Annotated in this window: 97 protein-coding genes, 3 tRNA genes and 1 riboswitch (2 of these 101 cut by a window edge); of the genes, 67 read left to right on the top strand and 33 right to left on the bottom strand. The window is 53.0% G+C overall.

The genetic code is table 11. From position 1 onward, the window contains the following. From BM477_RS04070 to BM477_RS04055, 4 genes are all read right to left on the bottom strand, one after another. Positions 1–445: the 5' portion of an amino acid ABC transporter ATP-binding protein gene (locus BM477_RS04070; RefSeq protein WP_075361388.1), read on the bottom strand. The gene continues 356 nt to the left of window position 1, outside the view; 445 of the gene's 801 nt are visible here — the first part of the coding sequence; its start codon is at positions 443–445; its stop codon lies off the left edge, out of view. Continuing rightward, the gene (locus tag BM477_RS04065; RefSeq protein ID WP_075361387.1) at positions 442–1401 is read right to left on the bottom strand and encodes an amino acid ABC transporter permease; all 960 of its coding nucleotides are present in this window, start codon (positions 1399–1401) and stop codon (positions 442–444) included. The genes BM477_RS04070 and BM477_RS04065 overlap by 4 nt, the downstream gene beginning before the upstream one ends. 3 nt (positions 1402–1404) lie before the next feature. After that, a complete protein-coding gene (locus tag BM477_RS04060) occupies positions 1405–2337 on the bottom strand; it encodes an ABC transporter substrate-binding protein (RefSeq protein ID WP_075361386.1) in 933 nt (310 codons plus the stop codon). 157 nt (positions 2338–2494) lie between these two features. Further along, positions 2495–3196 carry a DUF4191 domain-containing protein gene (locus BM477_RS04055; protein WP_075361385.1) on the bottom strand — a complete coding sequence of 234 codons (702 nt, stop codon included), beginning with the start codon at positions 3194–3196 and terminating at the stop codon, positions 2495–2497. Positions 3197–3391: 195 nt separating this feature from the next. On the opposite strand from BM477_RS04055, the gene BM477_RS04050 reads away from it, so the two are divergent. Continuing rightward, entirely contained in the window at positions 3392–4555 is a 1164-nt protein-coding gene (locus BM477_RS04050; RefSeq protein WP_075361384.1) for a protein kinase family protein, read from the top strand. 73 nt (positions 4556–4628) lie between these two features. Here BM477_RS04050 and sucB read toward each other — a convergent pair whose 3' ends face one another. From sucB to BM477_RS04025, 5 genes are all read right to left on the bottom strand, one after another. Further along, complete coding sequence (sucB, locus tag BM477_RS04045) at positions 4629–6413, bottom strand: 2-oxoglutarate dehydrogenase, E2 component, dihydrolipoamide succinyltransferase (RefSeq protein WP_075361383.1); 1785 nt, start codon at positions 6411–6413, stop codon at positions 4629–4631. A gap of 27 nt (positions 6414–6440) precedes the next feature. After that, the gene (gene lpdA, locus BM477_RS04040) at positions 6441–7817 is read right to left on the bottom strand and encodes a dihydrolipoyl dehydrogenase (protein WP_075361382.1); all 1377 of its coding nucleotides are present in this window, start codon (positions 7815–7817) and stop codon (positions 6441–6443) included. A 138-nt stretch (positions 7818–7955) separates the two neighbouring features. After that, positions 7956–9407, bottom strand: a complete 1452-nt coding sequence (locus tag BM477_RS04035) for a leucyl aminopeptidase (RefSeq protein WP_075361381.1) — start codon at positions 9405–9407, stop codon at positions 7956–7958. Between the two features lie 91 nt (positions 9408–9498). Next, positions 9499–9960 (bottom strand): tRNA (cytidine(34)-2'-O)-methyltransferase, encoded by a 462-nt coding sequence (locus tag BM477_RS04030; protein ID WP_075361380.1) that lies wholly within the window; start codon positions 9958–9960, stop codon positions 9499–9501. A 51-nt stretch (positions 9961–10011) separates the two neighbouring features. Beyond that, on the bottom strand, positions 10012–10542 hold the full coding sequence (locus tag BM477_RS04025) for a YbhB/YbcL family Raf kinase inhibitor-like protein (protein WP_075361379.1): 531 nt from the start codon (positions 10540–10542) through the stop codon (positions 10012–10014). A gap of 140 nt (positions 10543–10682) precedes the next feature. Here BM477_RS04025 and BM477_RS04020 point away from each other — a divergent pair, with 140 nt between their 5' ends. From BM477_RS04020 to BM477_RS04005, 4 genes are read left to right on the top strand one after another with little or no spacing between them, the layout of a single operon-like run. Beyond that, entirely contained in the window at positions 10683–11180 is a 498-nt protein-coding gene (locus BM477_RS04020; protein WP_075361378.1) for a hypothetical protein, read from the top strand. Beyond that, positions 11177–12790 (top strand): Y-family DNA polymerase, encoded by a 1614-nt coding sequence (locus tag BM477_RS04015; protein ID WP_075361377.1) that lies wholly within the window; start codon positions 11177–11179, stop codon positions 12788–12790. The genes BM477_RS04020 and BM477_RS04015 overlap by 4 nt, the downstream gene beginning before the upstream one ends. 56 nt (positions 12791–12846) lie before the next feature. Continuing rightward, positions 12847–13473 carry a thymidine kinase gene (locus tag BM477_RS04010; RefSeq protein WP_075361376.1) on the top strand — a complete coding sequence of 209 codons (627 nt, stop codon included), beginning with the start codon at positions 12847–12849 and terminating at the stop codon, positions 13471–13473. A 33-nt stretch (positions 13474–13506) separates the two neighbouring features. Continuing rightward, the gene (locus BM477_RS04005) at positions 13507–16614 is read left to right on the top strand and encodes an error-prone DNA polymerase (protein WP_075361375.1); all 3108 of its coding nucleotides are present in this window, start codon (positions 13507–13509) and stop codon (positions 16612–16614) included. A 12-nt stretch (positions 16615–16626) separates the two neighbouring features. Here BM477_RS04005 and BM477_RS04000 read toward each other — a convergent pair whose 3' ends face one another. After that, on the bottom strand, positions 16627–17307 hold the full coding sequence (locus BM477_RS04000) for an HAD hydrolase-like protein (RefSeq protein WP_158024350.1): 681 nt from the start codon (positions 17305–17307) through the stop codon (positions 16627–16629). A 128-nt stretch (positions 17308–17435) separates the two neighbouring features. On the opposite strand from BM477_RS04000, the gene BM477_RS03995 reads away from it, so the two are divergent. The 14 genes from BM477_RS03995 (at position 17436) to BM477_RS03930 (ending at position 31059) form a co-directional block, all read left to right on the top strand. Then, positions 17436–17523 (top strand) — tRNA-Leu (locus BM477_RS03995). A gap of 87 nt (positions 17524–17610) precedes the next feature. Beyond that, a complete protein-coding gene (locus BM477_RS03990) occupies positions 17611–18666 on the top strand; it encodes a GNAT family N-acetyltransferase (protein WP_075361374.1) in 1056 nt (351 codons plus the stop codon). Positions 18667–18722: 56 nt separating this feature from the next. Then, positions 18723–19817: an FAD-dependent oxidoreductase gene (locus BM477_RS03985; protein ID WP_075361433.1), complete on the top strand. Its 1095-nt coding sequence runs from the start codon at positions 18723–18725 to the stop codon at positions 19815–19817. A gap of 92 nt (positions 19818–19909) precedes the next feature. After that, the gene (locus BM477_RS03980; RefSeq protein ID WP_075361373.1) at positions 19910–20194 is read left to right on the top strand and encodes a DNA primase; all 285 of its coding nucleotides are present in this window, start codon (positions 19910–19912) and stop codon (positions 20192–20194) included. Between the two features lie 96 nt (positions 20195–20290). Continuing rightward, positions 20291–21151, top strand: coding sequence for an undecaprenyl-diphosphate phosphatase (locus BM477_RS03975; protein ID WP_075361432.1), 861 nt, complete (start codon positions 20291–20293; stop codon positions 21149–21151). Between the two features lie 29 nt (positions 21152–21180). Beyond that, positions 21181–22242, top strand: a complete 1062-nt coding sequence (locus BM477_RS03970; RefSeq protein ID WP_075361372.1) for a tRNA (adenine-N1)-methyltransferase — start codon at positions 21181–21183, stop codon at positions 22240–22242. 5 nt (positions 22243–22247) lie between these two features. Beyond that, positions 22248–23741: a proteasome ATPase gene (gene arc / locus BM477_RS03965; protein WP_075361371.1), complete on the top strand. Its 1494-nt coding sequence runs from the start codon at positions 22248–22250 to the stop codon at positions 23739–23741. 4 nt (positions 23742–23745) lie between these two features. Then, positions 23746–25365 (top strand): proteasome accessory factor PafA2 family protein, encoded by a 1620-nt coding sequence (locus tag BM477_RS03960; RefSeq protein WP_075361370.1) that lies wholly within the window; start codon positions 23746–23748, stop codon positions 25363–25365. 3 nt (positions 25366–25368) lie between these two features. After that, positions 25369–25557 (top strand): ubiquitin-like protein Pup, encoded by a 189-nt coding sequence (locus tag BM477_RS03955; protein ID WP_075361369.1) that lies wholly within the window; start codon positions 25369–25371, stop codon positions 25555–25557. Further along, a complete protein-coding gene (locus BM477_RS03950) occupies positions 25554–26924 on the top strand; it encodes a proteasome accessory factor PafA2 family protein (RefSeq protein WP_075361368.1) in 1371 nt (456 codons plus the stop codon). The genes BM477_RS03955 and BM477_RS03950 overlap by 4 nt, the downstream gene beginning before the upstream one ends. Positions 26925–26936: 12 nt before the next feature. Continuing rightward, the gene (locus tag BM477_RS03945; protein ID WP_075361367.1) at positions 26937–28130 is read left to right on the top strand and encodes an FKBP-type peptidyl-prolyl cis-trans isomerase; all 1194 of its coding nucleotides are present in this window, start codon (positions 26937–26939) and stop codon (positions 28128–28130) included. A gap of 13 nt (positions 28131–28143) precedes the next feature. Continuing rightward, a complete protein-coding gene (gene lgt / locus BM477_RS03940) occupies positions 28144–29040 on the top strand; it encodes a prolipoprotein diacylglyceryl transferase (RefSeq protein ID WP_075361366.1) in 897 nt (298 codons plus the stop codon). Positions 29041–29143: 103 nt separating this feature from the next. After that, positions 29144–30571, top strand: a complete 1428-nt coding sequence (gene pyk / locus BM477_RS03935) for a pyruvate kinase (RefSeq protein ID WP_075361365.1) — start codon at positions 29144–29146, stop codon at positions 30569–30571. 278 nt (positions 30572–30849) lie between these two features. Then, on the top strand, positions 30850–31059 hold the full coding sequence (locus BM477_RS03930) for a hypothetical protein (RefSeq protein WP_084543701.1): 210 nt from the start codon (positions 30850–30852) through the stop codon (positions 31057–31059). A 152-nt stretch (positions 31060–31211) separates the two neighbouring features. On the opposite strand, the gene BM477_RS03925 is transcribed toward BM477_RS03930, so the two are convergent. Then, positions 31212–31288, bottom strand: a tRNA-Leu gene (locus BM477_RS03925). Between the two features lie 130 nt (positions 31289–31418). Here BM477_RS03925 and BM477_RS03920 point away from each other — a divergent pair. Further along, positions 31419–32036, top strand: coding sequence for an ANTAR domain-containing response regulator (locus BM477_RS03920; protein WP_075361363.1), 618 nt, complete (start codon positions 31419–31421; stop codon positions 32034–32036). Between the two features lie 2 nt (positions 32037–32038). Here the strand turns inward: BM477_RS03920 and BM477_RS03915 are convergent, their stop codons facing one another. Further along, the gene (locus BM477_RS03915; RefSeq protein WP_075361362.1) at positions 32039–32422 is read right to left on the bottom strand and encodes a PaaI family thioesterase; all 384 of its coding nucleotides are present in this window, start codon (positions 32420–32422) and stop codon (positions 32039–32041) included. Between the two features lie 100 nt (positions 32423–32522). Between BM477_RS03915 and polA the strand changes: the two genes are divergently transcribed. From polA to coaE, 3 genes are all read left to right on the top strand, one after another. Then, positions 32523–35216 (top strand): DNA polymerase I, encoded by a 2694-nt coding sequence (polA, locus tag BM477_RS03910; protein ID WP_075361361.1) that lies wholly within the window; start codon positions 32523–32525, stop codon positions 35214–35216. Positions 35217–35433: 217 nt separating this feature from the next. Further along, entirely contained in the window at positions 35434–36912 is a 1479-nt protein-coding gene (rpsA, locus tag BM477_RS03905; RefSeq protein ID WP_075361360.1) for a 30S ribosomal protein S1, read from the top strand. An 86-nt stretch (positions 36913–36998) separates the two neighbouring features. After that, positions 36999–37682 (top strand): dephospho-CoA kinase, encoded by a 684-nt coding sequence (coaE, locus tag BM477_RS03900; protein WP_084543694.1) that lies wholly within the window; start codon positions 36999–37001, stop codon positions 37680–37682. Positions 37683–37694: 12 nt separating this feature from the next. Here coaE and BM477_RS03895 read toward each other — a convergent pair whose 3' ends face one another. After that, complete coding sequence (locus tag BM477_RS03895) at positions 37695–39506, bottom strand: BCCT family transporter (protein ID WP_075361359.1); 1812 nt, start codon at positions 39504–39506, stop codon at positions 37695–37697. Between the two features lie 84 nt (positions 39507–39590). On the opposite strand from BM477_RS03895, the gene uvrB reads away from it, so the two are divergent. From uvrB to BM477_RS03880, 3 genes are all read left to right on the top strand, one after another. Next, positions 39591–41687, top strand: a complete 2097-nt coding sequence (gene uvrB, locus BM477_RS03890; protein WP_075361358.1) for an excinuclease ABC subunit UvrB — start codon at positions 39591–39593, stop codon at positions 41685–41687. A gap of 199 nt (positions 41688–41886) precedes the next feature. Next, positions 41887–42879, top strand: coding sequence for a TerC family protein (locus BM477_RS03885; RefSeq protein ID WP_075361357.1), 993 nt, complete (start codon positions 41887–41889; stop codon positions 42877–42879). 37 nt (positions 42880–42916) lie between these two features. Further along, positions 42917–45394 carry an HAD-IC family P-type ATPase gene (locus BM477_RS03880; RefSeq protein ID WP_084543693.1) on the top strand — a complete coding sequence of 826 codons (2478 nt, stop codon included), beginning with the start codon at positions 42917–42919 and terminating at the stop codon, positions 45392–45394. A 20-nt stretch (positions 45395–45414) separates the two neighbouring features. Here BM477_RS03880 and BM477_RS03875 read toward each other — a convergent pair whose 3' ends face one another. Then, positions 45415–45708 carry a YciI family protein gene (locus BM477_RS03875; protein WP_075361356.1) on the bottom strand — a complete coding sequence of 98 codons (294 nt, stop codon included), beginning with the start codon at positions 45706–45708 and terminating at the stop codon, positions 45415–45417. 152 nt (positions 45709–45860) lie between these two features. On the opposite strand from BM477_RS03875, the gene uvrA reads away from it, so the two are divergent. Then, a complete protein-coding gene (gene uvrA / locus BM477_RS03870; RefSeq protein WP_075361355.1) occupies positions 45861–48698 on the top strand; it encodes an excinuclease ABC subunit UvrA in 2838 nt (945 codons plus the stop codon). A gap of 23 nt (positions 48699–48721) precedes the next feature. Here the strand turns inward: uvrA and BM477_RS03865 are convergent, their stop codons facing one another. Both BM477_RS03865 and glnA read right to left on the bottom strand, forming a co-directional pair. Next, positions 48722–49417 carry an SDR family oxidoreductase gene (locus tag BM477_RS03865; RefSeq protein ID WP_222842276.1) on the bottom strand — a complete coding sequence of 232 codons (696 nt, stop codon included), beginning with the start codon at positions 49415–49417 and terminating at the stop codon, positions 48722–48724. A 14-nt stretch (positions 49418–49431) separates the two neighbouring features. Then, entirely contained in the window at positions 49432–50856 is a 1425-nt protein-coding gene (glnA, locus tag BM477_RS03860; RefSeq protein WP_075361354.1) for a type I glutamate--ammonia ligase, read from the bottom strand. A 205-nt stretch (positions 50857–51061) separates the two neighbouring features. Between glnA and uvrC the strand changes: the two genes are divergently transcribed. The 7 genes from uvrC (at position 51062) to secG (ending at position 58797) form a co-directional block, all read left to right on the top strand. Continuing rightward, positions 51062–53071: an excinuclease ABC subunit UvrC gene (uvrC, locus tag BM477_RS03855; RefSeq protein WP_075361353.1), complete on the top strand. Its 2010-nt coding sequence runs from the start codon at positions 51062–51064 to the stop codon at positions 53069–53071. A 61-nt stretch (positions 53072–53132) separates the two neighbouring features. Further along, complete coding sequence (gene rapZ / locus BM477_RS03850) at positions 53133–54101, top strand: RNase adapter RapZ (protein WP_075361352.1); 969 nt, start codon at positions 53133–53135, stop codon at positions 54099–54101. 77 nt (positions 54102–54178) lie between these two features. Then, positions 54179–55159, top strand: a complete 981-nt coding sequence (gene whiA, locus BM477_RS03845; RefSeq protein WP_075361351.1) for a DNA-binding protein WhiA — start codon at positions 54179–54181, stop codon at positions 55157–55159. A 191-nt stretch (positions 55160–55350) separates the two neighbouring features. Continuing rightward, on the top strand, positions 55351–56355 hold the full coding sequence (gap, locus tag BM477_RS03840; RefSeq protein WP_075361350.1) for a type I glyceraldehyde-3-phosphate dehydrogenase: 1005 nt from the start codon (positions 55351–55353) through the stop codon (positions 56353–56355). Positions 56356–56454: 99 nt separating this feature from the next. Continuing rightward, positions 56455–57645, top strand: a complete 1191-nt coding sequence (locus BM477_RS03835) for a phosphoglycerate kinase (RefSeq protein ID WP_075361349.1) — start codon at positions 56455–56457, stop codon at positions 57643–57645. Between the two features lie 3 nt (positions 57646–57648). Further along, positions 57649–58425: a triose-phosphate isomerase gene (gene tpiA, locus BM477_RS03830; RefSeq protein WP_075361348.1), complete on the top strand. Its 777-nt coding sequence runs from the start codon at positions 57649–57651 to the stop codon at positions 58423–58425. A gap of 129 nt (positions 58426–58554) precedes the next feature. Then, positions 58555–58797 carry a preprotein translocase subunit SecG gene (gene secG / locus BM477_RS03825; protein WP_075361347.1) on the top strand — a complete coding sequence of 81 codons (243 nt, stop codon included), beginning with the start codon at positions 58555–58557 and terminating at the stop codon, positions 58795–58797. Between the two features lie 155 nt (positions 58798–58952). On the opposite strand, the gene tkt is transcribed toward secG, so the two are convergent. Then, positions 58953–61016: a transketolase gene (gene tkt / locus BM477_RS03820; RefSeq protein ID WP_075361346.1), complete on the bottom strand. Its 2064-nt coding sequence runs from the start codon at positions 61014–61016 to the stop codon at positions 58953–58955. A 123-nt stretch (positions 61017–61139) separates the two neighbouring features. Here tkt and xerD point away from each other — a divergent pair, with 123 nt between their 5' ends. Next, positions 61140–62054 carry a site-specific tyrosine recombinase XerD gene (xerD, locus tag BM477_RS03815; RefSeq protein ID WP_075361345.1) on the top strand — a complete coding sequence of 305 codons (915 nt, stop codon included), beginning with the start codon at positions 61140–61142 and terminating at the stop codon, positions 62052–62054. 61 nt (positions 62055–62115) lie between these two features. Here xerD and BM477_RS03810 read toward each other — a convergent pair whose 3' ends face one another. Together BM477_RS03810 and BM477_RS03805 are read right to left on the bottom strand one after the other, a co-directional pair. Then, on the bottom strand, positions 62116–63957 hold the full coding sequence (locus BM477_RS03810) for a DEAD/DEAH box helicase (protein ID WP_075361428.1): 1842 nt from the start codon (positions 63955–63957) through the stop codon (positions 62116–62118). 186 nt (positions 63958–64143) lie between these two features. After that, positions 64144–65496: an MFS transporter gene (locus BM477_RS03805; RefSeq protein ID WP_075361344.1), complete on the bottom strand. Its 1353-nt coding sequence runs from the start codon at positions 65494–65496 to the stop codon at positions 64144–64146. Positions 65497–65676: 180 nt separating this feature from the next. Between BM477_RS03805 and aspS the strand changes: the two genes are divergently transcribed. Then, a complete protein-coding gene (aspS, locus tag BM477_RS03800; protein ID WP_075361343.1) occupies positions 65677–67458 on the top strand; it encodes an aspartate--tRNA ligase in 1782 nt (593 codons plus the stop codon). Between the two features lie 109 nt (positions 67459–67567). Next, entirely contained in the window at positions 67568–68191 is a 624-nt protein-coding gene (locus BM477_RS03795) for an L-threonylcarbamoyladenylate synthase (protein WP_075361342.1), read from the top strand. Positions 68192–68220: 29 nt separating this feature from the next. Here the strand turns inward: BM477_RS03795 and BM477_RS03790 are convergent, their stop codons facing one another. Then, entirely contained in the window at positions 68221–70680 is a 2460-nt protein-coding gene (locus BM477_RS03790; protein WP_143230194.1) for a hypothetical protein, read from the bottom strand. A gap of 84 nt (positions 70681–70764) precedes the next feature. On the opposite strand from BM477_RS03790, the gene BM477_RS03785 reads away from it, so the two are divergent. The 29 genes from BM477_RS03785 (at position 70765) to lnt (ending at position 102018) form a co-directional block, all read left to right on the top strand. After that, positions 70765–72093 carry a replication-associated recombination protein A gene (locus tag BM477_RS03785; protein ID WP_075361427.1) on the top strand — a complete coding sequence of 443 codons (1329 nt, stop codon included), beginning with the start codon at positions 70765–70767 and terminating at the stop codon, positions 72091–72093. 123 nt (positions 72094–72216) lie between these two features. Beyond that, positions 72217–72840 carry a 30S ribosomal protein S4 gene (gene rpsD / locus BM477_RS03780; RefSeq protein WP_075361340.1) on the top strand — a complete coding sequence of 208 codons (624 nt, stop codon included), beginning with the start codon at positions 72217–72219 and terminating at the stop codon, positions 72838–72840. Between the two features lie 97 nt (positions 72841–72937). Next, positions 72938–73375 (top strand): DUF948 domain-containing protein, encoded by a 438-nt coding sequence (locus BM477_RS03775; protein ID WP_075361339.1) that lies wholly within the window; start codon positions 72938–72940, stop codon positions 73373–73375. Positions 73376–73415: 40 nt separating this feature from the next. After that, complete coding sequence (alaS, locus tag BM477_RS03770; protein ID WP_075361338.1) at positions 73416–76109, top strand: alanine--tRNA ligase; 2694 nt, start codon at positions 73416–73418, stop codon at positions 76107–76109. 2 nt (positions 76110–76111) lie between these two features. Then, the gene (gene ruvX, locus BM477_RS03765; protein ID WP_075361337.1) at positions 76112–76567 is read left to right on the top strand and encodes a Holliday junction resolvase RuvX; all 456 of its coding nucleotides are present in this window, start codon (positions 76112–76114) and stop codon (positions 76565–76567) included. A gap of 19 nt (positions 76568–76586) precedes the next feature. Further along, entirely contained in the window at positions 76587–78029 is a 1443-nt protein-coding gene (gene mltG / locus BM477_RS03760; protein ID WP_084543691.1) for an endolytic transglycosylase MltG, read from the top strand. Then, positions 78023–78844 (top strand): shikimate dehydrogenase family protein, encoded by an 822-nt coding sequence (locus BM477_RS03755; protein WP_075361336.1) that lies wholly within the window; start codon positions 78023–78025, stop codon positions 78842–78844. The genes mltG and BM477_RS03755 overlap by 7 nt, the downstream gene beginning before the upstream one ends. A gap of 18 nt (positions 78845–78862) precedes the next feature. Continuing rightward, positions 78863–79513, top strand: coding sequence for an A24 family peptidase (locus BM477_RS03750; protein WP_075361335.1), 651 nt, complete (start codon positions 78863–78865; stop codon positions 79511–79513). A 34-nt stretch (positions 79514–79547) separates the two neighbouring features. Beyond that, a complete protein-coding gene (gene aroC / locus BM477_RS03745) occupies positions 79548–80765 on the top strand; it encodes a chorismate synthase (protein ID WP_075361334.1) in 1218 nt (405 codons plus the stop codon). Then, a complete protein-coding gene (aroB, locus tag BM477_RS03740) occupies positions 80755–82380 on the top strand; it encodes a 3-dehydroquinate synthase (RefSeq protein ID WP_075361333.1) in 1626 nt (541 codons plus the stop codon). The genes aroC and aroB overlap by 11 nt, the downstream gene beginning before the upstream one ends. Continuing rightward, complete coding sequence (locus BM477_RS03735; protein WP_143230193.1) at positions 82373–82903, top strand: hypothetical protein; 531 nt, start codon at positions 82373–82375, stop codon at positions 82901–82903. The genes aroB and BM477_RS03735 overlap by 8 nt, the downstream gene beginning before the upstream one ends. A gap of 37 nt (positions 82904–82940) precedes the next feature. Continuing rightward, positions 82941–83504 carry an elongation factor P gene (gene efp, locus BM477_RS03730; protein ID WP_075361331.1) on the top strand — a complete coding sequence of 188 codons (564 nt, stop codon included), beginning with the start codon at positions 82941–82943 and terminating at the stop codon, positions 83502–83504. Next, a complete protein-coding gene (gene nusB, locus BM477_RS03725) occupies positions 83504–84046 on the top strand; it encodes a transcription antitermination factor NusB (protein WP_075361330.1) in 543 nt (180 codons plus the stop codon). The genes efp and nusB overlap by 1 nt, the downstream gene beginning before the upstream one ends. Positions 84047–84101: 55 nt before the next feature. Continuing rightward, positions 84102–84638, top strand: coding sequence for a bifunctional pyr operon transcriptional regulator/uracil phosphoribosyltransferase PyrR (gene pyrR, locus BM477_RS03720; protein WP_075361329.1), 537 nt, complete (start codon positions 84102–84104; stop codon positions 84636–84638). Between the two features lie 16 nt (positions 84639–84654). Next, positions 84655–85227 (top strand): guanylate kinase, encoded by a 573-nt coding sequence (gene gmk / locus BM477_RS03715; RefSeq protein WP_075361425.1) that lies wholly within the window; start codon positions 84655–84657, stop codon positions 85225–85227. Positions 85228–85322: 95 nt separating this feature from the next. Further along, positions 85323–85595 (top strand): DNA-directed RNA polymerase subunit omega, encoded by a 273-nt coding sequence (rpoZ, locus tag BM477_RS03710; protein ID WP_075361424.1) that lies wholly within the window; start codon positions 85323–85325, stop codon positions 85593–85595. Positions 85596–85601: 6 nt separating this feature from the next. After that, a complete protein-coding gene (gene coaBC / locus BM477_RS03705) occupies positions 85602–86843 on the top strand; it encodes a bifunctional phosphopantothenoylcysteine decarboxylase/phosphopantothenate--cysteine ligase CoaBC (protein WP_075361328.1) in 1242 nt (413 codons plus the stop codon). Positions 86844–86847: 4 nt separating this feature from the next. Next, positions 86848–88053 (top strand): methionine adenosyltransferase, encoded by a 1206-nt coding sequence (gene metK / locus BM477_RS03700; protein ID WP_075361327.1) that lies wholly within the window; start codon positions 86848–86850, stop codon positions 88051–88053. A gap of 43 nt (positions 88054–88096) precedes the next feature. After that, complete coding sequence (locus tag BM477_RS03695) at positions 88097–90151, top strand: primosomal protein N' family DNA-binding protein (RefSeq protein ID WP_075361326.1); 2055 nt, start codon at positions 88097–88099, stop codon at positions 90149–90151. 28 nt (positions 90152–90179) lie between these two features. Then, a complete protein-coding gene (gene fmt / locus BM477_RS03690) occupies positions 90180–91136 on the top strand; it encodes a methionyl-tRNA formyltransferase (protein WP_075361325.1) in 957 nt (318 codons plus the stop codon). Between the two features lie 2 nt (positions 91137–91138). Then, positions 91139–92548 (top strand): RsmB/NOP family class I SAM-dependent RNA methyltransferase, encoded by a 1410-nt coding sequence (locus BM477_RS03685; protein WP_075361324.1) that lies wholly within the window; start codon positions 91139–91141, stop codon positions 92546–92548. Between the two features lie 3 nt (positions 92549–92551). Beyond that, positions 92552–93214, top strand: coding sequence for a ribulose-phosphate 3-epimerase (gene rpe, locus BM477_RS03680; RefSeq protein WP_075361323.1), 663 nt, complete (start codon positions 92552–92554; stop codon positions 93212–93214). An 85-nt stretch (positions 93215–93299) separates the two neighbouring features. Continuing rightward, positions 93300–93418, top strand: a riboswitch (FMN riboswitch). Positions 93419–93496: 78 nt separating this feature from the next. Then, on the top strand, positions 93497–94264 hold the full coding sequence (locus BM477_RS03675) for an ABC transporter permease (RefSeq protein WP_245792860.1): 768 nt from the start codon (positions 93497–93499) through the stop codon (positions 94262–94264). An 11-nt stretch (positions 94265–94275) separates the two neighbouring features. Next, positions 94276–95280, top strand: a complete 1005-nt coding sequence (locus BM477_RS03670) for an ABC transporter substrate-binding protein (RefSeq protein ID WP_075361322.1) — start codon at positions 94276–94278, stop codon at positions 95278–95280. A 9-nt stretch (positions 95281–95289) separates the two neighbouring features. Then, positions 95290–96267 carry a helix-turn-helix transcriptional regulator gene (locus BM477_RS03665; RefSeq protein WP_084543689.1) on the top strand — a complete coding sequence of 326 codons (978 nt, stop codon included), beginning with the start codon at positions 95290–95292 and terminating at the stop codon, positions 96265–96267. Continuing rightward, complete coding sequence (locus tag BM477_RS03660; RefSeq protein WP_075361320.1) at positions 96251–97216, top strand: helix-turn-helix transcriptional regulator; 966 nt, start codon at positions 96251–96253, stop codon at positions 97214–97216. Before BM477_RS03665 ends, BM477_RS03660 begins: the two co-directional genes overlap by 17 nt. A gap of 20 nt (positions 97217–97236) precedes the next feature. After that, positions 97237–97623 carry a hypothetical protein gene (locus BM477_RS03655; protein WP_075361319.1) on the top strand — a complete coding sequence of 129 codons (387 nt, stop codon included), beginning with the start codon at positions 97237–97239 and terminating at the stop codon, positions 97621–97623. After that, positions 97616–100408 (top strand): DEAD/DEAH box helicase, encoded by a 2793-nt coding sequence (locus BM477_RS03650; protein ID WP_075361318.1) that lies wholly within the window; start codon positions 97616–97618, stop codon positions 100406–100408. Before BM477_RS03655 ends, BM477_RS03650 begins: the two co-directional genes overlap by 8 nt. Before the next feature lie 59 nt (positions 100409–100467). Further along, the gene (gene lnt / locus BM477_RS03645) at positions 100468–102018 is read left to right on the top strand and encodes an apolipoprotein N-acyltransferase (protein ID WP_075361317.1); all 1551 of its coding nucleotides are present in this window, start codon (positions 100468–100470) and stop codon (positions 102016–102018) included. 51 nt (positions 102019–102069) lie between these two features. Here the strand turns inward: lnt and BM477_RS03640 are convergent, their stop codons facing one another. After that, positions 102070–102432: an RNA polymerase-binding protein RbpA gene (locus tag BM477_RS03640; RefSeq protein WP_075361316.1), complete on the bottom strand. Its 363-nt coding sequence runs from the start codon at positions 102430–102432 to the stop codon at positions 102070–102072. A gap of 239 nt (positions 102433–102671) precedes the next feature. Here BM477_RS03640 and BM477_RS03635 point away from each other — a divergent pair, with 239 nt between their 5' ends. After that, positions 102672–104576 (top strand): solute carrier family 23 protein, encoded by a 1905-nt coding sequence (locus tag BM477_RS03635; protein WP_075361315.1) that lies wholly within the window; start codon positions 102672–102674, stop codon positions 104574–104576. Positions 104577–104592: 16 nt separating this feature from the next. Here the strand turns inward: BM477_RS03635 and BM477_RS03630 are convergent, their stop codons facing one another. The 12 genes from BM477_RS03630 to BM477_RS03575 all read right to left on the bottom strand — a co-directional run. Further along, a complete protein-coding gene (locus BM477_RS03630) occupies positions 104593–105111 on the bottom strand; it encodes a MerR family transcriptional regulator (protein ID WP_075361423.1) in 519 nt (172 codons plus the stop codon). Positions 105112–105288: 177 nt separating this feature from the next. Further along, on the bottom strand, positions 105289–106038 hold the full coding sequence (gene ftsR, locus BM477_RS03625) for a transcriptional regulator FtsR (RefSeq protein ID WP_075361314.1): 750 nt from the start codon (positions 106036–106038) through the stop codon (positions 105289–105291). Further along, positions 106035–106487: an FHA domain-containing protein gene (locus tag BM477_RS03620; protein WP_075361313.1), complete on the bottom strand. Its 453-nt coding sequence runs from the start codon at positions 106485–106487 to the stop codon at positions 106035–106037. The genes ftsR and BM477_RS03620 overlap by 4 nt, the downstream gene beginning before the upstream one ends. Positions 106488–106589: 102 nt before the next feature. Continuing rightward, positions 106590–107438, bottom strand: a complete 849-nt coding sequence (locus BM477_RS03615; protein WP_075361312.1) for a DUF881 domain-containing protein — start codon at positions 107436–107438, stop codon at positions 106590–106592. Next, positions 107431–107775, bottom strand: coding sequence for a small basic family protein (locus tag BM477_RS03610; RefSeq protein ID WP_075361311.1), 345 nt, complete (start codon positions 107773–107775; stop codon positions 107431–107433). The genes BM477_RS03615 and BM477_RS03610 overlap by 8 nt, the downstream gene beginning before the upstream one ends. A gap of 21 nt (positions 107776–107796) precedes the next feature. After that, the gene (locus BM477_RS03605; RefSeq protein WP_075361310.1) at positions 107797–108606 is read right to left on the bottom strand and encodes a DUF881 domain-containing protein; all 810 of its coding nucleotides are present in this window, start codon (positions 108604–108606) and stop codon (positions 107797–107799) included. Next, entirely contained in the window at positions 108599–111154 is a 2556-nt protein-coding gene (pepN, locus tag BM477_RS03600) for an aminopeptidase N (RefSeq protein ID WP_075361309.1), read from the bottom strand. Before pepN ends, BM477_RS03605 begins: the two co-directional genes overlap by 8 nt. Positions 111155–111329: 175 nt before the next feature. Beyond that, positions 111330–111403, bottom strand: a tRNA-Pro gene (locus tag BM477_RS03595). Between the two features lie 68 nt (positions 111404–111471). Further along, positions 111472–112977 (bottom strand): ribosome biogenesis GTPase Der, encoded by a 1506-nt coding sequence (gene der, locus BM477_RS03590; RefSeq protein ID WP_075361308.1) that lies wholly within the window; start codon positions 112975–112977, stop codon positions 111472–111474. Between the two features lie 54 nt (positions 112978–113031). After that, complete coding sequence (cmk, locus tag BM477_RS03585) at positions 113032–113745, bottom strand: (d)CMP kinase (RefSeq protein ID WP_143230191.1); 714 nt, start codon at positions 113743–113745, stop codon at positions 113032–113034. 24 nt (positions 113746–113769) lie between these two features. Continuing rightward, positions 113770–114885, bottom strand: coding sequence for a prephenate dehydrogenase (locus BM477_RS03580; protein WP_075361306.1), 1116 nt, complete (start codon positions 114883–114885; stop codon positions 113770–113772). Continuing rightward, positions 114885–115343 carry the 3' portion of a pseudouridine synthase gene (locus tag BM477_RS03575; protein WP_075361305.1) on the bottom strand. It continues 285 nt past the right edge of the window, so only the last 459 of its 744 coding nucleotides appear in the window; its start codon lies beyond the right edge, outside the window; its stop codon occupies positions 114885–114887. Before BM477_RS03575 ends, BM477_RS03580 begins: the two co-directional genes overlap by 1 nt.

Raw genomic sequence — 115343 nt, 5'->3', positions numbered from 1 at the left:
GCTCTAGCTGAATCTGCGCGTTCTGCCTGGCTTCTTCGTAGCTTATCCCTTTTACTTTGCGGGGCGCAATCATCACGTTCTCTAGGGCCGTCATGTGCGGGAAAAGGTTGAAGCGTTGGAATACCATGCCGATACGGGAGCGTTGCGCGGCGACCTGTTTGTCTTTCAAACGGCGCAGTTCAGTTCCTTCGTGCTGTCCCCAAAAACGCCATTTTGGTGCTGGCGCTTCATACATGCCCAGCATCTCGCCTTCGATGTAGATGCGCCCGGATGATATGAACTCTAGCTCATTGATGCAGCGAAGCAGCGTTGATTTTCCAGAGCCTGAAGGGCCGAGGAGGACACAGACTTCACCTGGTTGAACAGTTAAGTCAACCCCTTTGAGGACGTGTAGTTCGCCGAATATTTTGTGTACTGATTGGATCTCTACCATTGGGGTGGTCATGGCGTGTACTCCACAAATGGGTCTTCTGAGGTGGTTCCGGCAGCCAAGATGGCAGCCTGTTTACGGGAGAGTGAGCGTGATCGCTTACCGTTGCTATTGATGTCGCTTTCATTGAAGCCGCGGCCATAGTAGCTTTCTAGGTAATGCTGTCCCACCATCAAGATTGAGGTAATCGCAAGGTACCAGAGGGCTGCCACAATGAGCATTGGTAGAGGCATGTAGAGCCTTTGTCCGACCCGCGAAGCCGCGAATGTCAGCTCTGTTGTGACCGGGATGGCCACAACCAGCGAAGTTGTCTTCAGCATGGAAATGGTTTCATTTCCGGTCGGTGGGACTATCACGCGCATGGCTTGCGGGATGATAATGCGCCACAAAATAGTGGAGTGTTTCATTCCTAAAGCCTGGGCTGCCTCTGTTTGACCCTTGTCTACTGAGTTAAGACCAGTGCGGACAATTTCAGCCAAGTACGCGCCCTCGTTAAGCCCCAAACCAATCACCGCGCTGACGAAAGCGGTGAAAACAGTCTGGGTGTCGAAAACGAAGAACTCCGGGCCAAAGGGAATACCGAGACTCATCTGCGAGTATAGGGTGGGGAGTAGCCCCCAGAAGATGAGCTGCGTGTAGATTGGGGTACCGCGGAAGAACCAGATGTAGACCCAAGCCACGCTACGCATAATCGGGTTCGTTGACTGCCGCATGGTAGCGGCAGTAATCGCCAGAACAATCCCTAGAAGCATGGCGAGTACTGTGAGAAGCAAGGTGTCTAGGACACCCCTGACGATAGTAGGTGCGAAAAGCCATTGAGCTACTACATCCCAACGATACTTTTCATTGGTTACGAGGCCATTAATGAACATTGCGGCCAAGAGCGCCACCACGGCGGCACTGAGCCACCGTGATGGTTTGGGAACTGGACGAGCGTTGATTAGCTCGGGAAAGTCCGATTGTGTTGACATTGTTTATAGGCCTGTGGGGTTCAGTTCTGCAGTCGGGATGACCGAGGACGTGTCGACGTTCCATGCCTCGAAAATCTTTGCGACAGTGCCATCATCAATGAGCTGTTGAGTTGCCTTGGTGATGACTTCAGCAAGCTGAGTATCTTCTTTACCAGTCACAATGCCGGCTGGGAAAGCATCGACAACGTCACCGAAGGTGTCGAAGTCGCCAGGATTCTTTTCCTTGGCTAGCGCTGCAGCAATATTATCGACGAATGCGGCATCAAGTTGCTTTCCCTTGAGCTTGGTGAATAGTACCTGAGCGTCCGTTTCCGGCAAAATAGTGATTTCCGGCTTGGAATCGGCTACGCATTTTGCGGAAGCTGCTTCAATGTCATTTTGCTGGGCGGAACCGGACTGTACGCCCAACCGCATACCGCAAAGATTCGCAGAGTCAAAGTTTGCGGGATTATCCTTGCTGATGAGGTAGATTGAGCCAGACTTCATGTAGGAAGACATGTTTACTGCCTCGATCCGCTTCTCATTGATTTCAAAGGATGCAATCGCGGCGTCATATTTTGAACCGACAGCCGGAATGATAGATTCGAAAGGTGCATGGCTTAGCTGTGGTTCGAGACCGAGTTTTTTAGAAATAGCCTTGATTAGATCAATCTCAAAACCAATCGGAGTCTGCCCATCAAGGTCCATGAACTCTGCAGGTTCGTAGTCTGCGGAGGTAGCAATATTTAAGGTCTTCGAGTCTTGCAACTTGGCGGGTACCTGCTTGGCAAGAGTCTCATCTGCCGAAACAGAGCTGAGATCGAACTTGACAGTCTGGCTGCTACCTTCGTTGGAGGCTCCACCTGCTGGCGAGGTATCAGGATCACTGGCAGAGCAAGCGGTCAGGCTAAGAGCTAGGGCGCTGGCAGTAATAATGCCGAGGATTGGCTTTTTCATGATGAGGACTCCTTAAAGTTGTTGATACATACACTCTACCGCATAGTTATACACTGTGCCGCATAACTAAGCTATGAGGTGTGGCACAAAAAGGCGGGTGTTTCAGCATTTCTGCTAAAACACCCGCCAAAACTAAGTGTATAAGTCGTAGGTTTTCTTAGCCGCGTCCATACATCGCGCGCTTCGAAGCTCGCATCTTGGTGGGGTCGACTCCCTTCGGAATCCCCATCTCAGGGCCACGCAAAGAGGACAGACGGCGATCCACTGCAGGTACTTCGCTCTTCGAAAGAGAATGCTTGAAAGAACGCATCTTCTTAGCTAGCTTAGCCAAGGGTACCTGCCCCTCTTCATGGCCGTACTGAATCATGTGAATCGGAGCATTTGGGACCAGCCGCCGAATCCGTTTGCGCTCAGATTCTAGCAAGCGACCTACACGATGGGAGGGACCTTCGGAAATTAAAATAATCCCGGGGCGCCCAATAGCGCGCCAGACAATGTCTTGATCCCTAGTGATCACGGCTGGAGTATCAGAAACAATCCAGCCTTTTGACTGCCGAGACAAGACAGCGCCCACTGCCCCTGGGCGACCATCTAGCTGATCATAGAGTGCAGGGTTCAGAAGAACCGTTAGCAGAGTCAAATCAGCCAGCAAAGCCAGCATAATGCCAGTGATTGGGTAAGCAATCCAGTGGTCAAAAATGATTCCCAGTGCAATTGACAGCCCAATCAGGCCAACGGAAATTGCTAGCAGAGCCCAGCCCAACCACTTGTAGGTGCGGTGCACCATTGTGTAGGCATCTTTGAGATTATGGTAGAAACGCCGTTTCTTCGGTGCCTCTGTCTCTGTATCAGTCGCCATTACCTTTTCCTTGATAGGTGCTCTTAGTGTTCTTTAACTAAGACATACTGGTAATAGTTTACCTGTAAGTTATCCACATGTGCGAATCACTAGCCGGTTTTAGCTATTGTCTGGCTTTAGACTGACAGTATGACGCCAGACTCCTACACAGTAATTTCCGCAGCTCGGAAGACGTCGCTTGGTCAAGTTGAAAGAGTGCTAAGCGAAAACGGGCAAATTTATGAACGTCTGAAAATCCTAGACGAATGCGACAGTGCAGGCTTTCGCGCCTTTGTGAGGTTCTTGCATCTGCATCCGCAAAAGGCTTTACCCCTAATCGTGGCGTTCTTTCGGGAACAACAGCAAACAGTTCTGATTACTGATAGCCATGAGGGAATCTCTTTGCGCGCCTATTTGTCAGCTACTGAAGTTCGGCCCGATGAACTAGATTCATTGTGGAACCAGCTCAATGAGACCCTAAAACTACTCCATCGAAACGATTTTTCCCTCGGCACCTTGAATATTGACGATGTTCTAGTTGATAAACATGGAGAGATTAGGCTTTCTCTGTATAGTCTCAGCCAATCACCAGGTGGAGAACAGCTTGCGCGAGGCGGCGACATCGCGAGAGACATCGCTGATTTGGGTCGCCTAGAGCAAATCATACGGGATACCTTGCAAGGTGAACCCGTGGAAGCGCCGGAAACAACGGACTTTTCTGCGGCGGCTACGTCGATAAGAGCAAGCACAACAGCCGCAAAAACCCCGATGCGAAAAGCGCCCTGGCTAGCTGCGGCAGCTCTGGGTCTAGGCGGACTGCTCTCTGGAGCTGTCTGGCTGGCAGATACCTATTTCACGCCCTCGCCCAATCATGACATAGCTGCAGATATGTCATCTACGACCGAGTCTCACAGCACAGTAGAGCTAGATTGGGGAGTACCTGAGTCAACGATTGAACACTACGAAAACGCCCTCGACATTATAAACACACCTGTGTCGATTGACGCCGTGACTGATGAGACCGCAAGCCGAGTGATAGGTGCCCTGGCTCTACTCCGTGACGATGCGATAAACCAGCTTAAGCAGGCAGAATACCAGGCTTTGACGGTTGTTGGTTCCTCCGCGGCAAAGGTCGAAAATGGCCTTTTTCAAGCACTCATCAAAGACGGTAACCGCGTGCAAGGCTATCGAACGACCTATGAAGATGTGCAGATAGCGGCACGGGGTGCTGATTGGATTGAAGTGACGGCCATGATATCGCAAAGCGAGCACCTACGTTGCGCACAAGAATGCGTTGAGATAGCGCGGCTCCCAGCTCGACAGGTTCGGCTGAGACTAGTTCCTTCCCCCTGGCGACTATCCGAAATTGCGTCAGAGTGAGAAAAGAGCCCAAACAAGGCAAAAACAAGTTGGGGCGGTTACACAGTGTAACCACCCCAACTAAGCTTTTGAATCAGAGATTCAAATCAGCATCAAAATCTGCCTCTTCCAAACGACGCTTAACCGTCATCAGGTACCGAGCAGCATCAGCACCGTCTACCAGGCGGTGATCGTAGGAAAGCGCAAGGTAAACCATCGAACGAATCGAGATAGCCTCATTACCTTCAGCATCCTTAATCACCATAGGGCGCTTAACAATGGTACCGACACCCAAGATTGCGGTCTCAGGCATGTTCAGTACAGGAGTATCGAACAAAGCGCCACCAGAACCGGTGTTGGTAATAGTGAAGGTAGATCCAGAGAGCTCATCCGGACCAATCTTGCCGTCGCGAGTGCGGCCGGCTAGATCGTTGATTGCGTTTGCGATGCCCTGGATATCCTTGTCGCCGGCATTCTTGATGACAGGGACGAAGAGGCCCTTAGGAGTATCAACAGCAATACCAATGTTTTCCACGTCATGGTAGGTGACAGTGTTGTCATCATTGATAGTGGCGTTAATCTTCGGGTGGACCAGTAGCGCCTCCGTGGCCGCCTTCACGAAGAAGGGCAGGAAGGTCAGCTTGGTGTTCTTCTGCTCCTGGAACTTCTGTTTGTTTGCAGCACGGACAGCAGCCATCTTGGTGACGTCTACTTCAACCACCGTGGTTAGCTGAGCCGCAGTCTGCAAGGATTCAACCATGCGCTTGGCAATGACCTTGCGTAGGCCTGACATCTTCTCAGTGGTGCCACGCAGAGGTGAAGGAACAATCTCTTCTCGGACCTTAGGAGCTGGTGCGGCAGCCGGTGTAGCCGCTGGTGCGGCAGCAGCTTTGGCAGCATCGAGTACGTCCTGCTTGCGGATCCGACCGCCAACGCCGGTACCGGTAACGGTAGCCAAGTCAACGCCCTTATCTGCTGCCAGACGTCGCACAATCGGAGTTACATAGCTAGAAGACGATGCTGCCGGAGTCGGTTTCGGAGCGGCCGGAGCCGAAGCGGCGGGTGCGGCAGGAGCTGCGGGCGCGGCAGGTGCGGCAGGAGCCGAAGCGGCAGGTGCAGCGGGCGCAGCCGGGCTGGCCCACTCGACTACCTTGTCACCATCTTCGCCTTCACGCACGCGGGAAGGAATGTCTTTACCCGGGACTTCATCCACGGTGCGCTCAGCCTTGGGGGCCGGAGCGGGAGCGGGCTCGGGAGCCGGCTGAGCCGGTGCAGCAGAGCTAATCTTGGCGATCGGGGTGCCTACCTCAACGGTCTCATCCTCGGGCACCAAAATCTCAACTAGGTAGCCAGCAGTGGGGGAGGGAACCTCAGAGTCAACCTTATCGGTAGCAACCTCAACGATAGGTTCATCCGCCTCAATCTTGTCGCCGATTGCTTTCAGCCAAGTGGTAACAGTACCTTCTGATACTGACTCACCCAGTGCCGGCATAGTGACCTCAGTAATGTCGCCGGCGGGGGTCGCAGAAGCCACCTGGGCTGCTGGTTCATCAACAGCTACAGTAGCAGCTACCTCAGTAGGTTCAGCGGCAGGCTCAGCTGCCGGAGCTGCCGGAGCAGAGTCTGCTGATTCCAGCTCTGAAGGATCGCCAATCAAAGCAATCTCAGTGCCTACCTCAACGGTTTCATCCTCGGCTACCAGAATCTTCAAAAGTACGCCGGCTACCGGAGAGGGAACTTCGGAGTCTACCTTGTCGGTAGCAACCTCAACGATAGCTTCATCCTCGGCAATCTCATCACCCACCGACTTAAGCCAGCTCGTCACGGTTCCTTCAGTCACCGATTCGCCCAAAGCGGGCATTGTTACGGACGTTGACATATGTCTATTCTCCTCGTATCGAACGGATTAATTGTGGGAGTGAAGCGGCTTACCAGCAAGTGCCATAGCGGCCTCGCCGATTGCTTCATTCTGAGTTGGATGACCATGAATCAGGGAAGCTAGATCCTCAGGGAATGCCTCCCAGCTCACCATTAGCTGGCCTTCGCCAACCAGCTCGGAAACACGCGAGCCGAATGCGTTAAAGCCAACAATGGGGCCGTCTTTTTCACTGATCAAAGTGATGAAGCCGGTAGTTCCGAGAATCTGAGACTTGCCATTACCAGCAAGATTATATTCAACAACGTTGATGCCGTCCTTGCCGTAACGCTCTTCAGCTTGCTTGCGGGAAAGTCCCACAGAGCAAATCTCAGGCTCGCAGTAGGTGACGCGGGGAATCTCAGCATCAATCACCGGACGTGGATTCAAGCCGGCAATCTCTTCAGCGACGAAGATACCATGGGCAAAACCGCGGTGAGCTAGCTGCAAGCCGGGGACAATGTCTCCCACTGCGTAAATATTTGCCACACCAGTGTGGAGACGCTCATTAGCCAGCACATAACCGCGATCCATCGGGATGCCGGCTTCTTCGTATCCCAAGTTAGCGGTGGCGGGCCCACGTCCCACAGCAACCAGCATTAGGTCGCCGTCAACTTCGGTGCCGTCTTCAGTTACTACGTGTACGCCAGTTTCATCTTGGCTAACTGACTGGAAGCGAGCACCAGTGTGGAACTTGATGCCGCGCTTCTTGAAAGCACGCTCCAAAGCCTTAGAGACTGAAGGATCCTCATTGGGTACCAAGTGGTCGAAGCCTTCAATAATGGTCACATCACAACCGAAGGAAGCCCACACGGAAGCGAACTCAACGCCGATCACGCCGCCACCCAAAATGACTGCACGCTGCGGAACCCAGTCCAACATGAGAGCCTGCTCGGAGGTGATGACACGGCCTTCAATCGCTAGGCTCGGTAGAGACTTTGAGTAAGAACCAGAAGCTAGAACAACATTCTTGCCCTTGATTAGTTGGCCGTTGACCTCAATGGTGTCTTGAGCTACCAGACGGCCCCAACCGGTAATGAAATCAACCTTGCGGGACTTAACCAAGCCCTGTAGGCCCTTGTAAAGGCGGGAAATTACGCCGTCACGGTATTGATTTACCGCGGCAATATCGATGCCTTCAAAAGTTGACTTAACACCGAACTGCGCGGATTCGCGGATAGTGTCGGCAGTTTCTGCCGCATGCAACAAGGCTTTCGTAGGAATGCAACCGCGATGCAAACACGTACCACCGAGCTTGTCGCCTTCGATCAAAGCCACTTTCATGCCTAGCTGTGCGCCTCTGAGAGCAGTAGCGTAGCCGCCAGAACCGCCACCTAGGATGACAATGTCGTACAGTGTCTCACTCAACTGCAGGTCTCCTTTTTGTAATTGAATCTATAACAACTCAGGGACTGATGTCCTAGAGTCACTGTGTCTAGTCTCTCACCAAAGGCGAGAAAATGTGAATTATTTTCTTTGGTAATGTCTATTATCACATTTTGCTGATTAGGCGGGCTGCCGGCTAATCAAATAGTCAATCAAAGTCCGCACGCCCATGCCGGTTCCACCTTTCGGGGTGAATCCCCAAGGAGCCCCCGTATTGTAGGAAGGTCCGGCGATATCCATGTGTGCCCAAGGGAAATCTGCCACAAAGTTAGAGAGGAAGTTGGCGGCTACTAGCATGCCGGCGGGGCGGCCGCCAGTGTTTTGCACATCCGCAACTGTAGAGGAGTTGGCTTCTGCGGTTTCCTCAGGAATTGGCATTACCCACATCGGCTCTCCAGTTTCCTGCGCAGAAACCGCTAGCTCATCGGGAACCTCGCCTTGGCCCATTAGGCCTGCAGTGCGATTGCCGAGGGCGATGATCTGCGCTCCAGTCAGGGTGGCGACGTCGATAATTGCATCCGGATTCAATTCGGTAGCTAGGCTCAGTGCATCAGCCATGACCATGCGTCCTTCAGCATCTGTATTGATTACTTCAACGGTCTTGCCATTGCGAATCTTTACTACATCTGAGGGACGCTGCGCGGTATCGCTGGGAAGGTTTTCTGCCAAAGCTAGATAGGTGGTCACCTTAGTGTCCAAGCCCAGTTGGGCGGCCGCAACGGTGGCGCTCAAAACGGTGGCAGCACCAGCCATATCGGACTTCATATTCTCCATATTCAAGCCGGGCTTCAAGGAAATACCGCCCGAATCGAAGGTGATACCTTTGCCAATCAGGGCAATATGCGAAGTTGCGGCGTTGGGAGAGTAGGAGAGGCGAACCATAAACGGGGGACGTGATGAACCCTGGCCAACCCCCACAATGCCACCGCAGCCTTCGGCGCGCAGCCGTTCCATATCCCAAACTTCGATTTCGATGGGTAGGTCTGCGATAGCTTCGCGGGCTAGCTCCACAAACTTCTCCGGGTAGAGATCAAGCGAAGGAGTATTCACCAGGTCGCGGGTCAGGCTAACCGCGGCACTCACCTTCAAGACTGCGTCCAGCTGAGACTGGCGGCCCTCTTCCTCGGCAAAAGAAACCGACTCGATACGGGTAGCCTTCTTGCTGAGGTAACGGTCGTAACGGTATGCACCCAAGGCGGCGCCTTCAACTAGGGCGGCGAACTCTGTATCTGAAGTGGCAATATCGAAAGCCACGCTCTCAGCCTTAGTGATGCGGGTAGCCACGCCGGCAGCCCGGCGGAAAGCTTCGGCGTCAAGCTCATCTAGCTTCCCTACGCCCACCAACGTCAGTGTCTCGGCTGAGATTCCTGCCGGGGCAATAGTGGTAACCACAGAGCCGGCGGAACCATCCATGCCTAGGGCAGGAAGATGGGTGTCAAGCTCAGCAATAATCTGACTGTCGAGAGAAGACTGGCAGATAGCGGCTTCTTCGCCCTGCTTAGCCACTGCTAAAACAATGGTTTTTACGTTAAGAGTAGAAATGTCATCGGTGAATAAACTGAAATTTGTCATACCGGCATTCTATGCAATTTAAACAGTAGTAGCACTCTTATAGTGCAAGATTCGCCGATAACAATAATTCTTGGAAACCGCAGGGATGAGGTTACTCTCCGCCAACGAAATCTAGTTGTCGCCAAGCCTCATAAATTGCAATCGCTGCAGAGTTTGCCAAATTTAAAGAGCGATTCCCCGGTCGCATCGGGATGCGAACCAAATCCTCAATCCGCGGATGCTCCATAGCGGAATCAGGTAGTCCGGTAGGTTCTGGCCCAAAAAGCAGGCCGTCGCCGTCTTGATAAGACACGGCAGTATGGTAGGTTTGGCCTCTGCCTGTGAAGGCATAAATCTTTCCAGGTATATCGGCTAAAGCATCCTCAAAATTGGGGTGTACCTTCACGTGAGCCAGATCGTGATAGTCCAAACCGGCGCGACGCAGTTTGGTATCTTCCATCTCGAAACAGAGCGGTTCCACCAAGTGAAGCATGGAGCCAGTGTTGGCAGAGAGACGAATGGCTGCTCCCGTATTTCCAGCAATTCGAGGTTCGTAGAAGATGATATGAAGCATAGTCACCATTGTGCCACGATTAGCTCGCTAGGCGAGCGGGAAGCATTCTTCCTACTGGGTGAAAGTGGCAGTGAGAGTAGCCCTCGCAATGGTGTGGAAGAGTGCATTAAAAGAAACCACGGTCGGGGTGGCTTCGTCATCTAGTTCCAAGCTGGGCACGTCAAGCGCATGAACCGCAAAAATGTAGCGGTGGGGACGATCACCGGCGGGAGGGTTTGCTCCATAGTAGTTGGCGGCTCCAGTGTCGTTAGGGGAGTGGAAAGCTGCCCCGTCCAATTCTAAATCTGAGTGGCCGGCCCCGGCGGGTAGTTCCGTGACGGCGACATCAATATCTTGAATGCACCAGTGCCAGAATCCGGCCGGCGTGGGGGCGTCCGGGTCGAAGCAGGTAATCACAAAAGACTGCGTTTCGGGTGGGAAGCCTTCCCATTTCAAAGCGGGAGATTGGTTGCCGCCATTGGCGGTCTGGGCGGCGGGAAGGTCCCCTCCTTCAGTGAAATCGGGTGAAGTCAAAGTGAACGAAGGAACTTTAGGGAGAAGTCCATAAGGTTCTGGAGCAAGAGGGCGATCGTTCAGGTTCATCAAAGTCTCCTATCACTATTTTTTGACTTTCACTTGGTACTTTACGGGATAACGATGGGGGAGGAAAGTATTTCATTTTAATTTGTCCCACCCTTCCGATATTATCGAACATATGTTCTATCAAAGGAGGTGGGAAGCTGATGGAAGGAAGCTCAAAAACGGTGGAGCAGCAGCAAAGACTGGGGTTGGCGCGCTCGGTCTTAAACCAGGCAGAGGTTGCTTTTGGGTTAAAGGACCGGGCCTTCCTGCAAGACTTTGCACAGGAAGCGAAGCCATCGAAAGTTTGGGGAGGTAGCAATATTAGCCTGTCGGAGCGAGTAAAAACTGTGATGGGTACCTCCGGTTGGGCGGCGGTACTGGGGCGGGTTTCAATCGGTTGGGCCGCCTGGGCGGAAATGGGCATAGATTTAGGCAGGGTTCTTTATTTACCTTCGCCGGAAGAGCGGGCTCTTTGGGTGATGGAAACAATGCTGGGGGCGGTGGAGGTAGTGGTTTATGAGGCAGAGCTTTTTACTTCTTCGCAGTTGCTTAGACTGGAGGCTAAAGCGAAGGCTCGCGACACCCTCTTACTGGCTTATTCTCTAGAGCTACAAAGGCAGCGGGAACAGGTTTTGGGGCGAGAGGTTAAAGCCTCATGAGATGGCTTTGCGTGCTGGCTCCAGATTGGCCACTGGCAGCTTTGGAGGTGGAGGTTCCAGTTGGGATGCCGGCTGCGATTATAGGACGAGGAAGAATCTTATTGCCTAATCATGCGGCTAAAAATTGTGGCGTTGTAGCGAAAATGAGAGCTGTGCAGGCACATGAGCTATGTCCAGAGCTGGTGGATTTATCGCCCGACCCTTCCCGGGAAGGAAGAGCCTTTGAACCTGTCGTGTCAGCGGCTGCTCAATTGGCGGCAAATCTGGAAGTCTTGCGACCTGGTATTCTCACGGCTCCTGCTGTCGGACCAAGCAAATGGGCGGGAGGGGAACTGCAGCTGCAAGAACTCTTGATTGAGACCATAGTGTCTGCCACGGGGGCGGAGGTAATGGTTGGGATAGCGGACACCTTGGCGGCGGCCTGGTTGGCGGCCCAAGAAAACCGGATTCTTCCACCTGGGAAAACCGCTCATTATTTATCCAATATCACGCTTAGTGAAGTGGTCCATTTGGGTTTATTAGATTATTCGCAAGCGCAGCTCGATGACCTCTTAGCGGTCATGCTGGGATTGGGGTTAGATACTTGTGGAAAACTAGCTCAGGCGCCTAAAAATGCCGTCTATGCCCGTTTTGGGGATCTGGGACTGGAACTTTGGAATCTGGCCAGCGGCAACGATATTGCAGTTGTTGCGAAATCCCAGCATACGCCGCAAATCAGAGTTCAAATTGATTGCGATCCCGGGTTGGAAACGGTTGAAATGGCAGGGTTCGTTGCGAAGCGGGCGGCGGACCTGCTGATTTCAAAACTGCAGGGTAGGGGTTACTCTCTGCGTGGCGTCACAATCCAGGCGGTCACTGAAAGTGCTAAACATCTAGAACGAACCTGGCTTTTATTAGGAGAAAAAAGTGCGGTCGCCATCAGAGATCGGGTGAGATGGCAATTGCAAGGATGGCTACAAAATGGAAGTTTGGCAGAAATAATTACGCAGCTTACCTTGGTAGCAGTGGATCCATACCCGGCAGGAGAGGTGGGAGAGAGCCTGTGGGGGACAGCTAACGCGAAAACGGCTGCAGCTTACCGACTAATCAGTAGGCTACAAACTACACTTGGGGAGGCTGAGGTTAAACAGCCTTTTTATCAAGGTGGATATGATCCCCGTAGCGCCGTCAAAGTAGAAAAATATCACGCCCCTAGAAACCTAGCTTTGGGGGCGCTAAAACTGGACAGGGAAGGGGCGCTTAGAGAAATCGGTAAGTGGCCCGAAATCGTTTTGGAAAGGCCTCTTCCGGTGCAGGTAGTGGACAGTGAAGATAAAAGCATTCTAATTGATGCGGCAGGGGAAATGAGTTCCACTCCGGCCTGGCTGAAGATCGGAAAGGGGATTAAGGCGGCTGAAAGTCGCATATTAAGGGAACTTTTGGGCGGAGATTGCGTTGCAATAGAGAAGCAGTCTCCGGTTTGGCAAGTTTGGGGGCAATGGTGGTGTGTTAAAGAAGGTAACTATGAAAACCCTAGGGCCTATTTAATTGCTTCATTAGGTGGGAAAAAGATTGATATTTTGCTGTGCTACCAGCAAGGAGGGTGGTTAATTGACGGTGTTTATACCTAGAGAGGAAATAAAACAGTTATCCTATACAGGGACTAAAACAATGCGGAGGGGGAGCCATGGCTAAATTGTATTTTCGATACGGGGCAATGAACTCTGGGAAATCCACTGCGCTTCTGCAAGCCGCCTATAACTATGAAGAGCGCGGGCAAAGAGTACTATTAGCCAAACCAAAGATTGATTCCAAAGGGGAATCCTACATAGTTTCCCGTTTAGGGGTTTCTCGGAAAGTTGACTTCCTAGTTGGCAGCAATGACAATCTCCGCGATCATTTCCATGCTGTCGCACGGGGAGATGATCCTAATGCTCTGGTTAAACATGTGGAAATGGAGCCTGTGGCTGCACTGCTAGTTGATGAGGCACAATTCTTGAACCCTGCTCAAATAGATGACATGATGCGGATTGCTTTGCTGGACAACGTTCCCGTGCTGGCCTACGGTATTCGCACAGACTTTAGGACTGAAGCCTTTCCAGGAGCGCGCCGGCTCTTAGAGATTGCGCACACGTTAGAGGAGCTGAAAACAATTTGCCGTTGCGGTCGCAAAGCCATCTTTAACGCCCGAAAAATCGGGGACGAATTTGTGTTCGACGGCGACCAAGTAGCAATTGATGGGGTCATGGTTACCTACGAATCTCTTTGTGGTGCCTGCTATCTAGAAGAATCTGGCGGGCATTTAGCTTCCTAGCAAACCTTGCACACATTACCTATAATCGAACATATGTTCGATTATAGTGAGTTGCATGCGCATTCCGCATACTCTTTTCTGGATGGCGTTGCCACCCCACGGCAGCTAGCGGAAGCAGCGGCGAAAGCTCAGTATGCCGCCCTCGCTATTACCGACCATAACGGTCTGTACGCCGTCATCCAACAATATGAGGCCTGTAAAGAGCAGCAAATAAACAGCATTTATGGGGCAGAACTCACCCTCGAAAATGGTAGCTGCCTTCCAGTCCTAGCAACTGGGCCCGAAGGGTATAAAGAACTCTCCCGTACCATCACCGTGCACAACCTAGCTGCCGGGGAAAGAAAAGCGCCCAGCTACTCACTCAGTGAACTATCTGGAGACTGGTTTGTTCTCACCGGGACTAGGCGCGGCCCGCTGGGAAAGCATCTGAATCTTGACGTCACGACACCTTCTGCGGAAACTGAAGCAGATCTTGGGCAGCTCATCGAACAATTCGGGAAAGACCGCCTTGGTATAGAACTAAATCTCAGCGGCTACCCGGGAGATGCCGCATATGCCCGCCAACTCAACTACCTGAGTGAAAAATACGGGCTTCCCCTGATTGCTACCGGAGCTATCCGAATCACCAGACCTGAACAGGTGCCGCTGGCGGATCTTATGCAGGCAGCTCAGCTAGGGAAACCACTAGTTGAATGTCAGTCTGAACTGCCGGCGCGAAGAAACTTTGTGCGCAGCAAGGCACAGCTGGCTCGGCTTTACCGAGACTATCCGCAAGCCCTCCACAATGCTGGTCGATTTGGTGCCCAATTAGCTTTCGACCTTGCGAACGCGTGGCCACAACTACCCAGACTGAAGCATCTTGATGGCGTTGATGACGCCACCTATCTGAGACAGCTGGTGATCGCCGGCGCCACTCGCCGCTACGGCAATAGGGCAGAAGCCCCAGCAGCCTGGGAACTAATCGAAAAAGAACTCAACATTATTACCGGTTTAGGTTTTTGTGGATACTTCCTCATCGTTCACGACATTGTGCAATGGTGCGAAAAACAAGAAATCCTCTGTCAAGGCCGGGGCTCTGCCGCAAACTCAGCGGTTTGTTACGCGCTGGGAATCACCGCAGTTGACGCCGTGCGGCACAAAATGCTCTTCGAAAGGTTCCTCTCCCCAGATCGTAAAGAATACCCAGACATCGACCTAGATATCGAATCAGGCCGCCGGGAAGAAGCCATCCAGTATGTGTACCGTACCTACGGCCGTCAGCAAGCCGCGCAAGTAGCTAATATTATTACCCTCCGACCAAAATCGGCAATCCGCTTAACCGCCGCAGCGCTCGGCTACTCTGAGACGGAAATCAGCCGCTTTACGCACCTGCAGGGACACAGAAAAATCCAGGCGGAAAAGCTACCTGCGCAAGTCGCTAGGCTCAGTAAGGGACTCCTGAATCTGCCGCGGCATGTAGGGATTCACTCCGGTGGTATGGTCCTTGCGGACCGTCCGATTCCTGAACTTGTCCCCATTCAGTGGGCAGCAAAAGAAAACCGCACCGTAGTGCAATGGGATAAAGAAGACTGTGCCGCCGCGGGACTGGTGAAATTTGACCTACTGGGTTTAGGAATGCTTACCGCCCTCAAAATTGCCTTTTCTGGATTGGCTAAACTTGGTATCAAAGGGGAGCGAGGACAGACCCTTAGCCTGCACTCAATCGGACAAGATGACCCGAAAGTCTATGATCTGCTTTGTGCCGGGGATACCATCGGGGTTTTCCAGGTGGAATCTCGGGCACAAATCAATATGCTCCCGCAACTACAGCCACGCTGCTTTTACGACATTGTGGTGGAAGTGGCTCTGGTCCGTCCCGGCCCCATTCAAGGACAGACCGTGCACCCCTACTTGCGTAGGCGCAGAGGAGAAGAGGCCGTCACCTACCCACATGAAGCAGCTCGCCCAGTAGTTGAAAAGACCCTTGGTATTCCCCTTTTCCAAGAACAACTCATGCAACTTGCCGTAGTGCTTGCCGGTTTCACGCCTAAACAAGCAGATGAACTCCGTCGCGCCATGGGCTCCAAACGGGGCGCCGAAAAAGCCGTGCAGTTGCGTAACCAATTGCGTGCAGGATTCCAAGCTAAAGGAATAAGCGCAGCTGACACAGAATCTTTAATCGACCAGTTTGAAAGCTTCGCCTATTTCGGGTTCCCTGAATCCCACGCTTTCAGCTTTGCCTATATTGTTTATGCCTCAGCTTGGTTGAAGGCTCACTATCCAGCTTTCTTCTACGCTGCAGTTCTAGCCAGTCAGCCCATGGGATTCTACAGTCCCGCCACCCTCGTCCAAGATGCCCGGCGCCATGAAGTGGTAGTGGAACCCGTGGACGTGCAATATTCTGAGTTGGAAGCTACGGCCTCTCTGCCTGATGAAGTGGCTTCGCAAGGGCGGATCAGACTGGGGCTGCACTCCGTCAAAGGGCTTGGGAAAGGCGCAGAAAGAATTGTGCAAAACCGCAAAGCGGAGGGGCCCTTCCAGACAGTTGAAGAGCTAGCTAGCAGAGCCAGACTAAGCGTTCGAGAACTTGAAAAACTAGCCTTGGCGGGGGCCTTAGAAAGCCTTGGGGTGAGCCGCCGACAGGGGCTTTGGGAAGCTGGAGCTGTTGGGGTCAAAAATGCTGACAGCTGGTATCAAGCACCCCTCCCAGGGACCGCGGCAGGAGCCTATGCTCCTGAACTAGCGGCCCTTTCTGAATCTGAACTACTTCGCTTAGAACTGCAAAACACCAGTCTAGCTTTGAGCTCTCACCCAATGAAACTACTTCGCGCAAAGCTGCTAACTGAAGGTTGCCTCAGTGCTACAGAACTAAAACAGGTAGAGTCCGGGACCCGCATCAAAGTAGCTGGAGTAATCACCCATCGGCAACGTCCCGCCACTGCAAACGGGGTAACTTTCCTGTCCTTGGAGGATGAAACCGGATTAGTAAACGTGCTCTGCACCCCAGGAATGTGGAAAAAATATGCCAAAACCTTAGAAACTGCATCCGCCTTGCTGGTGCGAGGAATCTGTGATTGGCATGCGGGTGCGCACACAATTTTGGCGGATCAGGTCAGAGCGCTAACTGTTCCGATTGGGATGCCCGCTCGAAATTATGCTTAAGAGACACTCAATTTAGTCGGTTTTACCAGTTAGGAAAGCGACCAGCTCCTGCGGGCTGTCAACCCGGTAGGTTGCCCGCGCTCTCTCATCCTCATCGCCATAACCCCAGCTCACCATGACGGAGGCAATCTGATTCGCAGCAGCACCCTCCACATCGTGAATTCGGTCACCCACCAAAACCGGGCGGGAAATATCTAGACCCTGCTGGCTCAGGCGGGCGAGGGCGGTCTGCACCACCTCACTCTTTTGAGTGCGTCCAGCGGCTGCATCAGATCCCACCAAAGTGGCGAAATACTGGCTCAGCTCTAGATAGTCCATCAGGCGAACTGAAATCTTCTCATTCTTTGATGTAGCTAAAGAGAGCGGGATTCCCGCCTCGTAAAGCTGGACTATAGCTTCCGCCATTCCGTCATAGAGGGGAGTGTCATACAGGATGCGGTTATATTCGGCGCGGAATTCAGCGATCCGCTCATCCACTTCGTCTTCTGTAAAACCAGCTAGTTCACGGAAGGATTCTTCTAACGGCGGACCGATATAGGTATTGAGCTCCTCATCAGTGTCATGTTTGACACCATATTTGCGAAACACCGCCCGCAAAGCAGCCATGATGACCTCTTTGGAGTCAGTGATAGTCCCATCAAGGTCAATCAAGACAGCTGAAAACGGAGGCTGGGGCAGAATATTTGACTTCATACTCTTAAGCCTACCGGTTAGGAGCAAAATCTTCGCCCGTGAGAGGGGAAAATGCGGCATTTGTGGGTTATCGTTTTGCGTCAAATAAAAACCGTGTTATTCTCTTTCAGTCGCAAGATGACACCCATGCGCGGGTGGCGGAATAGGCAGACGCGCTAGCTTGAGGTGCTAGTTCCCACATTTTCGGGAGTGGGGGTTCAAGTCCCCCTCCGCGCACACGTTAAAGGCAGACCGGTTGGTCTGCCTTTTGTGTATCTGGAAACATTCGATACCGCCAGCTTCGGCAGCAGGTAGAATCACAATATGACTAATGAGATTCGCACAGAACGACTAATCCTTCGCACCCCCACATTGGCTGATACTGAGGCTGTCTATGAAGCCTGTCAGGATGAAGAGATCGCTAAATGGACGGGGATTCCTTTCCCTTATGAGCGGGCTAATGCGGAGTCTTTTCTGACCACCGTCACGGAAGAACTCACTGCGCGAGGTGGACGCAACTATGGTGTCTATCTGTCTGATAATCAGACCTTGGTAGCTACCCTGGCATTAAGGAAAGAGTCTGTTGGGGGGAGCGTAGGCTACTGGACTGCACCGCAATACCGGGGCCAGGGTTTCATGGTTGAAGCGGTAAAAGCCGCTTGCGCTTACGCCTTTGAAACTCTGGGTTGGCCACGCATTGAATGGCGGGCTGGAGTGGGAAACTGGGCTTCCCGGAAGGTAGCGTGGAAAGCTGGATTCAAGTTCGAGGGCGTTTCTCGCCGTTGTGAACCACGGTCTGCGTTTAGGCTTTCTCAGGGTGATGACCCCCTTATGGATGCTTGGGTAGGTAGTTTACTTCCGGGTGAAAAGATGGAGCCGAGGGGGCGTTGGCATGGCCCGATTTCCGGTCAGAATGTGCCGGTCGTGTTAGCTGATGCGAATCGTCCCGATGACCTAGTGAGGCAATTCCATCAGGTCTACGGTCTGCCGGTGGTGGATGCCCCGGATGCCAGTACCGATCGTATCCACATGCGGATGGGATTGATTTTGGAAGAAACCGCTGAACTGGTGGGAGCGGCCTATGGGCAGGAAGCCCGTGAACTGATTGAATCCGCTTGGGTGAAAGCGTTAGAGAGCGATGACGGCACTCGCGACATTGTTGAGATTGCTGACGCCCTTGCCGATATCGTCTACGTGGTTTACGGTGCGGCCCTTGAACTCGGAATTGACCTCCCGGCGGTGTTGTCGCAGGTACAGGCTTCCAATATGTCTAAACTGATGCCCGACGGGTCAGTGAAATACCGTGAGGATGGCAAAGTTTTGAAGGGCCCAGATTTCTTTGGCCCTGAAATCGCGAAAGTCTTAGGCTTAGGTAACTAGATAACTTATTTTCGTGGCACAATATGGACATGAGTGAAAAATTGAAAGGTGAGCAGATGGCACGTGTAGTTGTGATTGGTGGCGGATACGGAGGTATCACTGTCGCCGGTGGTCTGGACGATATCGCTGAAGTTATTTTGGTTGAGCAGAAAGATCAATTTGTTCACCACGCAGCCGCCTTGCGGGCCGCAGTGGATCCCGTTTGGTCACAGACGATTTTCATGCCCTATAACCGGCTGCTTCGCAACGGTCAGGTGATTCATGCACCAGCCATGGGGATTGAAGGCAACAAAGTTTACGTGGCCGGACATGACCCGATTGAGGCTGACTATATTGTGCTGGCAACCGGATCAACCTACCCGTACCCCGCCAAGCACATGGTTTCCACCGCGAAGGTGGCGCAGGCCCGCCTAACACAGACACGGGAAAACCTGAAGCATGCCAAGAGCGTCCTGCTGGTTGGTGTTGGCACCGTCGGCATCGAGTTTGCTGGTGAGCTCTCCTCGGTGTATCCCGATCTGGAAATCATCATGGTGGAAAAGGAAGAGCGGATCCTTCCCACCCACGATTACACTGATGAGCTACGTAAGGTCATTCATGCCCAGCTTGAAGAACGCGGCATCAAGATTGTGGCCGGCTCCCCGCTGGCTTACAACCCGCCGGTGGACATGGGTGCCTTGAGCCGTTTCCAGGTGGAGACCCGCAACGGTGAGAAGATTGAAGCCGATATGTGGTTCCAGTGCTATGGGGCGCAGACTGCTTCAGGCTACTTGGCTCACGAGTTCTCCGACCTGATGCGCCCGAACGGCCAGATTTCCGTTGATAAGTACATGCGCGTGCAGGGCCACAATAATGTTTACGCGGTTGGTGACATCACCGACGTGAAGGAATCAAAGCGCGCGGATGCTGCTCGCGCTCACGCTCGCGTGGTAGTGGCCAATATTCGCGATGAGATTGAGGGCCGTTCCCCCTCAACCACCTATTCCGCCGGCAAAGAGTGGGTTATTCTCCCGCTTGGCCCCGATGGTGGCGCTTCCCAGTTGGTGGAGCCCAATGGTGATATTCGCATTGTGGGACCTGATGAGACTGCCCAGATTAAAGGTACGGATTTAATGGTTTCCATGATTCGTTCGCAGCTGCGTTTGCCGTAATCTGCGCACCCCTCAATGGGTTGACACCAAATTGTTATCTAAATGAGGTCTTGGGTTTTCACCTAGGGCCTCATTTGGGTTACTCTTAAGGTATGAGTAAATCTGCACGCATCGCTCTGGACCGCCTCCTGGAGGCATTTGAGAATCACTATGAAGTCTCTGTCAGCGAGAGCGCTTCCGATGAGGCCTTGGCGCGCGCTGAATTACAGCTGAGAAATGCCTTTTTTACTTATGATGATGAGCTCTTTACCGAGTATGACGTAGAGTTACCTTTCGACATCCTGGATGAGGATGACGACGAGGATGACGATGATTATGACTTCTACGACATCGACGATGAAGATGACGACGAGGATGACGAGGACGAGGAAGACTAACTTCCAGCCCGCCTGATTTTGCGGCCTCTACCACTCCTAAGTCAACACGCTTAGGAGATTTGAAGCCGGTACTGGCGATTCGCTATGCTTAACCGCATGGATTACTTTTCTGCGATTATTCTCGGCATTGTGCAAGGCTTAACCGAGTTTCTGCCGGTTTCATCTTCCGCTCATATTCGGGTTTCTACCGACCTGCTGGGAATCGGTGACCCGGGCTCTGGATTCACCGCTATTATCCAAATCGGTACAGAAATCGCCGTCTTAATCTATTTCTGGCACGATATCGTCGAAATCCTGACGAAATGGTGGCGCTCCCTACCTTGGATTAAGGTAAATCGGATTCCCTCCTCGGACCCGCATGTGCGACTGGGATGGATGATTATTGTGGGTTCCCTGCCTATCGGTATCTTCGGTTTGCTGCTGGAGGACTGGATTGATTCATCCTTTAGGAATCTGTGGATTACCGTGTTCACCCTCGCCTTCTTCGGTCTCCTGCTTGGGGTGGCAGACATCTACGGTCGTCGTGAACGAAGCCTCGAACAGATGACCTGGTTGCAGGCAATCCTCTACGGTTTAGCGCAGGCTCTTGCTCTAATCCCGGGTGTCTCCCGCTCTGGTGGCACCATCACCGCCGGACGGTTGATGGGATTTACCCGTCCGGCTGCGGCGCGCTACTCTTTCTTGTTGGCGATGCCAGCTATCTTCGCTTCCGGACTGTACAAGACCTATGACGTCTTTACTGGTCCTGAGGGGGCTGCAGTGGCATGGGGTCCAACCCTAGTGGCAACTCTAGTCTGCTTTGTGGTTGGCTACGCAGTAATAGTCTGGTTCCTAAAACTGGTTTCTACCCGCTCCTTCATGCCTTTTGTCATCTACCGGGTCGCCTTGGCCGCTGCAATTGCCGTCCTCTTGCTGGCTGATGTGCTTCACGCTGACGCAATCGCAGTAGCCCTCTAAGCGGGTGGATAGGCGGTACAATATTCCCCATGACGCAAGCAATACCGCAAGATTCTTCCCGCTCTGATTCACAACTGGGCCAAGCTGCCCGTCGGGGCCCTTTCCAACCGGGTGACCGGGTGCAACTCACCGACTCTAAAGGCCGGATGCACACTATTACTTTGACGCCGGGAGGATCTTTCAATACCCATAAATATTCCTTCCGTCATGAAGAGCTAATCGGTCAGCATGAAGGGACTGTACTCACGGCCCGCGGCGGAGGGGAGTACCTATGTCTGCGTCCCCTAATGAGCGACTACACTCTGTCTATGCCACGCGGGGCCGCAGTGGTCTATCCCAAAGATGCCGCCCTAATCGTGCAGTATGCAGATATTTTCCCTGGTGCTCGTGTCTTGGAGGCCGGGGTTGGTTCAGGCGCATTGACGCTCTCCTTGCTGTCCGCAGTCGGCGCGGAAGGTGAGCTAACCAGTATTGAAAGACGAGCCGACTTTGCGGAAATCGCGCAGGCAAATGTCGATCTTTGGTTTGGGAAGCGACATCCAGCTTGGACTGTGAAAGTCGGCGATTTCGCGGATGTCGTGCAGCAAGAAGTCGAGCCCAACAGCATTGACCGTGTGGTTCTGGACATGCTATCTCCGTGGGAGAATCTGCAGTCCGCCGCCCAAGCCCTCGTGCCGGGAGGAGTGCTACTTTGCTATGTTGCCACCGTGACACAGCTATCCCGTCTGGCTGAAGACTTGCGTGCCACCGGTCTTTTCACTGAGCCAAAAGCCTGGGAGTCCATGGTCAGAGACTGGCATCTGGAAGGCCTAGCGGTTCGCCCTGAACATCGCATGGTGGCCCATACCGGATTCCTTTTAACTGCGCGCCGGATGGCTGCCGGAGTGGAGCCACCCACTGTTTCCCGTCGCCCCGCCAAAGAAGCACAGGGTTTAGCCGGACAATGGGATGAGACTGAAGAGTGGTCACTACCGGCGATTGGGCAAAGAGATATCTCTGAACGTAAGGTGAGGCGCGTACATCGCGATGTGACTGCCCGCGCACACCGCTGGGCTGGTGAGGAATCTGAGCAGAGCACAGATCAGGACTGATTGCAATGACTAAGGACCGAACATCTGAGGGACCCGGGTACAATAACGATCCAGCAATGGTTGCTGCACTGGCTAAGGCTCGTGACCAGCTGACACATTTGCAGAAGCAAATCAACCAGATTCAGCAACCTCCTTCGCACCTCGGATATTTAATCGCCACCTACCCGGCTGAGAGGCAAGCTGAGGTATATGTTCTGGGCCGGCCGATGAGAGTTGCCGTTAGCCCCCAAGTTGATTTAGCTTCGCTTCGCTGCGGAGATCGCATTAGAGTGGACGACTCTCTCGTCCTCGCAGGTATTGCGCCTGCCCGCAGGGAGGGGAGCATTGCGGTTGTGGTCGAGGTGCTAGGGGCGGACCGCGTCATTGTCGACACCGGTTCCGGGCACGAAAATGTCTTGCAGATAGCTCACTGCCTGCGACAAAGCAAACTTTCTATCGGCGATGAGCTGAGAGTAGATTTAAGGGCCGGTCTTGCTTTTGAAAAGCTGATTCGTGAACGAGTCGAACAACTACTAACGCCGCGCACACCGAACGTGCAGTATGAGCAAATTGGCGGGCTAGAAAGACAGATTGCTCAGCTCAGAGAAGCGGTCGAGGTTCCTTTTGCGCATCCAGAGCTGTTTCAAAGCTACGGGATTAGGCCGCCGCGTGGCGTGCTACTATACGGTCCTCCCGGCTGCGGTAAAACCCTGTTGGCAAAAGCTATTGCGACTGCTTTGGCGAATGGGAAAACTGACGGATCTAACGCTTACTTCCTCTCCGTAAAGGGTCCAGAACTTTTGGATAAATTTGTGGGGGAGACCGAACGTCATATTCGGGCAATCTTTGCGCGTGCCCGTGAACTCGCCCGTCACGATCGTCCCGTGGTGATTTTCTTTGATGAGATGGAAGCATTGTTTAAGACGCGTGGTTCCGGTATCTCTTCTGACGTGGAAACCTCTGTGGTACCGCAGTTTCTGTCCGAACTAGACGGCATTGAATCCATGGAAAATGTGGTGGTGATTGGAGCTTCGAACCGCGAAGATATGATTGATCCAGCAGTGCTACGTTCTGGCAGGCTTGACGTCAGGATTAAGATTTCCCGTCCCACTCGTGAAGGTGCCGCGCAAATCGCCGGTATCTACCTGACCGAAGAAACACCCCGCCGGGACAATATCGCGCCGCAGCAGTTAATCTCCACGTTGATCCGTGAAATCTATGATCGTGAAACGCCGCTCCTTAATGCGGAATTAGAAAACGGGGAAATCATGCCCGTGCGGGCCTCTCATTTAATGTCTGGCGCGGCAGTTGCAGGAATTATTGAAAAAGCCAAGAAAGCCGCCATCAATGAGAGCCTAGTTGGCAATGGTGAGGGCCTTTCCAGCTCTCATATTCAACAAGCCGTCGGTCAAGAACTAGCTGAGCTGAGCGACCTTGCCGCAGCGGATTCTCCCGCCCAGTGGGCCCGCACTCTGGGACTGCAATACGGTCAAGTAAAACGTCTCCATCCCCTCCGGTGAACCAATGAATACAGCCTCCCCCTTCTCCCAGATAGTAGGAATTGAAACCGAATACGGGATTCAAGCTATCGCCGAGGATGCCAGCACGAATCCCACCATCGGTTCAGCTCAAATAGTGGATGCATACGCAAAGTATCACGGTAGCCCACGATGGGATTACCAGGGTGAAGACCCACTGAATGACATGCGCGGGATGAGGATAGATCGGCGCCAGGCCCATCCGACACAACTCACAGATGTTCCTTTAGAAATCGCAGTGCTTCCTGCGCAGATAAGCCCAGATGGTGGAGTCGCCACCGATGCTCCTTTGGGTGCGCATGGGCGGCTGGCTCCCTCGTCTCGCCTCGCTACTAACGCCGTAACGAGACGAGGGGGACGCCTCTACGTTGACCACTCGCATCCTGAGGTGTCTTCCCCGGAATGCTACGGGCCTGTGCAAGCGGTGCTGGAAGATGCTGAGAACGATCGCATAATTTGCGAAGCCAACCGTCTTGCGGGTAATCGCTATCGCATTATCAAGAACGTTGCCGACCAACATGGTCACACTTGGGGGCATCACGAAAACTATCGGATTAGTCGGTCTCTGCCCTGGAAAAAAATTGTGCCAATCCTGGCTTCTTTCTTGGCTTTACGCCCCATTTACTGCGGTGCAGGATGGGTACGCACATCTTCGAAAACCCGGCCAGCCGGATATGAAATTAGCCAAAGAGCCCGTCATCTTGAATGCATACAAGGCCTCCAAACCACCTACCGAAGGCCCCTCGTAAATGCGCGAGACGAACCACATGACCATGCGCAGCAATGGCGAAGACTCCATATCATTGCCGGTGATCCTAACCTTTTGGCATATTCCACCTATCTGCGTGTTACGTCGACCAGTTTGCTCCTCTGGACGGTTGCCAGCCTGTGGGAAACTAGTCATCTCGGCTCTCTCGAATCCTGGCTGTTGAAAGATCCCGTCAAGGCTGCGCATCAGGTCGCAGCAGACCCACATTTGGCTAGCACGGTGGAGCTAATGGACGGGCGCCTTCTGCCGGCGCTGGAAGTTTTGGCGCAATACGCGAAAGTTATCACCCAGACCTGGCAGGCTAGGGCGGCGGAACAACTAGATTTGCAAGCTAGTAGCGTACAGCAGGCAATCAATGACTGGAATGAAACCCTGCATCTGCTTCAAACTGATTTAAGCCAAGCCGCGATGAGAGTTGAGTGGCTGGCGAAGTATCAGCTTCTGGACCGGCAACGAGGCCGTTGGGGAAGCGGCTGGGAAGATCCGCGACTGGCGGCACTGGACATTAAATGGGCTGACCTTGATCCCGCCAACTCGCTATTCGAGATATACCGGCGAAAAATGCCGATACTGGCCCCGCCTGTGGGAAGGGGCACCCAACGAACTCGGGGCACTCTCCGAGCGGAACTGATGGGACATCCCGCAGTCGTGAAGGCAGGCTGGACGACGGCAGTTTTGGCTGATCCGCAAAACTCTCGAAGTTACCGAATCCCTTTAGGTGCCGCGGACAATCAGCAAGCTATAATCGAAGACGGTGACCAGCACGGGATTGATCAACTAACGATTCCGCAGTTGCTGGCCAAATTTGCGCGGTCCGCGATAGAGATTGAGGAGTAGACAATGCCGAAACAGATCAAAATCGAAAGACAAGCACAGATTGAGGAAGAAACAGCCATCACCCCAGCTTGGACAGGCACGCAAAACACTCAGGATCTGGATCTGGACGCGGTTCTAGATGACATCGACTCGGTCCTCACTGAAGACGCTCAAGCCTTAGCTCGCGGCTACGTACAACAGGGCGGACAGTGAAACAACGCATATACGGGCTCGAAACTGAATACGGTGTGGCCCGGCTCAGCTCAGACCCGAACTGGAGTGTCTCAGCAGCTGTACGGCAACTCTTCTCCGGGATTAACTACGACTCCCAAGCCTCCACCTTTTTGGGCAATGGCGGGCGCTTATACGTGGATGTTGGTGACCATCCAGAATATGCCACCGCGGAGTGTGACAGCCTACGAGACCTCTTAGTGCAAGATCGTGCCGGCGATCTCATGCTTTCACGGAGGGTGCGGGCTTTCAATGAGAAACATGAAGATAGCGGTCAGAGTCTACGTATTTTTCGCAATAACTTAGACGCCCACGGCAATTCTTTCGGCTGCCACGAAAACTATTTGGTTAGCAGAGAGGAAACCGCACATTTGAGCGATTCTTTCTTCAGTTTCTTAATTACGCGAACCCTTCTGACTGGCGCCGGAGCAATCATGCTACCGCATCAGGCGGCGAGAATCACCCGCCCTCGATATGTAGTCTCTCCCCGCTCACAACTGCTGGACGCGATGCTTTCATCCCGTTCCACCAGTGAGCGACCGTTAATCAACACGCGAGACCAGCCTTTAGCTAATCCATTACAGTATCGTCGTGTGCATGTGATGGCAGGGGATACGAATGTTTCAGAAACTGCCACAGCTATGAAAATCGCTTCCACCTTACTGGTTCTGGCTGCGCTAGAGACCGGGATTAACTGGGATGACCTGAGCTTAGCTAATCCGCTGGCGGCGCTGCGGACAGTAGGTTTGGATTTGGAGGGTGGCGCGGAGCTTGAACTGGCCGATGGGCGAAGAATGAGTGCAGCCCAGATTCAATCTGAGATTATTAGACGACTCGGAGGAGTAGACGCCTTCGGTAATCTGACCGCAGATCCGACCGTGACTGTCGCTGGGAAACAGTGGCAGGAAATGACCGAGGCGGCCCGTACACAGGATTTCTCGGCTTTAGCCCGCAGCGTGGATTGGGTTGCCAAGGGGCAGCTACTTGATCAATATCGCTCGCGGGAGGGTTTGGCGTGGACTCACCCTCGGCTTCGTGAACTGGATTGGGCGTATCATGACGTGAGCGGGAGCCTGCGGGAGCGGCTTGAAAAACTGGGGCACCTACCTCGCCTCACGCGGGACGAGGACGTGGAATCCGCGGTCAACTTCCCGCCTGCAACTACCCGGGCGCACGCGCGCGGAACTCTAATCGCGGCCGCTCGTAGGTGCCATCGCGACTATCGCGCGGATTGGACGGGAATCACCGTCGGGTCGAAAGGAGAGGTCAAAGCTGATCTGCCTGACCCGTTCGAGCCTCTGCAGAGCGAGACAGCGACCCTCGTGCATAGAATAGAATCCTTAGGTTAAAGGAGGAGAATCATGCATGACTCTAATCAGGAGTCTCAGCCACGACAATTCCCCTCCCGACGGAATCTGTCACGGCACGAACCGGTGGCTGAGGCAAATCTTGCGGGTCAGCAAGAGCAGACCGCTACCAGTGAAGCGGCTAAGGGACAGCCTGTTGATCTGCTTTCAGCAACACCTGAGCTGACTAAAACTACTGAAGTTCCGATGCTTTCTGCTCATCCGAAGATTCCCTCGCGGCGCGCACAGAATCGGGAAAAGCCAGGTAATCAATCCTCTTTGGACAGGCGCAAAGCAAAGCAGAAATCGCGAAAACTTCCACTGCATTTTCCCTCTTTTTCTTCAAAATGGAGCCGGATTATTGCACTGATTGTGACGCTAGCTTTACTGCTGTTAATCATCGGGGTGATATGGCTGTGGGCAGGCACGCGAGCCGTAGTGGTCACCGAAACGGACCCATTTACTGTGACAGGTCGACACGGTGCGACTTTGACTTTGCAGGTGGACAGAGAAATCACCGCAAAAGAGAATGGCGCCCAAGTGATTGAATCTGGGCGCGGCCGTGAAATTACCCCAGGAGAGCCGGTCTTCACCCGGGTCACGAACTTTGCCGCTGCCTCTGGCGAACCCAAAAACTTACAGCCCATTGAACGTATCGGTTTAGCTAATGAGCAACTACTGCCGGGCCTTCTCTATACCAGCGTAGTTGGTAAGCACGAGGGCGACAGGATCGCGGTAGTGCACAATATTGGTCAAGATGAATCCCCAGAGTTTGAGATTTCAATCATTGACATTATGTACACTCAAGCGCATGGAGAGCTTGCTCCAGCTCCAGAGAATCTGACTATCTGGGTTGATGGTACTGCTGAGATTCCTCAGATTACGAAAGTTGATTCTCTTGATTTAAGTAAATCAATCAGCCAGGTTGTAATCACCGGTACGGGGGCGCAGGTCGGGCCAAGCGATACTTTGTTAGTGCAATATACCGTGATGAACGCACAGACGGGCGAAATTACTAACTCCACTTGGAGCGGCGATAAAACGCCGAAAAAAGTCCAGATGAGCGAACTGATGAAGCCACTGAGCAATGAGCTAACAGATCAGAAGGTAGGAAGCAGACTGGTAGTTTTAGTGCCAGCAGCTGAAGCAGATGGAAATATTCCAGTTATTATTATGATTGATATTCTTGGAATCATTTCCACTAAATAGCAGGAGTAATATTTTGTTCGACCTAGCCGTTATTCTCCCGGCCTCGATTCCTAGTCCTTCTGAAAGCGTCTGGTATTTGGGACCCATTCCTCTGCGAGCCTACGGCATCTGTATCCTCATTGGTATCCTCGTGGCAATCTATCTGGGGCAACGGCGCTATGCTGAGCGCGGGGGAGATACCGAGCTTCTCTACGCGGTAGCGATCTGGGTGATTCCGGCTGGCATCATCGGCGGGCGCCTCTACGAAATTTTTACTTCCCCGCAACGCTATTTTCCTCCCACCGGAGATCCGCTACTGATGGTCCAGGTCTGGAAGGGGGGCATGGGCATTATGGGTGCGGTTTTGCTCGGGGCACTGGTTGCTTTTATCACGGTTCGTCGGGCTGGCCAGCGCCTAGGGCCCTTTGCTGATGCTTTGGCCCCTGGAGTCTTGATTGCGCAGGCGATTGGCCGTATCGGTAATTATTTCAATCAAGAACTGTTTGGCTTGCCAACTACTTTGCCCTGGGGGCTTGAAATTGATGATGCGCATCTACCTGTGCAGTATGCTTCCGGCAGTCTTTTCCACCCCACATTCTTATATGAACTGATTTGGAATCTGTTGGGAGCGGCATTCTTAATTTGGTTTGATTATTGGCGGAAGAACAAGGTTGCTTCCGGGCAGATTATGTGGCTCTATGTTGCCATCTATGGGTTGGGTCGGGCTTGGGTGGAGCATCTTCGTATCGACGAGCCTGCCCACTGGGTTGGCCCGCTTCGTTTAGCTTCCTGGTTTGGTCTGGGTATGGTACTGCTCGGTTTAGTCGGCTACTGGTGGGCTGGCCGGCTTGGAGCTGCGACCAAACTAACCAAGACTGAGGTGGAACATTGGCAGAACGCCGCTGAGGAAGCTGAATCCAAACAGAAATAATGATGCCGAAGGCTAAATCATGCGCGTCCCAATAGCGCACTGGCCTAGTTGTCAGTAGACTGAAGACACAGCTAAGCTACTCTGAAGGGTGTAATTAAAACCAATGCGTCGAGCGAAGATTGTTTGTACTATCGGTCCTGCGACCGACTCTCCATCGCAAATCCAGGCTCTGGTAGACGCCGGCATGGATGTGGCCAGAATTAACCGCAGTCATGGCACCCAAGAAAGCCACGAAGCGGTGTATGCAGAAGTTCGTCGTGCGGCGCGTGCCTCAGGTCGAGCAATTGCCATCTTGGTTGATTTGCAAGGACCCAAGATTCGTCTCGGTAACTTCAAGAATGACCGTGAGTTATTGGAACCCGGTGATACTTTTACCATTACCACTGACGATGTTGAAGGTACCAAGGAACGCGTCGGCACCACCTTCAAAGGATTGCCGGGCGACTGCCGGCCTGGCGACCGTCTTCTCATTGATGATGGTAATGTCGCGGTTCGTGTCACTAAGGTCACAGAGACCGACGTGATCACGACCGTTGAGGTTGGCGGATATGTTTCCGACCATAAGGGTTTGAACCTTCCCGGGGTAGCAGTTTCAGTTCCGGCTCTTTCTGAAAAAGACAAGGAAGATTTACGTTGGGCTTTGAACGTGGGAGCTGACGTAATCGCCTTGTCCTTCGTCCGTTCTGCCGTGGATATTGAAGATGTTCACGCAATTATGGAAGAGGAAGGCAGGTTCGTCCCTGTCATTGCGAAGATTGAAAAGCCCCAGGCAGTTGAAAACCTGCAGGGCATCGTCCAGGCTTTTGATGGCATTATGGTTGCTCGTGGCGACCTCGGTGTGGAAATGCCGCTTGAAGCCGTTCCTTTGGTACAAAAGCAGGCCATTGAACTCGCCAGACGTGAAGCCAAGCCCGTGATTGTGGCAACCCAGGTGATGGATTCAATGATCACCAATCCGCGCCCCACCCGCGCCGAAGCCTCCGACTGTGCCAACGCTATTTTGGATGGCGCCGACGCAGTCATGCTCTCTGGTGAAACCTCGATTGGCGCGTACCCGATTGAAGCTGTCCGTACCATGGCGCGTATTATTGAGAACGTTGAAGAAAACGGCGGTGATCGAATCGCAGATTTGGGTTCTTTTGCTCACTCTCGTTCAGGTGTTATTACTCATGCCGCGAACCGGATCGCCGAAATGATGGACTTGAAGTTCATGGTTACTTTCACGCAGTCAGGTTCCACTTCCCGTTTGATGTCACGTTTGCGTTCACGAATCCCCTTATTGGCTTTCACGCCTCTGGAATCCACCCGTAACTGCCTGGCTATGTCGTGGGGCGTGGAAACCTATCGGGTTCCCGAAGTTCGGCACACTGACGATATGGTGTGGCAGGTCGATCAGGTTTTGCAAGCGACACATCTTGCTGAGCCGGGTGACCAGATTGTCATCGTGGCGGGCATGCCTCCGGGCTCAAGTGGTTCTACAAACTCGATTCGGATTCACACTATCGGTGAAGAGATTGATTTCCATAACTGATTCAGAATCTGAGTTTGGGGGCTGCTTGTCATTGACAAGCGGCCCCTTTGCTTTTGCAATCCGTGCGGATATAACGTACAGTTCAGATTGGTTAGCAAGATAAAGCCGTAGATTTGGAATAAATGCGTCTTTGCAGCTGTTGTTTTAACCAGAGGTTCCCAGCACGCTCAAGTGCCGGAAGGGAAACCATATGTTTAAGGCTACCGACACGTAGATTGTGTCAACCTGAACCGGAGCCCATGGGTTCCCTTCATAAGCTAGAAGAAAAGGAGATTGAGATGAATCAATCAAAGATTAGTCTCAGGGACGTGAACCGTTCCTACGAGGCACATAACCTGCTGGAATCCAGCGTGGTTGATACTGTTCGACCTTGGTTCGCTGATTTGGATCAGCCGGCCATTAAACAGGCGATTACTGCTTTAGCAGATTCGCGTACCCGCGAAGAAGCCATGAAACTACTGGGATTGGAATTGCTCCCAGCGGCGTAGCTCATGATAAGCCAGCTATTAGCATTGAGCTACCTTGAGGGAAATCCCCTCAAGGTTTTTTCAATTGGCTGGATCAATATAGGCAGAACTGTTCCAATTAGAGCAGACATAAAAAGTTCCTCACCCTAGAAAACTAGGATGAGGAACTTTTTTGGTACCCCGGGTGGGATTCGAACCCACAACATGCCGAGTTTGAGTCGACCGCCTCTGCCAGTTGGGCCACCAGGGCTTGCTCTTGTTGAGCAGAACTATCTTAGCCTACGCACTTTTGCTTAGGCAAATCGAAAATCGTTTCCCAATCTTTGTGAAGCGGCTTGTTGCGTATCGCTAGATAGCTGCCAAAGTATTATAGTTATCGCATGAATGTGAATGAAGAAAACCCTGATACTGAGATTTTTGAAACCGGGCACACAATTTTGGTGGCCGAAGATGAAGCGCTAATCCGGATGGATATCGTAGAGACTCTAGTCGGTGCTGGTTATGAGGTCGTTGCAGAATGCTCTAACGGTGAAGAAGCCGTTGAAAGAGCACTCGAGCTAGAGCCTGACCTATGCATCCTTGACGTAAAAATGCCTAAGCTAGATGGGATTAGCGCCGCCGAGAAAATCATGTCAGAGACCTCCTCAGCGGTCGTGATGCTCACTGCCTTCTCACAAGAGGAACTAGTCTCGCGGGCAGCTGAAGCAGGAGCAATGGCATACCTAGTCAAGCCCTTCACCCCGAGTGATTTGCTTCCGCAGATTACTGTTGCGCTTTCGCGTCAGAGTGAGATGCTCGCCCTTGAAGACGAAATTGCGAACCTGACGGATCGCTTTGAGACACGTAAGCGTGTTGACCGCGCCAAGGGCTTACTAATGAAAGAAATGGGCCTGAGTGAACCGGAAGCTTTCCGCTGGATTCAAAAAACCTCGATGAACCGTCGTCTTTCGATGCGTGAAGTTGCAGATGCAGTTATCGACCAGATTGGTGAGGACTAGGACTAGCTCTGCGCTGGCGCTTCTAGAATCCGGCAGGTTAGACGACCTGTTGCAATGATTCGCTCTGTGTCATCACGGACCGTAATAACGTACACGGCGGAGCTTTTACCTGTGTGCTGTGCCTGCGCAAACGCATGTACTGTCCCCTTGCGGACTGAGCGCAGATGAGAAACCGACAGTTCAGTGCCCACCGCCACACACCCGGACAGTTGCGCGTGCGCATGCGCTGCATAAGAACCTACTGTCTCAAGCAGTAGGGCAGTAGCACCACCATGTAGAACCCCAAAGGGCTGCGTATTACCTTCTACTGGCATGGTGGCAGAGGCCTCGGTAGGGCTGACGGAGACAAGATTGATTCTGGCTGCATCCATAATATTTTGCGTCATGAGATCAGTTTAATCGTAGCTGTAGCTAGAAGGGAAGCTAAACCTGAGGTGGCAGCGCGTGCACCTTGCCCTGTCGCCGTCACCCCGATAGCCTAGGAGAATGAGTAACAAGCTATTAATCATTGATGGTCACTCGGTGGCATTTCGTGCTTTCTATGCGCTTCCTCCGGAAGCTATGACGGCCCCCGATGGTCAGTCAACCACCGCGGTCCATGGTTTCATCAATATGCTGGTAAAGATGCTAAAAGATGAAAATCCTGATTATGTGGCAGTAGCTTTTGACCTCTCGAGACAGTCTTTCCGGACCGCAGAATATCCGGACTATAAAGGGACTCGTTCAGAGACTCCACCCGAGTTCATTGGCCAGGTCCCACTAATCCAACAGATTCTGAAGCAAATGCGTATCATGGTTCTCACTAAAGAGAACTACGAGGCTGACGATATCTTGGCAACTCTCGCACGACGTGGAAAGGAAGCCGGATTTGAAGTTTTGGTCGCTTCTGGGGATCGGGATACTTTCCAATTGGTGGACTCGCAAGTAACAGTGCTTTGGCCTGGCCAAAAACCCTCCGACGTGCGTCATATGACACCCCAGGCAGTCAAGGATAAATACGATGTCTACCCGCAGAGGTATCCGGAACTAGCGGCGCTAGTGGGGGAGGCCTCCGATAACCTACCCGGGGTGCCGGGTGTCGGCCCGAAAACCGCCGCACAGTGGCTAAACAAGTATGACGGTTTAGATAATCTTTTGGCTCATGTCGAAGAAATCGGGGGGAAACGTGGTGAAGCACTTCGTGAACACCTCGACGATGTCAAGCGGAACCGACGTTTGAACCGACTAGTCAATGATGTAGAACTCGAAGTCGAGCTTAGTGACTTAGCGAGAAAACCAATTAACCGTGCTGGACTGATTGAACTATTCGACTCGCTTCGTTTCACTACTTTACGTGGCCGAGTCCTAGCCACAGACAAGCAACTGCAAAGCGATGATACCTTCGCTGAGGAAGAGCCTATTGCGCCTGAGGGGGACGTTGCAGCACAATTGCCGGAGGTCGCCTCAGCACGCTTTGATAACGATCCGAAGACCTTAGCAACATGGTTGAAGTCAGCGGGTACAGACGGGATTGCGGTGTACCCCCTCGGAGACTTGAACCCCAGCCACCCAGATATTCATACTTTGGCTCTGGCTACCCGAGAAAACGCCCTCGTCATCGATTTGACTGAGATTTCTGAACGAAATGAGAAAACCCTCGCCAATATTTTACGGCATCGCGATGACCTAGTTTTCTATCATGCGAAACCGGCGATGCATGCTTTTTCCGCCCGAGGGCTGGTGGTTGGCTCAGTGGCTTTCGATATCGTCCTAGCTGCTTATCTGTGCAACCCTGATGCGCGCAGCTATGAGCTGGAAGATTTGGTGGAACGCTTCCTCGGCCAAGTCGTTGAGTTCGCGCCAGAGTCTGGGATGATTGACCTCTCCGGTGGATTAGATACTGCGGGTCGGGCCGCTGCTTCCCTGCTTTTGCTCCGAGACGCCCTCGTCCCAGAACTAGAAAAACGGGGCGCCACGAAGCTCATGAATAAACTGGAAATCCCGATTAGCCAGGTCCTTTTCGATATGGAGGCGAGGGGGATTGCGATCTCTGCGCCGACCTTGCAGGAAATCACGCAAGACCTCGACCATCTGGTCAATGAGGCTCAGCAGGCTGCTTTCGCAGCAATCGAGGACGACACGGTAAATCTTTCTAGCCCGAAACAGCTGCAGGAGATTCTCTTTGGTCGTTTAGATATGCCAAAGACCCGGAAAACTAAGACTGGCTACACTACGAATGCGGAAGCGCTCAAAGATCTTCACGCACGGACCGGGCATCCTTTCCTAGGTGCCCTGCTGGAGCATCGTGACAAGATTAAGCTCCGGCAAACCGTAGAAGGCTTATCTCGTGCGGTCGCTGAAGATGGCCGGATTCACACTACTTTCCAGCAGACTGTTGCCGCGACTGGCCGGTTGTCTTCAACTGAGCCAAACTTGCAGAATATCCCGGCGCGAACGGAAGCAGGATTGCGAATCCGTGAGGCTTTTGTTCCCGGAGCCGGTTATGACATGTTGATGACGGTTGACTATTCGCAGATTGAAATGCGGATTATGGCTCATTTGAGTGATGACAAGGAGCTAATCGCTGCGTTCAACTCAGGGGAAGATATTCACTCCTCGATGGCGGCCCTAGTATTCCAGACCACCCCGGATCAGGTCAGCGGTCCGCAACGCTCCAAGATTAAAGCCATGAGTTACGGTCTGGTTTATGGGCTCTCAGCCTTCGGCCTGTCCAATCAGCTCAACATTCCGGTAGGGGAGGCCAAGGATTTGATGAAGGTGTACTTCTCTCGTTTCGGCGGGGTGAAAGCCTATCTTGATGGGGTGGTTGAGCAGGCCCGTTTGGACGGATACACCGAGACTCTATTTGGGCGGCGTCGTTATTTACCCGATCTGATGTCAAACCAGCGGCAGCTCCGGGAAATGGCGGAGCGTGCCGCCTTGAATGCACCCATTCAGGGGAGCGCCGCGGACCTGATAAAGCTGGCGATGCTGGAAGTAGAAAAGCGCCTTTCTGAGATGGGTTTATCCTCTCGTGTCCTGCTGCAGGTCCATGACGAACTGGTTTTGGAAGTGACCGACGAGGAAGCCGCGGTGGTTGAGACGCAGGTGCGTGAAGCGATGAGCGGAGCCATGCAACTGAATGTGCCCCTGGAGGTGTCGGTGGGCACTGGAGCCAACTGGCGGGCTGCGGCGCATTAGTGGTACCCAGCAGGCTGAGCTGATTACAGTCGGATAACAGTCGCTAAAATGGGTTGAGGATTACAGAAAATCACAGCAAATTTAGGGCATTCCCGCTAGCAATTTCGCGAAAAACCGGTAGTATTGAGCATGGTGTTTGTGCCTAGCCGACTGACTTGGTGCGAATGCCACTGTATCTGTCCAAACTATTTCAGTCCATTTTCGGAGTCTTTTCTATATGACCACCACCAACCAGCAGCCGAGCACCCCTCAGGTTGCCATCAATGATATTGGTTCTACCGAGGACCTGCTCGCAGCTATCGACAGCACCATCAAGTACTTTAATGACGGTGATATCGTCGAAGGTACCATTGTTAAAGTTGACCACGATGAGGTCCTCCTCGACATTGGTTACAAAACTGAAGGCGTGATTCTTTCGCGCGAACTGTCCATCAAGCATGATGTTTCTCCTGAAGAAATCGTGCACGTTGGCGACACCATTGAAGCCCTCGTTCTGCAGAAAGAGGACAAAGATGGTCGTTTGATGTTGTCCAAGAAGCGGGCTCAGTACGAGCGCGCCTGGGGTGCCATCGAAAAGATTAAGGAAGAAGACGGCGTTGTTAAGGGCTCCGTTATTGAGGTTGTTAAGGGCGGTCTAATCCTAGACATCGGCCTGCGCGGCTTCCTTCCTGCTTCCCTCGTTGAAATGCGTCGTGTGCGTGACCTCGCTCCGTACATTGGCCGTGAGCTGGAAGCAAAGATTATTGAACTTGATAAGAACCGCAACAATGTTGTCCTGTCTCGCCGTTCTTGGCTGGAGCAGACTCAGTCTGAGGTTCGCTCTCACTTCCTCAACACCTTGCAGAAGGGCCAGGTTCGTACTGGTGTGGTTTCCTCCATCGTTAACTTCGGTGCCTTCGTTGACCTCGGTGGCGTAGACGGTCTGGTTCACGTTTCTGAACTTTCTTGGAAGCACATTGACCACCCGGGTGAGGTTGTTGAAGTTGGCCAAGAAGTCACCGTTGAGGTGCTGGATGTCGACATGGACCGTGAGCGCGTCTCCCTGTCCCTCAAGGCAACCCAGGAAGATCCGTGGCAGACCTTCGCTCGCACCCACGCAATCGGTCAGGTTGTGCCCGGTAAAGTTACCAAGCTGGTTCCCTTCGGTGCGTTCGTGCATGTTGAAGACGGCATCGAAGGCCTCGTCCACATCTCCGAGCTGGCTCAGCGTCACGTTGAACTGCCGGAGCAGGTTGTCAAGGTGGGAACCCCGGTCTTCGTTAAGGTCATCGATATCGACCTTGAGCGTCGTCGCATCTCCTTGTCCTTGAAGCAGGCGAATGAGGGTGTAGACCCCAATGCTGAAGAGTTCGATCCTTCAATGTACGGCATGGCTACCGAATACGATGAGAACGGTAACTACAAGTACCCAGAGGGCTTCGATCCTGAGACCAACGAGTGGTTGGAAGGCTATGAGGCTCAGCGCGAGGCTTGGGAAGCCCAGTACGCCCTCGCTCAGCAGCGTTGGGAAGAGCACAAGGCTCAGGTTGCTTCCGCTCTTGAAGCAGACGCAGCTTCCGCTGAGGAAGCTCCTGCAGGTGACTCTGAAGATTCAGCGGCACCCGCATCCTACAGCTCTGATGTGCAAGATCCCGGCGGCACGCTCGCTTCCGATGAGGCTCTTGCCGCTTTGCGTGAGAAGTTGACCAACAACTGATTCACCTAATCTAGAGTCATAGTTGAGGCCCAGCACCGAGAGGTGCTGGGCCTCAAACTTTCTGGTCGATGGAGTAGACTACCGGCATGAGCGATTCAGATTTATCCTTCTTTCGTGGCGCTAGCGCCCTAATTCGCACAGATTTAAGTTTCCGGCCAGCCGTCACTGACAAGGTGGTATTGGGCCTTACCGGCGGCATTGGGGCCGGCAAATCTACTGTGTCAGCGACCCTGGCAGCCTGTGGCGCGTACATCGTTGACGCGGATCTGATTAGCCGCGAACTGGTAGAACCAGGTAGCCCAACATTGACCGAAATCGTTGCAGCTTTCCCGGGGGAGGAACTCCTCCTGGCAGACGGATCGCTCGACCGCAGCGCGCTAGCCGGATTGGTGTTTAATAATCTGAGCAATCGTGCCGTGCTGGATTCCATCATGCTGCCGCAGATTATTTCCCTCCTGTTACAGCGCGCTAAACAATCTTCGCGCCCTGTCGTGATTCTTGATGTTGCACTATTGATTGAGACAGGCATACATGAGAAAGTCGATGCCGTCTGTGTCCTAACGGCAGATAAGCAACTCAGACTTGACCGGCTAGAGGGCCGCGGCCTCAGCCGGACAGATGCGCAGTCTCGGATGGAAGCACAGCTCAGCGACGAAGAGCGGCTCAGATATGCGCATTGGAATCTACTTAATAATGGTTCAGCTGCCGATACTAAGGCTTGCGCTCAGGAACTGTATCGGCAGCTGAATGGAATGCTTAGCGGTCACTAACCGCGGCTTCGCCTATTTGGTTTCTGGTGGCGTAGAAGTGCCCTCGCTGCCAGTAGATTTACTTGCTTTCGATTTTGATTTTTGGGATCCTTTACCCAGGCCGGCCATCTGCACCAGTCGCCGCTGGAAAGCCCTGACCTCGTCGGGGGTTTCAATCGGATGGGAGCGGGCCGCCCTAACCACGTCGGAGAGCACCTGCTCACGCACAGTATCGGCGACCGTACTGGCCATCCGCTCTCGGAGCATGGCGCGCTCTTGCTTCTTAGCATCGGATACCTCTCGGTTGAGGGCCTTCCATAAAGAAACACAAATACCAATCATGACGAGGGAGAAGGGAAGCGCGGAAAGAATGGACATTGTCTGCAAGGCTGACATGCCATCGCCTGAACCCGAACTGCCCAGCAAGGCTGCTGCGATAGCACCCGACAGGGTAGCCCAGGTCAAACGGATCCAAAGCGGCGGATTAGGGTTGCCGCCGGTAGAAATCATCGAAAGCACATAGGAACCAGAGTCGGATGAGGTGACGAAGAAAATAATCACCAATATCATCGCCCCGATGGTCATAACCAGCGAAGCAGGCAGATTTTCAAACATCTGGAATAGAGCAGTAGTGGTGTTCAAACTACCGTCTTCGCCGGTGAAAGAGATACCTAGGAAAATCTGCTGATAGAGCGCTGAACCGCCAAAGATAGAGAACCAGAGGAAGGTCACCAGCGTGGGCACCAAAAGCACACCCACAATGAACTGGCGAACGGTACGCCCTCGGGAAATACGGGCAATGAAGACACCCACGAAAGGTGACCAAGAAATCCACCAACCCCAGTAGTAGCTGGTCCAGCCAGAGAGCCAACCGAACCCTCCCTCTTCGAAAGCGAAAGTCTGGAAGGACAGGTGAATGAAGTTATTTAAGTAGTTACCAATCGACTGGACGAACTCGGAGAGCAAGAAGGTAGTGGGACCCACCGCTAAAGTTACCAGTGCCAAAATTGCAGCAATAATCAGGTTCGTATTGGAAAGGAACTTGATGCCCGCATCCAAACCAGTCGCCACTGAAAGCGCAGCCAGACCAGAGATTACGATCACTAAGACGACCAACAAAGTAGAAGACGATTCCAGACCAATGGTCGTATACAGGCCTGAGGCCACCTGTTGCACGCCGAAACCGAGAGAGGTTGCGACACCGAACAAAGTACCGATGATAGCAATCGCGTCGATTAGGTTTCCAATCCAGCCATCAACCTTGTCGCCCAGTAAAGGTTCCAGCGCCCAACGGATGGAGACCGGACGGCCCTTACGGTGCACGGCGTAGGCGATGCCCAAACCGACAACTACGTAGATAGCCCAAGCGTGTAAACCCCAGTGCAGGAAGGTGCGAGACATCGCTGCGCGCGCTACCGAGGCAGCGTCCCCACCGATTCCCGGAGGAGGAGACATAAAGTGAGAAAGTGGTTCAGCCGCCCCCCAAAAGACTAGGCCGATACCCATGCCGGCGGCAAAAAGCATGGCAAACCAAGAGCCGGTCGAGTACTCAGGCTCATCTTCGTCATCGCCCAAAATGGTGTCTCCTGCTTTGGAAACAGCCAAGATGACGCTAAACACAACGAAGCCAGTTACTACAGCCACAAAGTACCAAGAGGTATTCGAAATAACGGTGGATTTAGCTGTCTGAATAATGCTATTGAGCTGTTTAGGGATGAACAGTGCCAGTAAGACGAATACTGTTGAAGCAATCGCAGCTGGCCAGAAAACCCAAGGCCTTAAAGCAGATAAAGCATGGTCTGGTTTGGTTGTAATGTCAGTGTCGGGTGATTTAGTCTCACTCATACAAATCCTTCAAATATCTCCAAATTAGTTCGTAGCGTAACCGCGCGAGGGCGGATAGCAACCCTCCTACTGTAGCATGAGTATATGAGCACTCAGATTAAACGTTCTCAAGCACCCTTCGTTGTAAAGTCACCATTTCAACCTTCTGGAGATCAGCCTAAAGCCATAGCGGAGCTAACTGAGCGGCTAACTGCGGGAGAGAAAGACGTCGTGCTCATGGGTGCAACCGGCACCGGTAAATCAGCTACTGCAGCCTGGCTGGTTGAGAAGATGCAACGACCGACCCTGGTGATGGCACCCAATAAGACTTTGGCTGCGCAGCTTGCGGCAGAACTGCGCGAGTTGCTCCCCGATAACGCCGTTGAATATTTTGTTTCCTATTACGACTACTACCAGCCGGAAGCCTACGTACCGCAGACTGACACCTTCATTGAAAAAGATTCATCGATCAATGATGAAGTGGAGAGACTGCGTCACTCTGCGACGAACTCGTTGCTAACGCGGCGCGACGTAGTGGTAGTTTCCTCGGTTTCATGCATTTACGGGTTGGGCACCCCGGCAGAATATGTGGCCCGTATGATCACGCTAGAAGTCGGGATGGAAATCGACCGTGATGAACTCCTCCGTCGTTTTGTCTCCATGCAGTATGTGAGAAACGATCTAGATTTCCAGCGGGGAACTTTCCGGGTTAAAGGCGACACCATTGAGATCATCCCAGTGTATGAGGAGCTGGCTATCCGAATCGAAATGTTCGGCGATGAGATTGAGTCCCTTGCCATGTTGCATCCGCTGACTGGGGACGTACTGCATGAAACTGAGCAAGTGCATCTATTCCCTGCCACGCACTACGTGGCGGGACCAGAGCGAATGAAGCATGCGATTGAAACTATTGAGGAAGAGTTAGCAGAGCGCCTGACCGAGTTTGAACGCCAAGGGAAGTTACTGGAAGCGCAGCGATTACGTATGCGTACCACCTACGATTTGGAGATGCTGAGGCAGATTGGTACCTGTTCGGGTATTGAGAATTATTCGCGGCATATTGATGGACGCGGGCCGGGTACCGCACCGCACACCCTGCTAGATTACTTCCCGGATGATTTTTTGCTGGTTATCGACGAGTCTCACGTTACCGTGCCGCAAATTGGCGCCATGTACGAGGGAGATATGTCCCGTAAACGGACGCTCGTTGAACATGGTTTCCGCTTACCCTCGGCAATGGATAACCGTCCGCTCAAATGGGATGAGTTCCTTGAGCGGATCGGTCAGACTGTTTATCTTTCAGCAACTCCCGGCAGCTACGAACTTGCGCAAAGTGACGGCGTCGTAGAACAGATTATTCGCCCGACCGGTCTGGTTGACCCAAAAATCGTTGTCAAACCAACTAAGGGGCAGATTGACGACCTCTACGATGAGATTTTGCAGCGCACGGCACTGGATCAGAGAATCCTCGTCACCACTTTGACCAAACGCATGGCAGAGGACCTCACAGATTACCTTGCTGAGCGTGGAGTGAAAGTCGAATATCTGCACTCTGATGTTGACACCTTACGCCGGGTCGAACTACTCCGTGAACTCAGAATGGGCAAATTTGATGTGCTGGTTGGTATTAACCTGCTTCGCGAAGGCCTCGACCTACCGGAAGTCTCCCTTGTTGCTATCCTTGATGCCGATAAAGAAGGATTCCTCCGCTCAACCACTTCCTTAGTGCAGACAATTGGGCGTGCGGCGCGAAATGTAAACGGGGAAGTCCATATGTACGCTGATTCCATTACGGATTCGATGGCCAGAGCCATAGAAGAGACTGAACGACGCCGAGAGAAACAGATTGCCTACAATCAGGAACACGGCATTGATCCACAGCCCTTACGGAAGAAGATAGCTGATGTCACGGACATGATCCAGCGTGAAGAAGTCGACACCCAGGCACTGCTGGCCGGAGGCTACCGGAATTCGCGCAAAGCAACAGGGGAAAAGGCTAAAGAGACTATTCGCGGCATTGCTGATAGCCATCGCATCCCATTGAATGCTGCCGCTCAGGGAGACCTCGTGATGCTGATTGAGGAACTTACCGCGCAGATGCATGAGGCAGCAGCCCAGCTTCAGTTCGAGGTCGCGGCCCGGTTACGCGATGAGCTAGCAGACTTAAAGAAGGAACTTCGACAGATGAAACGGGAAGGGTGAAATCGCACTCAGTTGCGGTCGGTTATCATTTCTGACGACGTTAAACCTGCATTGCCACGATAGAATAGCACAGTTGGAGGGGAGTACTTCTCAAAACTTGGATGTCGTCATCACGGCCTTGGCCCGGCATTCAGGCTTGCGACTGAGTGAGCTGAAGGAGACCTCCGGTACCTTAACTTATTCGTACCGGGGAGTATAAATGTCCGTACATATCTATGGTTGGCTGCTACTAATCGCGCTGGTGATTGTTCTTTTGACAGTCGATTTCGTGGGGCACGTTCGTTCTCCACACGCACCCACGCTAAAAGAAGCCAGCATCTGGTCTGCCTCGTATATCGCTTTGGCGGTAACTTTTGGTTTTATTGTCTGGTTCTTTTGGGGATTCAACTATGCGACTCAATACTGGGCCGGCTGGGTTACAGAATGGTCCCTCAGTTTAGATAACCTCTTCGTTTTCGTAATCATCCTAGCGGCCTTCCGGGTGCCCCGCGCCTATCAGCAGAAGGTGCTGCTAATCGGCATCGTGTTGTCGCTAATCTTCCGCTTTGTGTTCATCCTCATTGGTGTCGTAGTAATCGAGCGTTTCTCTTGGGTTTTCTATCTGTTTGGCGCATTCTTGCTCTGGGCGGCAATCAAGCAAGCCATGGAGGGCCTCGAACAACCCTCAGAAGATCAAGAGGAGTACCACGATAATCTCCTTACCCGCTGGGTACGCAAAGTCTTCCCAGTTACCGAGGGCTTCGTCTCCGATAAGATGCTGCACCGGCACAGCGGAAAAACATATATTACTCCGATGCTTTTGGTCATCCTCGCGATTGGTACTGCTGACGTAATGTTTGCGGTTGACTCAATCCCGGCTATTTTTGGTCTTACCAAAGAGCCTTTCTTGGTCTTTGCTGCGAATGCTTTCTCCCTCCTTGGTCTGCGTCAGCTCTACTTCTTAATTGATGGCCTGCTAGAACGGCTAGCTTTCTTGCATTATGGTCTGGCCGCCATTTTGGGATTCATTGGGGTGAAACTGGTTCTGCACGCTTTGGCGGAGAACACTCTGCCCTTCATTAATGGTGGAGAACCGACTCATCTATGGGAGCCTTCCACAGAATTTTCACTCATCTTTATTGTCGTGGTATTGTCCGCGACTGTGGTGGCCTCCCTTATTTACTCTCGAAAACAAGGTAAACTAGCTCAGTAACTGAATCCATTTCTTAAGGGTAGAGAGTTGCTTTGCGATGGCCACAAAACTTCATTCTTATCTGTCTCCTAGTGAGCCGTCTCCCTCGCAAACTGCTTCATTGAGTGACACTGATCCGGATGTAGGCCTGTCCTTGCAGGAGGCAGCCTTTCGCCAAAACCAAGGTCTCTCAAACGCAGTTAAGGCACGTACTTCCCGCAGTGTCTGGTCGATTATTGCGGCGAATATTTTCACTCTGTTTAACGGCATCCTTGCTGGAGCTATGACTCTTGTGCTTATCGTTGGGAGTCCTCTAGATGCGCTCTTCGGCGGGGTGATGGTGATTAACGCCTTAACTGGCATTGTGGCTGAGTTTAAAGCTAAACGTACCCTGGACAAGGTAGCCATTTTGGCTTCACCTACAGCAACGGTACTACGGGAGGGGAAGCAGCTTGAAATCCCCCGTGAAGAGGTGGTTTGGGGTGACATTGTCTGTCTTAGTATGGGCGAGCAGATTCCCACGGACGGGCAGGTTTTAGCTGCTAGGGGTTTAGCGATCGACGAATCAATGCTGACCGGTGAATCTGTGCCGGTAATCAAGTCCGAGGGTGACTTGGTTTTGGCTGGTACGTCGGTTGTTTTTGGTTCAGCTACTTTCCTCACCCAGGCGGTGGGGGAAGAGCTCTACTCTGAGCAAATGGCCAGTGAGGTGAAACAGTTCAGCTTGTCTCACTCGGAGTTACGCGCCGGCATCGACCGCGTGCTACGTTGGATCTCATGGGCAATCATTCCGACGGTTTTAGTTCTCGTGTGGTCGCAGGTCAGGATTTCTGATAGCTGGGATTGGTCGAGGGCTTTAATTCTTGCGGTTGCCGGTGTAGTCGGAATGATCCCGCAGGGTCTAGTGCTGCTCACTTCCGTGAATTTTGCTTTGGCTGCCGCGACTCTGGCGCGAAAATCGGTGCTGGTGCAAGAACTTCCGGCAGTGGAGATTCTGGCCCGAGTGGACGTACTCTGTACGGATAAAACTGGCACGTTGACTACGGGCACCGTGAAGGTGCGGAAGATTTCCCCGATGGTAGACGTAAAAACCGAGGATGACACAGTTGCATTACATAACGGGGCTAGGGGAGATCAAATCACCGTCGGTCACGCAAAGTCTGCCCTCGCGACTTTAGTGGCAGAGGGAGAGAACGCCACTGCTGAAGCTATCAGGGAAATCCTCGGCGGCCACCCCGCAATCGAGGTGACGCGGGAGATTCCTTTTAACTCGAGCCGAAAATGGTCTGCTTGTGTAACTACATCGGGTACCTGGGTGCTGGGAGCACCCGAAATTGTCTTAGCTAAATATCCGCAAGCTGAAACAGTGCTAGACCGGGTGGAAGCAGCGGCAAGTAACGGTGAACGCGTCCTCGTCCTTGCCTTTTCCTCACAGGAAGCAGGGGAGGAGAGCTTACCCGAAGGAATGGAACCCTCTCTGCTCATCATGCTGGAAGAGGAGCTTCGTCCGGATGCGGCCGCAACCATGGAGTATTTCCGTGGCCAGGGCGTGGAGATGAAAGTGATTAGCGGAGATAATCCCGTCACAGTGGCAGCACTTGCTAGGCGCGCAGGTATCACGGGGAAAGACCAGCAGCCGATGCCCGCAGTGGACGCGCGCCAGCTACCCAATCCTAATGACGAAACAGCATTCGCGAAAGCCGTACAAGAAAACGGGGTCTTCGGACGCGTCACCCCAGAGCAGAAGCGTGCCATGGTCAAAGCCTTGCAAGGCCAAGGGCACACGGTGGCGATGACCGGGGATGGTGTCAATGACGCGATGGCGCTAAAAGATTCAGACTTGGGTATTGCCATGGGTTCCGGATCTGCCGCTACCAAGGCGGTAGCCCAACTAGTTTTGCTCAACGGCGATTTTGGCGCTCTTCCCCCAGTGGTTGCGGAAGGCCGCAAAATTATTGCCAATATGGAACGTGTAGCTTCGCTGTTCTTCGCAAAAACAACCTACGCAGCGGTGATTGCTATTGTGGTGGCACTGCTGGGTTGGGCCTATCCCTTCCTGCCCCGTCATTTAACCATCGTAGGCTCATTAACCATCGGTATTCCCTCATTCGTGGTGGCCCTAGCTCCGAATGCGCAACGCTACCGGCCTGGATTCTTGCCCCGTTCTCTTTCCTTGGCTGTACCCGCGGGACTAATCATGTCGACCGCATCCTTACTGGGTTATGCCATCAACCCCAGCAGTCAAGGGCAAACCGTGGCGACTTTGGTGATTATCAGTACCGCTCTCTACCTGCTTTCACTACTGTTACGGCCGATGCAATGGTGGCATCAAGTACTGCTCGGCGCAATGCTCGCAGGAGTGGCAGTGACGATGATAGTGCCTGCCTTACGTCAGCTGATGCAACTTGCCTGGCTGACTCCGACAGCCTGGGTTTGGACTCTCGTTCTAGTCCTTGGTTCTTTCACCGGCTTAGAAATTTTGGGGCGTTGGCACTCCAAATACGCAGCCCACCATGCTGCACGCATGATGGGCTGAGAGGCTTAAGTAAACTGGGTTTACTTGTCCTGCTTGAGTTCACCGATTACCAGATTGAAAGGATGCGCGGTTCGCATCGCTATGAAACCGTGGGCAAGGAAGGGATCTTCCGCCAAAATATCCAGCGCGTGGCCTTCGTTTTCAGCTTCTACGAACAGATATGCGCCTGGTGCTGGAGTCGGCCAAGAACCGACGGCAATAACTAGCCCCTGCTCATGAAGTGAACGCAAATGGGTGCGATGGTCGGGGCGAACCTCATCCATCTCAGCGGCTTTAGTGGGATCGTACTGGTACTCAACTGTGTAAATAGACATAGCAATATGATATGCCCAAAAATGCGCAGGCGGAAGAGCAGGCAAACTCAATCGGTCTAGGTCTGCGCTCTCGATCGTGTCAAATATTGCTAATAGGGGAGAATACGCCCGCCAAGGGGCAGAAGAGAGCAGAAACTTTTACAATCGTGGTGATGAGAGAAAACCTGATTATTCGCGGTGCCCGCGCGCACAATTTGAAAAGCGTCGATTTAGAGCTACCCCGCGACTCCCTAATTGTTTTTACCGGGTTATCTGGTTCTGGTAAATCCTCCTTAGCGTTCGATACGATTTTTGCTGAAGGGCAGCGTAGGTATGTTGAGTCTCTCTCCTCCTATGCGCGGCAGTTCCTAGGTCAAATGGACAAGCCTGATGTTGATTTCATTGAAGGACTAAGCCCGGCGGTTTCCATTGACCAAAAATCTACCTCCAAAAACCCACGCTCTACGGTCGGCACCATAACGGAAGTGCATGACTATCTACGTTTGCTGTACGCGCGTGCGGGGATTGCGCACTGTCCTATCTGCGGCGAAGAAATCGTCGCTCAGTCAGCCGAACAAATGGTTGACCGGCTGATGGCCTACCCGGAAGGGACCCGGCTTCAGTTACTGGCACCGGTGGTGCGTGGTCGTAAGGGCGAGTATTCGGATTTATTCGATGAATTACGGGCGAAGGGGCACTCTCGGGCGAAGGTTGACGGTGAGGATATTCGCCTAGACAATCCTCCTGTTTTGGAGAAGAAACTTAAGCACGATATTTCAGTGACGGTCGATCGGATTGTGATTAAGGATTCGGTTCGGTCTCGGTTAAATGATTCGGTAGAGACCGCTTTGGAGCTGGCCGATGGGCTGCTGATCGCGGATTTCGTTGACCTAGACCCAGAAGATCCGAAACGCAGTCGCACGTTCTCTGAGAAACGCTCCTGTCCGAATGAGCATCCCCTTCAGCTGGAGGAGATTGAGCCACGTACTTTCTCCTTCAATGCTCCCTATGGTGCCTGCCCGGACTGTAGCGGTATTGGCGTGAAGCTTGAGGTTGATCCTGAACTGGTGGTTCCGGACGAAGAAAAGAGTTTGGCCGAGGGTGCGGTAGCCCCTTGGACGGGTGCCAACAAGTACTATCAGCGGGTTCTTAATAGCCTTGCTAAAGATCTTGGCTTCGATATGAATACCCCGTGGCGCAAACTCCCGAAGAAGATACGTGACACTATCCTCTACGGTAAAGACTTTGAGGTAAAGGTTAGCTATCGCAACAGGTGGGGGCGTGAGCGGCGCTTTACTACAGGTTTCGAGGGTGCAATCCGTTATATTGAACGTCGGCGCGAAGAAACCGACTCCAGCTGGTCAGCAGAAAAACTAGAGTCTCTCATGCGGGAGATCCCTTGCCCCACCTGTAAGGGTGCACGCCTCAAGCCAGAAGTTTTAGCGGTCACGGTCAATGATCTCTCCATTGCTGATCTCTCTAACTTGCCGATTAGTGAAGCTGCAACTTTCATTGATGAACTGGAGCTAACTGGTCGTGATGCACAGATCGCGGCGCCAATTGTGCAGGAAGTGCGGGCACGCTTGCGTTTCTTAGTGGATGTAGGCCTCACCTATTTGACGTTGTCGCGTTCAGCTGGCACTCTTTCTGGCGGTGAAGCTCAGCGGATTCGTCTGGCCACCCAGATTGGTTCCGGCTTGGTGGGTGTGCTTTATGTGCTGGATGAACCTTCGATTGGTCTACATCAGCGGGACAACGCCCGATTGATTGGCACACTGGAGCGCCTGCGCGACCTTGGCAACACTCTTATCGTGGTGGAACACGATGAAGAAACCATTGAGCATGCCGACTGGATTGTTGATATCGGGCCCAAAGCAGGAGTGCAGGGCGGTGAGATCGTCTATTCTGGCGAACGGGAAGGGCTGTTGGATTGTCCGCAGTCCATTACCGGCGCATATCTGGCTGGACGTGAAAGCATTTCAGTGCCAAAGACGCGGCGTAAACCCGATCCTAAACGGAAGCTAGTGGTGAAAGGTGCGCGGGAGAACAATCTCCGAAATATTGATGTTTCCTTCCCCTTGGGATGTTTCGTTGCCGTCTCGGGTGTATCCGGATCAGGCAAGTCATCCTTGGTGAACACAATCTTGTACCGTTCTTTGGCCAGCCAGCTTAACGGAGCACGATTGGTTCCAGGACGACACCGGACCATTACTGGAACTGAGCATCTTGACAAGATTGTGCATGTGGATCAGTCGCCGATTGGGCGTACGCCGCGTTCTAACCCGGCTACCTATACGGGTGTTTGGGATCATGTTCGAAAGCTGTTTGCCTCCACTACCGAGGCAAAGGTCCGCGGATACGGCCCGGGGCGATTCTCTTTTAATGTCAAGGGTGGTCGCTGCGAGTCCTGTAAGGGTGACGGCACCATCAAGATTGAAATGAACTTCCTTCCTGACGTGTATGTGCCCTGCGAAGTTTGCCACGGCGCACGATACAACCGGGAGACCCTTGAGGTTAACTACAAGGGCAAGAATGTTTCCGAAGTGCTGAATATGCCGATTAGCGAGGCAGCCGAGTTCTTTGAGAATATTCCCGCCATTAAACGCCACTTAGACACCTTGGTGAATGTGGGTTTGGGTTACGTGACATTGGGTCAATCTGCGACCACACTATCAGGTGGTGAAGCGCAGCGTGTCAAGCTGGCCTCCGAGTTGCATAAACGCTCTAATGGCCGTTCCGTCTACGTCCTCGACGAACCCACCACGGGCCTCCACCTTGAGGATATCCGTAAGCTCCTCCTGGTGCTGCAATCCTTGGTGGATAAAGGCAATACGGTGATCGTAATCGAACACAACCTGGACGTTATTAAGTGCGCTGATTGGGTGATTGATATGGGACCTGAGGGTGGCTCTGGTGGCGGAACGGTTGTGGCTACCGGAACTCCAGAGGACTTGGCTAAAGTGCCAGAGTCCTACACCGGGCAGTACCTGATTGAGGCGCTAAAGAAGTAGCCTGAAAGTGACAGACCGGAGAATCAGCCGTGGACTTGTTTGACGACTGGTCGCACATTGATCTCTTCAACCGTGCATTCGTCGGTAGCTTCTAGGGCAAAATGAACCGCCTTGGCGATTGACTGAACCGATACATGCTCCGATTTGTCGTAGGCCTTGCCTGCTTGCAGTGCTCGTTGCATATCAGTATCGACTCGCCCCGGGTGAATCGCCGTGACGCGGACCTTCCCGCGCTCTTCTTCACGCAATGCCACGGTCAAAGCATGGAGGGCGTGTTTTGTGCCTGCATAGACAGCCATGCCCGGCCCAGAAAACTTTCCAGCGCCTGAGTTAATCATGATTATGTCGCCGTGGCTGCTGCGTAGCTGTGGGAGCAGTAAGGCCGTCAGCTGAGCAACCGCAAAGACGTTGACAGTGAAGCTACTTTGCCAATTCTCCCAGGTGGTATCTACTACTGGGGAGAAGTGGGCCACACCTGCGTTGTTTACCAACACGTCGACTCGCTGCAAAGTACCAGCAAGCTCAGCAAGTTGCTGCGGATGGGTTATATCCAAGCAGTGGTATTGCGCATACTCGCATTTCTGTGCGACAGATCGTAAGGCATCTTCGTCCCTACCCAGTAGCACCAGCTGGTAGGTAGGTGACAGCTCCAAAGCGATGGCCGCGCCAATACCTCTTGAGGCTCCGGTGATGACAGCGACAGGTCGGGAACTCATCATTTGCCTCCGAAAACTTACAGGTTGTAGTAAAGCTCAAACTCGTAAGGATGTGGGTACTGGCGCATCGGGGCGATTTCCTTCTCACGCTTGTAGGACACCCATGTTTCAATCAAATCTGGGGTGAATACGTCGCCTTCAGTCAAGAAGTCATGATCGGCTTCAAGAGCTTCCAATGCCGCGTCTAGGCTCCAGGGCAGCTTCTCAATGTCGAGGTATTCTTCCGGCGGAAGCTCGTAGAGATCTTTATCAATCGGAGCAGGTGGTTCAGTGCGGTTCTTAATCCCGTCCAAACCGGCCATCAAACAGGCAGCGAATGACAGATATGGATTTGCCGAGGGGTCCGGGACGCGATACTCGACTCGTTTGGCGGCGGCGGAGGTGCCGGTCACCGGGATGCGGATGCAAGCAGAACGGTTACGGGCAGAATAGACCAGATTAATGGGTGCCTCGAAACCTGGCACTAGCCGGCGGAAAGAGTTAATAGACGGGTTCGTAAGAGCCAAAAGGGCAGGGGCATGAGCTAGGAGACCGCCAATAAAATAGCGGGCAGTATCGGACAGGCCTCCGTAACCATTTTCATCGTAGAAAAGGGGTTTGCCGTTCTTCCAGAGGGAGAAATGCTGGTGCATACCTGAGCCGTTATCCCCAAACAGTGGTTTCGGCATGAAAGTAGCGGTGAGGCCTTCCTCCCAAGCTGCATTCTTGATTACGTACTTGAACTTCATCATGTCATCGGCAGCGCGGAGCAAGGAATCGAAACGGTAGTTGATTTCTTGTTGCGCACCGGCGCCAACTTCATGGTGACCTCGTTCGACAATCAAACCGGTTTCTGCCATGTACCTAGCCATCCGGTCGCGCACATCAGCGTATTGATCTGATGGGCTCACGGGGAAGTAGCCGCCCTTTACTGCAGTCTTGTATCCCTTGTTGCCGCCTGGCTCGTCCGCGCCGGTGTTCCAAGGGGCAGACCGAGAGTCAAGTTCGTAGAAAGACTGATTCGGGGTGGTCTGGTAGCGAACTGAATCGAAGAGATAGAACTCGGCTTCTGCGCCAATGTAGCAGGTATCAGCAATGCCGGTGGACTGTAGGTAGGCTTCAGCTTTTGCGGCTACCTGACGTGGGTCGCGGCTAAAAGGCTCCTTCGTAAAGGGGTCAACTACTGAGAAAGTGAAAACCAGAGTCTTAGCTTTGCGGAAGGGGTCAATATATGCGCTGGTAACATCAGGCATCAAACACATATCGGATTCGTGAATGGCCGCGTAGCCACGGATTGAGGAACCATCAAACATGAGTCCATCTTCGAATACATCCTCGTTAAAGGTCTGAGCCGGGATGGTGAAGTGCTGCTGCACGCCAGGGAGATCACAGAAACGAACGTCCACAAACTCTACTGATTCTTGCCGAATGTACTCCATTGCGTCTTGCGCAGTCTCAAACATTTGAGCCCTCTTTCGAAAATCGTTGTTCTCTACTACGAAATAGTACTTGGTTCAAGAATAATTTGCTATTTCTTTAACATATGTCGCCTCTAGTTGAAAGATGTGAAACTGCTTGCACGCTAATGCGTATACTCTCAGTTTTGCGCATGTTCGCCAGCGGCTACTCGGCCCGAGGGAAACGCGACTGGTTGGGTATCATATAAGCGTGTCAGACCCACAATCATATCGCCCTGCAACTGGTGACATCCCTGCGTCCCCAGGTGTCTATCGTTTCTGCGATGAACAGGGGAGGGTCATCTATGTGGGCAAGGCGAAGAACCTTCGCGCCAGGTTATCCTCCTACTTTCAAGATCCCGACCGGCTGCATCGCAGGACCCGAAAGATGGTGTTCTCAGCGCATTCTGTGCAGTGGACGGTAGTGGCTACGGAACTCGAAGCGCTGACCCTAGAGTATTCCTGGATTAAGGAATTCTCTCCGCATTTCAATGTCATGTATAACCGCAATGATATGTCTTTTCCCTATCTTGCGGTCACTATGAACGAAGAGTATCCGCGCGCCCTCGTGATGAGGGGGAACCGGAAACCGGGTGTGGTCTATTTCGGCCCCTTCCCGCAACCTAAAGCGATTCGTGACACGCTAGAACTACTGCTCAAAATGTATCCCGTGCGGACTTGTTCTGCAGGCGTGTTTTCTCGGGCCAAACGCAGCGGTAGGCCCTGTCTATTAGGACATATCGGAAAGTGTGCGGCTCCGTGTGTGGGTGCAGTTAGCACGGAGGAACATCGCGAACTAGCCTCAGAACTGGTGCGTTTCATGTCGGGGCGTACCGGCCCCGTGTTAAGCCAGTTAAAAGCTGAAATGAATGCCGCCGCAAAGTCCCTAGAATATGAGAAAGCCGCACGGATTCGTGACCAGATTGCGGCACTTAATTCTGTGCTTGAACGCAATACCGTGGTGGTCTCCGACGGGGTGGATGCTGATGTAGTTGGCGTCGAGTCAGATGAACTTGAGGTCTCAGTTTACGTGTTGCACGTTCGCGGCGGCCGGATTCGCGGCGTCCGTGGCTGGGTAGTTGAACGCCCGGGTGATCAGGAACTGGGCGACTTTGTTTCGCGTGCTCTGGAGCATCTTTACGGGGACTTGCCAGAGGTGCCAGCCGGGACGAGGGCGCAACGGTTGAAAGAGCAACCAGCCAGCGTTGATGATGTAGAGCACCTATCAACCCAAGAGGTGCCCGCTCTCGTATTGGTGGAGAACCTCTGGGAGGAATCACCCATTGTGGCAAGCTGGCTGCAGTTGAGGCGAGGGGCCAAGGTGCAGATTCTGGTTCCGGAAAGAGGGGAGAAGAGAGCCCTTTTGGAACGGGCCAAAGAAAATGCTGCAGAGAATCTGCGCCTGCATAAAGCGAAGCGAATTGGTGATATGACGAGGCGCACGCAGGCCTTGGAAGAACTCCAACATTCCTTGGGTTTGTCGCAGGCGCCGCTACGAATTGAATGTTTCGATGTTTCGCACACTCAGGGGACTTATCAGGTGGCTTCCATGGTGGTCTTTGAGGATGGGATGCCTCGAAAGAGCGAGTATCGTACTTTCAATATTCGCGGGCACCAAGGTAGCGGCGCTAAGGATGACACAGAAGCGATGGCAGAGGTATTGACGAGGCGCTTAAACCGACTGATAGCTGAGGAGCAAGATCAAGAGGGCGAAGATGAGGACGGTGTACCGCTGCGTTCTGGTCCGGTTGATCCAGAGACTGGGAAGGCGCGGCGTTTCTCTTATCGTCCAGATTTGTTGGTGATTGACGGGGGACTACCTCAGGTTAATGCCGCGCAACGGGTGGTAGAGGACATCGGGCTGAGCATTCCTGTGGTCGGCCTCGCAAAACGTCTTGAAGAGGTCTGGGTTCCCCACGATGACTTTCCTTTGATTTTGCCGCGGAGCTCACCTGCTCTTTACCTGTTGCAGCATCTTCGTGATGAATCGCACCGTGCCGCTATTACCAAGCATCGCGCCCGCCGGGGAAAAGCGATGACTCGGTCTGTGCTGGATCAGATTCCTGGTCTTGGTCCGGAGCGTCAAAAAGCCCTTTTGTCGCATTTTGCTTCCATGAAGCAGATACGTTTAGCTAGCGTTGAACAGCTACAGGAAGTGGCAGGTATCGGCCCTGCCTTGGCAGAAAGTATCGTCGCGAATCTAGCGGGCGAATCGGGATAATGTGACTTAATGATTAGGCTAAAATAACAGTGTCAACAGCATATTTTAGGGAGAGGCAAAAGTGACTGATTCTGATTCACAAAGCGGTCAATCAGCTCGACTGGGGGGAGATACTGATACTTCTCCAGAGGGGATTCAAATCCCAGATTCTGCTCTTTTGAATCGGGAGCCGGTTCCGGAGCTTATCATCGTTACTGGCATGTCTGGGGCAGGGCGTTCCCGGGCGGCCATGGCCTTGGAAGACCTCGACTGGTATGTGGTGGACAATCTCCCACCCAAAATGCTTCCGGCTTTTGCCGGCATGATGACACCCGACGGTGGTGGCGTCCATCAGCTGGCCGCGGTCGTCGACGTGCGTTCGCAAAAGTACTTTAAGGATCTGGAAGAGGTTCTGGTGCAGCTGCGCACCCTCGGAGTGGCTTACCGGATCATCTTCCTTGAGGCTTCTGACCGTGAACTGGTACGTCGTTTCGAAACGAATCGGCGCCCCCACCCACTCCAACGGCACGGCCGAATTCTCGATGCGCTAGCGCAAGAACGGGCATTGTTGGAGCCCTTACGTAAGCAGGCTGATCAGATTATCGATACGACTGCACTCTCGGTTCACGATTTGGCCAGAGCAGTCGCTAAAACTGTCACTACCGGCGAAGAACGCAAGTTGCGTTTAACGGTTATGTCTTTCGGTTTCAAATACGGTATCCCAGTCGATGCAGACCACGTGGTGGATATGCGTTTCTTGGCTAATCCCTACTGGGTTCCACAGTTGCGTCATCACACTGGGCTTGACGAGGGTGTCCGCGAGTACGTCTTGGGATTACCCGGGGCGACGGACTTCCTGCAGGGATGGATAAATCTGTTTACTCCGATTCTTAACCGGTATATTTCGGAGCTTAAACCCTATGTGACTATTGCTGTGGGCTGCACCGGCGGAAAGCATCGTTCTGTGGTTAGTGCAGAGTACATTTCTCAAGGCCTACTGGCCAATGGTTATGCTGTCACCACGGTGCATCGGGATATGGGCAAAGAATAATCTCTTCCCTTTTCCTCTGCGCCTGTAACCGGCTAAGATGACAATACTCTAGTTTTCGAACCCTATTATGAGGAAGCATGTCATTAACTACTGATTTGAAAGACGAAATCGCTCGCACCCCGCTAACTGTGGTGGAGCAACGGCGTGCCTATGTCGCTTCGCTAATTCGTTTTGCCGGTGGCCTGCATTTGGTTGCACGTCGGGTAGTTATTGAGGCAGAACTTGATAACCGGCAAGGGGCGGAGTATCTCCAAGCCGAACTCAAATCGCTCTACCAGGTGGACTCAGAACTGGTGGTAGTGACCTCTTCAGGTATTCGTCGGGGAGACCGCTACGTGGTGAGGGTGGTACACGGTGCCGATCGGTTAGCGCGATTGACCGGTCTGATTGATGTGCACGGCCGCCCGGTTCGAGGGCTTCCCCCGGTTTTAGTTGCTGGGAACCGCGACATTGCAACTGCCTGCTGGCGGGGGGCTTTTATGGCGCGAGGATCTTTGATGGAGCCGGGACGGTCATCAGCGATGGAAATTACCTGTCCTGGTCCTGAAACTGCCCTAGCCCTCGTGGGTACCGCCCGACGTATGGGTGCGGTAGCGAAGTCTCGCGAGGTTCGGGGCGTTGATCGCGTGATGGTACGTGACGGGGAACAGATCTCCATGATGCTTTCTCTGATGAATTGCTTAGAAACCAGGGAGGTTTGGGAAGAGCGCAGAAAGGCCCGTGAGCTTCGGGGTAGCGTGAATCGATTGGCGAACTTTGATGACGCCAACCTGCGGCGTTCAGTGCGAGCCGCAGTTACTGCAGGAGCGCGGGTGGAACGCGCTTTTGAGATTTTGGGCGAGGACGTGCCGGAGCATTTGGTCGAAGCTGGCAAGCTACGGATTCAGTTCAAAGAGGCTTCATTGGAAGAACTGGGACAAAAGTCAACTCCTCCTCTCACCAAGGATGCGGTAGCAGGGCGAATTCGGCGTCTTCTTGCGATGGCTGACAAGAAGGCGCACGACTTACAGATCCCTGATACCAACAGTGTTGTGACTGCAGAAATGCTGGATGACTAAACTCCGTCTTTAGTCCCAAAAGGGGCAATTATTCGTCAAGCGAAAACACCCTTGAGAACTACTGTTTTTCCGCTAAATGTCGTGTAGATTAAGAAGTGCAAATCATAGCAAACCGCTGTGAGCCTAAGACTCTTAGAGTTTTAGTTTATGAACGTCTACAGTGTGCTGATAGCACACATCAGGAGGACATAGTGACCATCCGCGTTGGCATTAATGGCTTTGGCCGTATTGGCCGTAACTACTTCCACGCCATCCTAGCTCAGGGTGCAGATATTGAGATTGTTGCCGTCAACGATCTCACTGATAACGCAACTTTGGCTCAGCTGCTGAAGTTTGACTCTATCCTGGGCCGCCTCGATGCCGAGGTAACCTACGATGATGAATCCATCTCCGTTGATGGGCACCGCATTGTTGCTCTTGCTGAGCGCGATCCGGCCAACATTAAGTGGGGCGAGCTGGGCGTCGATATCGTTATCGAGTCCACTGGTTTCTTCACCGATGCTACCAAGGCTAAGGCGCACATTGATGGTGGCGCCAAGAAGGTCATCATCTCCGCTCCCGCGAAGAACGAAGACGGCACTTTCGTTATGGGTGTAAACCACACCGAATACGATCCTGCCAACCACACCATCATTTCGAACGCTTCCTGCACCACCAACTGCCTCGCTCCGATGGCAAAGGTTCTGGATGAGGCATTCGGCATTGAGCGTGGCTTGATGACCACCATCCACGCATACACTGGTGACCAGCGCCTGCACGACGCTCCCCACAAGGACCTGCGTCGCGCCCGTGCAGCTGCCGTCAACATTGTTCCCACCTCAACTGGTGCTGCTAAGGCTGTGTCCTTGGTTCTGCCCCAGCTGAAGGGCAAGCTGGACGGCTACGCACTTCGCGTGCCCGTTATCACCGGCTCCGTTACTGACCTAACCTTCACCGCTAAGAAGCCGGTTACCGTTGAGTCCGTTAACGCTGCTATGAAGGCTGCTGCTGAGGGTGAACTGAAGGGTATCGTGGGTTACTCCGAGGACGCACTGGTTTCCACCGACATCGTGACCGACCCCCGTTCCTCCATCTTCGATGCTCCTCTCACCAAGGTCATCGACGATCAGGTCAAGGTTGTGTCCTGGTACGACAACGAGTGGGGCTACTCCAACCGTCTGGTTGACCTCACCGTTTACGTAGGCGAGCGTCTCTGATCTCCCTGCGTTAATCTAGTGTGAAAAGACGCCCGCGCATGTTTGACGTGCGCGGGCGTCTTCACTGATGAGACCCACCATCCATATATAGGAGTTTTAATGAAAACTATCGAGTCTCTGGGCGATTTGCAGGGCAAAGCCGTCCTCGTTCGCTCCGATTTTAATGTCCCCCTGGACGGCCAGCGCATCACCGATGATGGACGTATCAAGGCTGCTCTTCCCACTCTTAATGCTCTGCTTGAAGCAGGCGCAAAAGTCATTGTTACCGCCCACTTGGGTCGCCCGAAGGGCAAGGTGAACCCCGACTTCTCCCTCGCTCCTGTCGCAAAGCGTCTCGGTGAGCTATTGGAAGCTCCCGTCAAGTTCGCCGCCGACACCGTCGGCGAAGACGCTAAGGCTAAAGTTGCCGAGCTGGCTCCCGGTGAAGTTCTTTTGCTGGAAAACATTCGTTTCGACCCTCGTGAAACCTCCAAGGTTGACGAAGAGCGTCAGGCTTTGGCCGCTGAGCTAGCTGCTTTCGCTGACTGCTTTGTTTCCGATGGTTTCGGTGTTGTACACCGCAAGCAGGCCTCTGTTTACGACATCGCCAAGCTCCTCCCGGCCGCTGCTGGCAAGCTTGTGTTCAAGGAGATCGACTCCCTGTCCCGCGTAACCGGTGAGCCTGAGCGCCCCTACGGAGTGGTGCTCGGAGGCTCAAAGGTTTCCGATAAGCTAGGCGTGATTGCCAACCTGCTTTCGAAGGCAGATATGTTGCTGATCGGTGGCGGTATGGCTTACACCTTCCTCGCCGCTAAGGGCTACTCAGTTGGCACCTCTTTGCTGGAAGAAGACCAGATTGAGGCGGTTAAGGGATACCTCGCAGAGGCGCAGGAAAAGGGCGTTGAAATCGTCCTGCCGGTCGATGTTGTTACCGCTGCAGAGTTCTCAGCTGACGCAGAGCCGATCGTTTTCGCTGCCGATCAGATTCCTGCTGATCGTATGGGCTTGGACATTGGCCCGAAGTCGCAGGAACTTTTTGCTTCCAAGATTGCTTCCGCTAAGACAATCGCATGGAACGGCCCGATGGGCGTCTTCGAATTCGCCACCTTCGCAGGGGGCACGAAGGCTGTTGCTAAGGCACTTTCGGAAGGCGACTGCTTCTCCGTAATCGGTGGTGGCGACTCTGCCGCAGCCGTCCGTCAACTCGGTTTCGATGAGTCGACGTTCTCACATATTTCCACTGGTGGTGGAGCCTCTCTCGAGCTTCTCGAAGGTAAGACTCTGCCCGGTATCGCAGTTCTGGAGGACTGAAAAATGACACGTAAACCCTTGCTAGCAGGCAACTGGAAGATGAACCTGGACCATTTTGAGGCAATCGCCTTGGTGCAGGGTCTCGCAGCTGAACTGGCTGATATGAAGTTTGACTACTCGTCCGCTGACGTGGTTGTCATTCCTCCGTTCACCGATATTCGTTCCGTGCAGACTGTAGTTGACTCCGATAACCTGCAGATTTCTTACGGCGCTCAGGATGTTTCCACCCACGAAGCTGGAGCTTACACCGGTGAAGTTTCCGCCACTATGCTCTCCAAGCTGGGCGTTTCCTACATTGTGGTTGGTCACTCTGAGCGCCGTGAGTACCATCATGAGTCTGACCAGCTAGTTGGCGAAAAGGCACGCGTCGCTCTCGCCGCAGGCATGACTCCGATTGTTTGCTGCGGCGAAGGCTTAGAGGTACGCCAGGCCGGCGAGCATGTCAACCATGTGCTTTCCCAGATTGACGGCGCATTCGAAGGCATGAGCGCGGAAGATGTACGCAAGTGCGTCATCGCCTACGAGCCCATCTGGGCAATCGGTACTGGCGAAGTTGCGACTCCCGAGGACGCTCAAGAAGTGTGCGCCGCCATTCGTGGCCGCCTCGTTGAGCTGTATGACCAGACCACGGCTGACACCGTCCGTGTCCTCTACGGTGGCTCTGTGAAATCCTCCAACGTTGCTGAAATCATGGCAAAGGAAGACGTTGACGGCGCGCTGGTCGGCGGCGCTTCCTTGAAGGCTAACGAATTCGCTAAGATTGCGAACTTCAACGGCTGATTCATCTACACGCGTTGGGTGCAGTGACTCACAAAGTTACTGTACCCAACGTGATGTTTTGATTACAAACCATAAAACGACTAACCTAGTGCTGTTAAGTCTATAAACGAATACTAGAAGGAAATAACTGTGGACGTATTGATCCTGATCTGCCAGATCCTGGTCTTCATCTTGTCACTCATCTTGATTGGCCTGGTTCTGCTCTCCAAGGGCAATGGCAGCGTCTCTGATATGTTCGGCGGTGGCGTCTCGTCCACAGCTGCCTCATCAGGAGTGGCAGCGCGAAACCTGCGCGTAATCACGGTTACTACCACCTCAGCATGGGTGATCTTGATTATTCTCCTGGGCGTCCTGATTAAGTTCGCCGCCTAGTCTAAAACCCGAAATTAACAAAAGACATCCATCAAGGTAGTCTTTCTCCACTGTACTTCGAATAAAAAGGGCTGCTCTGAAAGTTGTCACTCTCAGAGCAGCCCTTTTGCTATATCCGGCGGCAGAGCTAAAACTACTCTGCCGCCGAAACTAGATTACGAAAGCAATCCTTTAACTGTTTTAGCCACGTTCTTCGCAGTGAACCCGAACAGGTCGAATAGCTCTTCACCTGAGCCAGGGGCGCCGAACCGGTTCAGGCTAATCGCCTTACCTGAATCCCCAAGATACTTAAACCAAGGCATATCAATCCCAGCTTCAACAGACACCCTAGCCTTAACATGGGCGGGTATGACGGACTCGCGATACTCTTCATCCTGCTCATCGAACCACTCCAGGCAAGGAGCAGAAACCACACGCGTACCAATGCCTTCAGACTCCAGTTGCTTCTGCGCAGCCAAAGCCACCTGGACCTCAGAGCCGGTGGCAATGATAATCGCATCAACCTGATCACTGTCGCGCAGCACATAGGCGCCGCGGCTGAGATTCTCTGCATCCGCTAGGCCCTCTGCAGCCCGATCAAGGCAGGGAACATTCTGGCGAGTTAGAGCTAGTGCCGTGGGACGAGCCTGATGCTTCACGATGTGTTTCCATGCTGCCTTGGTTTCATTTGCGTCTGCGGGACGCACCACGTCAAGACCAGGGATAGCACGGAGTGAGGCCAGGTGTTCCACCGGCTGGTGCGTAGGCCCATCCTCGCCCACGCCAATAGAGTCATGAGTCCACACATAGGTCACAGGAAGCCCCATCAGGGCTGCCAATCGAACTGAGCCGCGCATATAGTCTGAGAACACCATGAAGGTGCCGCCGTAGGGTTTAAACAGGCCGGACAGCGCGATACCATTCAAGATTGCGCCCATGCCATGCTCGCGAATACCAAAGTGCAGGTTACGACCAAAGCGATTACCGGTGAACTCAGTAGTACTGTAATCTTCCGGAATGAAGGAGGGCTCGGATTTCATCACCGTGTTATTGGAACCGGCCAAGTCAGCGCTACCGCCCCATAGCTCAGGTAGGACTGGGGCGAGCGCATTAATAACAGCACCAGAAGCTGAACGGGTAGCTACCGGCTTGCTGTCGAACTGGGGGAGTGTATCTTCCCAGCCTTCAGGAAGCTCATGCGCGACAAGGCGATCCAATAGCCTAGCCTCAGCAGGGTGACTTGAACGCCACTGACCGTACTGCGCATCCCATTCTGAGCGTAGCTCACGGCCGCGAGCAGAGCTAGCTTCACGAATCTGTGAGACCACCTGATTATCAACCCAGAAATGGACTTCCGGATCAATGCCGAGACGCTCTTTCAGACCGGCTAGCTCTTCGGCACCCAGCTTTGCACCGTGAATGCCGCCTGTGTCCGACTTGGTTGGGCTGGGCCAGCCAATAATAGTGCGAAGGCGAATCAAAGAAGGCTTATCGTTGACCCGCTTGGCGCGATCGATAGCCGCAGAAAGAGCCTCGGGGTCTTCCTGATACGTACTTCCGCCGTTAGTCCAGTCAACAGTTTGTACATCCCATCCGTAGGCGGTGAAGCGAGCCTCCACATCCTCGGTAAAAGCAATCGAGGTGTGTCCCTCAATGGAGATGTCGTTATCATCATAGATTACGACTAGGTTTCCCAGCTTCTGAGTGCCGGCAAGAGCGCAGGCTTCATGGGTGATTCCCTCTTGCATATCTCCATCGCCGGCGATGGTGTACACATTATGGTCGAAGATAGAATCAGATGAATTATCGCCATCAAGCATGCCATGGGCGCGGCGTGAGGCCATCGCCATGCCGACTGCTGAAGCGATCCCGGAACCAAGTGGACCGGTAGTAATTTCAACGAAATCAGTGTGGAACACTTCAGGGTGTCCCGGAGTCTTTGACCCAAGAGTCCGGAACTGCTGTAAGTCTGAAAGCTCTAACCCTAAACCGTGTAAAAAGAGCTGGGAATACTGCAAGATAGAGGCATGTCCGATGGAGAGAACAAACCTGTCGCGACCCAACCAGTGTGGATCCTTCGGATCATAGCGAAGATGATCTCGGTAAAGTACGTAAGCTGCTGCTGCTAATGAGATAGCAGTTCCAGGATGGCCATTTCCGACCTTTTCCACCGCGTCTGCAGCCAGACCTTTGAGCATCTTTACGGCAGTTTGGTCACGATCTGTCCATTGAAAACCCACGTTTTCCTCCTTTAAACATAGTTCACTAGTATTGTATCTAAGATAGAAAAGATATGGGCATTCAGTGCAGCTACAAATCCCACAAATTTGGGCTCTTGGGCGCGAACAACTACACTCGATGTCATGAAGATTGAGTCCACAATCCGGCAGTTCATTAGCCACATGGCCGTAGAACGCGGCGCGTCTAAGCATACTGTGGAAGCTTATCAACGAGACTGCACTCGCTATGCTGCCTGGCTACAAAGTCAGAATATAACCGATCTTAATGAGGTCACTGCGGTAAAAGTGGGGGAATTCGTAGCCAGTCTTGGCAGGGGAGAGCAGGCACTGGCGCCCACCTCAATTTCACGCGTATTGGCATCGATTCGTGGACTATACAGCTTTGCGGTACAAGAGGGGTACGCCACCAATAACCCCGCCGCGGAAGTCCCTACCCGGGCACAACAACCGCGATTGCCGAAAGCTTTAACTATCGAACAAGTCGAGTTGCTACTAGCGGCGGCCTCAGAGGGTGACCCGAAAGTGGCTTTGCGAGATCGTGCGTTCCTCGAGTTGGCTTACAGCACGGGGGCGAGGGTGTCTGAGTTGGTGCAGCTACACGTGGATGACATCGATACTAGTTCAGACCTCACTTTCGTCACAGTCACCGGAAAAGGAAACAAACAGCGGTTGGTTCCGATTGGTGGCCCGGCCACAGCTGCGCTACAACAGTATCTAGTTCGGTGTCGCCCGTCGCTTGTGCAAAAAGGCGAGGGTACTTCCAGACTATTTGTGAATAAGCGAGGTAAAGCTCTCAGTAGACAAAGTGCATGGGAGATTCTACAAGTCGCAGCCGATCGGGCTGAGCTCCCCGTGTCCGTATCCCCACACACGCTGCGACATTCTTTCGCGACTCATCTGTTAGAGGGGGGAGCCGATGTGCGCGTGGTACAAGAACTTTTGGGTCACGCCTCCGTTAACACCACGCAAATCTATACTAAGCTGACTGCTAATACGCTCCGTGATGTCTATGTAGAAAGCCATCCTCGGGCCTTATAAAAAGATAGTGCCCGTATCCACCAAAGGGAATACGGGCACCCAGATAAGAACTATCTATAGATTAGAACTTACGACGTTTGAAACTACCTTTGCGGCCACCTTTGTCGCCACGGCCGGAGCGTTCTTTGCGACCGCCCTGGAAACCGCTGCGCTTGAAACCGCCACGGTCGTCTCCTCTGCGATCTCCACGCTCACTACCGCCCTTAGGGCCATGGTCTTCAGAGATGCGAAGCTGACGACCCGAAACGGTCGCGTGGGCAATCCTCGACGAAGCTTCCTCGTCGAGGCTGCCAGAAATCTCCACTAGAGAGAAGGACGGGAAGATATCAATCTTGCCGAGGTCACGTCCATCGACGCCACCCTCGTTCGTGATTGCGCCAACAATCGCACCAGGACGCACGCCGTCGCGGTGTCCAACCTCGACACGGTAGCGGCGCATCTGACCCGGGCTGTGTACGGTACGAACATCCCTACGGCCACCGTGACGGGCAGCCTTCCGGGGTTCATCGCGACCCGGCTCAAAACGTGCGGCAACGAAGTTACCTTCATCATCTACCAGCTCTTCGCGACGGATTCGCCCCTTGCCGCGGGTGTCGGCTTGTTGCTGTGGGCCCTCGTCTCCGACCGACTTAGCTAGCAATGCCGCTGCAATATCGTAGATATCAATATCGGTTGTAGTAGTGAGATCGTGCAGGAGATCGAAGTAAAGATCTAAACGACCTGCCTCAATACGCCCACTCAATGAATCCAACATGCGGCGGGCACGGAAATTGCTTACCTCTACTGGAGTCGGAATGGCGACTTCTTCCAAAGGCACGCCGGTTAGCTTCTCAATCTTGCGCTTACGGCCAGATTCACGCGGAGTAAAGAAAGTCAGCGCGGTGCCCGACCTGCCGGCGCGGCCGGTACGGCCAATCCGGTGCACATATGCTTCGTCTTCGCGGGGAACATCGAAGTTTACGACCAGACCAATCCTGTCAACATCTAGACCACGAGCAGCTACATCAGTAGCCACTAGCACATCGAGAGAGCCATCCTTTAGGCGCTCCACAATGCGCTCACGTTCGCGCTGAGCAACATCGCCAGAAATGCCAGCGGTGCGGAAACCACGGGCGGTTAAATCGATGCTGACCTCTTCGGCATCTGCACGGGTACGCACGAACACCAAGACTGCGTCTGCTGCGCGGGTAGCTAGTACCCGAGAGAGCGCACCAATCTTGTGCTTGAAAGGAACCACTGCGTAGGTTTGATGAACTGTGGTAGTCGTAGATGACTGACGTGAGACACTGACATTAACCGGATTGCTTAAGTGCTTTTCGGCGACCTTAGCGATGGCTGCTGGCATAGTTGCAGAAAACAGTGCCGTGACGCGATCATCAGGAACCGATGAGGCGATCGTCTCCACATCCTCAGCAAAGCCCATGCGAAGCATCTCGTCTGCTTCATCCAAGACAAACATACGGATGGTAGACAGATCTAGCGCACCGCGCTTAATCAGATCAATCACGCGACCTGGCGTTCCGACAACAACCTCGACACCTTTTTTCAAGGCACCAAGTTGCGGACCATAGGGCGATCCTCCGTAAACTGCCAGCGTGTTAACACCGCGGCTACGGTTTGCGAATTGTTCAATAGACTCTGCGGTTTGCAGAGCGAGCTCGCGGGTGGGTGCGAGAACCAAGGCTTGTACACCTGCGTGCGGTTCTACGAGAGCGAGAAGAGGTAAACCAAAAGCAGCGGTCTTACCGGTGCCGGTTTGTGCCACGCCGACAACATCATGTTTGTCCAGCAAATGCGGGATCGCTTGTTCTTGAATCGGGGTGGGAGTTACGAAACCCATGTCTTGAACGGCTTGCAGAATATCGGCAGGCAGGTTCAAGTCAGCAAAGGTTGTATCAGACAAAAAATAACCAATCGTTGAAGATAAATAACAGGTGCACAAACAACGCACCACCTACTCAGCCTATAGGGGTAGCGGCAGAACGTGAATATAAACGCGCGTGGTATCGCTCACCCGAAGTTTGAAAATCCTAGAAAGTGGCGGTAAAAGCTATGAAGTTGCCGGATTAAGGGACGAAGCTAACAGTTGTTAAACAACCTTAAGAGCACCAATTCGCTTGCCCGCCCAGGCCGCTAGAGCCCCCAACAAGACTGCCAGCAACATGGCAGGAAGCAAAGGACCGGGGGCTGGCATATGGGCTAAGAAAGCAAAGGCGGAGGTGATGATAGTTAGCGCTGCCGCTCCGCCTAAGCTGTCGGCCAGCTGTAAACTCGAAGAGATATAGCCGTGTTTCTCGGGCGGTGCAGCGCCGAGGGCGAGGACAGAAAGAGCTGGATAGGACAGGCCCACACCAAAAGCACTAATACACCAGCCGACTACAGAAATATATGGTGTAACCATGGGGAACGCCGCCGCTGCTGTAGCTAGGCCACCAGCCGCAGCAAGGATGCCTCCTAGAGTGGGCAGATGTCTGCGATGGTTATCATTTTGGATCTTCGACTGCACAACTGCGCCAAGCGCCCAAGTGATAGAACCAGCCGAAATCACTAGGGCAGCATCCCTCACTGACCATCCGTGAGCCTGAGTTAACATCAGCGGAATGAAAGTCTCCGTCGCGACGTAGCCCGCGTTGATTAAACCGCGGGAAGCAACCATTGAGGGAATCCCCTTGCGCAGACGTAAAGTACCTTCCGGGAAGAGACGGTGAATTGAAGCTACCAGCACAGTCAGGGCGACTAGGGCCAGGATCATTCCGCCAGAAATCGGTAGGGTGAATCCCAGCTGCGCCACAGTGAGCGAAAGGAAAGCGATAGTGGCGGCCTTGATGGTTCGCTTTGCGCGCATGGTGAGCGCCTGATTCATTCTGGGCACGTGCCTTAGGAGCGGAAGCAAGATTGCGGCTGCCAACAAGATTGCGGGAATCAGAATATAGAAAACCGCCCTCCAGCCGAAGTAGCCGTCGATTACGCCCGCGATATAGGGCCCAACCAGTGCGGGTACAACCCACGCGCCGGCAAATACGCCAAAGAAGAAAGGACGCTGGTGTGGGGAGACTAATGCTCCCACCAGAACGTACATGCACACCATCAAGAAGCCGCCGCCGAGTCCCTGTAGGGTTCTGCCGATGATAAAGACCAGCATGGTAGGCGAAATAGCGCAGATCAACAGTCCCAGTACGAAAGTGACCAAACCCAGTAGTAGTGGTTTCAAGGCGCCACGGGCATCGCACCACGCTCCGGCGACTGCGGTGGCTAATAGTTGTCCGGCCAAGGCCATACCATTCGCCAGTGGGTACATGACCTCACCGTGAAGACTGCGTGCAATGGAAGGCAGAATCGTGGTCACACCGAGGGTGGCGAAACCTGCAAAGCAAATGGAGATACTGGCTCCAACTAGCAGGAAAATCGCCAGTCTCGGTTGATAGGTGGTTTCTTTCGACATTGGCCTTATTGTGCACGGAAAATAGGAGAAAAGTCCAACGAATAGCCGAGGCAATCCGTTGATGGGGTGTAACACACAATTTTAGCTTAGTTGGGCTTGCGCTGTGAAAGTTTTCGGATGGGTTTAGAATGAACTTTGCGCCCGCTCGTTTCGCGGTGCGACAATAGAAAGGAATATGGAGTGCTTCGTACACATCATTGCGGATCGTTATCCGCTGCCAATATTGGCGAAGAAGTAACATTGACTGGCTGGCTGGATCGTCGACGCGATCACGGTGGAGTAGCGTTTATTGATCTTCGGGATGCTTCCGGCATCGCTCAGGTGGTTATTCGTGAAGAGGATGGGGCGCATGATTTGCGTGCCGAGTTTGTCCTCAAGGTTGTAGGTACTGTTGAGCGTCGTCCGGACGGTAATGAGAACCCGAATCTCCCTACCGGTGAGATTGAGATTATCGCCTCTGAAGTGGAGATTTTAAATAAGGCGGCAGCACTCCCGTTCCAGGTTTCTGATAACGCCGAGGATTCTGGCAAGGTAGGCGAAGAGGCACGTTTACGCTACCGCTACCTAGATTTGCGGCGTTCCTCCATGCAGCATGCGTTACGTTTACGGTCGGCGATTGGTCGCGCCACCCGTGAGGTTTTGGACGCTGAGGATTTCTGCGAGGTTGAGACCCCCACCCTGACCCGTTCTACCCCTGAGGGTGCACGTGACTTTTTGGTGCCGGCTCGCTTGAACCCGGGTTCTTGGTACGCGCTCCCGCAATCCCCGCAGCTGTTTAAGCAGTTGCTGATGGTGGGCGGTATGGAACGTTACTATCAGATTGCTCGTTGCTACCGTGATGAGGATTTCCGTGCAGATAGGCAGCCTGAGTTCACGCAGCTTGACATTGAGATGTCTTTCGTAGATCAAGAGGATGTTATCGGCTTGGCGGAAAAAGTTTTGGCCGCCATGTGGAATGAGATTGACTACCAGATTCCGCTTCCGATTCCGCGCATGACCTATCGCGACGCGATGGAGCAGTATGGTTCAGATAAGCCCGATTTGCGCTTTGATTTGAAGCTTGTTGACTTGACTGAGTTTTTCGTAAATACGCCTTTCCGCGTGTTCCAAAATGATTATGTTGGCGCTGTGGTGATGCCCGGTGGTGCTTCCCAGCCTCGTCGTACTTTTGATAAGTGGCAGGAGTGGGCCAAGGCTCGAGGGGCGCGTGGCCTTGCCTATGTCACCATTGCCGAGGATGGCACCTTGGGTGGTCCGGTTGCGAAGAATATTTCCGAGGAAGAGAAGTCCGGTCTTGCCGCCGCTACCGGCGCTCAGCCTGGCGATTGCATTTTCTTTGCTGCTGGTAAGCCGCAGCCGAGCCGTGACCTCCTCGGCGCTGCGCGTCTTGAGATTGGTCGTCGTTGCAATCTGATTGACGAGGACGCATGGTCTTTCGTCTGGGTCGTGGACGCACCTTTGTTCAAGTCCACCAACGAGGCCGAGGAAGAAGGCGACGTCGCACTGGGTAACTCAGCTTGGACGGCGGTTCACCATGCCTTTACTTCTCCGACTCCGGAGTGGATTGATCGTTTCGAAGAAGATCCCGGTAACGCTCTTGCCTACGCATACGATATCGTGTGCAACGGTAACGAGATTGGTGGCGGTTCTATCCGTATTCACCGTCGTGACGTGCAGGAGCGGGTCTTCAAAGTGATGGGGATTGGTGAGGAAGAGGCTCAAGAAAAGTTTGGGTTCCTCCTTGATGCGTTTAAGTTTGGTGCACCCCCTCACGGCGGCATCGCCTTCGGTTGGGACCGGGTGGTTAGCTTGCTGACTAAAGCTCCTTCAATCCGTGACGTGATTGCTTTCCCGAAGATTGGTGCAGGTTGGGATCCTTTGACGGATGCTCCCGCCCCGATTACGGATGAGCAGCGTAAGGAAGCCGGAGTCGATTTCGTCCCTAACGAAGACGAAGAGTAGGATTTCTGTAGTAGTTAGAGTGGCGACCAGCTTTGAGCTGGTCGCCACTCTTGCATATGGGTAGGTCAAAGTGCTAGACATTGAATGTGTCCTGCGGCACAATGGGGGTATGTCTAGTTTTATTGAATTGCATCCAGATAACCCGCAACCCAGGCTCCTTGATCGGATTGTTCAGATTCTGAAATCGGATGGGCTGATTGCTTATCCAACTGACTCGGGATATGCGTTAGCATGTGCCTTGGGGAATAAGACAGGTTTGGACCGGATCAGGGCCATTCGCCAAGTGGGAGATAAGCACGACTTCACCCTGGTTTGCGCCGAGTTTGCGCAGTTGGGACAGCTCGTTTGGATTGACAATTCTGCCTTTAGAACTATCAAGCATCTAACCCCAGGGCCTTACACCTTTATCGTTGAAGGACGAAAGGAGATTCCTCGAGTGATGCTAAACCCAAAGAAGAAAACTGTTGGCGTGAGAATTCCTAAGCATACGATTGCGCTTGCCATTGTGGAAGCAATGGGTGAGCCCATTATGTCGTCTTCTTTGATTCTTCCCGGAAACGATCAACCTGAATCGGAAGGGTGGAAAGTCCAGGACGAACTGGGTCATCTTTTGGACGCAGTGGTAGATGGCCCCGTTAGTTCGACCGAACCAACTAGCGTAATTGATATGACTGTCACGCCGCCCAGTATTACCCGTAAGGGAGCGGGAGACTACCAGCTTTTTGAGAACTAATACTCTTCTGATTCAGCTGCAGTTTCCGCCTAATCGGATTGTGGTTGCGCATTTTCTGCAGTTAGATTGCGCCTTCGGCGATGACGGACACGACTGAGCATCTGCCGAGATTTTTCTGTCGGGGACAATCCGTCATTTTCAGCCGGTGGGGGAGTATCAGTAGCCTTGACGGGTATTTGCTCCGCGTTGACATCGGAGTTTTGCCTGTGTTCTCTATACGGTGCAGCGTCGAACAGTCGGTGCAGATAGGTGCGGGTATGTGAATGTAGTTTTGAAATCTGCGAGTTGCGTGCTCGTAGCTTGCTATCTGGTTTCGAAGCGAGGAACAGCATCTGCGGAATAATCAAAAGTGTGCCCAGCATGGTCACGATAATCGTATTAATCAGGAGCAGACCAATTGTCGCAGCGACTAGCTGGCCGCTAAATAGGGCTACGATTCCGCCAGCACCAACCACTAGCCAAACTGCTCTTGAAGTGGCGGGGCGACTCATCACATGGGGTTCTAGCAGGACAACGGCGATTACGACTACAGAGAGGAAACTGCCAATCACTAGACCGGTGACATCCAGCTTCACATTGAATCCAACGCCTGGCAGAAGTGTTAAGAAACCAGAGCTTGAAATCAGGATGGCCAAGCCGATGCTGGCAGCAGACATTAAAAGCCCTGTGACCAGCTGGATTGTGGTCATCAGGAGGTTTCCGAACAGGAGATAGAGGGCAAGGGCCGCAACGAGCACCATCAAGGGTATTAGCCAGACTAGGCTTTCTATGGTGGCATCAATTACCTGTATATTCCGGCTAGTTTCAGAATAGACAGCGTGTTCAACTTCGCTCTCTTCTTCCGCCAAGTCTTTAAAGGCTTCGCTTTGCTCTGTGTAGGTGGGATTTGCGACTTGAAAATCGAAGTCAACGGTAGCGAATTTTTCATTCCCTACCGTAATAGCGGAAGAAACTAATTTGAGCAAGCTGCTCTTGGAGGCAACCTGGTCAGCCCAGTGTTGTAGCTGCGAGGGGGAGCTCTTAGCAACTACAGAAAATGCGGGAGAGCTCAAGGAAGGATAATTCTCTTGGGCTACGGACTGAAAGTGCACAATATCGGTTGCATTCGACAGCTCAGCTGAAGAGGAAGCTTTTGGAGAGAGCAGAGCCCAAGGTAGACATGTCAACAGCAGAATGATGGCTGCTATAGCTGGAGCTCCCATATTCTTAGAAAATGCGGTATCTAAGTATGTGACGTTGAGGTACTGTTCAGCCCTCTCAAACCAACTAAGCGTTGGTTTGCCGCCCGCTTTCGCGATTTCGATTTTTGAGAGCACTCCAGTGGGACGGTCAACATCGGCATGAGAGGAGAAATAATGCTCGAGAGTGAGTTGCACGCCAGGGGTTAAGAGCACTGCGAGATGCCAAATCAAAGCGGTGGTTGCCAGCATGGTGAGAGCGAAGATCCGCACATGCAGAAGAGGAACCGCGAAAGCAAGCAGGAAAGTTACTGCTGGAACCAAAAAACTCACGAGCATAATCAGACGGGAAGCCCGTACTCGTTTAGCAAACTGCGAAACTCTTTCCTCTTCGAGGTCTTCCATTCTTTCGGAAAGCGGAACTAAAAGGGCCTTCCCGAGGCGTCCCGCGCGATGTAGTCGATGGGAGTCTACAGTGTGGACAATAGCGGTGATAATAATCCCTAAAGTAGTCGACCCAAGAGCGACTACAGGAACCAAATGTACCGGATAGGAAACTATGAAAGTGCCGACCCAAGAAACAAATAGACCGGATAATCCGGCAGCAATTACTGAGAGCGAACCGGCTAAAGCTGCGGCAGGTCGGCGGGTTGAAATATAGAAGCCCATGATAGATAGTAGCCAGGCCAAGAGCACAATCGCACTAGTTGCCCGAAGAGTGTTCGCCTGAGCCACCTCATTGGCATGAGAATCAGAACTCAATGAGACCCTGACTTCAGGAAATGCTTGTTTCAACTTCTGAATAAAGTGATTCAGGGTGGACTCCACCATTATGTCGATGGCTTCCAACTCGGCTGGGGTATGGTCATTGGTAGGTGCAATCAAGATGATAAAGGAGCGACCGCGGTTTCCAATCAAAGGATTACTTAAAGAGTCACTTGAGTCTTGATCGAACAAGAATGGGTCTAAAAGCTCCACCCGAGGTTGTAGCGCCAGCTTCTGTTCGAGGTCCGAGCGGAAGCCAGCATAGAGCTCCCCGACACGGGCGGCGACCTCGGTCTCATCAATCGCGATGCCTTCAACCAGCAAAGCAGTCAAGTTGTCAGACTCGCCAGTTTCAGCGAGCATCGCTTCAGCCCTGTGCACCTGCGCAGTTTGCGCCTTTTCTGCAGCCGGAACCGTTCGCGACACCAAGTTACCAAGTCCCAAACCGGTTGATAAGGTCAGAATCATCGCGGTGGCAAGTACGAAAAACAAAGCAGTAAGCATACGATGCTTTTCGTATAGTCGGGTCAAAAACATCTTCTTCACATCACCTATTGTGCCATTAATTGTCTGTGCTCTCTTCGGGATTACCCAACAGCCAAGTTGAGAATAGAAGGCTAAACTGTGGGAGTGGACTTATTTGAGAACCAATTAGAGAAGGCCGATGGCACGCCTGAGAATCTGCATGCCCCGCTCGCTGTCCGGATGCGGCCCACCACTCTAGAAGAGGTGGTTGGGCAATCATCTGCGATTAAATCAGGCACTCCGTTGTACCAATTGGTCCATCCTCGGGAAGGATTTGAGTCGCCCAGCTCCGTTATCCTGTGGGGACCTCCGGGCACGGGTAAGACAACCCTCGCATATCTAGTTGCCGCCTCGCGCCAATGGAATTTTGTAGAGCTAAGTGCCGTATCGGCGGGCGTTAAGGATATTAGAGCAGTCGTGGCAGACGCGAAACGAGCCCTCGTATCCCATAGTAAGGCGACAGTGTTATTCATCGATGAAATTCACCGTTTCTCCAAGGCTCAACAAGATGCACTCTTACCAGCAGTCGAGAATCGATGGGTCATCTTGATCGCTGCCACTACAGAAAATCCAGTCTTCTCTGTGATCTCCCCTTTGCTTTCTCGCTCTATTATGGTGACATTAGAGTCGCTGACGCAGACTGACATTCAGAGTTTGCTGTTGCGCGCTGTTGAGGATTCTCGTGGTCTTGCTGGGCAGGTAGAGGTATCCCTAGCTGTGATTACACAAATTGCTACGCTGGCCGGAGGGGATGCCAGAAAAGCCTTGACCATCTTAGAGGCGGCAGCCAATACGGCGAAGGATCAAGGAGCTCCTCTCTCGTTAGAGTTGTTGGAAACGGTCACAGCTAGTGCCGCGCTGCGTTACGATATCGACCAACATTACGATGTGATTTCCGCCTTTATTAAGTCGATGCGAGGATCAGACCCGCAAGCCGCAGTGCACTATTTGGCCCGCATGATTGCAGCGGGGGAGGACCCTAGATTTATTGCGCGCCGGATTATGATTGCAGCTGCCGAGGAAGTTGGTTTGGCGGACCCCAGTGTGTTGAATACTGCCACAGCTGCGGCACAGGCCGTTGCTATCGTGGGGATGCCTGAAGCGCGAATAATCTTGGCTGAAGCCGCGATCGCTGTTGCGGTTGCACCCAAATCGAACGCGGCTTATTTGGCTATTAATCGAGCACTTGAAGATGTTCATTCTGGTAAGGTTCCGCCGATTCCCGAATATTTGCGAGATACTCACCGGCCAAGAGATAGCAAAGATGGAACCCCGTATCTGTATGCCCATGACTATCCTCATGCCGTAGCGCCGCAGACATACCTTCCAGAAGAGATATCTGATGCCGAGTACTATCAGCCGACTCAACGAGGATTTGAGAAACATGTCACGCAACGCATGCAGAGGGTGCGACAACTACGTGAAGTAGATTAGAATAGCTGGGTGCTTGGGTAGATTACTGCCCAGACACACCTGGGGTCTTAGCCCGAATGAGGCTGATCCCATTCACAGTCGTGAATGAACGATTACGATTCGTACAGGAAGGTACAAATTATTATGGCAATTAGCCGCACCCGTCGACAGGTTCGACTCTCCCGCGCCCTCGGTATCCCGTTGACACCGAAGGCTGTTCGCTACTTTGAAAAGCGTCCTTACGGTCCTGGTGAGCACGGCCGTGCACGCAAGCGTAGCGAATCTGATTACGCTATTCGTCTGAAGGAAAAGCAACGTCTACGCGCTCAGTACAATATTCGTGAAGCACAGCTAGTGCGCGTCTTCGAAGAAGCTCGTCGTACCGAGGGTTTGACCGGTGAGAACTTGGTTGAGCTCCTTGAAATGCGTTTGGATGCTTTGGTATTGCGTGCAGGCTTCGCTCGCACCTCTGCTCAGGCCCGTCAGGCAGTTGTGCACCGTCACATCCTCGTCGATGGACACATCGTCGACCGCCCCTCATACCGCATCAAGCCGGGCCAGGTTGTCATGGTTAAGCCCAAGTCTCAGACCATGGTTCCTTTCCAGATTGCTGCCGCTGGTGAACACCGTGACGTGCTCCCCGCAGTGCCTGATTACCTTGACGTGAACCTTGAGAAGTTGACCTTCTCCCTGCTTCGTCGTCCCAAGCGTGACGAGGTTCCGATCACTTGTGACGTGCAGATGGTTGTTGAATACTACTCACGCTAATTTGTCTGTGTGACTTTCATAATCGACCCCGAGGTGCTCTGCCTCGGGGTCGATTGATATATAATTGTTCTCGATTCACTAATACTAAGGAGAAACCATGACCTGGACCGATATCGCATCCATGATTGCAGCAATTGCATTCGTTATTTTGGTTCTGGCTTTGGCCTACCCTCTGTACCAGTTAGGGCGAACTTTTAGACATACTTCAGAGTCTGTAGTACGACTAACTGCCTCTGCGGACGCGACTGTGCGTGAGGCGACCACCACACTGCAGGCAGCCACCGAGCAAATTGAGAAAATTGATGTGGTCACGACTTCGGCTAGCCACACGGCCCAAGATATTTCCGCCATTTCAGCGCTAGTAGCTGCATCAGTCGGCTCCCCATTGATCAAACTTAATGCATTCTCTTACTCCGCTCAGTCTCTGCTCAAGCGTCAAATCAAGCTCGCGGACGCGAAGTCTCAGTACCAGGGACGCGTAGATGATTTGCGGTCAGCACTTATTGCTGAGACCGGCTCTGAACTTAAGAAATAATACTTTTACCATCTTCCCTTTTTCGATCTAAGGATTCACCATGCGCACATCAGAAATTCGCCAACGTTGGCTGGACTTTTTCGAGTCGAAAGAGCACCACATCGCCCCTTCGGTTCCATTGATTTCCCCAGATCCTTCCATCCTTTTCACCATTGCCGGCATGGTCCCTTTTATTCCGTACATTGTAGGTACAGAGGCGGCGCCGTGGCCGAGGGTGGCTTCTGTGCAGAAATGTATTCGCACGAACGACATCGATAACGTTGGTAAAACCACGCGTCATGGCACTTTCTTCCAAATGAACGGAAACTTCAGCTTTGGTGATTATTTCAAAGAGGGAGCCATTGATTTCGCGTGGGAGCTCCTCACCTCTCCGACTGATAAGGGAGGATACGGACTTGATGGCGATCGGTTCTGGATTACCCTCTGGGAAGAGGACCATGAGTCTTTCGACACCCTGACCAAACATATCGGCATTGATCCTCGTCAGATTGTTAAGCTTCCTCGTCAAGAGAACTTCTGGGATACCGGACAGCCCGGTCCTGCCGGCCCCTGCGCGGAATGGCACTACGACCGCGGTCCCGAGTACGGTCCTGAAGCCGTCGGCGGCACCGTCGACCCTGGTGGGGACCGATACCTTGAGGTCTGGAATCTAGTTTTTGATCAGTTTATGCGTGGCGAGGGTTCCGGCAAGGACTATCCTTTGCTAGGTGAACTGGACAAGAAGTGCATTGATACAGGCGCAGGCTTGGAACGTCTTGCTGTACTTTTGCAGGGCAAAAATAATATGTACGAGATTGATGAGGTATTCCCCGTGATTTCCCGTACAGAACAACTTACCGGACTTACCTACGGCAAGAATGACGATCCATTGGTCGACATTCGGATGCGTGTGATTGCGGACCATTTGCGTTCTTCGCTGATGTTGATTTCCGATGGGGTTATTCCCGGGAATGATGGCCGTGGCTATGTCCTTCGTCGTTTGGTTCGTCGGGCGGTTCGCTCGATGCGTCTCCTTGGTGTTGATACTGCGGTACTGCCTGAGTTGCTTCCGGTTTCCAAGGAGGTCATGGCTCGTTCATATCCTGAGCTGAACGACCGTTGGGATGCGATTCAGGCCACCGCATATGCTGAAGAAGAAAGCTTCTTGCGCACTCTTACCGCTGGTACGACCATCCTCGACACTCGCGTACAGGAAGCCAAGTCCCGCGCCAACAACGGCAAGGGTGTGCTTTCTGGTGCGGACGCCTTCGCTCTCCATGATACTTACGGTTTCCCCATTGACTTAACGCTTGAAATGGCTGCAGAACAGGGCGTTTCAGTCGACGAGGAAGCCTTCCGCTCGCTGATGCAGGAGCAGAAGGACCGTGCTCGTAAGGACGCAGTAGCGAAGAAGACCGGCCATGTGGATTCCCGCGTTTACCACGACCTGCAAAATGCCGTCGGGGGTGAGGTGCAGTTCCTCGGCTACACCGAATCTAAGGCGAATGGCACAGTGATGGGAATGCTCCAAAACGGGCAGCCCGCCACGGTCGTTTCCGGACCGGCAGAATTCGATTTGGTTCTTGACCAGACTCCTTTCTGGGCCGAGATGGGTGGACAGCTAGCAGACCAGGGTACTATCACGACCGCTCACGGAGTAGTGGCTGAAGTTAAGGATGTACAGGCGCCAGTTAAAGGGCTGATTGTGCACCGCGCGTTCGTGCCTGCCGGCGAAATCGCTTTAGGGGATCAGGTTGAAACTCAGATTGACGTGATTCGTCGTCGCGATATTGCTCGGGCGCATACTTCCACCCATATGGTGCATAAGGCGCTGCACGAGTTTGTGGGCGAACAGGCTACTCAGGCTGGTTCTGAGAATTCGCCTTCACGGATGCGTTTTGATTTCCGTCACGGAAAGCAGCTTTCTCCGGATGTGCTTAACAGTATCGAGCAGCGGTGTAATGAACGATTGGCGGAGAACCTTGAAGTTTTCGACCAGGTCATGGATATTGATCAGGCACGAGCCATGGGAGCCATGGCACTGTTCGGTGAAAAGTATGGCAAGCGCGTTCGTGTTGTTACCATCGGGGATGGTTGGTCTCGCGAACTTTGCGCAGGAACGCATACGAGTACTACTGGTTCGATTGGACGTATCACACTGCTCGGAGAATCTAGTATCGGCTCAGGTGTGCGTCGACTAGACGCTCTGGTAGGTGAGGGCGCGTACGCGCATCAGGCCAAAGAGCATGCGCTGGTTTCTCAGTTGACCTCTCTGATGGGTCGTAAGGCAGATGAACTACCTGACGCTATCGAAACTATGATGTCACGGATGAAAGCCGCTGAGAAGGAGCTGGCCCAGCTACAAACTGAACGCACTGTAGCTAAGGCTGGTGAGCTGGCAAAGAGTGTTTCAGAGGTGAATGGGATTCGTTTGGTGAACGCTCACCTTGGTGAGATCTCTGGCGGCGATGCTTTGCGTACTGCTGCGCAACGAATCCGGGAACAGCTTGATGACGATCGTCCGCTAGTAGTGTCACTTTCTGCTGAAATGAGTGCTAAGGGAATGCTCATTGTTGCGACTAACGGGGCCGCTCGTAAACAAGATCTGATGGCTGGTAATCTGGTCAAAGAAGCCGCGAAGCAGGCCGGTGGCGGCGGCGGCGGCAAGCCCGATATGGCGCAGGCCGGCATCAAAGATGCTTCCGCTCTGTCGATTGCTCGCGAAGCAGTTTCCGCGGCCTTGAGGCAACACTGAGCATGCCGTCTGGTTCACGCATGGCCTTCGATGTGGGTAAGGCACGGATTGGTGGTGCGCGTAGCGTCTCTGGGACCTCAGTGACGCTACCAACCAGAACCTATCGGGTGCGTAGTGACTGGTCACATTGGGCGGACATTGTGTCCGACATCGAAGAGTACGCCCCCGAGATCATCTACGTTGGTAAGCCACTACACCTGAACGGTTCCGCCGGGCGGAGTGTGGCAATGGCGGAGAAGTTTGCCCGTCAGCTAAGAAAGCGGTGCCCCGAAGTAGAAATTCGCATGGTTGATGAGCGTCTCACCACGACATCAGCGCACCAGCAACTAGCGGAGGCTGGGGTGAGCGGAACGTCCCGGACAGCGATGATTGACCAAGCCGCAGCCACCGTGATTCTTGACTTTGCGCTATCGATAGAAGATGCGCAAGGTCAATCAGCGGGTACACTATTTTCATAGGTTAAGGAAAGGATGAGCCGTGGCAGGTGAATCAACTGGCAGTTCTCGGCCGCATGTGCCGTCCCGTCGTGAGCTTCGTGCTCAGAAAGAGGCAGCCCAGCGTGGACAGGTGTCTGTGCCGGTTGAGTCAAGCATCTCTGCCGCACAGCCGGCCCCTCACGTGCCGGTAATTGAAGAGTATGAGGTAGCTGCGACGAATCCTGCTCTATCGGTTTCATCTTCGAGTGTACAAAATCCTGAACAGGAGTTTAGCTCTTCCGCACTTCACGCTACTGCGGAGTCCGGCCCGCAATCCGCCGCTGAGCCGACTCATACTGCCAGTGAACCCGACTCAACAACTGAGACGACCGCACCTTTCAGCAGAGACAATGCGCTCCCAGACGGAGGAAAGAAGAAACCGAGGCGAGGCAAGAGTGCTGTTGCAACTGTAGTTATCTTGCTTTTGGTTGCTCTTTTAGCAGCGGGCGTCTACTATGCATTGACCCGATTTGTTTTTAGCGGAGACTCGAAACCCTCCGATTACGAAGGTGCAGGGACAACCTCCGTGACGGTTGAAATTCCCGAGGGGGCTACTGGAACTCAGATCGCCGACGCCCTTGTTGCCAAAGATGTGGTGGCCACTAAACAGGCATTTATTAATGTTCTAGCGGTGAATCCCGAGGGCACGAATATCCAGCCAGGCACCTATGAACTTAAGCTAAAGATGAGTGCAAATGCGGCCCTCGCTGCGCTGCTAGATACTGCTAACCGGGTAGATGTTGGTATCACCATTCCCGAGGGTTTCCGTCTCAGCCAGTTGCAAGAACGCCTGAAAACCCGCGGAGGTTACACTGAAGCTGAAGTGCAGGCGGCTTTCGCTAATCCGGAAGCAATTGGCCTTCCCGTGGAAGCGAACGGGAACGCAGAGGGATGGATAGCGCCTGGCACCTATCAACAAAAACCCGATGAGCCTGTTGAGTCATTCGTCAAGTCGATGATTCAGCGTCGCATTGAACAGCTCGATAGCCTCAGTGTGCCATCAGAGCAGCGTCAGGCGCTACTGATTAAAGCCTCCATTTTGGAGCGCGAGGTCAATATTGATAAATACCTGCCAAAGGTCGCACGGGTTATCGAAAACCGCTTGGATCCTGAACGCGGTAAGGAAGTGTTAAACAAGCTACAGATGGACTCTACGGTAGCCTACGCTGCCGGACGTACTAGCGGGATTCCCACCGCTGATGAGCTCAAGATTGATTCTCCATATAACACTTATCTGCATGCGGGTCTTCCGCCGACGCCGATAGCTTTCCCTGGGACCGGTGCCATCAAGGCTGTCTTAAATCCAGAAGCCGGTAACTGGCTGTATTTTGTTTCCGTTAACCTTAATACGGGTGAAACTGTTTTCGTAGATACATACGACCAGTTTAAGGAAGCTAAGAATCAGCTAAAGCAGTTCTGTGAGAGTAACCCAGAATCATGTTAAGACGATACGCTGTCATAGGTCATCCGGTGTCGCACTCTTTGTCACCGGTGATTCATGAAGCTGGCTATCGAGCGCTCGGGATAGAAGCAGAATTCGTCACCCATGACGTTTCGGATTTGGATTCTGAGTGGCCGGAAATCAGCTACTATGACGGTCTTGCCGTGACAACCCCGTTAAAGCAGCAAATTCTGCAGTACTGTGATGTCATTGAACCGATGGCTAAAGGGATTGGTGCAGTCAATACTGTGATCAATGCTGGTGGCATCATTACTGGCTTAAATACTGATGTCTACGGTATTGTCACCGCAATCAGGGTGAAGACTAAGCGCGCTCATTTCTCGAATATGGTGATTTTGGGGGGCCGTGCCTCAGCTTCCTCAGCGCTTGCTGCCTCGGGGGAACTTGGCCGCCCAAATCTTACGGTTATCGCACGGTCGCTTTCCGGCCCTGGAACAGTAAGCCAAGCATCAAGTCGCCTTGGAGTACGTATCACTCCCTTGCCTTGGCGTATGACCGAAGCCGCTAAGCGCGCCCTCGGGGCGGCAGACTTAGTGTTCTCTACTGTCCCGAATGGTGTTGCAGATTCCCTTTGTGAGGGCCTTGAGCCGCGTCCTGATGCGGTGTATATGGAAGCATCATATGCGGACGCTCCATCATGCCTGTCTCGCACCTTCGCTGAAGCCGGGGCCACGGTCGTACACGGAACCGAAATGTTGCTATACCAAGGCCTGCAGCAGTTTGCCTTGATGACGGGTTGCCCGGCCCCAGAGCCTGAGATGCGGGCAGCGCTTGATGCTGCGCTTCGTCGGCGCTAATCAAGGATCTGTTTTATTTTGAATACCTACTGGGGCCCCATAGTTGAGGCGTTACTAGTCGGTTTCGGCTTGGTTTTCTTTTTGTTTTCGGTATTCCTTGGTTTGAGACTTAGGCCCCGTTACGTGAAGCGTGCACAGGAGCAGTACCGCGCCACCAGCTCTCTATATTTCGGTTTGGTGATAATGCTGATTATCGTGGCTTGGATTGTCGCTACGGCGGTTAACCTCAGCGCGGCCCTCGCTCTATTTCCATTGCTTGGGCCCGCCGCATTTGCTGCGGCAATAGATGCGCAAACCCATTATCTTCCTAATCAGCTGGTTGGTTTATGTTGGCTGGCAGTAGCTTTCAGTTTTTGCTTATCATCCTTGGTTTTGCCAGTAGCTCAGATTGGTTTTGCGATTGCGGTAGGATTCTTTGCAGGTGCATTATTTTGGCTGTTTTCTTATCTTGAGCTGGGGATTTCTGCAGGTGATGTGAAACTGATTCCACCGCTTATAGGAACTGCTTTCCATAACGGATTGCTACTTCCGTATATTATGATTCTGGCGCTCTTACCGGGTCTGTATGCCTTAGGCGTGTATGTGATGACCAAGGATCGTCACCAGCGGATAGCCTATGGGCCGTGGATGGTGATCGCGCTACCGCTGGCCACGTTTTTTCCTTTATAAAGGACACCGACTGGGTTTGTGAGACAATAGCAACATGTTGAGATGGATAACTGCAGGTGAATCACACGGTCCCGCCCTAGTTGGCATAGTCGATGGTGTTCCCGCTGGTTTAAGCCTAGAAACCGCCGATTTTGAAAGAGCTTTAGCCCGCCGGAGACTTGGTGCTGGCCGAGGCGCGCGGCAAAAATTTGAGACCGATCGGGTTGAGATTACTGGGGGTATTCGCCACGGAAAAACTACTGGCGCCCCGGTAGCAGTTCTTATCCACAACTCTGAATGGCCCAAATGGCAAACTGTCATGAGCGCTGATCCGGTGCCGCCAGCAGCGCTCCAACGTGATGCCGGCACCGGAGATGAACGTGAAATCGCCCGTAACCGCCCCCTCACTCGGCCTCGTCCAGGGCACGCCGATCTGCCTGGCGCAGTTAAGTACGAACAAGCTGATGCGCGTAACATTCTCGAAAGAGCTTCCGCACGTGAAACCGCGGCCCGTGTTGCACTCGGAACTGTGGCTAAAGCAATTTTGGAACAGGCAGCGCAGATTCGAATTGTTTCGCAGGTTAGGCAGCTGGGCTCAGTGCGTTCTTTAGCCCCGCTGGCAACACCCGAGCAGACGGCTGCCTTGGACGCTTCAGACGTGCGTTGTCTTGATGAAGAAACTGCTACACGGATGCGGGCGGAACTTTCGGCACTGCATAAATCCGGTGATACCTGTGGGGGAGTAGTCGAAGTAGTAGCGTATGGCGTACCGATTGGCCTTGGCTCTCACACTCAGCATGACCGCCGACTGGATGCTGCGATTGCTGGTGCGATGATGTCAGTACAGGCGTTTAAGGCCGTAGAAATTGGGGATGGCTGGGCAGTCGCGGGATTGCCTGGCTCGCAGGCACATGATGAGATTGTGAAGGACGAGGACGGGAAGATCCTACGTCTTTCCAATCATGCTGGCGGAATTGAGGGTGGAATTTCGAACGGGCAGCCGGTTTTGGTTCGGTGCGCGGTGAAACCTATTTCTACGGTACCCCGCGCTTTGCGCACGGTAGATTGGGCTACCGGAGAGGCTGCCAAAGCGAATCATCAGCGTTCTGACGTGTCTGCAGTGGTTCCAGCAGCTGTGATTTCAGAGTCGGTTTTGGCGCTGGTCCTAGCGGACTTTTTACTGCAACGCACCGGAGGCGACACCCTTTCTCAAGTTCGTCAGAACCTGAGCCTGCTTTCTGCCGCAAAGGAGATTGGATCTAATGACAAATAGTCAGCACCTTTTGTTGGTCGGGCTGCCGGGTGCCGGTAAATCTACGGTCGCGCAGCTCCTTGGTGAAGCTCTAGGCATGCCCGTGATTGATACAGATCAGGTGGTAGAGCAGATTGCAGGTCGCTCAATAGCTGAAGTTTTTTCAGACTCGGGCGAAGCTAGTTTTCGTGAGTTTGAAACGCAAGCGCTTCGTCAGTCTTTGGCGGGTACTCCTGCGGTAATCTCACTCGGTGGAGGTGTGCTGACTCAGCAGATTAACCGCGAAATATTGTTGGGAAACCGTGTGGTATACCTTCAGGTGACGCCAGAAAATGCTGCTAGGCGGCTAGGGATTTCGCATGGCAGACCGCTTTTACAGGGCAGCCGTGACATGGTTACTAAGCTTCAAGAACTTCACAATCAGCGCCATGCTGATTACGAAACCGCAGCCTGTCTGCGTGTTTTTACTGACGGCGCAACAGCGGTCGAAGTAACGCAAGACATCCTCGACCAGTTGCAGGCGAGACGTAATCTGGTCCAAGTAAGAGCGGAGCGGGTCTATTCTGTCATTGTCGGCAGTGGGCTCGAAGAAGTGATCGCGCATCGCGTCAATCAACTGGGAAAAGACGTCTTAGTGGTGCATCCGCCGATCCTGCGTCCCCGCGCTCAAGAGCTAGCCACGCGCATCTCAGAGCGTAGCAGTGGTTCCGTGAACCTTTGGGAGCATGCCGATGCAGAATCTGGGAAAACCGTAGCCTCAGCTGAAGCCGGCTGGAACCGACTGGGGGAACTGAATTACGGTCGTGATAGCGTGATTGTTGCCTTCGGTGGGGGAGCGACCACCGATTTGGCCGGTTTTTTGGCAGCAACATGGCTCCGTGGCGTCCCGGTTGTCATGTGCCCTTCAACCCTGCTGGGCATGGTAGATGCCGCGGTGGGCGGTAAAACCGGGCTGAACACTCCAGCGGGCAAGAACCTAGTTGGCTCATTCTATTCGCCCGCTGCTGTCTTTTGTGATCTGCGCCAGTTGGTTACACTCGCTCCGGAGCAGATTGCTGCTGGCATGGCTGAAGTTTTGAAATGCGGCTATATTCGCGATGGCCGTATTCTTGAGAAACTAGACTCCCTCGCCCTCGAAAATGTCGGTTCTATTTTGGGTCAAGCGGGTAAGGAGAGCCGTGCTGAGCTGGCCCTGCGTGAACTGGTTACCCGCGCCATTACGGTTAAAGCGGAGGTCGTCGGAGCGGATTTCAGGGAATCAGGCTTGCGAGAGATATTAAATTTCGGGCACACCTTTGCGCATGCCATTGAGAAGCTCGAAGATTACAAATGGCAGCACGGATTCGCTGTCGCTGTAGGAATGGTTTACGCCATGGAGTTAGCCTGCACCCTCGGGCAAGTAGAGCGGGATGTAGTCTCACAATTGCGTCTGCGGCTCAAGGCCTTGGGGCTGCCAACTAGCTATCAGGGTACGTGGCCGGACCTGTATGAGGCCATGCTGCATGACAAAAAAGTCCGAGGGGGAGTGCTCCGCTTTGTCATGCCCGCAAAAGAAGGTGCAATCCACACGCATTCGGTTACTGATTTGGCAGCTTTGAAGCAAGCTGCCGTTCAGGTGGGGGTCAAACTTGCCTAATGTGATTCTGGCAGTGCTGGACGGCGCCTGGGATGAGGCGAGCTATTCTACTTTGCAGGCTAATTCTGCAATGCCCGTCGCCGACTGGCGCATCGAATTTTCGGTGCAGGGGGAGGGGGCAGATTCGCTGTATCAAGGTGCGCATACCAGCCCTGATGTCATCGCTGCCTGGGTGCAGGTCGCTGAAAAGCTAGGTGACACCGAAGAGATTCAGCTAGTACCAGCAGCAATCGCTGAGATTCCTCAGATTGCCAGTTTATTGGCGAACTACCAAGATAACGGCAGCTTAATCATCTATGTGACGACCAGCGTCGGAGAAGCCTGGCGCAGACTCGGTTTGAATCAGCCCGGTGTCCCAGTTGGTTTAGGGCCGATCCGGGCGACCTGGCTAGCACTTAATCGGGCCCGTACCGAGGCTTGGCAGCAGACTGGCGCAATCATTATAGATTCCTCACATTGTGAGGTATCGGGACAAACAGAAGCGATTTTTTCTGCGATTCGCGCTAAGATAAGCGCGTCATAGTGGGCAAACCCCACAGGTTATTACGAGAGGAAAAATTGTGGCTTCAACTAACGATTTGAAAAATGGCATGGTGCTCAAGCTGGAAAATCAGCTTTGGTCTGTAGTCGAGTTCCAGCACGTTAAGCCGGGTAAGGGCCCCGCTTTCGTGCGTACCAAGCTTAAGAACGTCATGTCAGGCAAGATCGTTGATAAGACTTTCAACGCCGGTCTTAAGGTAGAGACCGCGACCGTTGACCGTCGCGACATGACCTACCTGTACAAAGACGGCGAAGATTACGTCTTCATGGACGACAGCAATTACGATCAGATTACGGTCTCCGCTGAGGTCATTGGCGATGCAGCTGCTTTCATGCTGGAAAACCAGTCCGCTATCGTCTCCATGTACGAAGGCGCAGTCCTGTTTATTGAGCTTCCCGCTTCCGTGGTGCTGGAGATTACCTACACCGAGCCGGGCCTCCAGGGCGATCGTTCGAACGCAGGCACCAAGCCCGCGACCTTGGAAACTGGCTACGAGATTCAGGTTCCGCTGTTTATCGAACAGGGAAACAAGGTTAAGGTCGATACTCGCACGGGCTCCTATGTTTCCCGCGTAAACGACTGATGAGCGTTCGGAAGGGTTCTCGCACGAAAGCTCGTATCCGGGCTATCGATGTGCTTTTTGAGACTGACGAACGTCATGCGGGGGTTCGTCCATCAGATATTCGGAATACGCTTGATCAGCGACGCGAGGTATCAGCGGCGCAAACTCCTTTGCCCGCGTACGCGATTGAGATTGTTGAGGGCGTGGCTGCGCATCTTGATGAGATCGACGACATGATTGAGTCGTATTCCTCCCGTAACTGGCGTCGTATGCCAAGCGTTGACCGTTCTATTTTGAGAATGGCAATATGGGAGATTCTCTTCAATGACGATGTTGATGATGTAATCTCGATTACCGAGGCTGTCGGTATTTCGGATTCGCTATCGGCTCCTGATTCTCCGGCGTTCATTAATGCGGTTTTGGACCGAGTTAAGAATACGCATCGAGAAAAGCGTGAGAGCGATGGAGAGTATCTTGACCTTGCAGCTAGCGAGGCGGATGATACGGAGACGCTGAGTGGCTCGATTGATGCCGCTTATGTGGATGAGTATCTGGACGACTAGGGTGGAAGAGGGCTGAGCTAAACAGTTCAGCCCTCTTAGCTAGGTGGAGGTTTTCATGTCTCAGGCGGGACGTTTAGTTTTGGGCGAGGATGATATTCGGCGGTCGCTAACCCGCATTTCCTTCCAAATCATTGAACGCAACAAAGGTGTTTCCCAAGTTGTCTTGATGGGAATTCGTACGCGTGGAGTAGAACTTGCCTCACGTATCTCGCAACAGATTGCCCAGCATGCTGATCTGGTTCCGGTAGGGGTTTTGGACACTACCGGCTTTCGCGATGATCGTCCGGCTGACCGGAATCCCGGTGCGACTACCGCCCCCGAAGGCGGCATCGACGGTAAGACTGTAGTTCTGATTGACGATGTGCTTTATACGGGACGGACCGTGCGAGCAGCGCTTGACGCTTTGGGCGAATTGGGGCGGCCCCAATCCGTGCAGTTGGCTGTTTTAGTTGACCGCGGTCATCGGGAGCTCCCCATCCGAGCTGATTTTGTGGGCAAGAATCTCCCTACTTCTCGGACTGAGTTCATCGATATCAAGTTGAAGGTGACCGATGGTGAAGATGGGGTTTATATTGCCTCATCTAAGCGTTGAAAATATGGGTAATGATATGAAAAAGCATCAGACTGGACAGCCGCAGGTTACCGTATTGGTTGGCCCCACAGCGGTTGGCAAGGGTACAGTGATGGCCGCGCTAAGACAGGAACACCCAGAGATTTCATATTCGGTTTCTGCTACCACTAGGCTTCCTCGCCCCGGTGAGGTGGACGGTGTCCACTACTTCTTTGTCACCCGTGAACGGTTCAAAGAGATGGTTGACGCAGGGATGATGCTGGAATGGGCTGAAGTCCATGGTCTTAACTATTACGGCACGCCCCGTGAGCCTGTCGAAGCCGCAATCGCTGCAGGCCGACCGGTGCTGATTGAAGTTGACTTAGCCGGAGCGCGGCAGATTAGAGCTTCCATGCCACAGGCGCGGCACGTATTCCTAGCGCCTCCGAGCTTTGAAGTCCTGGTGGAACGATTGACTGGTCGCGGCACAGAGTCGGAGCAGGAACAAGCACGCCGTCTGGAAACCGCACTGACTGAGATGGCCGCGCAAGATGAGTTCGATCAAGTTATCGTGAACGACACAGTAGATAACTGTGTGCGGGCTTTGGCCGAATTCATGGGTTTAGACTAGAATAGGTATGAATTTGGTTTGGGTGTATGATGATTGCTCAAGCCTTAAACGATTGAAATGCGTTTTGCGCAAAGAAACTACAGAGGATACAGATGATTACTGGTATTGTGGCACACCCTGAGGGCATTACTTCGCCCCCGATTGATGATTTGCTTGAGCAGGTCGATTCTAAGTACGCGCTGGTGGTTTACTCCTCGCGTCGTGCCCGCCAAATCAACACCTACCTACGTCAGCGTTCAGCTGGCATGATTCAGGGCATTCCGCCCTTGGTGGAGTCAGAGCCTGAGGATAAGCCGCTGTCTATTGCAATGCACGAAATTGCTGACGGAAAGCTGAACTTCTTCACCTCTGACGCCGACGTGGAGTAGAATCGCGTGTCTGAAGGGCATATTTTAGTTGGGGTTACTGGCGGGATTGCCGCGTATAAGGCAGTACATGTAGTCCGGCAACTGATTGGTGCGGGCTATCAGGTTCGCGTTGTGCCAACTGAAAATGCTTTGCGTATGGTGGGTGCAGCCACTTGGGAGGCAGTGACGGGATACCCTGTCGTAACTGATCCCTTTGTCGGAGCAGATGAAGTATTGCATGTGAAGCTTGGCTCTGAGGCGATTGGTGCACTGATAGTGCCGGCAACCGCTAATTTCGTTGCGAAGTACGCCGCCGGCATTGCAGACGATATGCTCACTACGACTCTGTTGACCTGTACCTGCCCGGTCATGGTTACGCCAGCAATGCACCATCAGATGTGGGATGCGCCGTCAACGCAACACAATATTTCACTCTTACGCTCCCGCGAGGTGCACATTATGGAGCCTGCGGTTGGCGCATTAACTAGTGGGGACGCCGGCCGAGGACGCCTTCCTGAGCCGACAGAGATTGTGCAAGAGTTCCTCGCAGTGCTTAGCCGCACTAAGACAGGGAGCACAACGGTAGATTCGTCTTTGCCGCTATCTGGCCAGCATGTTGTGGTCACCCTAGGTGGTACGAAAGAACCAATCGATCCTGTCCGCTACATTGGTAACCGCTCATCAGGACGGCAGGGGATGGCTATCGCCACGCAAGCGCTAGCTGCGGGCGCCCGGGTCACTGTGATTGCCGCGCACCATGAGGTCAGTGCCCCCGCGGGCGTCACGGTAGTGTCCGCCCCAACTGCATTGAAAATGCAAGCCGCGATTGCCCAGGTCTGGGACGATTTAGACGTTCTAGTAATGGCTGCAGCCGTGGCGGATTATCGTCCTGCTGAGTATCACGGAGAGAAACTAAAGAAAGCTAGCGGGAAGCTGAACCGGATTGAACTGGTGGAAAATCCTGATGTCCTCGCGCACTTCGGTCATCTGGAGAGAGGCTCTCGTTTCTTGGTTGGTTTTGCCGCTGAGACCCTTACCGGTGAGGATGCTAAAGAGGCAGCTCAGGCAAAGATTTTTGCCAAACGAGTTGACCTGCTGGCTTTGAACCTAGTCGGCGAGTCTACCGGTTTTGGGGATGTTCCCAATAGCCTCATCATGATGGATTCGGCAGGTGAGATAGTTGCTCAGTTTGCGGGAACCAAAATTGAAGTAGCACAAGCACTGATTAATCAAATTGTTTTGGCGCGCGAGTCGCGCGAGGAGTCTTAAAATAATGGTCGATTTAACCAAACTGCAACTGTTCACATCTGAATCCGTGACCGAAGGTCATCCGGATAAAGTTTGCGACCGTATTTCTGATTCCATCCTCGATGCGATTTTTGCGGAAGACCCACAGGCGCATGTTGCAGTAGAAACTCTTGCGACGCGCGGTCTCATTCACGTTGCCGGGGAAATCACTACCTCAGCATATGTTGATATAGATGCAATCGCGCGTGAAGAGATCCTCAAGATTGGATACGACTCTTCTGAGGTTTTCTTCGACGGTCACACCTGCGGAGTTATGACTACCATTGGGCAGCAGTCTCCCGACATTAGCGCCGCAGTTAGTAACTCTTTAGAGGTACGTCAGGACGCGGTGGTAGATACTTTAGACTCTCAGGGAGCGGGCGATCAGGGCATTATGTTCGGCTATGCTTGTGATGAGACGCCTGACCTCATGCCCGCACCGATTTGGCTTGCTCATAGATTGGCTCTGCGTCTAGCTGAAGTACGTAAACAGGGAATTGTTAAGGGGTTGGGTCCTGATGGAAAGACCCAGGTGACTTTGGCTTATGACGGTGACCGTCCTGTAGCAGTCCATACAGTCCTAGTTTCTACCCAGCACTTGGAATCTCTGAGCTTGGAAGAAATCCAGTCAGCGATTCGTACCCACGTGATTGATCCCGTACTGGCCGATTCTGGCTTGGATTTAGACACTTCTCAGATTACATATCAGATTAACCCATCAGGAAAGTTCGTGGTTGGGGGACCTGCTGGCGATGCTGGGTTGACTGGCCGTAAGCTGATTGTTGACACATATGGTGGTATGGCCCGTCATGGTGGCGGTGCTTTGTCTGGTAAAGATCCGTCTAAGGTAGACCGTTCTGCAGCTTATGCTTTGCGTTGGATTGCAAAGCATGTGGTGGCCGCAGGTTTGGCTTCACGCTGCGAGTTACAGGTAAGCTATGCAATCGGATCAGCTCGCCCAATTTCTTTGTGGGTGGAGACTTTCGGTACCGCGACTATCCCTGAAACTAAGATTAATGCTATCATTAACCAGGTTTTCGATCTCCGCCCCGCTGCGATTGTTCAAGATCTTGACCTACTTCGCCCCATTTACAAGGAAACCGCCTCCTATGGCCATTTTGGTCGCCCCGAATTCCCTTGGGAGCAGCTCAGCCGTTTGGACCAGGTGCAGGCAGCGGTAGCTGCTCTGTAGCTGTTCCGTCAATATGTCCCGCCTAGGTGACTAGTATTAGGGTATGAGCGATCTTCTATCATCTCTGCCTGATTCTGAGGCGACCTTCACAGCTACGTCTCGTGTAGTCGACTCTGAGGTTCCGCTCCCTGTCGCACAGGTGATTTTGGATGTAAAAGTAGCGCATCTTGACCAGATGATGGATTATCTGGTTCCGGCTTCTTTGACACAGTCAGCTCAGATAGGCGCTAAGGTTAAAGTCCCTTTGGGAGCCAGCTCAAAGCTTGGTTGGATTGTAGGTCGTAGTAACCGCACCAGTCATGGTGGTGCGTTGCGTCCAATCTCGGCAGTTGTCTCTCAGACACCCGTATTGACGCCGGAGATTCTCTCTCTGTCGCAGCGCTTGGCGCAGGCACGGGTTGGTACGGTAGCGCATATACTGCGTTCGGCCATTCCAGGACGGCATGCTCGTACCGAAAAAACTGTGTTATCCGAAGGTCCCGTCGATTTTCCCAGCTGGCAAGTTCCCGCTGGATCCACTCTATCTAACTACCAAAGGGGCGCTGCCTTCTTGCAGCATCTCGGAGCGGGGGAAGGGCCTCGCGCATTATGGCCCTATCTTCCGAGTACTGTATATACAAATGAATATCAGGTTCCTGACTACTATCTGCCAGTAGCTGACGCAGTGCAGGCCTGCTTGGCTTCAGGTAGAAGTGCAATCATTGTTGCTCCTACCGCCGCTGTGGTAGAAGAAATTGCGAGTTTTCTTGAGCTTAGGCTTCCCGATGAACCAGTTAGTCGCCTCCACCAAGAACTCAGCCCAGCGGCACGCTACCGTTCTCATCTCCATGCCCTTTTGGGGCGTACACGGGTTGTAGTTGGTACCCGGAATGTCGTTTATTCTCCTTTGCGAAAGCTTGGGTTGATCGTTTTATTCGACGCTTCAGATAAGCGTCTGGTGGCGCAGCGTAGCCCCTATACTCCTGCTCACGAGGTTGCGGCTCTTCGCGCCATTGAAAATCAAGCGGCCCTGCTTGTCGCCGGCCTGATTTTACCCGCTTGGGCTCAACGCTGGGAGAACCAGGCATGGGCCTTCCCCTTGACTGCTCCACGTGAATTGGTCCGTCGGAGCGTGCCGAGAGTAGAGATACCCGACGACTATCTCCGCCTCCGTGATGGCGCATCTGCATACTCAAGACTACCTTCTTCGGCCTATCAGGTGATTAAGGAAGGCCTTATCTCTGGCCCGGTATTGGTGCATGTTGAACGCGCTGGATATATTCCCGCGCTGTCGTGCGCTCAGTGTTTCCGCCCGGTGAAGTGCGACAACTGTGGAGGGCCGGTACAGGGGACTTACAACGGCAATCGTTGTGCTAATTGTGGCCAGCCACAGCAGGATTTCTCTTGTCCTTCCTGTTCTGCGAAGCAGATCCGTTCCGTCCGAATTGGTGCGGAGAGGACAGCGGAGGAGTTCGGTAGGTCTTTCCCCTCAGTTCCCATCACAGTTTCCTCGGCAAATACTAGGGTGATTGAAAAAGTAAACAACAAGCCGCGGATCGTGATTGCGACTGCTCACGCTGCACCGCGGGCGGAAGGCGGGTTCGCTGCAGCAGTGATTTTGGACCCCAATGTAGCTTTGAATCACCCATCCGCAGATGCCGCTGAACAAGCGGTGGCAACTTGGTTTGAAGTAGCGGCAAAAGTCCGTGTCGACGGCACTGTGATGGTTGCCGGTGAGATTCCACCCGAGTATGGTCAGCCGCTCATTAGATGGAATCCACAACTCTTCACGGGATGGGCGTACCGGCAGTATGAAGATGCGAATCTCGCGCCCGCCGTATGGGCGGCTACGGTGCTCGGCTCGCCCCGTGCGGTGCAACGGTTCGCGGAATTAGTTAAGGAAGATGAGTTCTCCAGTTTTTCCAGTGTGTATGGTCCTTTCCCTGCTATTGGTGAGCAGGCCGATGAAGCACAAAGAGTATTGGGTGAGTCGAATCCGTTGGTCGTGCATTATTCCGCTCGGCGTGCAGAAGGTTTCTCCGCTGCAGGGGCTTTAAGGCGTGCACGGGCTGTGACCTCTGCCAGCGATGACGATAAGCTTTTAGTCAGGGTTCATTAAGTATTGCCATAGGATATGATTTAGTACGATGCGTTGTATTTTTGCCGGCACCCCTGAGGTTGCCATACCAGTTCTGAAAGCCCTCGCTGAATCCTCCCATGAGGTTGCAGCCGTGCTAACGCGACCAGATGCGCCGAAGGGCAGAGGTCGAACCCTCTATCCTTCACCTGTTGCGGAAGCAGCCGTGAATCTCGGCATCCCTGTCATTAAAGCGAACCGGATCACCCCAGAAGTCGAAGCCGAGTTGGCATCATATGCCCCAGCGGTAGCGGTGATCGTTGCCTACGGAGCTTTGATTCCTGCTTCAGCTCTCCAACTTCCCACCCATGGATGGCTTAATCTGCACTATTCTTTGCTTCCACGTTGGCGTGGCGCAGCACCAGTACAGCGTGCGATTCAAGCGGGCGACACAGTTACTGGGGCTGCCGTATTCCAACTCGAGGAGGGCTTGGACACCGGGCCAATCTTTGCTAGCTTAGAGCGCCCCTTGAGTGATCTGGATACCACTAGTGAAGTACTGACAGATTTGTCTCAAAAGGGTGCAAGTCTCATGGTTGAAGTCCTCAATGGCATTCAAGAGGGCAGCATCTTTGCACAAGCCCAACCTGATACTGAGGTCACCTATGCGCAGAAGATATCGCGTGAAGATGCCGAGATAAGTTTCGCAGCGTCAGCCTCGATGGCCGCTCGGGCAATCCACGCTGTCACCTCTCATCCCGGTGCTTTCACATGGCGCGGAGACTCACGACTTAAACTGGGCGCGGTCTTGGTGCGTTCCTATGATGAGTTAGGACTTGAACCCGCAGAGCCGGGCACTATTACCGCCACGAAACATAGTGTGTACGTGCATTGTGCTGATGCACTTGTTGAGCTTACTACCGTAGCCCCTGCCGGAAAAGGATGGATGAAGGCAGCCGATTGGGCTCGTGGCGCACGCCTTGCACCAGGGGAGCGTCTTGGTCGTTTCCATGGAGAGGTGGCGTAGCTGTGTCAGACAAGAAGTACAGCAGTGGATACCGAGCGAAAAGGAAAGCTGATTCGGCACGTCTAGCCGCTCTTGACGTCCTCGCCCAGGTTCGCGAAGAAGATGCATATGCCAATTTGGTTCTTGCAGACACTCTTCGCGACTATGGCGTAGAAGGCCGTGATGCGGCCTTCGCTACAGAACTAACCTACGGTACTTTGCGGATGCGGGGTTACTATGATGCTTTGATTGAGCGCTCTGCTTCTCGTCCCCTCAAGGAGCTTGATCCATTGCTTTTGGATGTGTTGCGCTTGGGCTGTCATCAACTCCTAAATATGCGTGTTCCTGAGCATGCTGCCCTTGCTGAAACTGTCGATGTGGCTAGGCAGGTAACCTCCGATGGTCCCTCTAAACTCGTTAATGCGGTGCTTCGCACAATTCAGCGTACTGCCCCACGTGAATGGGAAGCGCTGATCAAAGGTCAGTCAGATAGCCGGAAAGCTACAGCCGAAATTACTTCGCACCCGGAATGGGTGGTAGAAGCTATTCGAGATGCCTTGGGTGACAGTAGCTTTGATGCAACGGAGGTAGTAGAAGCACTTTCTGCTAATAATATTCCCGCGAAGGTTTGTTTGGCAGCCCGCCCCACGTTAACCACCAGAGCACAACTGCTAAGGGAATTAGGCGATCAAGGGAGCGCAGCCCAGGTTGCCTCCACCAGCGTCATTATGGACGCGGGCGATCCGGGCCGAGTAGCGGCAGTTAAAGACGGTAGAGCCGGGGTACAAGACTCCGGTTCACAATATGTTACCGAAGTGTTCACCTCTATTCCTTTAACGGGTTCAGACCGTGAATGGTTAGATTTATGCGCCGGTCCAGGCGGCAAAGCCGCACTGTTGACCGGATATGCCAGGTCGGTAGGTGCACGTCTCACGGCGAATGAGCTTCATAAACACCGCGCTCGCTTAGTAGCCCAGAATCTCAAGGCCTTTTCTAGGGAAGACTATCGCATTCGTGTCGGCGATGGTAGGACTATGGCAGAGCATGACGGCGAGCGTGGATACTATGATCGGGTGCTTTTGGATGCACCCTGCTCCGGTCTGGGGGCTTTGCGCCGTCGACCTGAAGCTCGTTGGCGCAAGGATCCACGCGATTTGGCTGAGCTCAACGCATTGCAGTGGAATCTACTCCGTGGTGCGGTCGATTGTGTACGTACGGGTGGTTTGATTGGCTACATCACCTGTAGCCCGCACCTATCAGAAACCCGCGATATAGTTTCACAGGCAGTAGCTGAATTACCCTTGGAACTGGTCAACCTGGCACCTCAAGTCGTTGATCTTCCCGATGCCTTAACCACCGACGGGTGTATTCAGCTCTGGCCCCACCGTCACGGTAGTGATGCTATGTTTCTTGCCGTTTTGCGAAAGAAGTAGTCTATGAGTCTGATACATCCTTCCATCTTGAATTCCGACACTGCAGATTTGGCGGGAGAACTAACTAGGATTTCCAGTGCTGACGCGGCCCATGTCGATGTGATGGATAACCATTTCGTTCCGAACCTAACTTGGGGTCTACCAGTAGTGGAGTCTCTGATTCGGCGCAATATCATGCCGATTGATGCGCATCTGATGATCGCAGATCCGGACCGTTGGGCTCCCGCTTACGCTGAAGCAGGATGCGATTCAGTGACCTTCCATGTGGAGGCAGCCCGCGCTCCCGTTGTGCTTGCCCATAACCTGCATAAAGCCGGAGCTCGGGTGGGCGTTGGGGTTCGACCTGGAACCCCGTTATCGGCCATTGAGGAGCTTTTACCCTACATGGATATGGCGCTGATTATGACGGTAGAGCCGGGCTTTGGTGGGCAGGCATTTATCGAAAGTATGCTGCCCAAGATTAGGCGCCTCCGTGCCCTGCTAAATGAACAAAATCTTGATATCCAGATCCAGGTTGATGGCGGAGTGTCTCGGCACACTATCGCTCAAGCCGCAGAGGCTGGAGCTAACGTCTTCGTGGCGGGTTCTGCTGTTTTTGGAGCCGAGGACGCAGCTGAGGAGATTGCAGCCCTGCGTAAGATTGCAGATCCTTTCTGCCACTGTTAGTAGCCATTCTCGCACTGTAGTTGAACACGCTCTCAGCGATAGCTTTGCTCTCCTCAGCGACTCGTGATATCTTCACATTGTGCAAAGCGTGCACCGGGGTCAGTGAAAGTCTGAACCGGCGGTTATAGTCCGCGACCCGCGTTAGCGGTTGAACTGGTGGAATTCCAGTACCGACGGTTAAAGTCCGGATGGTAGGAGCACGTAGTTAGCTTTCGCGGAGCGCAGTTTATACTGTGCTCTGGGTTTGCACTATTCCCCGGTGTCTGATGAAGGACCGGGATTTTGCTTTTCAAACGCCGAATTCACCCCTGGGAAGCCTTAGTGATTGGCAACCTGCTACTGATTGTCGTCTGGTGGCTGGTGTCCGTTCAGGTCGGCGATAATTCTCTTTTCCCCACTCCATGGCAAACCTTGGCGCGCTTAGGTACGGATGTTTTAACTGTGCCGGTTTGGTCCGCCACCTGGGTTACTTTCACTGAAGCTTTGGGCGGTTGTCTGATTGCTATTTCTGTCGCCGTCCCTTTGGCCTATCTGATCTATCGCTCTACTTTTTTGGCTTCGCTCATGCAGCCCTTTTTTGCTGCTAGTCAGGCAATCCCAGCTATCGCTATCGCTCCAATCTTGGTGATCTGGGTTGGATACGGTTTGCAGGCAATCATGGTACTTTGCGCCATCATTATTTTTTTCCCCATTTTGGTCAATACAGCGTTGGGGCTCAGCCAGGTAGATAAGGAAATCCTCGACGCGGCTCGACTAGATACCGCCGGGTCATGGGCACTCCTACGTTATATCGAATTCCCTTTGGCTCTTCCCACTATGCTGGCAGGTTTGCGTGCCGGCTTCACACTTTCCGTGACTGGCGCGGTGGTCGGGGAGTTCGTCATGGGAGGTACTGGCTTAGGAAATCGGCTTGCCATTCAGTCAGCGGCAGTTGACATGACCGGACTGTTTTCCACCATTGTCGTACTTTGTTTGATGGCGACCTTGGTCTATCACGTCATCAGCCAACTTGAGCGGAAAGCAAATCGCTTGACGCTGTCAATCTCTTGAAAGGAACAGCTATGAGAGCTGCATTCAAATCCGTCATTGGTGCCGTATTGGCATTGAGCGTGGGCCTAGGCTTTTCCGCTTGCTCTAGCAGTCGTGAGACTTCCTCGGCCACCCCGGAAGCGCAAGGAAAACCAGTCACGATCGGTCTCACATACATCCCCAATATTCAGTTCTCGCCTTTCTATGTTGCGCAGCAGCAAAAACTCTTTGGAGAGCAGCCGGTTAAACTTCGTCATCATGGTCAGAATGAAGGCCTATTCACCGCATTGATTCAAGGTAACGAGGATGTCGTGATTGCGGGTGCAGATGAAGCTGCACAGGCTCACGTCGAAGGGCACGACTTGGTGGTGGTCGCACCCTACTACAATACTTACCCGGTGGTTATTTTGGTGCCTGAAGCTTCTCCCATTAAATCCGTCGCAGACCTGAAAGGAAAAACTATTGGGCTTCCCGGTAAATATGGGGAGAACTGGTTTGGTCTACAATACGCATTAAACGCTGCCGGTTTGAGCGAATCAGACGTGACGATCCAGGCCATCGGCTACACTCAGAGGGTGGCTTTACAGACAGGTTCAGTCGACGCAGTGGTAGGTTTCAGTAACAACGACGCCGTCCAGTTCAAGCAGGCAGGTTTCGCCGCTCGTGAGATTGCTTTAGGGACAGACCCCATGCCTTTGATGGGTGCTTCAATCATCACCACGAAGGACTTTGCTAAGGCACATTCACAGGAACTTGCCTCAGTAATCTCGGGTATCCAGCAGGGTATTTCGAAGGTGGTTACCGATCCTGAAGTCGCTTTGGATGCAACCGCGCAGTACGTCCCAGACCTCGCGGTCGCAGAGCATCGCGAGGCTGCTGCAGCCACGCTGCAGGCGACGATCAGGTTGTTTCCGCAAACTGAAGCTGAACACGCCCTCGACCCTGCGCGGTTGACTAAGATGGTGGAAGCCCTGGGCGAGCTAGGGATCACTACCAAGACTTTGACGGCGGAAGATATTACTGTTCCAGTCCCGTAAAATAGCGGTGTGAGCACAAAAATAACTTCAGTTGAGAGACTCCTTAATCTACTAGTGACGCTCAGGCAAGCTCAAGCCCCTGGCCTGAGTGCGCACCAGCTGATTGAGAGGGTCAGCGGCTACGGTTCAGACTTTGACGAAACTACGCGCAAACTCCTGCAACGTGACCGGCAGACGCTGGAGGCGGCCAACTGGCGGATTATTGCCACCAATATTGCAGGGGAAATCTACTACCGTGCCAGCGAACCAGATACAGCTGCCGGGGAAGTTGCTTTGACTGCTTCTGAGGCTGCCTACTTAGCCTCTTTGCCGCAATTATTACCGGCCGATTCTGATTGGAAACGGGTAAAGATTGCAGTTGCTCGCTTGCTCAGCCAGTCTCTTGTCGGTGCGCAAGACCAAGACGGGCAAGTAGTCGCTCAGTTGACTGTGAGCGGCCTGGGGTCTGGGATTTCGCATCTGCCGGATTTGCAACTGGCTTTTCAGCGCCGAGCCACCGCCACTTTCGGTTATCTATCCCGTAATGAATCCACCACCAGGCGAGTTGATATCTGGGGAATCTGGCCTCGACAAGGCGCAGTCTACCTAGTCGGATACGACCATCTACGGGAAGCTAAGCGAACTTTTCGGCTCTCCCGAATTACCACGCCGGTATCAATCGGTGAGAGCAGCAGCTATCAGCTTACAGATCAACAGCGGGAAACCGAACCCTTGGAAGAAGCCACTATTTCTCCGCGTTTGCGTCTGCCGGTAAGTTTCGCTCCGGAAATTCTGCAGCTGGCTAGTTCAGTAAAGGAGCTTGATGGCGGAGGAGAGCTAGTTGAAATCTCCTTGCCTGCAGCGCCACTAGATTACTGGTTAGCGCGTCTAGCGGAATACGCCAATCATCTTCAAATCATGGAACCGGTAGAGCTCAGGAACGAAGTTAACAGCAAGATTACTCATCTTCGTGCCATTCTAGTGGGGGAGCATGACCGTGAGAACTGACTCTTTAACGGCACTGACGCAACGACTAGCTTTCCTTTCTTATGTGGAGAAAAACCCTGGCGTATCCATCGAAACTGCAGCGCAATCCTTTTGCGTTTCCACTGCTGAGATCCGCAAATGGGTGGACACACTTTGGACTGTTGGCTATCGCCGCTTTGGTGAACGCGAAGCGCTGCCAAATCACATGATTGACTTTGATGGTTCTGCGTATGAGGCGGGCGAGCTATTGCTGACTTCATCGCAAAATGCCGCAGTTCCGCTGAGCTTAGCGCCCGACGACGCAGATTTGGTTCTCTCTTTGTTGATTACTTTGTACCCGTTCGCTGTGATTCCGCAGGAAATTGCTGCTTCACTGACCGTTAAACTTGCCCAGATTGCCCCGTCTGAAAGAACCGTCAGAGCAGTGAAACTCAATGAGGCTGAGCAGCAGCAATTAGCGCAAGTTCTGACTGTGCGCGGCATCATAGCTGAGGCCATCAGCTCTAACCGCAGAGTGGAGGTCCATTATACTGATGCTGGGCACAAGCATTCGGTGAGGGAACTTTCCCCGGTCAAAGTTGACTGGTCTGGACCTGCTCCAATACTACTGGCGTGGTGTCACACTAGGCAGGGTGTGCGACGTTTGCGTTTAGATCGCATCAGTGACGTTATGCTTTTAGGCCAGCCGCGTTCACACGTGAAACGGGCTCAACGGGAAGGCTTCTCCATTTCTGCTGATGAGGAGGCAATAGTCACCCTCGTTTCTCCTGCCCCATTTGCATTGGAATCCTTGGGCTGGCCTGAGACAAAACTAGTTAGTGAGGGGAAGATTCAAGTCAGGGTACCGGTAGCTGATTATGCTTGGCTAACACGTTGGCTGCTGGTGCACTCCGAGTCGGTTTTGGACATTCAACCTGATAAAGTTAAAGCAAAAGTTCTTGAACTCATTCCCGAGCAGGCTAGCGAGTAGCGGCTGGAGGCGATATAAGCATGTGGACAGCGATTTGGATTTTCCTCGCGGTTGCGATCATCGTGGTACCCACCGCTGTCGCAGTCTGGGCCCTGAGAGAGGGTCTGCGCGGATTGACGAGGGTGGGTGAAGCACTAGATCGACTGGGTACACACTCAGAAGCCGAGGTGCCGTCAGCGGTAGAGCCCTATAGCTTTTCTCCTGGCGTAGCCTTCAGCACCAAAGACCGCGCTCTAGTCGCAATTCGGCGTCGCCAACTGCAGAAAGCGAAGCTGACCCGCCGGGTACGCTCCGCTAACCAAGCACTTACCCGCTGGCAAAAGATCGGTTTCTTCCGTTCAGTAGATGGTGATATCACCGCCGAGTTGCAGGTTCGGGGCCGTTCAGGAGAACAGATAGATGCCTAGACGCCGCCGTCGCCGCAACGCAGCTTCGGAGAGAGATTTGCTTCAAGAAGAGTCCGCAGCCGGCGCTTATGCGAGGTTTCGGGCCGCGCAGGCTGAGGCCCGTTCAGCCGTGGGGCGCTTTGCGCAAACTAAGAGTTTTCCACTGGATACTTTTCAGCTCGAAGGCGCGAAACACATTGAGAATGGGCAATCTGTGTTGGTTGCCGCTCCCACCGGTGCAGGTAAAACTGTAGTCGGAGAGTTCGCTGTCTACCTGGCGCGTGAACGGGGCCAAAAGGTCTTCTATACTACTCCCATTAAGGCACTTTCGAACCAGAAATTCTTGGATTTCCAGTGTGACTATGGGGCCGAGGAAGTCGGCCTGCTCACCGGTGATGTTTCGGTGAATCCGGACGCTTCAATTGTGGTGATGACCACCGAGGTTCTGCGCAATATGCTCTACCGTAATGCAGAACTATACGATCTTGGGTTTGTGGTCTTGGATGAGGTCCATTATTTGGCTGATCGTTTCCGGGGGCCAGTTTGGGAGGAAGTGATTTTGCATTTACCTGAACATGTCTCGGTGGTTTCGCTCTCTGCTACAGTTTCGAATGCGGAAGAGTTTGGGGACTGGCTGGGGCAGGTTCGCGGTGGTTGCGAAGTGGTAGTCTCTGAAAAACGGCCGGTGCGTTTGTGGCAGCACATGATGGTAGGGACGCGCTTGTTCGATTTGTATCCGCCTTCTCTTTTGGCCGACGAAATCACTGAGCAGACTAAGGTTAATCCGGAGCTGAACGCCTTTGTTGACCAAGCGGTATCTCCCTCGTCCAGTCGCGCTCGGCCCGGTAAACGCAAGCCGTACCATACTCGGGGGGAGCGGGGTTTGCGCCCAGCTCCACGACCGCTGGTAGTGCAAGAACTACAGCGAAGAAACTTGCTTCCCGCGATCTATTTCATTTTCTCTCGTGCTGCCTGTGATGACGCACTTCGTTCTATGCTGTCTACCGGCGTGTTCCTCACTACTGAAGCTGAGCAAGACGAAATAGCGGAAAAAGTGGATGCAGTGCTTGAGCGTGTGCCTCCAATGGATTACGCCGCGCTTGGTTTGCACACGATTCGTGAAGCCCTGGTGAGAGGCGTTGCGGCGCACCATGCTGGTTTGCTACCAATGGTGAAAGAACTGATTGAGGGGCTATTCAAAGCGGGCCTTGTTAAGCTTGTATTCGCCACGGAGACGCTCGCCCTAGGAGTTAATATGCCGGCCCGCACCGTCGTGCTGGAGAGCCTAAGAAAATGGAATGGCGTGGAGCATGTCACTCTTTCGCCAGGCGAATACACTCAGCTAACGGGAAGGGCTGGGCGACGCGGTATTGATGTCGAGGGTCATGCAGTCGTACTGGCCCGTGAGGGTGCTTTCCCTCGGCAAGTTGCCGCCCTTGCTTCAAAGCGCTCTTACCCGCTGGTATCAGCTTTCCATCCGACTTACAATATGGTGGCAAATCTTCTCCAGCAGCACTCTGTCGATGCGGCACGTGAGATATTAGAGCAGTCCTTTGCGCAGTATCAGTCCGATCGTTCTGTGGTTTCCCTATCGCGTAGCCTAGCAAAAGCCCGTCGTAAATCCGCGCGTTTAGCGGCAGATTTAGAGTGCCAGTACGGTGACGTACAAGAGTACGTCAGTTTGAAAGCGGCACTTGATGAAGCTAAGAACGCGCCGCTTCTTACGACTCCAGCCACATCTTTGGCAAGGGTCAGAGAGTCCTTCCAGGACGTTAAGCGCGGCGATATTATCGCCTATGAGGCGCAGCGGCGCACCAATTATGCAATCGTCACGCGGGAGGCCAGTGTAGCCGATGCTGAACCCAGCATCGAAGTCGTCACTATGGCGTCACGGGCGCGGACGCTTTCGGTCGCAACCGCACCTGAAGGGGTTGCAAAGGTTGCTCGGCGCAGGCTTTCGCCCGAGTTCAAAGCGAAGTCTGCCAACGACCGTGCTAAGGTCCAAGGCGCATTGCGCGCCGCAGCTAGAAACCATGCGAAGCTACCAGCTGAGCAGCGTGCTCTTGACTCGCGCGCTAATCAGATTGCGAAGTTGCGTACTGAGTTGGGGAACCATCCAGTTGCACGGTGTGAGGACAAGGATGAACATCTTCACGCCGCCTCAGCTTGGGTGAAAAATGAGCGGCGTGTGCGTGAGCTTCAGCGTGAGGTAGCTTCGCATACTTCCTCGTTGGCCCGCGATTTTGACCGGATTCGTAAAGTTCTTGCGGAGCTTGGCTACTTGGATCAAAATGATGCTCCTAACCAATGGGGTGTGATGCTCTCGCGGATTTATTCGGAACGCGACTTGACGATAGCCGAGATTCTACGCCATCGAGTTTGGGATGAGCTCACCCCGATTGAGCTTGCAGCGCTTGTTTCTGCTGTTGTCTTTGAACCGCGTGGGGATCACGCTCCGGCTGTTGCCCTGCCGGGCGGTACGCACAGTCGTGTTTCGCTGGCTTGGCAACAGTCGCGCGAGGTGGAAAAGCGCGTACATAGCGCGGAAGCGCGCTATGCGAAGGTGCTCACCCCGACGATGGAGCCAGGTTTGATGGTGGCAATGCATGAATGGGCCGCCGGAGTGTCTCTGAGCACTGCTATGGAGCTAGCTGATTTGCCCTCTGGGGATTTCGTGCGTTGGGTGAAGATGACGATTGATTTGCTAGAGCATCTTGAGTCCGCCTCCACCACAGAGCTAGCTATCACCGCACACGAGGCAATCGGGCTGCTTAAACGTGGAGTGGTCGCATGGTCAAATCTGTAAAGTCTAGCACCGGCCGGATCTTGCGCCCTAGACAGACTCTTGGTAAAGAAATAGTATCAATGTCCCCAGATACGATTCTCCTGAGAGGCTGGCCAGCATTCTATTGGACGCTTGGTGCCGGCTTGGTAATGAGTTTAGGGTACCGTCCCTATGGGCATTGGAGTTTTACTGTTCTTGGCCTAGCCGCCTACTTCGCTGCTATTCGCAATCGAAGCGCGAAGTCTGTTTTTGTGATTTCTCTGCTATTTGTATTCGCTTGGTGTGGCACTCTCTGGTGGTGGGTTGGACATTCGGTCGGACTAGTGTCAGTCTGGCTTTTACTGACTAGTATTGAGGCTGTGCTGGTTGGCTTTGGGATGAGCGCTACTGCACTGTGGCGAAACCGGCTGAAACCTTGGATGGAGCCTTTCCTCTATGCATTTTTGTGGATCGGATGGGAGCAAATCCGCGCTTCCTTCCCACTCTCTGGTTTCGCCTGGCTCACCACCGCGGTTGGCGGTGTTGATGGCCCTTGGTCATTCGCGATTCATTGGTTGGGAGAGGTCGGTACTGGCATAGTTATCGCCTTGCTGTCTTGGCTGGTCTCGCGCCTATTCACGCGGGACACCGCATCACTGTGGCGACTCAACGCTGTAGCTGTGTCCGCCTTGCTGTTATTGTCCTCATTTATTCTGCCTGGTCCAGCTGCGCCGGTAGCCGCTCAGCACCTTCGCGTTGGTGTAGTTCAAGGCGGCGTTGCGCCACCTTGGCAGCGATCTTTTGCTAATCCTGGTGAGGTTACAAAGGATGCCATGACGATAATCAAAGCCTCGTTAGATCGCGGCGATAAGCTGGACTTCTATCTGATGGGTGAAACCGCTTATGATCGCGATCCGCGGGTTAACGGGGTGACCGCGGAGCTACTACGAAGAGCAACTGAGGGCACAAATATTCCGGTAGTCGGCGGTACTAACCGTTATTATCGTCAAGGGGACGTGTTGGTTCGAGCGAATGAGATATTCATTTCGCGCGGGGGTAGATCTATTGACACACCAGAGGGCGGGGCGTCTGTCATCTACGATAAGCAGATTCCGGTTCCTTACGGGGAGTATATTCCGCTGAAATCCATTTCGTTAGTTTTGGCGCCGCAGTTACAGGAGTATATTATTGACGTCATTCCGGGTGAAGGTGCGCCGATACTAGACGTTCCGTTAGACGAAAACAAGGTCCGTTTAGCAGTTGGGCTTTGTTATGAGGTCGCTTATGCACGTCATATGGCTCGAGGTGTGAAAGATGGGGGAGAGCTACTCTATGTGCCTACCAACAACACCTCATTCTTAAATTCGGATAACTCCTATCAGCAGCTGCAGATTCTTCGTTTGCGTGCGATTGAGTCACAGCGCTGGGGCGTGCAGGCTTCAATCAACGGCATTTCGGCTGTGGTGGATGCCACAGGTAGGGTAGTAGGGCAGACTGAGCTAAACCGGAGCGGGTTTTTGGCCGAGGATGTGGGCCGTTATCAACATCTCACCTTTGCTGTGAAAAGCGCCGGTATCCAATATTGGCTGATTGTAGGATTGGGTTTGGCTTGCTGGATTGCTGGTGTGTGGAGCAGAAAAAACGGTTTCTGACATAATAATAGCCTCGGCCGGATAAGGTGAGGCTATTAGAGGAGCTGTTAATCAGTTCCGGTAACGCGTATCTGCGCGGAGTTTACCAGAACGCAAGAGCTTCAGCTGTTCGTTAAGCAGGACTTCAAGTTCTTCTTGGGTGCGGCGCTCACAGAGCATATCCCAGTGGGTCCGAACCGGTTTGGTAGTTGGTTCATCTTCAGGTTCCTCAGTGCCTACCAAAATGGCCTGCTCGCCACACTTGGCACATTCCCAAGTGGCGGGAGGCTCAGATTCAACTGCTAATGCTTTAGTGAACTCATCACCACAGATGCAGTCGTAGCGAACGTTCTTGCGGTCTACAAAGACAACACCTTTTTCGGATTCCAAACTGTTTGCCCCAATGGACATGCCGCGCAAAACTCTATCAGCCAAGTTGTCCTCCTTATTTGACCCGGTAATAGGCTATATTCTATCAGTTTGTATAACCAGAAGCTGAGTAAACCTATTCCCTGTTTGCCGATAATATACATTATGTCAGATATGTCGGTTTGTTCGCTACCTTGCTCTTCCTCGAAATCGTAACCAAATTGCTGTGTCCCCACCCTACTCACATCCGCTGTCTTACTTTAAACTGTTTACGTCTCTTCCCACCACGATTGGAAAGGCTCAATGTGAGCGCGACAAATATTACCTCTGTAAACCAAGTCCCATCCGCCGGAAAACTCACGGTTCTCTCTCTTCAACACGTGCTCGCATTCTATGCTGGCGCTGTCGTTGTCCCCCTAGTAATCGCTGGCGCTTTAGATTTAGACACTGCGACGACCATCCACTTAATCAATGCCGATCTCTTCACCTGCGGTATCGCTACTATCTTGCAGTCAGTCGGTTTTTGGAAGGTCGGCGTTCGCCTCCCGTTGATCCAGGGCGTCACCTTCACCGCTGTCTCTCCGATTATCGCGATCGGGCTTGCCGCAGGTGGCGGCACTACTGGACTTCCCTACATTTACGGCTCAATTATTATTGCGGGTTTATTCACTTTCTTCGCAGCCCCGTTCTTCGCCCGTCTCATCAAGTTTTTCCCGCCCGTAGTAACAGGCACCGTACTCACCGTGATGGGCGTCACGTTGATTTCTGTGTCAGCCGGCGATATCGCTGGATTTGACCCAAATTTGGCTCCGGACGCAAAGAATATTGCCTATGCTCTTGGTACTTTGGCAGTTATTATTTTGGCTCAGCGGTTCTTCAAAGGCTTTATGTCTACCATCACTGTGCTCCTCGGCCTCGTCATTGGCACTACCGTAGCTTTCTTTATGGGCGATGCTAGTTTCGGCGGAGTTCAGGAAGCCGCCTGGGTGGGCGTGACCACGCCTTTCTATTTTGGCATCCCGAGGTTCTCACTAATGGGTGCAATCTCCATGATTATCGTAATGCTGATTACCATGGTGGAAACAACCGGCGATGTCTTTGCCACCGGTGAGATCGTAGGCGAACGCATCACTTCTGAACACATTAAGGCTGCGCTTCGCGCCGACGGTCTCTCCACTCTACTTGGCGGGGTGCTAAATTCCTTCCCCTACACCTGTTTCGCACAGAATGTCGGCTTAGTTCGCCTTACCCGCGTTCATTCGCGCTGGGTTGTAGCAGCAGCCGGCGGCATCATGATTGTTCTTGGACTGCTCCCGAAGGCCGGTGCCATTGTCGCTTCCATTCCTCATGCAGTGCTAGGTGGCGCTTCTATTGCCATGTTCGCCAACGTCGCGATTGTCGGTATCCAGACACTATCTCGAGTGAATATGCGTGAAGATCGCAATGCCGTCATTGTCTCCACCTCTTTGGGTCTAGCCATGCTAGTCACCTTGCGTCCTGGCATTGCCGGCGTACTACCCGACTGGGCAACAATCCTCTTCGCCTCCGGCATCACCGTTGGCTCTTTGGCAGCCATTTTCTTAAACATTATCTTCAACCACCTTCCGTCCTTGCGCTCGCAAAATATCGTGCGCGACTCTAAAGGCGTTCCGGTCACGGTTGAAGAGCTCAACAAGCTGCCGCGCGCGGCCGCGGTTGCTGCTCTGGCTCCCCTTATCAATCAGGCCACCTGGCCGGTTGCGCGAGCGGTAGAAGGCGGCTCTTTCCTCGATTCACGCGATGTACTGCAGCGAGTCCAGCAGTCTCTCGCCTCCGCATCCACTGAAGAAAAAGAAGCCTTGATCCGCGAATACCCGGACTTGGCGGCTTTGATTGGTGCTCGGGTAGTTGAAGAACCCCTAGTCACAAAAGATCGTGGTTCCCTCGCCCTCGGCGATATTACGGAGACCCAGAAGACAGAAATCATTGAACTTTGCGACAGCTATCAGCGCAAGTTTGGCTACCCCTTGGTAGTATTCTTGACTACAGCCGATTCGGTCAAGGAAATGGCTCTACGGGCGGCTCGGAGAATGGAAAACGATCCAGCTATCGAGCTCTCTACCTCGATAGATGAGATAGCCGCAATTACAGCCGACCGCTATGAAGAAATCATGGCTGACGCTGACCCGATCGGCAGTTCTTGGGTGCGGAGTTTTGACGCTCTGGACTAAACCTGAGTAAATCCGCTTAGGAGGCATCCCGCTTCGCACGGCGACGCTCTTGAAGCTCGTCCACGATAGCGGGATGCTCTTCTATATGCTCTACGGGTAACTGGGCAAGTGTACCCTCCACCTCAGACCAAACTCGACCAATCGCGATACCAAATACTCCCTGTCCCCCGCGAACTAGGTCAATAACCTCATCATCAGAAGTGCACAGGTAGACTGAAGCTCCATCGCTCATCAAAGTAATACCGGCAAGATCTTGGATACCGCGGTTATGAAGCTCTCCAACTGCGACTCGAATCTGCTGCAACGAAACACCAGAATCAAGCAGGCGCTTAACCACCTTAAGGAAAAGCAGGTCGCGGAAGGAGTAAAGACGTTGTGTTCCGGAGCCGCTGGAGTCCCTAACAGATGGCTCCACTAGGCCTGAACGAGTCCAGTAGTCGAGCTGGCGATAGGTGATTCCGACAGCTTTACAGGCAATTGGGCCACGAAACCCCGTCGTTTCATCAATTCCTGCTAGCGCGTCGCCGAACAGCATTCCTTGAGGGCTGTCCACAACAGAGCTGAACTCAGAATTCGTCACCGGAATCTCCTTGGGTCGGTATAAGCAATAAGTCTAACGTAAGAGTTGAATGAGAATTGGTCAAATACCAACACTCAATATTTAACCTTAAAGTTAAGGTTGAGACTTAATTGTTACCTTTTCTACCTATTATTATAGATCTCGGTCGATATCCGCACGCATAATTTCTTGAACCAGCTCTGATGCTACTCTTGCAATATCCTGGGACTGCGCTCTACGTCGCTCAGCTATTACTGAAGAAGATCCCTTCTGAACGACTGAAGATGATAAAGCTGCATGGCTCATTCGATGAGCAAAAGTTCCAATCATTTTCATGGAACGGAGCGGCACTCCCCCGGCCCGCAAAGCAAGAGCTTGCCGGACTACCCGCACCGCAGAGGCAGGATACCGCCCACGTTGGTCAGGTTGAATCAAACCGCAATCAATCAGTGTCTCTAATTCTTCGTCTGTAGCAGAGGTATAGTCTTCCAACTCTCGTAGCGTGATTACGCTACCATCCACAGGTTGGACTGGTACTCCCGCGCTGGCAACTACCCTAGCCACAGGTTCGACAGCGACCTCTTCGCCGGCATCCATCCTGTCTAGCCGATCCTTAATCTGGTCTAGAGGCAAGAACGACTCTCTCTGAGCAGTTAAACAGAAACGGAGTCTTTCAATATCAGCCTCTGAAAACTTTCGGTACATAGAGGCGGTACGGAAAGGCGTAACAATCCCGCGTTCTTCGAGGAATCTAACCTTGGAGAGTGAAATTGCGGGGAACTCTTGTTCCAGCCGAGAGACAACCTGACCAATGCTCAGTAGTGGTTTGCGGCTTACACCGCGCGGCCAAGGCTCAGGTTCTTCGGCGCCAGGAATTTCTTGTCTGTGCGCCGAAAATGTCATTGCAGGGCCTTCTGAGAGGGATGGTAGCTCATCCTGTACTTACCAATCTGAACCTCATCACCATCATGGAGATCGATTTGCTCCACTCGTTCGCGGTTAACATAGGTGCCGTTCAACGATCCCGCATCACGAACCATAAAACCACCAGTGGAGGTCTGCACGAATTCGGCGTGGCGCCGAGACACAGTCACATCGTCTAAGAAAATATCAGCAGATACATGCCGTCCCGCAGAAGTCGAAGCAGTATCAAGCAAGAATCTAGCACCCACGTTGGGACCTTTACGCACAATTAATAGAGCTGAGCCAGCCGGCAGAGCTGCAACAGCGGCAGCGTTATCTCCCCCAAGCTGGTAAGGGCCAGCAGGTGCCTCTTCTGGCTCCGCCTGCGGATGGATACCAGTACCGAACAGTGAAGTTGAAGTCGGATCGAAGGTATCGTTCTCACTCATTTGTGCCTCTCATACGTTTTGGTGCATGTGCACAGGTTATTAATGTACTATCTGAATCATATTACAGTGTTTTCCGTTCAAATGAGACTCAGAACGGTATTTCTACTCTACTACCTGCGCCCATTGGGGCGTATCGACTTGATGAATCGAATCAATCTGCAATTTCTGCTTCTCTTCCACGCTGACTGTGGCGTCGTACTGTTTAAATCTTGCTATAGAGCCACCTGGGATACCTAGGGCAACTGCCAAGGTGTGAGGCTCGCCTAGCACAGTTATGCGATAAGGAGGGCTAATTTTTTGGCCGTCAACCACCAGTTCGTCTCCCCGTTTAGCAATCCAGGTAGAAGCAACCACGCGTTGTCCAGAGATGTCGATCGCCTCGGAACCGGCATTACGAAGCTCTCCTAGCAGGTTTACGAACACATCGGCAGGTACTTGGCGCCGATGATCCTCAACCAAAATCAAAATCCCAGATCCGCTCACCGGGGTAGAACCACTCATAATCTCAATCACACGCTTTCGCTCTTGGGCAGCCCTACGCGCCTGTTCTTGAGTACTCGAGTCCGACTGTAACTGTCGCAACTGCGTTTCTAAGTCGTAGCGCTCCTGGTTCAACTTGTCAGTGCGGGTACGCAAATCATCAAGGAGCTGGACTAAGTCCGCTTCAGATAGGCGGGCTAGACTCTGATCGGTCTCAGTGGAGAGTTGGTTGACCATTGAGAATCCGAATACCATCAGCAATAAGGCCACCACAATATGCGAGGTAGTAATTTTGGCGGAGAACATTTTCCGTATCCGCGTTAAAAAATGATTGCGGGGCTGAATAGCCTCTTTCACACTGTGGTATCTCCCGCGGCGCTCTCCCCCGGTGCTTTGCTCGTCCAGGGCAGGAGCAGGCGCGAGTTCCTCTGTTAGATCATGATCGCGCCCGAATTCTGAGGTCTCAGTCATGACGTGGCCGTTCAAATACGTAGCGTCTCATAGATGCCCCATTTGAGAAAATTCTGATTCCTAGCACAATCACGACAGCGGTGGTCATCTGTGCGCCCACGCCTAGTTTGTCGCCGATAAACACAAGGGCTGAAGCAAGTATAATATTCCAAAGGAAGGAAATAATGAAAGCTTTATCAGAAAATTCGCCTTCCATGTATGCCCGTAAAGCACCCAGCAGTGCGTCGAGTGAAGCCACCACCATAATAGGCAAGTAGGGTTGAATCCAAGATGGCAAGGTAGGATCAATCAAAAACCCGAGAACAAGCCCGAGAACAAGCCCGAGAACTGCAAGCACTTTCTTTCTCCTACCTAGTATCTATTCTGGAATTATAACCGTTTTATAGGAGTGGTACGCTCCGGCGCGCATACGAATATCCGTCTGCTGCGTGATTTCGGTCGTGATTCCATATCGAGTCTGTAAGATTCCTAAGAAGTCAGCAGCAGACCCAGTCGAGAGGCCCTTGAGGAGATCATTTCGAGACCCAATTGCGTCGATTTGATATGGACTGGACACTGGCGTTAGATTCACTAGGACAGCCCCTCCTGCAGCCCTAATAGCGGTCTGTGGCCCCACGCGTATTCCATTCACAGTTACCGCTTCTGCTCCGGACTGCCAAAGCTGGTTAATAATCGTTTGCAGATCACGATCTTGCACCCGTTTGCTGTCAGCTTCGGGGTCTGAAGCAGCAATATAGTTAGCATCCGAGATTACTACCCGAATGCCCGGGCCAGACACCGCTGAGAGGCTGGTAACGGCAGGAATGTCCCCCGGATTTAACTGTAGAATGTCCTCATCATTGGTTAGATTCTGTATCTGGCTAGAGAGTGAGCTATTGCTGGCCTCTGCCCGCTTGACCTCAGCTTGCAGGTCGCTTACCTGAGTACGCAGGGGATCGAGAACATCATTCTCTAAATTTCGAGCAGTTAAGTCCTTAATGGCAAAGATTGTACTCGCTACCAGTAAGGTAGTGAGAACAACCGTCGCAAGCTTACCGAGAAATCCCGTGCTGGCAGAGTAACGCTCGTGGTCGGAAGCAACCAGATGGTATCCATGCTCCAATGGGTCGGTAAAGATTTGCCGCAAAAGATGCTCATCGACATCTATGCTGCTCTGCTTTTTAGCCATTAAAAGCTTCCTGGACCGCTAGATTCCGGCGTGTATCATCCCGCAACTCGATTATCAATCTCCGTAATGCGTGAGAGGCATCTTCGTTTTCAAAAAGCCATTTATCACTGCTTACGATAACGGGGTGGCGCTCCCATTGAGACCCTGGGGCGTCTGTAATCGAAACCCGTTTCGGATATGCGGCCAACACATATCTAGTTCCCATCACGATGCTATGAGACTCCCAGTAGTCCCTCACCTGCCGGAAGAAGTCTTGCTCAAAGTCCAACATTAGATCACCATGGGAAGCACGGTTCATTCCAGTCAAAGTCGCGGTCAGGAAATCGTTCGACAATGCAGCGTGGTGAACCGCGTGCCAAGCGCGCTGTTTAACAGTGCTTGAGGGGATCGAGGACAGTGCGGTTTGACGGAGTATCTCGCCCTCGCCGGATCTGTCCCACTCCTCTAGCTTGAGTATCTGCTTTTCGGTGATTTTCCCGGCCCGCGCTAAAGCAATAATTGCAGCCCATACTTGTGCGGGTAGCAGACCGTCCGAGTCGCTCGCCTGCTGCAGCAACCACTCTGTTTCATTCTCCGACATATCACTAGAGGCTAATTCAACCCGGATGTCGAACCATGCCTTCTTGAAATCTGGTTCGATTTCACGCCCCAAAGCCTGGATGGAAGCGTCGTGTAGCATCGCTGACGCAAGTTCCCGCTGAGCCTGCGACATGAACCTTTCCACAGCCGAACTGGCATACCTCAGACAAGCCTCAAACAGCCCTAGGTTCGTTTCATTTGCGGCGTGCCGAGCGACTAGCTTCACAAACTGGGTCGGGTCAAGCTCTCCGTCGTAAACGGCCAACCACAGGCTCTGCCAAGCAACTGCGCGAGTCAACGAGTCTGGAATCTCACTCATGTGCTCTTCGAGCCCGGCAAGACTTTGTTCATCCAGTCGGAAAACTCCATAGGTGGCGTCATCGGCATTAGGAATCAGAATCATTGAGTCTGCTTCTGTATGCTCTACTGTAAGACTCTCTTGATCGAGCAGGACCGGGCGTGAATTAATCAGGGTAAAAGCACCATCATGCACACCGTATTCGTCGAGACGGAATCTATGCGGACGAACCACGCCACCCGTCACGCCAGGTAGGTCTGGCACATGCTGAGTGAGCGTCAGTTGATGGTGATTCCGCCGGCAGGTAATCACAGATGGACCGGAGGTTTTCAACCAACTATCGACCCATCCCTGCAAATCCATCCCGGTGGTTTTCTCTAGCACAGAGATTAAGTCATTGAAGTTGGTCGCAGTGAAGGCCTTCTCAGCAAAGTATTGTTGTGCCGCCTTAAAGAATGCTTCTTCCCCAACATATGCCATGAGCTGCTTCAAAACGGAGGCACCCTTTGCATAGGTGATACCGTCAAAGTTTTGTTTGGCTGCGTCAAGATCCGGAATATCAGCCATGATGGGGTGCGTGCTCGGGCGCTGGTCTTGAATATACGCCCAGCCCTTTCGCGAAATCGCGAATGAGGTCCAAGCATCTGAGTATTCGCTGGCTGCGGCTTCAGCGAAGGTCCCCTGATGGTCGGCAAAGGATTCCTTCAGCCACAGATCATCCCACCAAGCTGGGGTCGCGAGATCACCAAACCACATATGACACATTTCGTGCAAGATGATATTACCACGACGAGCTCGCTGAGTTCGAGTAGCTCCCCCTCGGACAATGTAGCTTTCCGTGAAGGTTACACAACCGGGGTTTTCCATTGCCCCCAAGTTATATTCGGGGACAAAGATCTGGTCATACTTCCCCCAGGGGTAAGGGAATTGATATTCCCGATGGAAGAAGTCGAAACCGTTTTTGGTTACCTTGAAAATGTCGTAGTGATCGAGGTGCGGTAGCAGGGACTGACGGCAGTACAGTGCTAAGGGAATCTCTAAAGCAGTGCCTTCACACTCCCCTGTCCAACTCTCCCCATCTACCTTTGCGTATTCGCCCGCAACTACACAAGTAATGTAAGAAGACAAGGGCGGGGTCTGGGCATAGTGATGCTGGACAATACCTTCGCCTGCATCCGTGGCGATTTCGGGCTGATTGGAAAGCACGATCCAGTCTTCAGGAGCGATAATGCTAAAGGACCACTTTCCTTTCAGGTCGGGCTGATCGAAGCAAGCATAAACGCGATGCGCATCAAAAGGTTCGTATTGGGTATAGAGATAGAAACGGCCGTCCTCTGGGTCATGGTAGCGATGGAGTCCCTCCCCTGAGGTCGAATATATGCAGTTGGCTACTACGGTTACCGTATTGGGATTATGGGTATCAAGGCCAGTGAGCTTCAACTTGCTGTCGGAGATTTCGATTGACGAGGGCGTCCCGTTAATCTCCAGCGAAATAATCTCATCAGCAGTGATGTCGATGAAGGTTTCCTCAGTCGTTGAGAAGAAAGTCACCGTGCTACTGGAAAGGAAGGTATCCTTTTGCTTTGCCCCTGATAAGTCGAGCTTGATTGAGTAGGTGTCTACCTGCAAAGTTTCATGCCGAGAGGCTGCTTCAATACGAGTAAGAGTCATAGCTCAATAATAGACTAACGCGCGTCACAGGGGCATCTCACGGGAGAATCACCGCAAATGAGTATTTTAGTGCGCGACTAAACTATCTTGTGGCGGTTCGCTGCCGAAAGTTAATGGGGGTAATCAGAAACTGATTACCCCCATTTGAGCTCGGCCAGAACCTAAGTTCTGACTGTCGGGCTGACAGGATTTGAACCTGCGACCCCTTGACCCCCAGTCAAGTGCGCTACCAAACTGCGCCACAGCCCGTGTTGTTGGCACGAGTGCCGACGACTCGGAAATAATATCGCGACCCGACGGGAAACGGCAAATCGAAACTATCGACGACGCTTTTCTTTAATGCGAATGGAAAGTCGAATGGGAGTGCCAACAAAGCCGAATTCCTCGCGTAAACGGCGTTCAATGAATCGACGGTACGCCGGATCGAGAAAACCGGTGGTGAAAATCACGATTCGTGGAGGCTTGCTAGACACCTGTGTGGCGAAGAGAATACGCGGCTGTTTACCTCCCCGGACGGGATGCGGGTTCGCAGCAACGAGCTCACCTAAAAAGGCATTCAGTCGGCCGGTGGAGACACGAGTACTCCAGCCTTCCAAGGCGTCATCCAAAGCCCTCTCAATCCGGTTAGTGTGCCAACCGGTGCGCGCGGTGACATTGATTCGCGGAGCCCACTGCAGCTGTACCAGACCGCGCTCTTGTTCTCTACGCAAAGCACGCTGGCGTTCCTCGTCTACCAGATCCCATTTATTGTTCACAATGACGAGGGCGCGGCCGGCATCCACGACCTGTTGCAAGATGCGCATATCTTGATCCGATAGTTCGTCAGCCGAGTCCAGCAGCACCATGGCAACTTCAGCTTTCTCTAGGGCTGCCTGGGTGCGTAGTGAGGCATAATAGTCGGCACCAATCGATTTATACATGCGCCTGCGAATGCCAGCAGTGTCGACGAAACACCAGGCGCGTCCATCAATTTCAACTAGTTCATCTACCGGATCACGGGTGGTACCAGCAGTTTCGTTGACAACTACTCGCTCGCTCCCAGCTAAGGCGTTTAGTAAGGATGACTTGCCAACATTCGGTCGACCAAGGAGCGCTACCCTGCGCACACCGTGAGTGGGTTTGGGAGCTGATACGGCAGAGACTTCGGGAAGGACGGAGAGTACATGATCCAAAAGATCACCTGCTCCCCTACCATGCAGAGCCGAGACCGGCCATGGTTGTCCCAAACCAAGAGACCAGAGGGTGGCAGCTTCAGCTTCTTGCTGATCCGAGTCAACTTTGTTGGCAACCAAAACCACGGGTTTGCCAGATTGACGCAGCAACTGCACGACCCTCTCATCAGTAGAAGTGGGACCTACATTTGCGTCAACGACGAACATCACAGCGTCGGCCTGTTCAATGGCAAGCTCGGCCTGCTCTGCAACGGAGCGGTCGAGTCCCTTGACGTCTACTTCCCAACCACCGGTATCTACCATCATGAAGTGACGACCGGCCCACTCCGCAGGATAGGAGACTCTGTCGCGGGTTACGCCGGGCTTGTCTTGGACTACTGCTTCGCGGCGGCCCAGGACGCGATTAACCAGGGTCGATTTGCCTACGTTCGGACGCCCAATAATAGCGAGAACGGGAAGACCACCGAATTGATCTTGTTCCTCGGTATCGAACTGTGCTTCTAGCAGCGTTAGTTCTTCCTCAGTGAGCTCGAAGTCCTCCAAGCCGGCACGCAAAGAAGCAGCGCGAAGCTCTTCCTCCTCAGTAGCCTCGGTAGGCGCATGGCCAGGCACTAGCGGCTGAGGCTCATCAAATTCTTCTTGAATAGTCATTTCGTTCTCCTGACAAAGACAGATAACCCAGCTTACCGGGTTTGCTAGGGCAACTCAGTCGGAAAGCTGGTCATTTTTCGCTACTATGGCCAGTTTAACTATTTCGGCCGTGGCTTCTTCAATACTTAAATCCGTCGTATCAAGCAAGACTACGCCCTCGGCGGGCTCCTCGAACTGCGCCACCGTGGCGTCGTCACGGTCTCGACGCAACACCGCATCACGTACAGATTCAGCTTGAGCTGAGGTTCCCAGCTCTCCTGCTCGGCGGGCTAAACGCGTTTCCGGGGAGGCAGTAACCACCACTCTGACGGGGGCCTCGGGTGCAACTACGGTTGTAATATCGCGGCCTTCCGCTACGATGCCTCGGCCTTGGGATACTGAGTCGCTAATAATCTGTTGTTGTGCTGCCACCATGATCTTACGGATTGCCAAATTGGTTGCCACAAATGAAACAACGGCGGAGACTTCCTCGGTGCGAATCAGCGACTGAACATCTTTCCCGTCAACCAGAATCTGACCGGAATAGGGATCATGCGCAGGCGCGAATCGCATCTTGCCCACCGCAGCCGTGCAGGCATCACTGTTGTGCAAGTCAATCCCCAGTTCTTGGAGACGGACCGTGGCGGCACGATACATCGAACCTGTGTCCAAATAGTCCAGCCCTAAGGTGTCACTTACGCGTTTAGCCACAGTGGATTTACCGGAGCCAGCTGGACCATCCATTGCGATCACCAGTCCAGCAAAGTCCGGTTCGTTTTCAGTTAGCATGATTCTCTCCATCATAGTTTCCGGCTAGGCAGGAATAACCTGCCAGTTTCGAGATTCTAGATATTCACTCAACTCGACAGCTTTCGTTTGATGAACCGTCAGCCAAGCTAAACCCACCCGTTGTCCTACTGAGTGCTCAATCCGGAGGTCCTCGATATTGATTCCAGCTGCACCAACCTCGTTGAAGAGGCGTCCCAGCTCTCCGGGAGCGTCGGGAACGAGAACTCCCAGTTCTGCAGTGTGTACAGCAGCCTCACCGTGTTTTCCGGGAATCCGAGCAACCCCCTGGTTGCCCTTCAGCATTACGGAATGCACAGCACTTTGGGCTACTCCTGTAGGTGGCTCGACCGGGGCTTTTGCCAAGCCATCAATCAGTTCAGTGCATGAAGCTACGATCTCTTTCAGGACCTTTACGACTGCCGGAGCGTTGGCGGTTGTAATTGCAGTCCAAAGTCTCGGGTCGGATGAAGCTATCCGGGTCATATCACGCAATCCCCCGCCAGCTAAATTGAGGGAGGTCGAGGGCGCATTCACGAGGCAGCCCGCCAGAATAGAAGAAAGTAACTGCGGCACATGGGAGATAAGAGCCACGGCTTGATCGTGCGTCTTCGCGTCCAGCTCGGTCACAAAAGCTCCCACATCCTGCGCCAAAGTCAGCACCTGAAGAGCCGCCTGCGGGTTAGTGCATGGGTGCTTCACCAGCACCCATGCACGCCCGACAAATAAATCCGCGTCTGCTGCGGTTGGGCCAGTGGATTCGCGTCCTGCCATAGGGTGAGAACCGACGTAGCGAGCAGCCTGTGGATGGGCAAAAACCTGTTTCATAATTTGGGACTTCACCGAAGCAACGTCCGTAACTGTTGCCTCAGGGAACTGCTCCAATGCGCCGATAACCAGCTCTCCCACAACATCAGGAGGAGCAGCCACTACTACTAGCGCTGGCTGAGGCAGGTCACCATTCCAGAGGCGCCCAGCTCCCATATCCTGAGCCAAGAGCTGCGAGGTAGGCGAAATATCATAAAGGTATACCTCTACCCCGGCGCGGCTCAGCGCTAGTCCTAGGGATGTCCCCAACAGCCCTGTCCCAATCACCAAGACGGGCCCATCCAGCCGGCTAATAAACTCAGGATGCCGACTCATCAGAGCTCGACCATTCGCATCAGCTGTGCCAGCTGGTCGCCTTCTAGTCGCTTCACAGTACCGGGTTTCATATGCCCCAAGAACAGTGTGCCAAACCGTGTTCGCACCAGTGACTGCACCGGGTATCCGGCAGCTTCCATCATGCGCCGCACCACGCGGTTTTTACCGGAGTGCAACTGGATTTCGACTAGGCTGCGGTCGTTATGGATACCCTTAACGGTAAAGCCGTCAACTGAGACCCTACCGTCTTCCAGCTCAATTCCGGTCATCAGGATACGGCCCAGCCCCCTCGGCACCTGTCCTTGTACGGTAGCAACATAGGTTTTCGGAACCTCCCAAGAAGGATGCGCGAGCCGGTTCGCTAACTCTCCATCGTTAGTCAAGACAATGAGCCCCTCGGTGTCGGTGTCAAGCCTTCCGACATGGAAAAGCCGCTCATCATAGTCAGCCACATAGTC

Origin of the sequence: Boudabousia marimammalium, from assembly GCF_001936115.1 — a bacterium.
Taxonomy (GTDB): Bacteria; Actinomycetota; Actinomycetes; order Actinomycetales; family Actinomycetaceae; genus Boudabousia; species Boudabousia marimammalium.
The sequence above is the reverse complement of the archived record's forward strand: the minus strand, read 5'-3'. Positions and strand labels throughout refer to the sequence as shown.

What these genes read in the sequence shown, in the direction of transcription:
- pepN (WP_075361309.1), bottom strand. Translation starts at nt 111,154, where the DNA reads ATGACTCTTACTCGTATTGAAGCAGCCTCTCGGCATGAAACTTTGCAG.
- fmt (WP_075361325.1), top strand. Translation starts at nt 90,180, where the DNA reads ATGCGTTGTATTTTTGCCGGCACCCCTGAGGTTGCCATACCAGTTCTG.
- BM477_RS03960 (WP_075361370.1), top strand. Translation starts at nt 23,746, where the DNA reads ATGAATACAGCCTCCCCCTTCTCCCAGATAGTAGGAATTGAAACCGAA.
- BM477_RS04025 (WP_075361379.1), bottom strand. Translation starts at nt 10,542, where the DNA reads ATGAACCTGAACGATCGCCCTCTTGCTCCAGAACCTTATGGACTTCTC.
- gmk (WP_075361425.1), top strand. Translation starts at nt 84,655, where the DNA reads ATGAAAAAGCATCAGACTGGACAGCCGCAGGTTACCGTATTGGTTGGC.
- coaE (WP_084543694.1), top strand. Translation starts at nt 36,999, where the DNA reads ATGAGCGATTCAGATTTATCCTTCTTTCGTGGCGCTAGCGCCCTAATT.
- uvrB (WP_075361358.1), top strand. Translation starts at nt 39,591, where the DNA reads ATGAGCACTCAGATTAAACGTTCTCAAGCACCCTTCGTTGTAAAGTCA.
- cmk (WP_143230191.1), bottom strand. Translation starts at nt 113,745, where the DNA reads ATGCTAACTGAAAACGAACCGGACTTTGCTGGACTGGTGATCGCAATG.
- BM477_RS03630 (WP_075361423.1), bottom strand. Translation starts at nt 105,111, where the DNA reads ATGCTGTTCGGCGACGCGCTAGCAGGAATTGATGAAACGACGGGGTTT.
- polA (WP_075361361.1), top strand. Translation starts at nt 32,523, where the DNA reads ATGAGTAACAAGCTATTAATCATTGATGGTCACTCGGTGGCATTTCGT.
- tpiA (WP_075361348.1), top strand. Translation starts at nt 57,649, where the DNA reads ATGACACGTAAACCCTTGCTAGCAGGCAACTGGAAGATGAACCTGGAC.
- BM477_RS03920 (WP_075361363.1), top strand. Translation starts at nt 31,419, where the DNA reads ATGAATGTGAATGAAGAAAACCCTGATACTGAGATTTTTGAAACCGGG.
- arc (WP_075361371.1), top strand. Translation starts at nt 22,248, where the DNA reads ATGACTAAGGACCGAACATCTGAGGGACCCGGGTACAATAACGATCCA.
- BM477_RS03795 (WP_075361342.1), top strand. Translation starts at nt 67,568, where the DNA reads ATGTCTAGTTTTATTGAATTGCATCCAGATAACCCGCAACCCAGGCTC.
- ruvX (WP_075361337.1), top strand. Translation starts at nt 76,112, where the DNA reads ATGCCGTCTGGTTCACGCATGGCCTTCGATGTGGGTAAGGCACGGATT.
- metK (WP_075361327.1), top strand. Translation starts at nt 86,848, where the DNA reads ATGGTCGATTTAACCAAACTGCAACTGTTCACATCTGAATCCGTGACC.
- BM477_RS03880 (WP_084543693.1), top strand. Translation starts at nt 42,917, where the DNA reads ATGGCCACAAAACTTCATTCTTATCTGTCTCCTAGTGAGCCGTCTCCC.
- BM477_RS04015 (WP_075361377.1), top strand. Translation starts at nt 11,177, where the DNA reads ATGAGATGGCTTTGCGTGCTGGCTCCAGATTGGCCACTGGCAGCTTTG.
- BM477_RS03915 (WP_075361362.1), bottom strand. Translation starts at nt 32,422, where the DNA reads ATGACGCAAAATATTATGGATGCAGCCAGAATCAATCTTGTCTCCGTC.
- BM477_RS04030 (WP_075361380.1), bottom strand. Translation starts at nt 9,960, where the DNA reads ATGCTTCATATCATCTTCTACGAACCTCGAATTGCTGGAAATACGGGA.
- BM477_RS04060 (WP_075361386.1), bottom strand. Translation starts at nt 2,337, where the DNA reads ATGAAAAAGCCAATCCTCGGCATTATTACTGCCAGCGCCCTAGCTCTT.
- ftsR (WP_075361314.1), bottom strand. Translation starts at nt 106,038, where the DNA reads ATGACATTTTCGGCGCACAGACAAGAAATTCCTGGCGCCGAAGAACCT.
- BM477_RS03670 (WP_075361322.1), top strand. Translation starts at nt 94,276, where the DNA reads ATGAGAGCTGCATTCAAATCCGTCATTGGTGCCGTATTGGCATTGAGC.
- pyrR (WP_075361329.1), top strand. Translation starts at nt 84,102, where the DNA reads ATGTCTCAGGCGGGACGTTTAGTTTTGGGCGAGGATGATATTCGGCGG.
- BM477_RS03655 (WP_075361319.1), top strand. Translation starts at nt 97,237, where the DNA reads ATGTGGACAGCGATTTGGATTTTCCTCGCGGTTGCGATCATCGTGGTA.
- BM477_RS03615 (WP_075361312.1), bottom strand. Translation starts at nt 107,438, where the DNA reads ATGACTGAGACCTCAGAATTCGGGCGCGATCATGATCTAACAGAGGAA.
- xerD (WP_075361345.1), top strand. Translation starts at nt 61,140, where the DNA reads ATGAAGATTGAGTCCACAATCCGGCAGTTCATTAGCCACATGGCCGTA.
- whiA (WP_075361351.1), top strand. Translation starts at nt 54,179, where the DNA reads ATGTCATTAACTACTGATTTGAAAGACGAAATCGCTCGCACCCCGCTA.
- BM477_RS03975 (WP_075361432.1), top strand. Translation starts at nt 20,291, where the DNA reads ATGGATTACTTTTCTGCGATTATTCTCGGCATTGTGCAAGGCTTAACC.
- BM477_RS03885 (WP_075361357.1), top strand. Translation starts at nt 41,887, where the DNA reads ATGTCCGTACATATCTATGGTTGGCTGCTACTAATCGCGCTGGTGATT.
- BM477_RS04035 (WP_075361381.1), bottom strand. Translation starts at nt 9,407, where the DNA reads ATGACAAATTTCAGTTTATTCACCGATGACATTTCTACTCTTAACGTA.
- BM477_RS03970 (WP_075361372.1), top strand. Translation starts at nt 21,181, where the DNA reads ATGACGCAAGCAATACCGCAAGATTCTTCCCGCTCTGATTCACAACTG.
- BM477_RS03895 (WP_075361359.1), bottom strand. Translation starts at nt 39,506, where the DNA reads ATGAGTGAGACTAAATCACCCGACACTGACATTACAACCAAACCAGAC.
- BM477_RS04055 (WP_075361385.1), bottom strand. Translation starts at nt 3,196, where the DNA reads ATGGCGACTGATACAGAGACAGAGGCACCGAAGAAACGGCGTTTCTAC.
- BM477_RS04005 (WP_075361375.1), top strand. Translation starts at nt 13,507, where the DNA reads ATGTTCGATTATAGTGAGTTGCATGCGCATTCCGCATACTCTTTTCTG.
- BM477_RS03990 (WP_075361374.1), top strand. Translation starts at nt 17,611, where the DNA reads ATGACTAATGAGATTCGCACAGAACGACTAATCCTTCGCACCCCCACA.
- BM477_RS03945 (WP_075361367.1), top strand. Translation starts at nt 26,937, where the DNA reads ATGCATGACTCTAATCAGGAGTCTCAGCCACGACAATTCCCCTCCCGA.
- BM477_RS03955 (WP_075361369.1), top strand. Translation starts at nt 25,369, where the DNA reads ATGCCGAAACAGATCAAAATCGAAAGACAAGCACAGATTGAGGAAGAA.
- aroC (WP_075361334.1), top strand. Translation starts at nt 79,548, where the DNA reads ATGTTGAGATGGATAACTGCAGGTGAATCACACGGTCCCGCCCTAGTT.
- rpsA (WP_075361360.1), top strand. Translation starts at nt 35,434, where the DNA reads ATGACCACCACCAACCAGCAGCCGAGCACCCCTCAGGTTGCCATCAAT.
- BM477_RS04000 (WP_158024350.1), bottom strand. Translation starts at nt 17,307, where the DNA reads ATGAAGTCAAATATTCTGCCCCAGCCTCCGTTTTCAGCTGTCTTGATT.
- BM477_RS03620 (WP_075361313.1), bottom strand. Translation starts at nt 106,487, where the DNA reads ATGAGTGAGAACGATACCTTCGATCCGACTTCAACTTCACTGTTCGGT.
- BM477_RS03980 (WP_075361373.1), top strand. Translation starts at nt 19,910, where the DNA reads ATGAGTAAATCTGCACGCATCGCTCTGGACCGCCTCCTGGAGGCATTT.
- BM477_RS03580 (WP_075361306.1), bottom strand. Translation starts at nt 114,885, where the DNA reads ATGAGTCGGCATCCTGAGTTTATTAGCCGGCTGGATGGGCCCGTCTTG.
- BM477_RS03775 (WP_075361339.1), top strand. Translation starts at nt 72,938, where the DNA reads ATGACCTGGACCGATATCGCATCCATGATTGCAGCAATTGCATTCGTT.
- BM477_RS03605 (WP_075361310.1), bottom strand. Translation starts at nt 108,606, where the DNA reads ATGGCTAAAAAGCAGAGCAGCATAGATGTCGATGAGCATCTTTTGCGG.
- pyk (WP_075361365.1), top strand. Translation starts at nt 29,144, where the DNA reads ATGCGTCGAGCGAAGATTGTTTGTACTATCGGTCCTGCGACCGACTCT.
- BM477_RS04065 (WP_075361387.1), bottom strand. Translation starts at nt 1,401, where the DNA reads ATGTCAACACAATCGGACTTTCCCGAGCTAATCAACGCTCGTCCAGTT.
- BM477_RS03660 (WP_075361320.1), top strand. Translation starts at nt 96,251, where the DNA reads ATGACCGTGAGAACTGACTCTTTAACGGCACTGACGCAACGACTAGCT.
- BM477_RS04010 (WP_075361376.1), top strand. Translation starts at nt 12,847, where the DNA reads ATGGCTAAATTGTATTTTCGATACGGGGCAATGAACTCTGGGAAATCC.
- BM477_RS03835 (WP_075361349.1), top strand. Translation starts at nt 56,455, where the DNA reads ATGAAAACTATCGAGTCTCTGGGCGATTTGCAGGGCAAAGCCGTCCTC.
- BM477_RS03985 (WP_075361433.1), top strand. Translation starts at nt 18,723, where the DNA reads ATGGCACGTGTAGTTGTGATTGGTGGCGGATACGGAGGTATCACTGTC.
- BM477_RS04020 (WP_075361378.1), top strand. Translation starts at nt 10,683, where the DNA reads ATGGAAGGAAGCTCAAAAACGGTGGAGCAGCAGCAAAGACTGGGGTTG.
- BM477_RS03865 (WP_222842276.1), bottom strand. Translation starts at nt 49,417, where the DNA reads ATGATGAGTTCCCGACCTGTCGCTGTCATCACCGGAGCCTCAAGAGGT.
- BM477_RS03930 (WP_084543701.1), top strand. Translation starts at nt 30,850, where the DNA reads ATGAATCAATCAAAGATTAGTCTCAGGGACGTGAACCGTTCCTACGAG.
- rpsD (WP_075361340.1), top strand. Translation starts at nt 72,217, where the DNA reads ATGGCAATTAGCCGCACCCGTCGACAGGTTCGACTCTCCCGCGCCCTC.
- BM477_RS03695 (WP_075361326.1), top strand. Translation starts at nt 88,097, where the DNA reads ATGAGCGATCTTCTATCATCTCTGCCTGATTCTGAGGCGACCTTCACA.
- BM477_RS03805 (WP_075361344.1), bottom strand. Translation starts at nt 65,496, where the DNA reads ATGTCGAAAGAAACCACCTATCAACCGAGACTGGCGATTTTCCTGCTA.
- aroB (WP_075361333.1), top strand. Translation starts at nt 80,755, where the DNA reads ATGACAAATAGTCAGCACCTTTTGTTGGTCGGGCTGCCGGGTGCCGGT.
- der (WP_075361308.1), bottom strand. Translation starts at nt 112,977, where the DNA reads ATGACTATTCAAGAAGAATTTGATGAGCCTCAGCCGCTAGTGCCTGGC.
- lnt (WP_075361317.1), top strand. Translation starts at nt 100,468, where the DNA reads ATGTCCCCAGATACGATTCTCCTGAGAGGCTGGCCAGCATTCTATTGG.
- BM477_RS03875 (WP_075361356.1), bottom strand. Translation starts at nt 45,708, where the DNA reads ATGTCTATTTACACAGTTGAGTACCAGTACGATCCCACTAAAGCCGCT.
- BM477_RS03755 (WP_075361336.1), top strand. Translation starts at nt 78,023, where the DNA reads ATGTTAAGACGATACGCTGTCATAGGTCATCCGGTGTCGCACTCTTTG.
- rpe (WP_075361323.1), top strand. Translation starts at nt 92,552, where the DNA reads ATGAGTCTGATACATCCTTCCATCTTGAATTCCGACACTGCAGATTTG.
- BM477_RS03650 (WP_075361318.1), top strand. Translation starts at nt 97,616, where the DNA reads ATGCCTAGACGCCGCCGTCGCCGCAACGCAGCTTCGGAGAGAGATTTG.
- alaS (WP_075361338.1), top strand. Translation starts at nt 73,416, where the DNA reads ATGCGCACATCAGAAATTCGCCAACGTTGGCTGGACTTTTTCGAGTCG.
- glnA (WP_075361354.1), bottom strand. Translation starts at nt 50,856, where the DNA reads ATGTTTGAGACTGCGCAAGACGCAATGGAGTACATTCGGCAAGAATCA.
- sucB (WP_075361383.1), bottom strand. Translation starts at nt 6,413, where the DNA reads ATGTCAACGTCCGTAACAATGCCCGCTTTGGGCGAATCGGTGACTGAA.
- uvrA (WP_075361355.1), top strand. Translation starts at nt 45,861, where the DNA reads ATGAGAGAAAACCTGATTATTCGCGGTGCCCGCGCGCACAATTTGAAA.
- nusB (WP_075361330.1), top strand. Translation starts at nt 83,504, where the DNA reads ATGAGCGTTCGGAAGGGTTCTCGCACGAAAGCTCGTATCCGGGCTATC.